General features: G+C 66.4%; 103 protein-coding genes and 2 pseudogenes (2 of these 105 cut by a window edge). 48 read left to right on the top strand and 57 right to left on the bottom strand.

What is annotated here, in order from left to right; translation table 11 throughout:
* The 10 genes from VLK31_RS25540 to VLK31_RS25495 form a co-directional block, all read right to left on the bottom strand.
* Window positions 1–538, bottom strand: partial view of a Rieske 2Fe-2S domain-containing protein gene (locus VLK31_RS25540; RefSeq protein ID WP_409171266.1) — the 5' portion only. The gene continues 26 nt to the left of window position 1, outside the view; only the first 538 of its 564 coding nucleotides appear in the window; the start codon lies at window positions 536–538; the stop codon falls past the left edge of the window.
* Between the two features lie 115 nt (window positions 539–653).
* Window positions 654–1379: an alanyl-tRNA editing protein gene (locus VLK31_RS25535; RefSeq protein ID WP_409171265.1), complete on the bottom strand. Its 726-nt coding sequence runs from the start codon at window positions 1377–1379 to the stop codon at window positions 654–656.
* A 22-nt stretch (window positions 1380–1401) separates the two neighbouring features.
* Complete coding sequence (locus tag VLK31_RS25530) at window positions 1402–2316, bottom strand: DMT family transporter (RefSeq protein WP_409171264.1); 915 nt, start codon at window positions 2314–2316, stop codon at window positions 1402–1404.
* 88 nt (window positions 2317–2404) lie between these two features.
* Window positions 2405–2704 carry a DUF1330 domain-containing protein gene (locus VLK31_RS25525; RefSeq protein WP_409171263.1) on the bottom strand — a complete coding sequence of 100 codons (300 nt, stop codon included), beginning with the start codon at window positions 2702–2704 and terminating at the stop codon, window positions 2405–2407.
* Between the two features lie 24 nt (window positions 2705–2728).
* A complete protein-coding gene (locus VLK31_RS25520; protein WP_409171262.1) occupies window positions 2729–3544 on the bottom strand; it encodes a hypothetical protein in 816 nt (271 codons plus the stop codon).
* A gap of 47 nt (window positions 3545–3591) precedes the next feature.
* Window positions 3592–4584 carry a class I SAM-dependent methyltransferase gene (locus VLK31_RS25515; protein WP_409171261.1) on the bottom strand — a complete coding sequence of 331 codons (993 nt, stop codon included), beginning with the start codon at window positions 4582–4584 and terminating at the stop codon, window positions 3592–3594.
* A gap of 298 nt (window positions 4585–4882) precedes the next feature.
* Entirely contained in the window at window positions 4883–5722 is an 840-nt protein-coding gene (locus tag VLK31_RS25510) for a helix-turn-helix domain-containing protein (RefSeq protein WP_409171260.1), read from the bottom strand.
* A 567-nt stretch (window positions 5723–6289) separates the two neighbouring features.
* On the bottom strand, window positions 6290–6766 hold the full coding sequence (locus VLK31_RS25505; RefSeq protein WP_409171259.1) for a nucleoside deaminase: 477 nt from the start codon (window positions 6764–6766) through the stop codon (window positions 6290–6292).
* Window positions 6767–6785: 19 nt separating this feature from the next.
* Window positions 6786–7556 carry an ABC transporter permease gene (locus VLK31_RS25500; protein ID WP_409171258.1) on the bottom strand — a complete coding sequence of 257 codons (771 nt, stop codon included), beginning with the start codon at window positions 7554–7556 and terminating at the stop codon, window positions 6786–6788.
* Between the two features lie 9 nt (window positions 7557–7565).
* Complete coding sequence (locus VLK31_RS25495) at window positions 7566–8453, bottom strand: ABC transporter ATP-binding protein (protein ID WP_409171257.1); 888 nt, start codon at window positions 8451–8453, stop codon at window positions 7566–7568.
* A gap of 913 nt (window positions 8454–9366) precedes the next feature.
* Between VLK31_RS25495 and VLK31_RS25490 the strand changes: the two genes are divergently transcribed.
* Window positions 9367–10311: an isopenicillin N synthase family dioxygenase gene (locus VLK31_RS25490; RefSeq protein ID WP_409171291.1), complete on the top strand. Its 945-nt coding sequence runs from the start codon at window positions 9367–9369 to the stop codon at window positions 10309–10311.
* Window positions 10312–10386: 75 nt separating this feature from the next.
* Here the strand turns inward: VLK31_RS25490 and VLK31_RS25485 are convergent, their stop codons facing one another.
* Entirely contained in the window at window positions 10387–11421 is a 1035-nt protein-coding gene (locus VLK31_RS25485; RefSeq protein ID WP_409171256.1) for an ABC transporter substrate-binding protein, read from the bottom strand.
* 370 nt (window positions 11422–11791) lie between these two features.
* On the opposite strand from VLK31_RS25485, the gene VLK31_RS25480 reads away from it, so the two are divergent.
* The 3 genes from VLK31_RS25480 (at window position 11792) to VLK31_RS25470 (ending at window position 13365) form a co-directional block, all read left to right on the top strand.
* Entirely contained in the window at window positions 11792–12181 is a 390-nt protein-coding gene (locus VLK31_RS25480; RefSeq protein ID WP_409171255.1) for a hypothetical protein, read from the top strand.
* A gap of 98 nt (window positions 12182–12279) precedes the next feature.
* Window positions 12280–12606, top strand: coding sequence for a hypothetical protein (locus tag VLK31_RS25475; RefSeq protein ID WP_409171254.1), 327 nt, complete (start codon window positions 12280–12282; stop codon window positions 12604–12606).
* Window positions 12607–12696: 90 nt separating this feature from the next.
* On the top strand, window positions 12697–13365 hold the full coding sequence (locus VLK31_RS25470) for an extensin family protein (protein WP_409171253.1): 669 nt from the start codon (window positions 12697–12699) through the stop codon (window positions 13363–13365).
* 12 nt (window positions 13366–13377) lie between these two features.
* Here the strand turns inward: VLK31_RS25470 and VLK31_RS25465 are convergent, their stop codons facing one another.
* Window positions 13378–13656: a hypothetical protein gene (locus VLK31_RS25465; RefSeq protein ID WP_409171252.1), complete on the bottom strand. Its 279-nt coding sequence runs from the start codon at window positions 13654–13656 to the stop codon at window positions 13378–13380.
* A 197-nt stretch (window positions 13657–13853) separates the two neighbouring features.
* On the opposite strand from VLK31_RS25465, the gene VLK31_RS25460 reads away from it, so the two are divergent.
* The 7 genes and pseudogenes from VLK31_RS25460 (at window position 13854) to VLK31_RS25430 (ending at window position 21515) form a co-directional block, all read left to right on the top strand.
* Window positions 13854–14885, top strand: a complete 1032-nt coding sequence (locus tag VLK31_RS25460; protein WP_409171251.1) for a LacI family DNA-binding transcriptional regulator — start codon at window positions 13854–13856, stop codon at window positions 14883–14885.
* A 114-nt stretch (window positions 14886–14999) separates the two neighbouring features.
* Complete coding sequence (gene araD / locus VLK31_RS25455) at window positions 15000–16739, top strand: L-arabinonate dehydratase (RefSeq protein WP_409171250.1); 1740 nt, start codon at window positions 15000–15002, stop codon at window positions 16737–16739.
* Window positions 16740–16781: 42 nt separating this feature from the next.
* Window positions 16782–17813, top strand: coding sequence for a Bug family tripartite tricarboxylate transporter substrate binding protein (locus VLK31_RS25450; protein WP_409171249.1), 1032 nt, complete (start codon window positions 16782–16784; stop codon window positions 17811–17813).
* A gap of 22 nt (window positions 17814–17835) precedes the next feature.
* A pseudogene (locus VLK31_RS25445) lies at window positions 17836–18813 on the top strand (Bug family tripartite tricarboxylate transporter substrate binding protein).
* 40 nt (window positions 18814–18853) lie between these two features.
* On the top strand, window positions 18854–19582 hold the full coding sequence (locus VLK31_RS25440) for a ribonuclease activity regulator RraA (protein ID WP_409171248.1): 729 nt from the start codon (window positions 18854–18856) through the stop codon (window positions 19580–19582).
* A gap of 2 nt (window positions 19583–19584) precedes the next feature.
* Complete coding sequence (locus VLK31_RS25435; protein ID WP_409171247.1) at window positions 19585–20553, top strand: Bug family tripartite tricarboxylate transporter substrate binding protein; 969 nt, start codon at window positions 19585–19587, stop codon at window positions 20551–20553.
* A 17-nt stretch (window positions 20554–20570) separates the two neighbouring features.
* Complete coding sequence (locus VLK31_RS25430) at window positions 20571–21515, top strand: 2-hydroxyacid dehydrogenase (protein WP_409171246.1); 945 nt, start codon at window positions 20571–20573, stop codon at window positions 21513–21515.
* A 34-nt stretch (window positions 21516–21549) separates the two neighbouring features.
* On the opposite strand, the gene VLK31_RS25425 is transcribed toward VLK31_RS25430, so the two are convergent.
* Window positions 21550–22059, bottom strand: a complete 510-nt coding sequence (locus VLK31_RS25425; RefSeq protein ID WP_409171245.1) for a hypothetical protein — start codon at window positions 22057–22059, stop codon at window positions 21550–21552.
* A 363-nt stretch (window positions 22060–22422) separates the two neighbouring features.
* Here VLK31_RS25425 and VLK31_RS25420 point away from each other — a divergent pair, with 363 nt between their 5' ends.
* A complete protein-coding gene (locus VLK31_RS25420; protein WP_409171244.1) occupies window positions 22423–23682 on the top strand; it encodes a D-alanyl-D-alanine carboxypeptidase family protein in 1260 nt (419 codons plus the stop codon).
* A 167-nt stretch (window positions 23683–23849) separates the two neighbouring features.
* A complete protein-coding gene (locus VLK31_RS25415) occupies window positions 23850–25868 on the top strand; it encodes a phosphatase PAP2 family protein (protein ID WP_409171243.1) in 2019 nt (672 codons plus the stop codon).
* A gap of 39 nt (window positions 25869–25907) precedes the next feature.
* On the opposite strand, the gene VLK31_RS25410 is transcribed toward VLK31_RS25415, so the two are convergent.
* Window positions 25908–28208, bottom strand: a complete 2301-nt coding sequence (locus tag VLK31_RS25410; RefSeq protein WP_409171242.1) for an NADP-dependent malic enzyme — start codon at window positions 28206–28208, stop codon at window positions 25908–25910.
* 208 nt (window positions 28209–28416) lie between these two features.
* Here VLK31_RS25410 and VLK31_RS25405 point away from each other — a divergent pair, with 208 nt between their 5' ends.
* Entirely contained in the window at window positions 28417–29769 is a 1353-nt protein-coding gene (locus VLK31_RS25405) for an NAD(P)/FAD-dependent oxidoreductase (protein WP_409171241.1), read from the top strand.
* A 512-nt stretch (window positions 29770–30281) separates the two neighbouring features.
* Here VLK31_RS25405 and VLK31_RS25400 read toward each other — a convergent pair.
* The 3 genes from VLK31_RS25400 to gcl are packed head-to-tail and all read right to left on the bottom strand — an operon-like array spanning window position 30282 to window position 33813.
* Complete coding sequence (locus VLK31_RS25400; RefSeq protein ID WP_409171240.1) at window positions 30282–31190, bottom strand: 2-hydroxy-3-oxopropionate reductase; 909 nt, start codon at window positions 31188–31190, stop codon at window positions 30282–30284.
* A 23-nt stretch (window positions 31191–31213) separates the two neighbouring features.
* Complete coding sequence (hyi, locus tag VLK31_RS25395; protein WP_409171239.1) at window positions 31214–31999, bottom strand: hydroxypyruvate isomerase; 786 nt, start codon at window positions 31997–31999, stop codon at window positions 31214–31216.
* A 20-nt stretch (window positions 32000–32019) separates the two neighbouring features.
* On the bottom strand, window positions 32020–33813 hold the full coding sequence (gene gcl / locus VLK31_RS25390; protein ID WP_409171238.1) for a glyoxylate carboligase: 1794 nt from the start codon (window positions 33811–33813) through the stop codon (window positions 32020–32022).
* Between the two features lie 111 nt (window positions 33814–33924).
* Between gcl and VLK31_RS25385 the strand changes: the two genes are divergently transcribed.
* Window positions 33925–34827 carry a LysR substrate-binding domain-containing protein gene (locus tag VLK31_RS25385; RefSeq protein WP_409171237.1) on the top strand — a complete coding sequence of 301 codons (903 nt, stop codon included), beginning with the start codon at window positions 33925–33927 and terminating at the stop codon, window positions 34825–34827.
* A gap of 344 nt (window positions 34828–35171) precedes the next feature.
* On the opposite strand, the gene VLK31_RS25380 is transcribed toward VLK31_RS25385, so the two are convergent.
* From VLK31_RS25380 to VLK31_RS25360, 5 genes are all read right to left on the bottom strand, one after another.
* On the bottom strand, window positions 35172–36683 hold the full coding sequence (locus VLK31_RS25380) for a carotenoid oxygenase family protein (RefSeq protein WP_409171236.1): 1512 nt from the start codon (window positions 36681–36683) through the stop codon (window positions 35172–35174).
* A 12-nt stretch (window positions 36684–36695) separates the two neighbouring features.
* Entirely contained in the window at window positions 36696–37160 is a 465-nt protein-coding gene (locus VLK31_RS25375; RefSeq protein ID WP_409171235.1) for a DUF2141 domain-containing protein, read from the bottom strand.
* Between the two features lie 183 nt (window positions 37161–37343).
* A complete protein-coding gene (locus VLK31_RS25370) occupies window positions 37344–38468 on the bottom strand; it encodes an AI-2E family transporter (RefSeq protein WP_409171234.1) in 1125 nt (374 codons plus the stop codon).
* Window positions 38469–38523: 55 nt separating this feature from the next.
* On the bottom strand, window positions 38524–39246 hold the full coding sequence (locus VLK31_RS25365; protein ID WP_409171233.1) for a GntR family transcriptional regulator: 723 nt from the start codon (window positions 39244–39246) through the stop codon (window positions 38524–38526).
* A gap of 5 nt (window positions 39247–39251) precedes the next feature.
* Window positions 39252–40583 (bottom strand): C4-dicarboxylate transporter DctA, encoded by a 1332-nt coding sequence (locus VLK31_RS25360; RefSeq protein ID WP_409171232.1) that lies wholly within the window; start codon window positions 40581–40583, stop codon window positions 39252–39254.
* 273 nt (window positions 40584–40856) lie between these two features.
* On the opposite strand from VLK31_RS25360, the gene VLK31_RS25355 reads away from it, so the two are divergent.
* On the top strand, window positions 40857–41348 hold the full coding sequence (locus VLK31_RS25355; RefSeq protein ID WP_409171231.1) for a GAF domain-containing protein: 492 nt from the start codon (window positions 40857–40859) through the stop codon (window positions 41346–41348).
* On the opposite strand, the gene VLK31_RS25350 is transcribed toward VLK31_RS25355, so the two are convergent.
* From VLK31_RS25350 to VLK31_RS25315, 8 genes are all read right to left on the bottom strand, one after another.
* Window positions 41309–42850 carry a PepSY-associated TM helix domain-containing protein gene (locus tag VLK31_RS25350; RefSeq protein ID WP_409171230.1) on the bottom strand — a complete coding sequence of 514 codons (1542 nt, stop codon included), beginning with the start codon at window positions 42848–42850 and terminating at the stop codon, window positions 41309–41311. The two genes, VLK31_RS25355 and VLK31_RS25350, sit on opposite strands and share 40 nt — an antisense overlap.
* A 62-nt stretch (window positions 42851–42912) precedes the next feature.
* Window positions 42913–43194, bottom strand: coding sequence for a DUF3649 domain-containing protein (locus VLK31_RS25345; RefSeq protein ID WP_409171290.1), 282 nt, complete (start codon window positions 43192–43194; stop codon window positions 42913–42915).
* A gap of 10 nt (window positions 43195–43204) precedes the next feature.
* Entirely contained in the window at window positions 43205–45487 is a 2283-nt protein-coding gene (locus VLK31_RS25340) for a TonB-dependent siderophore receptor (protein WP_409171229.1), read from the bottom strand.
* 259 nt (window positions 45488–45746) lie between these two features.
* The gene (locus VLK31_RS25335) at window positions 45747–46949 is read right to left on the bottom strand and encodes a FecR family protein (RefSeq protein WP_409171228.1); all 1203 of its coding nucleotides are present in this window, start codon (window positions 46947–46949) and stop codon (window positions 45747–45749) included.
* 84 nt (window positions 46950–47033) lie between these two features.
* A complete protein-coding gene (locus VLK31_RS25330) occupies window positions 47034–47561 on the bottom strand; it encodes a sigma-70 family RNA polymerase sigma factor (RefSeq protein WP_409171227.1) in 528 nt (175 codons plus the stop codon).
* A 183-nt stretch (window positions 47562–47744) separates the two neighbouring features.
* Window positions 47745–49433, bottom strand: a complete 1689-nt coding sequence (locus VLK31_RS25325; protein ID WP_409171226.1) for an AMP-binding protein — start codon at window positions 49431–49433, stop codon at window positions 47745–47747.
* Between the two features lie 3 nt (window positions 49434–49436).
* Entirely contained in the window at window positions 49437–49877 is a 441-nt protein-coding gene (locus VLK31_RS25320; protein WP_409171225.1) for a nuclear transport factor 2 family protein, read from the bottom strand.
* Window positions 49878–49936: 59 nt separating this feature from the next.
* Complete coding sequence (locus VLK31_RS25315) at window positions 49937–51958, bottom strand: FAD-dependent oxidoreductase (RefSeq protein ID WP_409171224.1); 2022 nt, start codon at window positions 51956–51958, stop codon at window positions 49937–49939.
* Between the two features lie 154 nt (window positions 51959–52112).
* Between VLK31_RS25315 and VLK31_RS25310 the strand changes: the two genes are divergently transcribed.
* Window positions 52113–52658 carry a PadR family transcriptional regulator gene (locus VLK31_RS25310; protein WP_409171223.1) on the top strand — a complete coding sequence of 182 codons (546 nt, stop codon included), beginning with the start codon at window positions 52113–52115 and terminating at the stop codon, window positions 52656–52658.
* A gap of 88 nt (window positions 52659–52746) precedes the next feature.
* Here the strand turns inward: VLK31_RS25310 and VLK31_RS25305 are convergent, their stop codons facing one another.
* Both VLK31_RS25305 and VLK31_RS25300 read right to left on the bottom strand, forming a co-directional pair.
* Window positions 52747–53385 (bottom strand): NADPH-dependent F420 reductase, encoded by a 639-nt coding sequence (locus VLK31_RS25305; protein ID WP_409171222.1) that lies wholly within the window; start codon window positions 53383–53385, stop codon window positions 52747–52749.
* A 48-nt stretch (window positions 53386–53433) separates the two neighbouring features.
* On the bottom strand, window positions 53434–54252 hold the full coding sequence (locus VLK31_RS25300) for an inositol monophosphatase family protein (RefSeq protein ID WP_409171221.1): 819 nt from the start codon (window positions 54250–54252) through the stop codon (window positions 53434–53436).
* Window positions 54253–54332: 80 nt separating this feature from the next.
* Between VLK31_RS25300 and VLK31_RS25295 the strand changes: the two genes are divergently transcribed.
* From VLK31_RS25295 to VLK31_RS25280, 4 genes are all read left to right on the top strand, one after another.
* Entirely contained in the window at window positions 54333–55289 is a 957-nt protein-coding gene (locus VLK31_RS25295) for a LysR family transcriptional regulator (protein ID WP_409171220.1), read from the top strand.
* A 33-nt stretch (window positions 55290–55322) separates the two neighbouring features.
* Entirely contained in the window at window positions 55323–55928 is a 606-nt protein-coding gene (locus VLK31_RS25290; protein WP_409171219.1) for a TetR/AcrR family transcriptional regulator, read from the top strand.
* Between the two features lie 105 nt (window positions 55929–56033).
* Complete coding sequence (locus tag VLK31_RS25285) at window positions 56034–56723, top strand: type 1 glutamine amidotransferase domain-containing protein (protein ID WP_409171218.1); 690 nt, start codon at window positions 56034–56036, stop codon at window positions 56721–56723.
* A 50-nt stretch (window positions 56724–56773) separates the two neighbouring features.
* Window positions 56774–57529, top strand: coding sequence for an alpha/beta fold hydrolase (locus VLK31_RS25280; protein WP_409171289.1), 756 nt, complete (start codon window positions 56774–56776; stop codon window positions 57527–57529).
* A 240-nt stretch (window positions 57530–57769) separates the two neighbouring features.
* On the opposite strand, the gene VLK31_RS25275 is transcribed toward VLK31_RS25280, so the two are convergent.
* Both VLK31_RS25275 and VLK31_RS25270 read right to left on the bottom strand, forming a co-directional pair.
* The gene (locus tag VLK31_RS25275) at window positions 57770–58378 is read right to left on the bottom strand and encodes an FMN-dependent NADH-azoreductase (RefSeq protein ID WP_409171217.1); all 609 of its coding nucleotides are present in this window, start codon (window positions 58376–58378) and stop codon (window positions 57770–57772) included.
* Between the two features lie 79 nt (window positions 58379–58457).
* On the bottom strand, window positions 58458–59792 hold the full coding sequence (locus VLK31_RS25270; protein ID WP_409171216.1) for an MFS transporter: 1335 nt from the start codon (window positions 59790–59792) through the stop codon (window positions 58458–58460).
* Window positions 59793–59929: 137 nt separating this feature from the next.
* Here VLK31_RS25270 and VLK31_RS25265 point away from each other — a divergent pair, with 137 nt between their 5' ends.
* The 6 genes from VLK31_RS25265 to VLK31_RS25240 all read left to right on the top strand — a co-directional run bounded on the left by VLK31_RS25265 (window position 59930) and on the right by VLK31_RS25240 (window position 66515).
* Window positions 59930–60811: a LysR family transcriptional regulator gene (locus tag VLK31_RS25265; RefSeq protein WP_409171215.1), complete on the top strand. Its 882-nt coding sequence runs from the start codon at window positions 59930–59932 to the stop codon at window positions 60809–60811.
* A 146-nt stretch (window positions 60812–60957) separates the two neighbouring features.
* Window positions 60958–61758, top strand: a complete 801-nt coding sequence (locus tag VLK31_RS25260) for a class II aldolase/adducin family protein (protein WP_409171214.1) — start codon at window positions 60958–60960, stop codon at window positions 61756–61758.
* Between the two features lie 51 nt (window positions 61759–61809).
* On the top strand, window positions 61810–62796 hold the full coding sequence (locus VLK31_RS25255) for a tripartite tricarboxylate transporter substrate-binding protein (protein ID WP_409171213.1): 987 nt from the start codon (window positions 61810–61812) through the stop codon (window positions 62794–62796).
* Entirely contained in the window at window positions 62793–64271 is a 1479-nt protein-coding gene (locus VLK31_RS25250; protein WP_409171212.1) for an amidase, read from the top strand. Before VLK31_RS25255 ends, VLK31_RS25250 begins: the two co-directional genes overlap by 4 nt.
* A gap of 21 nt (window positions 64272–64292) precedes the next feature.
* On the top strand, window positions 64293–65492 hold the full coding sequence (locus VLK31_RS25245) for a carboxylesterase family protein (protein ID WP_409171211.1): 1200 nt from the start codon (window positions 64293–64295) through the stop codon (window positions 65490–65492).
* Between the two features lie 108 nt (window positions 65493–65600).
* Window positions 65601–66515, top strand: coding sequence for a LysR family transcriptional regulator (locus VLK31_RS25240; RefSeq protein ID WP_409171210.1), 915 nt, complete (start codon window positions 65601–65603; stop codon window positions 66513–66515).
* 95 nt (window positions 66516–66610) lie between these two features.
* Here VLK31_RS25240 and VLK31_RS25235 read toward each other — a convergent pair whose 3' ends face one another.
* The 7 genes from VLK31_RS25235 to mdcA all read right to left on the bottom strand — a co-directional run bounded on the left by VLK31_RS25235 (window position 66611) and on the right by mdcA (window position 72791).
* Window positions 66611–67558 (bottom strand): malonate decarboxylase subunit epsilon, encoded by a 948-nt coding sequence (locus VLK31_RS25235; RefSeq protein ID WP_409171209.1) that lies wholly within the window; start codon window positions 67556–67558, stop codon window positions 66611–66613.
* Between the two features lie 61 nt (window positions 67559–67619).
* Entirely contained in the window at window positions 67620–68510 is an 891-nt protein-coding gene (mdcB, locus tag VLK31_RS25230) for a triphosphoribosyl-dephospho-CoA synthase MdcB (protein WP_409171208.1), read from the bottom strand.
* Window positions 68507–69190, bottom strand: a complete 684-nt coding sequence (mdcG, locus tag VLK31_RS25225; protein WP_409171207.1) for a malonate decarboxylase holo-[acyl-carrier-protein] synthase — start codon at window positions 69188–69190, stop codon at window positions 68507–68509. The genes mdcB and mdcG overlap by 4 nt, the downstream gene beginning before the upstream one ends.
* Window positions 69165–69902, bottom strand: a complete 738-nt coding sequence (mdcE, locus tag VLK31_RS25220; RefSeq protein ID WP_409171206.1) for a biotin-independent malonate decarboxylase subunit gamma — start codon at window positions 69900–69902, stop codon at window positions 69165–69167. The genes mdcG and mdcE overlap by 26 nt, the downstream gene beginning before the upstream one ends.
* Window positions 69889–70818, bottom strand: a complete 930-nt coding sequence (locus VLK31_RS25215; protein WP_409171205.1) for a biotin-independent malonate decarboxylase subunit beta — start codon at window positions 70816–70818, stop codon at window positions 69889–69891. The genes mdcE and VLK31_RS25215 overlap by 14 nt, the downstream gene beginning before the upstream one ends.
* Window positions 70815–71132 carry a malonate decarboxylase acyl carrier protein gene (mdcC, locus tag VLK31_RS25210; RefSeq protein WP_409171204.1) on the bottom strand — a complete coding sequence of 106 codons (318 nt, stop codon included), beginning with the start codon at window positions 71130–71132 and terminating at the stop codon, window positions 70815–70817. The genes VLK31_RS25215 and mdcC overlap by 4 nt, the downstream gene beginning before the upstream one ends.
* A 12-nt stretch (window positions 71133–71144) precedes the next feature.
* Window positions 71145–72791, bottom strand: a complete 1647-nt coding sequence (mdcA, locus tag VLK31_RS25205; protein WP_409171203.1) for a malonate decarboxylase subunit alpha — start codon at window positions 72789–72791, stop codon at window positions 71145–71147.
* Window positions 72792–72812: 21 nt separating this feature from the next.
* Here mdcA and VLK31_RS25200 point away from each other — a divergent pair, with 21 nt between their 5' ends.
* The 3 genes from VLK31_RS25200 (at window position 72813) to VLK31_RS25190 (ending at window position 74837) form a co-directional block, all read left to right on the top strand.
* Window positions 72813–73244, top strand: a complete 432-nt coding sequence (locus VLK31_RS25200) for a hypothetical protein (protein ID WP_409171202.1) — start codon at window positions 72813–72815, stop codon at window positions 73242–73244.
* The gene (locus VLK31_RS25195) at window positions 73241–74242 is read left to right on the top strand and encodes a ferritin-like domain-containing protein (protein WP_409171201.1); all 1002 of its coding nucleotides are present in this window, start codon (window positions 73241–73243) and stop codon (window positions 74240–74242) included. Before VLK31_RS25200 ends, VLK31_RS25195 begins: the two co-directional genes overlap by 4 nt.
* A gap of 184 nt (window positions 74243–74426) precedes the next feature.
* On the top strand, window positions 74427–74837 hold the full coding sequence (locus tag VLK31_RS25190; RefSeq protein WP_409171200.1) for a hypothetical protein: 411 nt from the start codon (window positions 74427–74429) through the stop codon (window positions 74835–74837).
* A gap of 72 nt (window positions 74838–74909) precedes the next feature.
* Here the strand turns inward: VLK31_RS25190 and VLK31_RS25185 are convergent, their stop codons facing one another.
* The 3 genes from VLK31_RS25185 to glgX form a co-directional block, all read right to left on the bottom strand.
* A complete protein-coding gene (locus VLK31_RS25185) occupies window positions 74910–76031 on the bottom strand; it encodes an alpha/beta hydrolase family esterase (RefSeq protein ID WP_409171199.1) in 1122 nt (373 codons plus the stop codon).
* A gap of 37 nt (window positions 76032–76068) precedes the next feature.
* The gene (locus VLK31_RS25180) at window positions 76069–76494 is read right to left on the bottom strand and encodes a CopG family transcriptional regulator (protein WP_409171198.1); all 426 of its coding nucleotides are present in this window, start codon (window positions 76492–76494) and stop codon (window positions 76069–76071) included.
* A gap of 85 nt (window positions 76495–76579) precedes the next feature.
* Window positions 76580–78709 carry a glycogen debranching protein GlgX gene (gene glgX / locus VLK31_RS25175; RefSeq protein ID WP_409171197.1) on the bottom strand — a complete coding sequence of 710 codons (2130 nt, stop codon included), beginning with the start codon at window positions 78707–78709 and terminating at the stop codon, window positions 76580–76582.
* A 216-nt stretch (window positions 78710–78925) separates the two neighbouring features.
* Between glgX and VLK31_RS25170 the strand changes: the two genes are divergently transcribed.
* Complete coding sequence (locus tag VLK31_RS25170) at window positions 78926–79189, top strand: hypothetical protein (RefSeq protein WP_409171196.1); 264 nt, start codon at window positions 78926–78928, stop codon at window positions 79187–79189.
* A 6-nt stretch (window positions 79190–79195) separates the two neighbouring features.
* Here the strand turns inward: VLK31_RS25170 and VLK31_RS25165 are convergent, their stop codons facing one another.
* Window positions 79196–80539: an MFS family transporter gene (locus VLK31_RS25165; protein ID WP_409171195.1), complete on the bottom strand. Its 1344-nt coding sequence runs from the start codon at window positions 80537–80539 to the stop codon at window positions 79196–79198.
* Here VLK31_RS25165 and VLK31_RS25160 point away from each other — a divergent pair.
* Window positions 80433–80807 (top strand): annotated as a pseudogene (locus VLK31_RS25160) (type II toxin-antitoxin system RelB/DinJ family antitoxin); the annotation flags it as partial. The gene VLK31_RS25165 and the pseudogene VLK31_RS25160 overlap by 107 nt on opposite strands.
* A gap of 79 nt (window positions 80808–80886) precedes the next feature.
* Here VLK31_RS25160 and VLK31_RS25155 read toward each other — a convergent pair.
* The 3 genes from VLK31_RS25155 to msuE are packed head-to-tail and all read right to left on the bottom strand — an operon-like array spanning window position 80887 to window position 83557.
* On the bottom strand, window positions 80887–81921 hold the full coding sequence (locus VLK31_RS25155) for a methionine synthase (protein WP_409171194.1): 1035 nt from the start codon (window positions 81919–81921) through the stop codon (window positions 80887–80889).
* A 26-nt stretch (window positions 81922–81947) separates the two neighbouring features.
* Entirely contained in the window at window positions 81948–82931 is a 984-nt protein-coding gene (locus VLK31_RS25150) for a DUF1852 domain-containing protein (protein WP_409171193.1), read from the bottom strand.
* A gap of 44 nt (window positions 82932–82975) precedes the next feature.
* Window positions 82976–83557 carry an FMN reductase gene (msuE, locus tag VLK31_RS25145; RefSeq protein ID WP_409171192.1) on the bottom strand — a complete coding sequence of 194 codons (582 nt, stop codon included), beginning with the start codon at window positions 83555–83557 and terminating at the stop codon, window positions 82976–82978.
* Between the two features lie 188 nt (window positions 83558–83745).
* Here msuE and VLK31_RS25140 point away from each other — a divergent pair, with 188 nt between their 5' ends.
* Both VLK31_RS25140 and VLK31_RS25135 read left to right on the top strand, forming a co-directional pair.
* Entirely contained in the window at window positions 83746–84657 is a 912-nt protein-coding gene (locus VLK31_RS25140) for a LysR family transcriptional regulator (protein WP_409171191.1), read from the top strand.
* A 107-nt stretch (window positions 84658–84764) separates the two neighbouring features.
* Window positions 84765–87008: an OsmC domain/YcaO domain-containing protein gene (locus VLK31_RS25135; RefSeq protein WP_409171190.1), complete on the top strand. Its 2244-nt coding sequence runs from the start codon at window positions 84765–84767 to the stop codon at window positions 87006–87008.
* Between the two features lie 175 nt (window positions 87009–87183).
* Here VLK31_RS25135 and VLK31_RS25130 read toward each other — a convergent pair whose 3' ends face one another.
* Window positions 87184–87798 carry a response regulator transcription factor gene (locus tag VLK31_RS25130; RefSeq protein WP_409171189.1) on the bottom strand — a complete coding sequence of 205 codons (615 nt, stop codon included), beginning with the start codon at window positions 87796–87798 and terminating at the stop codon, window positions 87184–87186.
* On the bottom strand, window positions 87795–89990 hold the full coding sequence (locus VLK31_RS25125; RefSeq protein ID WP_409171188.1) for a PAS domain S-box protein: 2196 nt from the start codon (window positions 89988–89990) through the stop codon (window positions 87795–87797). Before VLK31_RS25125 ends, VLK31_RS25130 begins: the two co-directional genes overlap by 4 nt.
* Before the next feature lie 155 nt (window positions 89991–90145).
* Between VLK31_RS25125 and VLK31_RS25120 the strand changes: the two genes are divergently transcribed.
* Complete coding sequence (locus VLK31_RS25120; protein WP_409171187.1) at window positions 90146–91396, top strand: MFS transporter; 1251 nt, start codon at window positions 90146–90148, stop codon at window positions 91394–91396.
* A 59-nt stretch (window positions 91397–91455) separates the two neighbouring features.
* Here VLK31_RS25120 and VLK31_RS25115 read toward each other — a convergent pair whose 3' ends face one another.
* Complete coding sequence (locus VLK31_RS25115) at window positions 91456–92325, bottom strand: LysR family transcriptional regulator (protein ID WP_409171186.1); 870 nt, start codon at window positions 92323–92325, stop codon at window positions 91456–91458.
* A 96-nt stretch (window positions 92326–92421) separates the two neighbouring features.
* Here VLK31_RS25115 and VLK31_RS25110 point away from each other — a divergent pair, with 96 nt between their 5' ends.
* From VLK31_RS25110 to VLK31_RS25095, 4 genes are all read left to right on the top strand, one after another.
* On the top strand, window positions 92422–93744 hold the full coding sequence (locus VLK31_RS25110; RefSeq protein ID WP_409171185.1) for an aspartate aminotransferase family protein: 1323 nt from the start codon (window positions 92422–92424) through the stop codon (window positions 93742–93744).
* A 149-nt stretch (window positions 93745–93893) separates the two neighbouring features.
* Window positions 93894–94343 carry a peptide-methionine (R)-S-oxide reductase MsrB gene (msrB, locus tag VLK31_RS25105; RefSeq protein WP_409171184.1) on the top strand — a complete coding sequence of 150 codons (450 nt, stop codon included), beginning with the start codon at window positions 93894–93896 and terminating at the stop codon, window positions 94341–94343.
* Complete coding sequence (gene msrA, locus VLK31_RS25100) at window positions 94340–94876, top strand: peptide-methionine (S)-S-oxide reductase MsrA (protein WP_409171183.1); 537 nt, start codon at window positions 94340–94342, stop codon at window positions 94874–94876. The genes msrB and msrA overlap by 4 nt, the downstream gene beginning before the upstream one ends.
* A 69-nt stretch (window positions 94877–94945) precedes the next feature.
* Complete coding sequence (locus tag VLK31_RS25095; RefSeq protein ID WP_409171182.1) at window positions 94946–95752, top strand: YdcF family protein; 807 nt, start codon at window positions 94946–94948, stop codon at window positions 95750–95752.
* Here the strand turns inward: VLK31_RS25095 and VLK31_RS25090 are convergent.
* Both VLK31_RS25090 and VLK31_RS25085 read right to left on the bottom strand, forming a co-directional pair.
* Window positions 95749–96936, bottom strand: coding sequence for a CaiB/BaiF CoA transferase family protein (locus VLK31_RS25090; protein ID WP_409171181.1), 1188 nt, complete (start codon window positions 96934–96936; stop codon window positions 95749–95751). The genes VLK31_RS25095 and VLK31_RS25090 overlap by 4 nt on opposite strands.
* Window positions 96933–98195 (bottom strand): pyridoxal-phosphate-dependent aminotransferase family protein, encoded by a 1263-nt coding sequence (locus VLK31_RS25085; RefSeq protein WP_409171180.1) that lies wholly within the window; start codon window positions 98193–98195, stop codon window positions 96933–96935. The genes VLK31_RS25090 and VLK31_RS25085 overlap by 4 nt, the downstream gene beginning before the upstream one ends.
* A 247-nt stretch (window positions 98196–98442) precedes the next feature.
* On the opposite strand from VLK31_RS25085, the gene VLK31_RS25080 reads away from it, so the two are divergent.
* The 9 genes from VLK31_RS25080 to VLK31_RS25040 all read left to right on the top strand — a co-directional run bounded on the left by VLK31_RS25080 (window position 98443) and on the right by VLK31_RS25040 (window position 108492).
* Entirely contained in the window at window positions 98443–99882 is a 1440-nt protein-coding gene (locus VLK31_RS25080; protein ID WP_409171179.1) for an amidase, read from the top strand.
* Window positions 99883–99952: 70 nt separating this feature from the next.
* Window positions 99953–101536: an ABC transporter substrate-binding protein gene (locus VLK31_RS25075; protein ID WP_409171178.1), complete on the top strand. Its 1584-nt coding sequence runs from the start codon at window positions 99953–99955 to the stop codon at window positions 101534–101536.
* A gap of 1 nt (window position 101537) precedes the next feature.
* Window positions 101538–102479 carry an ABC transporter permease gene (locus tag VLK31_RS25070; RefSeq protein WP_409171177.1) on the top strand — a complete coding sequence of 314 codons (942 nt, stop codon included), beginning with the start codon at window positions 101538–101540 and terminating at the stop codon, window positions 102477–102479.
* Window positions 102480–102491: 12 nt separating this feature from the next.
* Window positions 102492–103418, top strand: a complete 927-nt coding sequence (locus tag VLK31_RS25065) for an ABC transporter permease (RefSeq protein ID WP_409171176.1) — start codon at window positions 102492–102494, stop codon at window positions 103416–103418.
* Window positions 103418–105082: a dipeptide ABC transporter ATP-binding protein gene (locus tag VLK31_RS25060; protein ID WP_409171175.1), complete on the top strand. Its 1665-nt coding sequence runs from the start codon at window positions 103418–103420 to the stop codon at window positions 105080–105082. The genes VLK31_RS25065 and VLK31_RS25060 overlap by 1 nt, the downstream gene beginning before the upstream one ends.
* Window positions 105079–106005 (top strand): 2-hydroxyacid dehydrogenase, encoded by a 927-nt coding sequence (locus VLK31_RS25055; RefSeq protein WP_409171174.1) that lies wholly within the window; start codon window positions 105079–105081, stop codon window positions 106003–106005. Before VLK31_RS25060 ends, VLK31_RS25055 begins: the two co-directional genes overlap by 4 nt.
* A gap of 40 nt (window positions 106006–106045) precedes the next feature.
* Complete coding sequence (locus VLK31_RS25050; RefSeq protein ID WP_409171173.1) at window positions 106046–107038, top strand: alpha/beta hydrolase fold domain-containing protein; 993 nt, start codon at window positions 106046–106048, stop codon at window positions 107036–107038.
* Between the two features lie 9 nt (window positions 107039–107047).
* Complete coding sequence (locus VLK31_RS25045; RefSeq protein WP_409171172.1) at window positions 107048–107722, top strand: FMN-binding negative transcriptional regulator; 675 nt, start codon at window positions 107048–107050, stop codon at window positions 107720–107722.
* On the top strand, window positions 107719–108492 hold the full coding sequence (locus tag VLK31_RS25040) for a class II aldolase/adducin family protein (RefSeq protein ID WP_409171171.1): 774 nt from the start codon (window positions 107719–107721) through the stop codon (window positions 108490–108492). The genes VLK31_RS25045 and VLK31_RS25040 overlap by 4 nt, the downstream gene beginning before the upstream one ends.
* A 19-nt stretch (window positions 108493–108511) precedes the next feature.
* On the opposite strand, the gene VLK31_RS25035 is transcribed toward VLK31_RS25040, so the two are convergent.
* From VLK31_RS25035 to VLK31_RS25020, 4 genes are all read right to left on the bottom strand, one after another.
* On the bottom strand, window positions 108512–109345 hold the full coding sequence (locus tag VLK31_RS25035) for an IclR family transcriptional regulator (protein ID WP_409171170.1): 834 nt from the start codon (window positions 109343–109345) through the stop codon (window positions 108512–108514).
* Window positions 109346–109445: 100 nt separating this feature from the next.
* Window positions 109446–110297, bottom strand: a complete 852-nt coding sequence (locus VLK31_RS25030) for an alpha/beta fold hydrolase (protein WP_409171169.1) — start codon at window positions 110295–110297, stop codon at window positions 109446–109448.
* A gap of 47 nt (window positions 110298–110344) precedes the next feature.
* Complete coding sequence (locus VLK31_RS25025; RefSeq protein ID WP_409171168.1) at window positions 110345–112303, bottom strand: TRAP transporter large permease subunit; 1959 nt, start codon at window positions 112301–112303, stop codon at window positions 110345–110347.
* On the bottom strand, window positions 112300–112489 hold the final stretch of the coding sequence (locus VLK31_RS25020) for a TRAP transporter substrate-binding protein (RefSeq protein ID WP_409171167.1). It continues 824 nt past the right edge of the window; only the last 190 of its 1014 coding nucleotides appear in the window; the start codon falls outside the window, past its right edge; the stop codon is at window positions 112300–112302. The genes VLK31_RS25025 and VLK31_RS25020 overlap by 4 nt, the downstream gene beginning before the upstream one ends.

Below are 112489 nucleotides of genomic sequence, written 5' to 3'. Positions count from 1 at the left end.
GCTGGTATTCGTTCATGGCGAGGGACTGCAGCGAGGAAAGATAGCCAGGGTCTGTCGTTAACTCTGGCTCCATAAATCCGAATTTCGCCAAGCTCAGCCAATGTTCGATCTGAAGTTGGATTTCCGCTGCGTGGTTGGCCTCGTCCAATGTGTCCGATGCGCCGAATGACGAGGCAATGTGCGGTATGCGCGGCTCGCCTTGCGGCATCAGGCAGGTCCAGACAAGTCCGTGCCGTTCCTCGGCAGGGAACATCGTGAGGCTGAAACATTTTGCCGTCTTGGGTGCGAGCTTCTCCGGGACCTCGACGCACTGCCCCGCGGCACCGAAGCGCAGGCCGTGGTAGGCGCACACCAGCTGCTCGCCTTCGATGCGGCCGCTGCTCAGCGGCAGGCCGCGGTGCGGGCACATGTCGCGCGCAATGCGCACGCCCTCGGCCATGCGGTAAACGGCCAGGCGCAGGTTCAGCAACACCACCTGCCTGGGCCGGGCGGTGACCTGGTCGACGCGGCCCACCGGAAACCACTGCTTGGCCAGCACGGGCCAGTCTTGCGCGGCAAAGTCGCAGTTGGGCGGCAGAAACCCGTCGGGCAGAGCGCCGGATCCAGAGGGGCCAGCGGTTCCCGCCTCTCGCTGTGGAAAGGCCATGCCCGGCCTATCTGACCAGGCCGATGCGGATGCGCCGGTTGTGCTGCCCCTTGTTCTCTATCTTCAGAATGCGCAGCGGTGCCGACTGCGAGGTTTTCGTCAGGTGCGTGCCGCCGCAGGCTTGCCGGTCGAGCCCGACGATTTCGATGATGCGCGTGCTGCCGTCGTCCTGGCTCGGTGGCGCCACGGAACGGCTGCGCAACACGCCCGGCTCGCCCGCCAGTTCGCTCGCGTTCAGGTACACCGCGTTCACCTGCAGCCCGTCGCCGATGAGGGTGTTGAGCGCGGGCTCCAGCTTGCGCAGGTCGTTGTTGTCGGCTTCGGGCAAATCGAAGTCGATGCGGGCCGTGCCGTCGGCCGCCATCTGCACGCCCGTGACCAGCGAGCCCTCGAAGCGCTGGTACACCAGCGCATTGAGGATGTGCAGGCCGGTGTGCAGCTGGCTCATCAGCAGGCGGAAGGCCGGGTCGACGCGGGCGACGACTTGTTCAGCCGGCACGGCGGCGGTGTCTGCTTCGTCGAAGCAATGCCACGCATTGCCGCCTTCCATTTCGATGCGGGCGATGGCGACCTTGCCGCCGTTCCATTGCAGCGTGCCGCGGTCCGCCAGTTGCCCGCCGCCGCCGGGATAGAAGAAAGACCGGTCGAGCAGCACGGCGCCAGGGCGGCGCGCCACCACGTGGGCGTCGAAGCTGAAGCAGTCGGGCTGGGTATGGCAAAGATAAGGGGACATGAATGCCTCCGTGGCGCAAGGTTTACGAAAACCGGCGCGCGGTCACGATGCCGACCAGAATCACGGCGCCCCCCACGAACTCCGGAATGCTCAGGTACTCGTGGAACAGGTAGGCGCCCAGCACGGTCGCAATCACGGGCTGCACCAGCAGCGTGATGGAAGACAGCGCGGCGGGCAGCTTGGCCAGCGCATAGGCGATGAGGCCCTGCCCGCCCACATGGGACACCACGGCCAGCGCCAGCAGCATCAACATGCCTTGCGCCGTGTGCGGCACCAGCGATTCGCCGCGCAGCAGCGTGATGGGCAGCAGCACCATCAGCGTGCCCACGCTGCTCCACGCCATGACGGTCATCGTTCGGTAGTTGGAGCGCACGAGGCTCACCGCCAGCAGGTACGAGCCGTAGAACACCGCCGTCAGCAAGCCCAGCAGGTTGCCGGTCATGTAGCTGGAGCCGAAGTCCAGCCGGTGGCCGATCAATATGAACGCGCCGGCCAATGCGAACAGCATGCCGAACATGAAACCCGAATTGAATTTCTTGCCCAGAAATACGCGCGAGCCGAGCACCACGAAAATGGGCGCCAAATTGGCCAGCAAATTCGAATTGGCCAGCGTGGTCAATGTCATCGACCAGTGGTACAGCGCCAGATTGCCTGAAAAAATGAACCCGACCAATATCAGCTTGATCGGAATTACCGGCACCTTGTCGAGCGCCTGAGTGAACGTGCCCACAGGCTCGGCTCTTGCGGCAAGCCTGTCGAGCAAGAAGAAGATGGGAATGGCCAGCGCCACCCTGTAAACCGCGCTGGCGGTCGGGGGCAATTCGCTGTGTCTCAAAAAAACGCCGCCCAGCGCCAAGGCGCCCGCGCCGAACAGCAGCGCCATGAAGGACAGAAAATTGCTTTTGGATGCGGCCGGCAGGGCAATGTATGTCGTCATTTTTAATTCAGGCACGACCGGTCTCCGTCGGTCGTGCCAGTCTGTTTGTTCGTTTGTTTTGAATTTCAATCAGGCCGGGGGTGAATGGCTAATGCGCTTCAAATCCTTCGACCACCAGCAGCTGCATGTCCGTGGCAGCACCATTTCTCAGCGTTCGTGCGTGCGTGTATTCCGGTGATTCGTAAAAAAGCCTGGCCGCGTCCACCGATTCGAATTCGAAAAGCACCACACGACGATCGTCCAGTGCGCCTTCCAGATGCATGCGTTCGCCTCCGCGCGAAAGAAACTTGCCGCCGAATTTTTCGATGATGCCGGGCGTGAGCTGTTTGTATTGGTTGTATTGATCCGGATCCACAATGGACATTCGGCCAATCAGATAGGCGACCATGGGCTGATCTTGCTGAACCTGTGGCTACACATACGCCAATTTGCGTTCCTGCGCGACGCCGGATTGCAGCAGGGCCGAATCCAGCACGTCCCACAGGCCGGTGAGCGAATCCAGAAAATCGTCCGCGCCTTCAATCACCAGGTGGGCGTATTCCGTTTCCAAGGCCAATTCGACCGCTGTGCGGGCGTTTTGCTCGTGATGCTGTTCGGCACCCACCTCACCCCAATGTTCCAGCAGGTAATGCATTTCGGGCACGTCGAGGCTGGCGTGGTAAATACCGCTGTCCACCAGGCAATACTTTTCACCTGGAATCAATTGCTTGTTGGAGATCATTTCCAGCGCCAGCGTGGTGCCGAGATTGCGGTAGGTGTTTTCGATGTCCGTCAGCTTGCGGTGCTCGAAAACGCCAATGGCTTTTCGCACCTGGGCGGTCATGCCGGTTGCCATGTCGTAGCCGGGCAGCGAGCCGAGCAATTGATTGGAAAAGTCCTTCAGCTTGGCCTCGACCTGCGCCTGGTTGTAGAGGTCCGCAAACACGGGCCGCTCGGCCGACTGGTTGACGATGTAGCCCGCCATGGTGGCCAGCTCGGGGCCGTGGCCCGACTCGCTCTCCACGATTTCTTCGAGCAGCTCGCTCTGGCGGTGCAGCCCGTGCGTTTTCAGCGCGGTCGGAAAATTCCAGCCCGGGCGGGTGGAGGCGCAAAAGCTCTGGATCTGGTGAAAAAGAGCGCCCACCACGGGCGGCTCGGGTTCGATCTTCACCCAATTCTTGAAAATTGGATGGGAATAGCAGCGATGATTTTCAACTCTCTCAACCAGATCGGAAATGGTAACGCTCATGACGTACTCCTAATTGCAGTCGGTTAAAAAATGCCGTGGAAATTTCATTACTTGCTTGCCAACAGCATGCGGCCCCCAGGGTGGTCGAGAATTTCGACCCTGACATTCGTGAATCCGGCGCGGAACATCTTTTCAGTCCATTCGTCCTCGCTCAGGAGTTTTCTGGACATGAAATGGTTGTGCAAATGATTGAACGCAGCCGCAAATGGCTTTTCCCAGGTGGAGTGCGCCACGGGAATTGCGTCGACGATGATCAGCGTGCCTTTGATGGCGTGGTCGCAGCAGGCGCGCAGCAAGGCGTCGAGCGTTGCCTCTTCGGCTGGCAGCAGGTCGTGCATCACAAAGCCGGCGTGAATGATGTCGGCGTCCCGGATCAGGGCAGCGTCTTCCACCAGAATTTGAATGGGCGCGGTCACGAATTGCAGCCGGTCGCTCATTCCCGCTTCGCTGGCCGCGCGAACGGCCTGTTCGGTGGCGGACGCGCTCAGGTCGATGCCAATGCCGGTAGCGCCCGGAATTTTCTTGAGCATGCGAATAAGAAAACCGCCGGAGCCCGAGCCCAGATCCACAATTTTCTTCGGTGCCATGGCCACGATGGCATTTTCAGGCTGCGGGTAAAAGGACTTTTCACCCATCCATTTCGACGTGCGCGCCACCAGCCCGCCGCTGCGCGGGTATTTGGCCTGCGCCTCTTCATTGTTTTCGGAGAATTCTTTTGCGTTGTTGATCAACGGCGCGCAGGCGCGCAATGCCCAGGACAGATAGCCCACCTCGTTGATCAATTCGTCGAAATGGCTGCTGGCTTTGTAGGTGGCCGGTACCTGGGGATTCAGCACCTCGATGATTCCGGCTTTGCTCAGCGAATCGAGGTAAGCGGAAATGACCGACTCCTTGATGCCGCACGAGCGAGACGCCGTTGCGGCGTCCACCACGGGCGAATTCTGGAGAATTTCGATAATTCCGTATTCCGCACCTATTTCGAGCAGGATTGCCGAGCCAGCGAGCGAAGAACCGGTAATGCCGCGATCAACATTTTGCATGGGTCACCTGTGAGTTCAATACCATTGAAAACCAATTGATTACATTGCAGAAAACTGAGCCATTGGGTTGCACGATAGACAGCGCGCTGAGGCCCGTATTGGCAAAAATTGCGCAGCGCAGCATGGGCGGAAAAAATCTGAATAAGCCGGTAAGCCCGAATACCGCGCGAGCGGTGTCGCACAGGCCCACGCACGCGCGCGGCCTGCCGAGCAGCAGCGCCTCAGCGAAAAACGATGGCCTTCAGCGCATGGCGCGAAGGCAGCGGCAAAGCGGCAGAAAGGCCCGCGGCAGGCCCGCTCAGCAGGTCCGCGCGCGCACGTACTGCAGGGGCGTCATGCCGAAGGTGCGTTTGAAATGCCGGGTGAGGGCGCTCTGGTCGTAGAAGCCGCTGGCCACGGCGGCCTCGATCAGCGGCCGGCCGGCGGTGAGCAGCGCAATGGCCGCCCTGAGCCGCAGCTGCGTCAGGTAGGTGTGCGGCGTCAGCCCGATGCTGCGGTTGAAGGCGCCGATCAGCTGAAACGGGGTGAGCGCGGCGGTGGCCGCCATCTGTTCGAGCGTCAATCGCTCCGCGTAGGCGTCGTGCAGCAGCTCGAGCACGGGCGCCAGCACACGGGCGTCAGCGGGCACGGGCAGAACGCGCTGGCCCGGCTGCGCGTGGTTCTGGAACAGCGTGCCGAAGCTGTGCACGAACATTTCCTGCTGGCGCAACGGGTCGCTCTGGGCGTCGTTCCCGTCGAAGGCGCGATGCAGTTCCAGAAAGCTGTCGATGAGCTCCGGGTCGCAAAAGACGTTGTCGCCGAAGTACCGCGTCTGGTCGATGCCCAGCGTGGTCATCAGGTGCCGGATGCCGGGCTCGGCCAGGTAGAACGAGCGATAGCGCCAGCGCGCGCTGCCGCCCATGCGGCCCGAGTGGGGCTCGGCCGGGTTGAACACCAGCAGTGCTTGCTGTTGGGCAACCCCGGTGCGCCCGCGGCTCTTGAACTCCGACCCGCCGACCTCGGTGACCGCAATCACGAAGGAGTGGTGCACGTGGGGCGCGTACTCGTGCGTCGTGAAATCCGCATGCAGCATGTCCATGCCGGGCAGTTCCGGCGCGTGCCAGTAGCGCGATGTGTTCAGCGGGTCCAGCTTGGCCAAGGAAGCCTCCGTTTGGATCAGCGGTTGCAATGCCTTTGCGCATTCGGCCGATGGCGTGGCACCTGTTTGGTGAGCCTGGTGGCCGCGCGCTTGGCGTTGTGTATTCCAAAGACTGCATCGCGACAAGGTGGGCGGTGCACCGCCAGATCGCCATGTCTCGGGCACGCAAAGGCTGTGCCATTGTGTCGCTTTGCGGGGCGATGTAAGGCCGTTTGTGGGTGTCGAGTGGGTCAAGGAAGCGTTCAGGGCGACGCTCACGCCGACGGGGTGCCTTGCTCCGCGAATGTCCCCCGGGGCTTCGCCCCTCCTCCTTTATTTCGCTGCGCAAGGCACCCCATCGGCGTGAGCGTTTTCAGAGCAGTCGTTGATCAGCGGAACACCAGCAGCGTGCCCTGGTGCACAGGGCGTCGGGTACTCCCCGCAGCGAAATAAAGGAGGAGGGGCGAAGCCCCGGGGGACATTCGCGGAGGGGAGTACCCGGCGGCCTGTGCACGCGCCCTGAACAAGATCCGGCGCCCTGTGCACACGCCCTGAACAAGACCCGGAATGGCACGCGCGCAAGCCAGGCTAGCGTTGCTGCCAGAACCCGCGATGCGTAGCGATCATTTCTTCCACCACCTCAGGCACCGGCCCGATGACTTCGATATTCTTCTGCCCCCGCGCGAACACCTCGCGGCATGGCAGGCTCAGCGTCGGGTTCTCGGGGTGGTCGCCTGTGAGCACAAGCAGCGCCGACTCTTCCGCCCCGTACACCACCCGCCCGATATGCGCCCAGTAGCTGGTGCCCGCGCACATCGCGCAAGGCTCGAAGGTCGTCACCAGCGTGCATTGCCACAGGTACTCCGGCGGCCAGTTCTGCGCGGCGTGGCGCGCCAGCGTGGCCTCGGCATGCTGCACCGTGTCGATGTTGCCCTGCTCGGCAAGAACAGTTTCGCCGTCGGGCGCCACCAGCACCGCGCCAAAAGGGTGGCGGCCCATCGCCATCGCGCGCCGGGCCACCTCGTTGGCGCGGCGCAGCGCGCGAATGATCTGGTCTTGGTTCATCCGCGAATCATTGCGCGAATCACTGGTTCTGGGAACCGCGATGCGCCCAGCCCGTGGTGTGCTTTTCAATGACGCTGAACAGCTCGTACATCAGCATGGCCATGGCGCCCACCACCATCAGGCCCGCGAAGGCCAGGCCCATCTGCATGGACGAGCCGGCCGAAATCAGCAGGTAGCCAATGCCTTCGTTGGCGGCCGTCATCTCGCTCACCGTGGTGCCCACGAAGGCCAGCGTGATGGCCACCTTGAGCGAGCCGAAAAAGTACGGCATGGAGCGCGGCAGGCCGATCTTCATGAGCACGTCCCAGCGCTTGGCGCCCAGCACGCGCAGCACGTCTTCCAGCTCGGGCTCCAGCGTGGCCAGGCCGGTGGCAATGTTGACCATGATCGGGAAGAAGCTGATCAGAAACGCCGTAAGAATCGCAGGCCCCGCGCCAATGCCGAACCACACCACCAGAATGGGCACGAACGCCGCCTTGGGCAGCGCGTTGAAGGCCGTCATCAGCGGGTAGAGGGCCGCATACGCCAGGCGCGAACTGCCGATCACAAAGCCCAGCAGCACGCCCACCACAATCGCCAGGCCAAAGCCCGCCATCGTGACCCAGAAGGTGCGCCACGCATGGCCCGCAATGATTTCCTTGTATTCCCAGAACTGGCTCCAGATGCGCGAGGGGCTCGGAAAGATGAAGTCCGAAATCTCGAAGCCCGCACACACGATCTGCCACAGCATCAGCACCGCCAGGAGCAGCAGCCACGGCGACCAGCGTTCGATTTGCTTGGTGTTTTTCATGGCGCGCTTTCAGTGAGATGCCGCTGCGGCGGTGGGGTTGGCACCGGCACCGGCACTGGCACTGCCGCGCATCGCACCGATGTGGCCGCGCAGCTCCAGCACGATGTCGGTGAACTCCTTGGTGTAGGTCAGCTCCAGCTCGCGCGGGCGCGGCAGCTCGATGTTGCGCTTCACCACGAAGCGGCCCGGGCTCTTGCTCATCACGTACACCGTGTCCGCCAGAAACACCGACTCGCGCAGGTCGTGCGTCACCAGAATCACGTTGAACTGCTGCTCGGTCCACAGGTCGCGCAGGATGCACCACAGCTCTTCGCGCGTGAACGCGTCGAGCGCGCCGAAGGGCTCGTCGAGCAGCAGCATCTTGGGCTCGTGGATGAGCGCGCGGCAAATGCTCGCGCGCTGCTGCATGCCGCCGGAGAGCTGCCACGGAAACTTGTCTTCATAGCCCGCCAGGCCCACCTTCTGCAGCAGCCTGCGCGCGCGCTCCACGTACTCCTTGCGCTTGGCCTTGAAGCTGGAGCGGTAGGGCTCGACGATTTCCAGCGGCAGCAGCACGTTGTCGACCGTGGTGCGCCACGGCAGCAGCGAGGGCGCCTGAAAGGCCATGCCCGAGATCTTGAGCGGGCCGGTCACCGGCTGGCCGTCGATGCGGATGCGGCCCATCGAGGGCATCTTCAGCCCGGTCGTGAGCTTCATGAAGGTCGACTTGCCGCAGCCCGAGGGACCGACGATGGCGATGAATTCTCCGCGCTGCACCTTCAGGTCGATGGCCTCGACCGCGAAGTGGTTCTCGCGCAGCAGCTCCTCGTTGTAGGCGAGCCAGACGTCCTGGAAGTCGACGAAGGGAGGAGAGGTTGGGGTGGGGGTGGGGGTGGAGGTAGGGGAGGTGTCCGCCATCACTGGCCTTTCAGGGTTAGGGAACGAGGGCGGGAAAACACACGCGAAAACACACGGGAAATCGCAAGGGAAAACGCAGGATGCAGGCGCGCTGGCCGCGCAGCAAACGACGATCTGGGCATGTGGAAGAACTCCCTCGCGGTTGAATGGCTGAACCTGTTGATGTGCCGCGGCCCGGTGGGCGTCGGGAGCAATTTTCGGGCGGGTTTCAACCACTGAACGCTTCTACTCCGCGGGCATTCAAGCATGTTTTGTACCCGCGTGGTGCATGCGCGGGGCCGTAGAAAAGGCGAGCGGAATGACGCGCGTTTTGGCCCGCATGAAGGCGGCGGCGAGAGGTTGGGAACGACGTGGCATGCAACGAACTCCGGGCGGTTGGTGGTGGTGGCAGTCGACACACGCGGCCGGTGTTTTCAGGAAGGCGTGAGCGCCGGTCCTGAAGTCGCCATGCTGCGCAACCGAGGCGCTGGACCGGTCGGCTGCATGCAGGTGGCTGCGTGCTTCAGGAGCAATTTCCGACGGTGGGCATGCGGGACGCCAACCGATGAACGCTTCTACTCCGCTGTTGTTCAAGCACTATTCGCGCCATGCTTTGTGCACCTTTTTTGCGCTCAATTCTGTATACAAAACTCTCTTTGTCTGCGGCACTGTGAAGTCTTTACCGCGCCGCACCAAGGCGCCCCAGCCATGCCCCAATGAAGTTCGACCGGGTTGCAGGGACAAGCATCAAGGAGTTGCTTGTGGCGGTGGGCCGGCGCATCATCCGCCGCGGGAGTAGAAGCGTTCACCGGTGCAAGGTACTGACAGTGCCTCTCATGCGCCGGCCGGGAATTGCTCTTGAAATTTTCAACTTCAAGGAACGCAATTGACCGCTGACAACACCGGCCTCGCCGAGCTGCAAAAAGAATCGCGCATGGGCGCCATGGGCTCCACCGACACGATGCGCGAAGTGCGCCGCATCGACCTCTCCAACTTTGCAACCCGCCAGGCCGACATAGCCGACCAGCTCTGGGACGCGGCCGTGGATGTGGGCTTCTTTCAGCTGGAGAACCACGGCATAGAGCCCGCGGGCATTGACCATGCCTTCGAGATGGCCGAGCGTTTCTTCGCGCTGCCCGACGACGTGAAGGCGAAGTACCCGCTGAAGAAGGCCGTCAATGCGGGATGGGAGAGCAGGGCACAGGTGCGCCCTTCCACCGGCACGCCGGACCAGAAGGAGAGCTACCAGCTCACCCGGCCGCACATGGGCGACCTCTGGCCGACAGAAAGCGAGTTGCCCGGCTTCAGGCAAGGCATGCTGGCCTTCGAGCGCCAGAGCTGGGAGGTGAGCATGCGGGTGCTCTCGTGCTTCGCGATGAAGCTGGGCTTCGGCCCCGCATTCTTCGAGCGCGCGCACGACCAGGATGCGTACAGCTACCAGAGCACGCTTCGCCTGCTGCACTACTTCGCCATTGCGCCCGAAGCACAGGACCAGCTGGGCCTGTGGCGCGCCGGTGCGCACACCGACTTCGACTGCCTCACGCTGCTCTACCAGCGCAAGGGCCAAGGTGGCCTGGAGGTGTGCCCCGGCAAGGAAATGGAAGCGCAGGCGTGGACCCCGATCGAGCCGCACGACGACGTGATCACCTGCAACATCGGCGACATGCTCATGCGCTGGAGCGACGATCGCTTGCCGAGCAACTTTCACCGCGTGAAGAACCCGGCCGCCGGGGAGTACAGCGGGCCGCGCTACAGCATCGCCTTCTTCGCGCAGGCCAATCGCGATGCCGTCATCGAAGGGCCCGCGAGAAAGTACCCGGCGATCACGGCCGGTGACTACCTGAACCAGCGGATCGCCGCTAACTTCAAGGCGTACTGAACGTGACAAGGGCCGGCATGGCTGCCGGCCCTTGTCACTGAAGCGTGCCTGCGCCTTCGTCGTCGCGTTGCAGAGTTACTTGCGCAGGATGCCGCTGAGTTCACCCGCCGGCGGCAGCATCGATGCGGTCCACACCGCATCGGGGCTCACGCGTGTCTTGGTGTTGAACGCGTCGGACACCTGCGAGGCCATCAGCGACATGCGCCCCGCATTGACCGCGCCAAAGCCTTCGGCGCGCGCATCAGGGCTGTTGATGACGGTGTCGATGGCCAGTTGCAGGCGGCGCGTTTCGAGCTTGCTGTCGACGATGCCGTCGCGCGCCTTCACCGACTCGATGGCCACCGCCGGATTGGCAATGACTTCCTTCGCGCCCTTGGCAAAGGCCGAGAGGAACTTCTTCACCGCCTCCGGGTGCTCCTTGATGAGCTTGGGCGACGCGATGATGACGTTGCCGTACAGCTTCACGCCGTAGTCGGGGTACGGAAGAATCACCACGTCGGCCGCCTTGGCGCCGCGCGCTTCCAGGTTGAGCAGCGAGGTGAAGGTGAAGCCGGTGATGGCGTCGACGTCGCCGCGCAGCAGCATGGTTTCGCGCAGCGTCGGGTCCATGGCGGTCCAGTTGACGGCGCCTACGTTGTTGGCCTTGGCAAAGATGGGGAACGCGCGGCGGCCCGCGTCGAACACCGGCGCGCCCAGCTTCTTGCCCGACAGGTCGGCCGGCTTGGTGATGCCGCTCTTCTTGAGCGCCATGACCGAGGCCGGCGTGTTGTTGTAGACCATCATCACGGCCACCGGCTTGTTGGGGCTGTCGGGGTTGTTGGCGTGGAACTCCATCAGCGCGGCCAGGTCGGCAAAGCCCATGTCGTACGCGCCCGAGGCCACGCGCGTGACGGTGCCGCCCGAGCCGTTGCCCGCGTCGATGGTCACGTCCAGGCCGGCGGCCTTGAAGTAGCCCTTGGCGGCGGGGTGAAGAAACAGCGCGGCCGGCCCTTCGAAGCGCCAGTCGAGCTGGAACTTGATCGGCGTCGGGGACTGCGCAAAGGCCGAGGGCAGGCCGAAGCTGAGGGCCGAGGCGGCGAGGAAGGACTGGAGCAGGTGGCGCTTGTTCATGCGGGATCGGTCCGTGAGGGGTGAATGCGAAAGAGTCGGTCACATTCAAGCAAAAACGGTGCCCGCACGGGATTGGTGCGAACCCTCTGGGTGACTCGAAGTGGTGCGATATCTGCACCTTGCGTGGGAAATCCCTTCAATTTCAGGGGTCGGCTGCACCCAAAACAAGCCGATACGGGTCGCAGCGACACCAATGCGCAAGCGCGAAAGTGCTAGGGCACTGCCCCTGCCCCCCCGCCGAGGGGCCGGCGCTGCCTTGGCCTACACGCGGTGCCTGCGCCACCCCACAAGGCCGGGGGCGCGGGTTCGGCCCCAATAAGGGCTTGGCAATTCGTTGCCTACCCCCTCACCCTTTACCTGAAAGACCGCCATGGCAGACGATGCAAAGACCCCTTCCCAACTGGCCGACGATGCCAAGGCCGTTGCCGGTGACGCCGCGCAGGCGCTGCGCTCGGGCCTGAACGATGCGAAGGCCACGGCCGGCGACGCGCTGGACACCGCCCGCGGCGTTGCCGCCGATGCCAAGGACGTGGCCGCCGACGCTGTCGACACCGGTCGCGCCTATGCCCGCAATGCCGTCAACGAATCGGGCAAGAAGATCTCCAGCCTGAAAGAGCAGGCCGCCCAGTGGCAAGCCTCCTGCGAAAAGCAGATTGCTGCAGAGCCGGTGAAGGCCGTGCTGGTCGCTGCGGCCGGCGGCGCGTTGCTGACGGGGCTGCTGCTGGCATTCGCGCGCTCGGGCCGCCGCTACTACGACTGATCTACGACTGATCTGCGACTGATCTGCGCTTGAGCTGCGGCCGATGAGCGATGGCCGCCGCTCGCTTTTTCACTCGATTTCCATAAAGGACGTGCCCGATGGAACCCATGAAGCCCATGAAGGGAATGAAGCCGATGGCCCCCATGACGCCGATGGCAGAACCTGACAACAGCTGGTGGCCGCAAGGCCTGTCGAATCCGTCGAGCACGGGCGGGCAGAACGGCATTCGCTACGCCTTCTTCCCTGAGCAGCGCAGGTTGGTCGTCGAGCAGAGCGGCAAGGTCAGGCAGTACGACACCGGCAGCCACCGCATCTCCGGCGTCAGCCAGCAGCAGCACAACGCGGAAGGCGGCGCACCCACGTTCGCCAGCCAGGACGGGCCTGTGGACCTGGCTTCGCTGAAGGAAGTCGGCCAGCAGCGCTGACTTTTGCCCGCGCCTCACGAACCTTCATCGCGCCTTGCGCGTTGGCTCGGCGTCGCCCTCTGCGTGGCGATGGTGGCTGCGGCAGGCGCAGTGGCGACCGGCGCAGTGCAGATCCCCGAGCGCTTCAACCCCTGGGCGCCGCTCGACGTGGCGGCCGTGCCCAACATGCTCACTGGCTTCAAGCTCGCGCGGGCGCGCAGCGAGCCAGAGCTTTGCCTGGCGGCGCTGGCGCGCACGGGCATGCAGTACGACTTGCTGCCCGACCGCGAAACGGGCACCGGTTGCGGCTTTCAGAACGCGGTGCGGCTGCGCAATGCCGGCGTGCGCCTGAGTCCCGCGCCTTCGCTGAGCTGCCCCATGGCGCTGTCCTTCCACATGTGGGCGGCGCACGTGCTGCAGCCCGCGGCGCATCAGCACTTCGGCCAGCCGGTGGCGGCCGTAGAACACCTGGGCAGCTATGCGTGCCGCAACATCAACCGCGGCAACGGCGCGGAGCCCGGCGCGGCCCGCAGCCGACACGCCACGGCCAACGCGCTGGACGTGGCGGGCTTCACGCTGGCCGACGGGCGCCGCATCACGGTGTCGCAGGCGTGGCCACGCGAGCCGCTTCAAGCCGCCAGCACGCCACCAGCGCTGCTGCTGCGCGACGCGCACACAGGCGCGTGCCGCTTCTTCGACGGCGTGCTCGGGCCGGACTACAACGCCGCCCACCGCGATCATTTCCATCTGGAGACCGGCGGCTACGGCATGTGCCGCTAGCGCTCACCTAGTTCACGCATTGCCCTGGGGCGGCGCGGTACCCCTGGCCTTGCGCGTGCCGCCGCCTTGCGCAACGAACTGCTTCAGCTCCTGCAGCCCGTGTTCGGTGATGCGCGTCACCACGACCACCTGCGGCGCCACGTAGGCACCCCGCAGTGCGGCCGGTGCAACGAACTCGGCCTCTACCAGCCCGGTGGCGGCCAGCACGGAGATGCGCCGCACATCCTCCGGGCGCTCCAGGCGAAGCGGAAAACGGGCGTGCTGGAGCCGCATCAGGCAAAAGAGTGGCATTCGATCCTCCTGTGGCCCGGTGTTGTGTTCAGCCGCACCGGTCGGTCCCCCAAGGGGTGAGGTGAATGTAATCAAACGTCAGCATTTGGCAAAGCGATCGGGCTGAAGTGAGCGAGGCGGGTTCACCCATAATCCCTGCACGCGCCTTCCAGCGCGATGTTAACGCTACCATTCGAAGTGATTTTTGGAGTGCTTCCTTGACCCAGCAGAACGTTTCCGACCGCAGCGCGCGCCGGGGCAGCGGCGGCATCACGCTGAGCGACGTGGCCAAGCTCGCGGGCGTGTCGGCCATCACCGTGTCGCGGGCACTCAACACACCCGACCTGGTGTCGCCAGACACGCGCGAGAAGGTGCGCCACGCCGTGGAGCGCACGGGCTATGTGCCCAATCTGCTGGCCGGCGGGCTGGCCTCCAACCGCAGCCGGCTGGTGGCGGCTGTGGTGCCGACCATCGCAGGCCCGGTGTTCCTGGAAACCATTCAGGCCCTGACCGAAGCGCTGGCGGAAAAGGGCTACCAGCTCATGCTGGGCCAGAGCGGCTATGACAACTCGCGCGAAGACGCGCTGATCGACGCCATCGTCGGGCGCCGGCCCGACGGCATCGTGCTGACGGGCATCATGCGGTCGGCCGACGGCCGCAGGCGGTTGCTGGCCTCTGGCATTCCCGTGGTCGAAACCTGGGACCTCACGCCCACCCCCATCGACATGCTGGTCGGCTTTTCTCACGAGAAAGTGGGCGCGGCCACCGCGGAATTTCTGCACCGCAAGGGCTACCGCCGCCCGGCCATCGTGAGCGGCGACGACCACCGCGCCAGGCTGCGGCGCAGCGGCTTTGAGGAAGCCTGGAACGCCCTGGGCGGCGCCCCCGCGCTGGTGCACCACGTGCCGGCACCCACCACGCTCGGCAGCGGCCGTGCCGCGCTGTGCGAGCTGCTGGCGGGCCCGGTGCCAGTCGACGTGGTGGCGTGCAGCTCCGACGCGCTGGCGCATGGCGTCATCACCGAGGCACAGGCGCGCGGCCTGCGCGTGCCGCAGGACGTGGGCGTCATCGGCTTCGGCGACCTGGCCTTTGCGCGCGACGCCCATCCGTCGATCACCACGGTGCGCATCGACGGCACCGCCATCGGGCGGCAGGCCGCGCGCTTCATCGTCGAGCGCGCCGAAGGCCGCCCGGTCGAGCACAAGGTGCTGGACCTGGGCTTTTCCCTGATCGAGCGACAAAGCGCCTGAAAACCCGGTTGACGGCCGCCACGAGTGATGCTTAAGATCGAATGACAGCGCTAACATAAGCGCACTTTCAAAAATGCCACGTGGCGTTTTTGCCTTTGCCATTCGAGACAACGCATGACCTTCAGAAAAACCCCCGAAGAGCTTCGCTCGCACCGCTGGTACGGCGTGAAAGACCTGCGCGGCTTCGGCCACCGCTCGCGCACCGCGCAAATGGGCTTCAGCCGCGACGACTACCTGGGCAAGCCCGTCATTGCCATCCTCAACACCTGGAGCGACATGAACTCCTGCCACACGCACTTCAAGCAGCGTGTGGAAGAGGTCAAGCGCGGCGTGTGGCAGGCGGGCGGCTTTCCGGTGGAAATTCCGGCCATGAGCCTGGGCGAGGCCTTTCAGAAGCCGACCACCATGCTCTACCGCAACCTGCTGGCCATGGAAGCCGAAGAGCTCATTCGCTCCTACCCGGCGGACGGCGTGGTGCTGATGGGCGGCTGCGACAAGACCACGCCGGGCCTGGTGATGGGCGCGCTGGCCATGAACCTGCCGACCATCTTCGTGCCCGCCGGCCCCATGCTGCGCGGCGACTACAAGGGCACCGTGCTGGGCTCGGGCTCCGACACCTGGAAGTACTGGGCCGAGCTGCGCGCCGGCAACATCACCGAAGACGACTGGCAGGACGTGGAAGACGGCATTGCGCGCTCCCCCGGCACCTGCATGACCATGGGCACCGCCAGCACCATGACCAGCGCGACCGAGGCCATGGGCCTCACCTTGCCCGGTGCGTCATCGATTCCCGCCGTCGATTCGCGCCACGCCATGATGGCCACGCACACCGGCAAGCGCATCGTCGAGATGGTGTGGGAAGACCTGAAGCCGCTGGACATCCTCACGCCCGCATCGTTCGACAACGCCGTGACGGCCGTGCTGGGCCTGGGCGGCTCCACCAACGCCATCGTTCACCTCATCGCCATGGCCCGCCGAGCAGGTGTGCCGCTCGACCTGGCGCGCTTCGACGAGCTTGCGCGCAGCACGCCGGTCATTGCCAACCTGCGCCCCGGCGGCAAGTACCTGATGGAAGACTTCTTCTATGCCGGTGGCCTGCGTGCCTTTCTGGCCGAGATGGGCAGCCTGATCGACGGCAGCCAGATGACCTGCAACGGCAAGACGCTGGGCGAGAACATCGCGGGGGCGGAGGTGTACGACGCCGACGTCATCAAGCCGCGCGGCCAGGCGCTGCTGGAGAGCGGTGGCCTGGCGGTGCTGCGCGGCAACCTCGCGCCCCATGGCGCCGTGATCAAGCCGGCGGCCATGGAGCAGCACCTGCGCCGCCACACCGGCCCGGCGCTGGTCTTTCGCAACTACGACGACCTGGCCGCGCGCATCGACGCGCCCGACCTGCCGGTGACCAAGGACAGCGTGATCGTGCTGCAGAGCGCCGGCCCGCAAGGCGCGCCGGGCATGCCCGAATGGGGCCAGCTGCCTATTCCGCAGAAGCTGCTGAAAGAGGGCGTGCGCGACATGGTGCGCATCAGCGACGCGCGCATGAGCGGCACCAGCTACGGCGCCTGCGTGCTGCACGTCACGCCCGAGTCCCACGTCGGCGGGCCGCTGGCGCTGGTGCGCGACGGCGACATGGTCACGCTGGACATCGACGCGCGCCGCATCGACATGCAGGTGAGCGACGAAGAAATCGCCAGGCGCCGCGCCGAATGGCAACGGCCCATTCCCAAGTTCGGCCGCGGCTACGGCGTGATGTTTCTCAAGCACGTGCAGCAGGCGGACACCGGTTGCGACTTCGACTTTCTGGCGCCGGATTACGCCGAAGCCACCGGCAAGGACGAGCCCGAGATTCACTGACCGCCCCGAACAAAGAACGAGAGACAAAAAAGGAAAAGAGACATGGAGACAGACAAGCTCGATCGCCGACGCCTCGGCAAGCTCGCCGCACACCTCGCGGGGATCGCAGGGATCGCAGGGCTCGCGGGATTCGCACTGGTGGCGCTGCCATTCGCCGCAGCGGCGCAAACCGCCCCCGCCTGGCCCGCGCGACCGGTGACCTTCGTGGTGCCCTTCGCGGCCGGCGGCGGCACCGACATCGCGGCGCGCCTGCTCGCCGTGCGGCTCGGCCAGAAGTGGGGCCAGTCGGTGGTGGTGGACAACCGCACCGGCGCCGGCGGGCTGGTCGGCGCGGAGGCCGTGGCCAAGGCCAAGCCCGACGGCTACATGCTGCTCATCGGCAACGTGGGCACGCAGTCGATCAACCCCTCGCTCTACAAGATGCCCTACGACGCCGACAAGGCCTTCGCGCCGGTGTCGCTGTTCGCAGAGCTGCCGTTCGCCTTCGTGGTCAACCCCAACGTGCCGGCCAAAACGCCGAAAGAACTCGTCGCGCTGGCCAAGGCCTCGCCCGACAAGTTCACCTACGCCAGCTCGGGCAGTGGCGGCTCGCCGCACCTCACGGCCGAGATCTTTCAGCAGGCCACCGGCATCAAGTTGCTGCACGTGCCCTACAAGGGCGGCGGCCCGGCCATGGCCGACCTCATGGCCGGCCACGTCGACATGCTGTTCGCCTCCATCCTGGAGACCTCGGGCTATGTGAAGGGCGGCAAGCTGCGCGCACTGGCCGTCACCAGCGCCGAGCGCTCGCCCGCCATGCCCGACGTGCCGACGCTCGCGGAGCTTGGCGTGCCCAATGCCGAGTCGGGCTCCTGGGTTGCACTGCTTGCGCCGGCCGGCACGCCGCAAGCGCTGCTCGACAGGATTTCCGCCGACGTGAAAGAGGTGGTTGCCACGCCCGACATGCGCAAGGCCCTGATTGCCCAGGGCGCCACGCCGCGCGGCAGCACGCCGGGCGAACTGCAGAAGACCATCGACGCCGACAAGGCGCGCTACGGCCAGGTCATCAAGACCCGCGGCATCAAGGTGGAGTGACCCCATGACATCGACCCCCCGCATGCACCCCGGCCGCCGCGCCGTGCTCCTGGCAGGCGCCGCGCTGCTCGCCACCCACCGTGTGATGGCGCAAGACAAATGGCCCTCGCGCCCCATCACCTACGTCGTGCCCTTCACGCCCGGCGGCTCCACCGACGTGATCGGCCGCGTCATTGCGCAGAAGCTGGGCGAAGCGCTCGGCCAGCCGGTGATCGTCGACAACAAGCCGGGCGCGGCCGGAGCCGTGGGCGCGGCCTATGTCGCCAAGGCCAAGCCCGACGGCTACACGCTGTTCGGCGGCACCATCAGCACGCACGCCATCAACGCCAGCCTGTACAAGAACCTGCCCTATGACCCGGTGAAAGACTTCGAGCCGATCTCGCTCGTGGCCTTCTTGCCGAACGTGCTCATCGTCGACCCCAACCTGGGCGTCAACTCGGTGGCGGAGCTGATTGCGCTGCTTAAGAAAGACCCGGCCAAACGCAACTTCGCCTCCTCGGGCGCGGGCACCTCCACGCACCTGGCCGGCGAGATGCTGGCCGACATGATCGGCGTGAAGCTCACGCACATTCCCTACAAGGGCACGCCACCGGCCATGCTCGATGTGTCGTCGGGCCAGGTGACCTTCATGTTCGACCAGCTCACCGCCGCGCTGCCGCTGGTGCAGGGCGGCAAGCTCAAGCTGCTGGCCGTGACCTCGGCCAAGCGCGTGGCGCTGGCGCCGCAGCTGCCCACCATGCAGGAGGCCGGCGTGAAGGGCTTCGAAATGGCGTCGTGGCAGGCCGTGTATGCGCCCAAGGGCCTGCCAGAGCCCATCGCGAAGCGCCTGGCCAGCGAGATCGCAAAAATTCTGCAGATGCCCGAGGTGAAAGACTAGTTCACGAATCAGCTGGGCATGGACGTGGTGGCCGGCTCGCCCGCGCAGCTCGCGGCGCTGATGCAGACCGAAATTCCGCGCTGGGGCGAGCTTGTGAAGAAGTCCGGTGCCACGGCCAACTGAAGCGAACTGAAGCCATCCAAGCCAACTGAACAGGACAGCCATGACACCGAGCACTTCCCTTTCGGACACCGCGCGCGAGCAGCTGCGCCACGTCAGCGTTGCCACGCTGTGCACGCAACTCTTCAAGCGCGGTTTTCGCAATGTGTACCTGCAGGGCGTGGGCCGCCTCACCAAGCCCAGCGGCGGCAACCTGGTCGGCCCAGCCTTCACCATGCGCAACATTCCGGCGCGCGAAGACCTCGACCAGATCAGCGCCTTCGACGACCCGAACCATCCGCAGCGCAAAGGCATCGAGAGCGTGCCGGAGGGCCATGTGCTGGTGATCGACTGCCGCGGTGAAACGCGCGTGGCCTCTGGCGGGCAGATATTGACGACGCGGCTCAAGGTGCGCGGCGCCGCGGGGCTGGTGTCCGACGGGCCGGTGCGCGACAGCGGGCCGATCTCGCAGATGGACTTTCCGGTGTACTGCGCCGGCGGCAGCGCGCCGCTCAACCTCATTCATCACCACGCCATCGACCTGAACGTGCCTATCGGTTGCGGCGGCGTGCCGGTGTACCCCGGCGACGTGATCGTGGGGGACGACGAGGGCGTGGTCGTCATCCCCGCGCACCTCGCCGACGAGGTGGCGCGCGACGCGACCGAGCAGGAAAAGATGGAAGCCTTTGTGCTGGAGCGCATCGAAGCCGGCGCCAGGCTGGCCGGCACCTACCCGCCCAACGCAGACACCCGCGCCGCCTTTGACGTATGGCGCAAGGCAAAGGGCATCTGAGCATGCAACGCCGAACATTCACGGCGCTGGCCGCTGTCGCGCTTTCTGGCGCATTGCCCGCGGCTGCGCAGCCGGCGTTCCCAAGCAAGTCGATCACCCTCGTGGTGCCGGCCTCGCCCGGCGGCGCCATCGACCTGGTCGCGCGGCTCATCGGGCAGAAGATGACCGAGCATTGGGGCCAGCCCGTGCTGGTGGACAACCGCGCCGGTGCCACCGGCATCATCGGCACCGACCTGGTGGCCAAGAGCCCGCCCGACGGCCACATGCTGGCGCTGGTGGCCAGCAGCCACGCGATCAACCCGAGCATGGTGAAAAAGCTGCCCTTCGACACGCTCAAGAGCTTCGAGCCGGTGGCGCTCACGCACGTGGTGCCGCTGGTGCTCATCGTCTCGCCCGACCTGCCGGTGAAGACGGTGAAAGAGCTCATCGCCTACGGCAAGGCCAACCCCGGCAAGCTCAGCTTTGCGTCGAGCGGCAACGGGGGTGCGCCGCATTTTTCGGGCGAGCTGTTCAAGTCGCTCGCGGGCATCGAGATGACGCACATTCCGTACAAAGGCAGCACGCTCGCGCACCCGGACCTGATCAGCGGGCGCACCTCGTTGATGTTCGACACCGTGGCCGCGGCCAATGTGCAGCTGCGGGCGGGGCGGTTGCGCGCGCTGGCCGTCACCACCGCCAAGCGCTCTTCCGTGCTGCCCGACGTGCCCACCATGCAGGAGGCCGGCGTGCCCGGCTACGAGACCAGCACCTGGGGCGGGTTGCTCGCGCCGGCCGGCACGCCCAAGGCCACGGTCGACAAGCTCAATGCCGAGGTCGACCGCATCCTGCTGCTGCCCGACGTGCGCAAGACGCTGCAAGACAACGGCATCGAGCCCGGCAGCGGCTCCCCGCAACAGTTCGCCGCCTTCATCGGCACCGAGATGGCCAAGTGGGCCAAGGTGGCGAAGGACGCCGGCATTCAACCCGAATGACAGAAACAACATCCGCCATGCCCACCAAGACAAAAGTGCTTCAACACGGCCGGCTGCTGCCCGCGCTAGAAGCCCGCCTGCAAGAAAGCTACGACCTTCATCCGCTGTGGAACGAAGCCGACCCGAAGGCCTTTCTGGCCGCCCGCGGCGGCGAGTTCACCGCGCTGGTTACCTCGGCGCGCTTCGGCGCCGACGCGGCGCTGATCGCGGCCTTGCCGGCGCTCAAGGTCATTTCCAGCTTTGGCGTGGGGCTGGACACCCTCGACCTCGACGCCGCCCGTGCGCGCGGCATCTCTGTCGGCTACACGCCCGACGTGCTGAACGACTGCGTGGCCGACACCGCATTTGCGCTGGTGATGGACGTGGCGCGCCGCATCAGCGCATCCGACCGCTTCGTGCGCCGTGGCGACTGGCGCACGGGGCAGTTTCCGCTGGCCACGCAGGTGTCGGGCAAGAAGCTCGGCATTCTCGGCATGGGGCGCATCGGGCGTGTCATTGCCCGGCGTGCGTCGGGCTTCGACATGCGCGTGCGGTACCACAACCGCCGCGCGCTCACCGATGTGGACTACGGCTATGAGCCCACGCTGAAGGGCCTTGCGGCGTGGGCCGACTTTCTGGTGATTGCGAGCGCCGGCGGCGCCGAAACACGCGGGCTGGTGTCGCGCGAAATTCTCGACGCGCTCGGCCCCGATGGCTACCTCGTGAACATCTCGCGCGGCAGCGTCGTCGACGAGGCCGCGCTCGTGGAGGCCTTGCAGCACCAGCGCATTGCGGGCGCGGGGCTCGACGTGTTCGACAACGAGCCGCACGTGCCCGAGGCACTGTTCGCGCTCGACAACGTGGTGCTGCTGCCGCACCTGGCCAGCAACACCCACGAGACGCGCGCTGCGATGGCGCAGCGTGTGGAAGACAACCTGGTGGCCGCGCTGGCCGGCCAGCCGATGGTGAGCGCGGCGGCTTGATTCGGCCCGACCAGCGCCGGCCCGACCAGCCCGGCTAACGCCAGACCTCGGAGCGCACGAGAAACTCCGGCAGCGTCCGGGAGGCCAGCACCAGAAGCCCGAAGTGCGCGTCGTCCAGGCTCTGGGGGGCCGGGTCGAAGTGCGCGAGCGTGCCGATCACCTCGGCCCCCAGCAGCGTCAGCGCGACAGCGTGGTATGCGCGAATGACGCCCTGGTAGGGGCTGCCGTCGAGCATCGCTTCATGGGTGGAGTCGTCCACGTGCAGGAACGAGTCGCGCATGACGAACTGGCAGAAGCTGTCGGCCAGCGGAAAGTCGAGAAACTGCGGCGGCGGGGGCTGGTTCAGTTTGTCGAACAGCAGCACGTTGCGCACCCGGTCGCCTTCGATCCGGAAGATGGCGGAAAACCGATGCGGCACGCTGGCGTTGAGCCGGCGCAGGGCCTCCTGGAACGCCTGTTGCTGGATGAGCGACAGCACCTCGTCCGCGGTGTCTTCGAACCGGCGCTCGGGCGGGGTCAACGGCAAGGGCTGGGTGGGCGGCATGTGTCGATGTCACTGAAAATGCGCGTCCACGCCGTGGTTCGGCACAGTGGCGACAGGGCGCAGGATGAACGCGAACGTCACTCGAAGTATCTGGATTTTGGCGGCGTTGCCAAGTCGAATGCCGCTCGGAGGGTCTTTGCGGCCGCTTCGGCTGGCAGGCACCCCGGGAAGTCAGGGATCCTCGGGCGGCGCGCATCTGCCAGGATACTTACACACTCGACTGAACTTGCGCGGAGATTCGCAATCTTCCCAGGCACTATCGACAATGCGCGGGTCGACCCCTTTTTGGGTCCCTTTCCGCCCCCCCTTTTTCCGCTCCTTTTTCGCTCTTTTCCCGCTCCCTTTCCGCTTCCAGTACGCCCCATGCGACTCAAGACCTCCCCCATTTCCTCCCCTATTTCCTCCCTCGCTTTCGCCATCGCCATCGCCGCAGGCTCCCTGGTTCCCGCCGCAACGTCTTTTGCGGCCGCCCATGCCGCCAAGCCTGCCGCCCACAAGCAGCCCGCAGCCACCGCACCCGCTTCGGCGCCATTGGCCGGGGAAACGGCCGTGGTCGGCGGCCCGCCGGCGCTGGCCGCCAAGGCCTGGTTGCTGATGGACTTCGACTCGGGCGAGGTGCTGGCCTCGGCCAACCCCGACGAGCCGCTGCCGCCCGCCTCGCTCACCAAGATGATGACCAGCTTCCTGGTCGAGCAGGCGCTGCGCTCCGGCAAGCTCAAGAAAGACGACCTGGTGTCGGTCAGCCAGAACGCCTGGTGCCGCGGCTCCAGCACCGAGTCGTGCATGTACCTGCCGCTCAACGGCCAGGCCACGGTGATCGACCTGCTGCGCGGCATCATCGTGCAGTCGGGCAACGACGCCTCCAAGGCCATTGCCGAACACATGGCCGGCTCCGAAGAGGGCTTTGCCAAGCTCATGAACGCCGAGGCCAAGCGCCTGGGCATGACGCACACCAACTTCGTCAACCCCACCGGCCTGCCAGACCCCGACCACAAGTCGTCGGCACGCGACCTGGCGATTCTTGCGCGCGCCATCATCCGCGACAGCTCCGACTACTACCCCATCTACGCCGAGCGCGAGTTCAAGTACAACAACATCAAGCAGGGCAACCGCAACGCGCTGCTCTACACCGACCCCACGGTCGACGGCCTGAAGACCGGCCACACGCAAGAGGCCGGCTACTGCCTGGTCACTTCGTCCAAGCGCAACGGCATGCGCCTGATCACCGTCATTCTCAACACCAACAGCGCACAGGCGCGTGCCGACCAGACGCGCTCGCTGCTGGGCTGGGGCTATGCCAACTTCGAGAAGGCCAACCCCATCGAAGCCACCGCGGTCGTCGCCAAGGCCGCGGTCGCCTTCGGCAAGGCCGACACCGTTGCAGCGGGGCTGGCCGCCCCCTGGACGGTGACGGTGCCGCGCGGGCAGAAGGTGACCACGTCGGTGCAGGTCAACCCGGGCCTCGAAGCGCCGGTGGCCAAGGGCGCGGTGATCGGCAAGATCGTTGCGGAGTCGAACGGCAAGCCCGTGGGCGAAACGCCGCTGGTGGCGCAAGCCGAAGTGGAACGCGCGGGCTTTTTCCTGCGCATGTGGCAGCACGTGATGCGCCTGTTCGGCAAGTGAAGCGAGCATGAGCTGAGATGAGGGAAGGCACGTGCATTGCCACGTGCCCGGCGCCGCCGCTGCCGCTGCCGATTCATCGCGATGACATGTGGCATGAATAGATTGCAGGGCTTTGCACCCTGCAGCCGCGCCTTGCGCGCGGCGCGCATTCATTCCCTCGTACGCTCATGCCGTCCTTTCTGCCTTCGCTGTCTTTCCCGGCTTTCAGCCGCCCCTTCGCCATCACGCTTGTCGCCGCCCTTTGCCTGTCGGCATGCGGCGGTGGTGGCAACGACGGCGCTGTGTCGTTCCCCATTTCCGGCACGCCGCCGGCGGCTGCGAACCCGCCCGCCGTCGTTGCAGCGGCTGCGCCGAAGGACATCGGCTTCACCGACACCGCGCCCGTGCCCGACCAGGTCGCGACGCCGCCCTTCGTCGACAACGTGGCCAGCAATCAGCGCGGCGATGCGCGCTATGCCACCAGGGACACCAATGCCGGCGTGCGCGTGGTGGCCGGCTTTCTGGACTTCTGGCAACCCAGCAGCTTGCTGGTCGATGCGGGTGCGCCAGCGCCGGCGCAGGGTACTTTCCCGGCGGTGGTCGCGTCCACATGGAGCGGCATTCCCGGCGATTCGACCGACGGCAAGCCCGTCAACACGGCCGTGCTGAACAGCAACATCCAGTACGTGGTGGACGTGACCAACGCGCGCACCGCCGCGCAGGAACTGGCGGCCTACCTGGACGACCGCCGCGGCAAGGGCTACAGCATCAGCGACGGCATGGGGCCGCTCACCACCGCCTGGCGCGCGGCCACTCAGCAGAGCACCACCATCACCGGCATTGCCGCGGACGCGACCACCGTGCTCTACAACGACGGCGGCAGCGACGTGGGCGTGGGCGGCGTGGCCAACCCGAGCTTTGGCACCGTGGTGGACCTGCTCAACGGCATCGGAGAAAACGGTTCCACCGAACCCGCCAAGCGCTTCTTCAAATATGCGCGCCCGTGGCGCTGGAGCAGCAGCGTCAAGGTGGTGCCCGCGCTGGAGCCCGCCAAGAGCGGCACGCCCACCACCGACGGCGGCTTCGTGAGCGGGCACACGGCCGAAGCCGTGCGCAAGTCGCTGGCCTTCGCCTACGTGGTGCCGCAGCGCTTTCAGGAGATGGTGGCGCGCGGGCTCGAACTCGGCGAGAACCGCATCCTTGCGGGCATGCATTCGCCGCTGGACGTGGTCGGCGGGCGCATCCAGGGCCACGCCGTCGCGGCCGCCAGCCTTGCCACCGGCGCCAATGCGGCGCGCAAGGGCGCTGCCTACGCGCAGGCGCAGTCGGTGCTGGCGGCGGCGGTCGGTGCACGCGACGCGGCTGCGTTGAACGACTTCGCGCATTCGCAAGGTGCCGCAGCCGACCGCTTCGCGGACCACGCGGCCAGCAAGGCCGACTACCTTCGCCGTCTGACCTTCGGCTTCAAGCAGGTGGCCGACGCCACCAAGCCCGCCGTGGTGCCCAAGGGCGCGGAGGTGCTTCTCGAAACCCGCTTGCCCTACCTGGACGCCGCCCAGCGCCGCGTGGTGCTCAAGACCACGGCCGTGCCCTCGGGTTATCCGGTGATGGACGACGCGGAAGGCTGGGGCCGGCTCAACCTGTTCGACGCGGCCGATGGCTACGGCGTGTTCAACGGCGACGTGGTCGTGACCATGGACGCGAGCCTCGGCAGCTTCAACGCGATGGACAGCTGGCGCAACGACATCTCCGGCGGCGGCAAGCTCACCAAGAAGGGCAGCGGAACGCTCGCCCTGGGCGGCGCCAACAGCTACGCGGGCGGCACGCAACTGATGGAGGGCACGCTGCGCGCCGATGCGGCGGCGGCCTTCGGCAAGGGCAATGTGTATGTGGGTGGCGGCACGCTGGTCTGCAATGCCGCATCGATGGTCACGTTGAACGGTGCCTACACGCAACTGGCCGGCACCACGCTGCAGCTGAACCTGGGCAGCAACGGCGCGGGCCGCCTTAACGTGGCCGGCGTCGCGGCACTGGACGGCACGCTGACCCTGAGCTTCAAGCCCGGCGCCCTGCCGAGCGTGGGGGACACGTTCACGGTCATCAGCAGCGGTGCGTTGACCGGCAGGTTCTCGGCCATCAACGCGCCCGGGTTCAAGGTGACGCCGACGTACACGGGAACGCAGTTGATCGTGCGCATCGATGCGTGAACGTGCGCCCTGAGCGCACCGGTCGGCTTGCTCGTCGGCTTACTTGTCGACCGTCACCTTCGCCACGGCCAGCGCCGTCATGTTGATGATGCGTCGCACCGTCGACGACGGCGTGAGCACATGCGCCGAGCCGGCCGCGCCCAGCAGCACCGGGCCCACCGTGATGCCGTTGGCGCCGGTCATCTTCAGCACGTTGTACAGAATGTGCGCGGAGTCGAGGTTCGGGCACACCAGCAGGTTGGCCTCGCCGCTGAGCGTGGTCTCGGGCAGGGCGGTGCGGCGCACTTCTTCTGACAGCGCCGCGTCGCCATGCATCTCGCCGTCGCATTCGATGTCGGGTGCCATTTGCGCGAACAGGTCGCGCGCCAGGCGCATCTTGCGCGCCGAGCCGCGGCTGGAGGTGCCGTAGTTCGAGTGCGACAAAAACGCCACCTTGGGCGGCAGGCCGAAGCGGCGCACCTCTTCCGCAGCCATCACCGCGATGCTGGCCAGCAGCTCGGCGCTCGGGTCTTCGTTCACGTTGGTGTCGGTGATGAACACGGTGCGCTTGTCCAGCGTGAGCGCGTTCAGCGTGGCAAAGCCCGGTGCGCCGCGCTTCAGGCCGATGAGGTTGCGGATGTGCTCCAGGTGCACGTCGAAGCGCCCGACCAGCCCGCAGATCATGGCGTCGGCATCGCCCAGGTGCAGCATCAGCGCGGCAATGGTGGTGTTGGAGCGGCGCACCAGGGTCTTTGCGGCCTCCGGCGTCACGCCGCGGCGGCCCATGAGCTTGTGGTAGCTCTCCCAGTAGGTGCGAAAGCGCGGATCGTCCTCGGGGTTGACGATCTCGAAGTCGGTGCCCGCGCGAATGTGCAGGCCGGCCTTCAGGATGCGCGCCTCGATCACGGCGGGGCGGCCCACCAGAATGGGGTGGGCCAGGCCTTCGTCCACGGCCCACTGCGCAGCGCGCAGCACGCGCTCGTCTTCGCCTTCCGCATAGGCCACGCGCTTGGCGGTGGCAATCTTGGCGGCGCTGAACACCGGGCGCATGAACATGCCGGTCTGGTAGACGAAGCGCGTCAGGTGCTGGCGGTAGGCCTCCATGTCCTCGATGGGGCGGGTCGCCACGCCGGAGGCAGCCGCGGCGGCTGCAACGGCCGGCGCAATGCGCAGGATCAGGCGCGAGTCGAAGGGCTTGGGAATCAGGTAGTCGGGGCCGAAGGCCAGCTCCTGGCCCGCATAAGCGGTGGCCACTTCTTCGCTGATGTCGGCCTTGGTGAGCTCGGCAATTTCGCGCACGCAGGCCAGCTTCATTTCTTCCGTGATCTTGGTGGCGCCGCAGTCGAGCGCGCCACGGAAGATGTACGGAAAGCACAGCACGTTGTTGACCTGGTTCGGGTAGTCCGAACGGCCCGTGGCAATGATGCAGTCGGGCCGCACGGCCTTGGCCAGCTCGGGGCGGATCTCGGGCTCTGGGTTGGCCAGCGCCAGGATGATGGGCTGCGTGCCCATGGTCTTGACCATTTCGGCCGACATCACGCCCGGCGCCGAGCAGCCGAGGAACACGTCGGCGTCTTTCACCACGTCGGCCAGGGTGCGCGCACCCGTGTCTTGCTGCGCGTAGCGCGACTTCGATTCGTCGAAGCCGCCCGCGCGGCCCGTGTAGATCAGCCCCTTGGAGTCGCAGGCGTAGATGTTGGCGGGCTTCACGCCCAGGCCCACCATCACGTCCAGGCAGGCGATGGCGGCGGCGCCGGCGCCCGACACGGCAACCTTCACGTCGCCGATCTTCTTGCCCACCAGCTCCAGCCCGTTGATGAGCGCGGCGGCCGAGATGATGGCCGTGCCGTGCTGGTCGTCATGGAACACCGGAATGTTCATGCGCTCGCGCAGTTTCTTCTCGATGTAGAAGCACTCGGGCGCCTTGATGTCTTCCAGGTTGATGCCGCCCAGCGTGGGCTCCAGCGCCGCGATGATCTCGACCAGCTTGTCGGGGTCGTTCTCGGCCAGCTCGATGTCGAACACGTCGATGCCGGCGAACTTCTTGAACAGGCACCCCTTGCCTTCCATCACCGGCTTGGCGGCCAGCGGGCCGATGTTGCCCAGGCCCAGCACGGCCGTGCCGTTGGTGATGACACCCACCAGGTTGCCGCGCGCCGTGTACTCGTTGGCCAGAGACGGGTCGGCCTGAATGTCGAGACAGGGGTAGGCCACGCCCGGCGAATAGGCCAGCGACAGGTCGCGCTGGTTGAGCAGGGGCTTGGTCGGGGTGATCGAAATCTTGCCCTTGACGGGCGAGCGGTGGTATTCGCGCGCTGCCTCGCGAAGTGCTTCTTCTGCGGGGGAAAGGGGTGCAGCCATGAAAGTCTCCTTTGTTCGGACGGGCAATGAGGCTACCGCAAAAGCGCGGCGTGTTGCTGCGGGGGGCAATGCCGAAAACGCCTGAACCCATCGCTTTGCGGGGGGCGGCATGGTCGGTTCGCTAAACTGCGCGGCTGTTAACCATAGTCAAACAAGGTTAACAAGCCCAGGTCAACCCGACCCTATAACAACAACGGAGCGCCAGCGCATGACCCCCGGACCTTTCACCACCGCCCCCACGACCACCGAGCCTGACGTCGTGGTCATCGGCGGTGGCCCCGCGGGCTCCACCGTGGCTGCGTTGCTGGCGGACAAGGGGCATGCGGTGGTGCTGATCGAGAAGGCGCAGCATCCGCGGTTTCACATCGGCGAGTCGCTGCTGCCCATGAACATGCCGCTGTTCGACCGGCTGGGCGTGCGCACCGAGGTCGAGGCCATCGGCATCAGGAAGCATGGCGCGGAGTTTGTGTCGCCCTGGCACGACCACATCAGCCACTTCGACTTTGGTCAGGCGATGGACAAGAGTTTTCCCTATGCGGTGCATGTGCGCCGCTCGGAGTTGGACGAGCTGCTGTTTCGCCATGCCGGCAAGCGCGGCGCGCGCACCTTCGAGGGGCAGCGCGTGACGGGCGTGGACATGGACGCCGGCAAGGGCACGCCGGACAACCGGCCGGCGGTGAAGGTGAAGGCCGACGACGGCACCGAGACCACGTGGCGCCCGCGCTTCGTGATCGACGCCAGCGGCAGGGACACGTTGCTGTCGAACCAGTTCGACGTGAAGCAGCGCAACCGCAAGCATGCGAGCGCGGCGTTGTACGGCCACTTCGAGAATGCGCAGCGCAACCCGGGCCGTTTCGAGGGCAACATTTCGTTGTTCTGGTTCGACCATGGCTGGTTCTGGTACATCCCGTTGAAAGACGGCACGGTGAGCGTGGGCGCGGTGGCTTCGCCTGCCTATTTCAAGCGGCGCCAGGGCGCGTCGCTCGAAGCGTTTCTGATGGACACCATTGCGTTGGCGCCCAAGCTGGCGGCTCGCTTGAAGAACGCCACGTTGATGGAGGGTGCGACCACCACCGGCAACTACGCCTACGACTCCAAGTTCTGCCGGGGCGATCGTTTCATGATGGTGGGTGATGCCTACGCATTCGTGGACCCGATGTTTTCGTCGGGCGTGTACCTGGCGATGAACAGTGGCTTCGAGGCGGCTACCGCTGCTGACCATTGGCTCAAGGGTGAGGCGAAGGAGGCCGAGAAGGCGTTCCGTCACTATGAGAAGGTGATGAAGCATGGGCCAAAAATGTTCTCGTGGTTCATCTACCGAATCACGTCGCCGGCCATTCGCCGTTTGTTCATGGCGCCGCGCAATGTCTGGCGCATGCAGGAGGCGTTGCTGTCCATATTGGCCGGTGACTTGTTCCGTGACACACCTATTGCGCCGCGGTTCTGGGGCTTCAAGCTGACGTATTACGTGTCGTGCCTGGGCATTCTTCCGCAGGCTGTGAAGACGTGGGCCTGGCGGCGTCGGAACCTCAAGGAATCGTTGGAAGCGGTGAAGGGCTGATTCGGTTTTTTGTCGCTGCTGCTGTTCAGGGCGACGCTCACGAGGGCGGGGTACCTTGCTCCGCGAATGTCCCCCGGCCTTCGGCCTCCTCCTTTATTTCGCTGCGCAAGGCACCCCACCCTCGTGAGCGTTTTCAGAGCGGCGGTTGATCGTGCGATCACCGCAGAGCGTGCCCAGGAGCACAGGGCGTTGGGTGCTCCCCGCAGCGAAAGGGTTCGTTCAGGGCGACGCTCACGCCGACGGGGTACCTTGCTCCGCGAATGTCCTCCGGCCTGCGGCCTCCCCCTTTATTTCGCTGCGCAAGGCACCCCATCGACGTGAGCGTTTTTCCGAGCTGTCGTTGATCGCGCGATCACTCAGAGCGTGCCCAGGTGCACAGGGCGTCGGGTGCTCCCCGCAGCGAAATAAAGGAGGAGGGGCGCAGCCCCGGGGGACATTCGCGGAGGGGAGTACCCGGCGGCCTGTGCACGCGCCCTGAACAAGATCCCGCACCAAGCCGCGAAGTACGCAACTCAGTCCGGCGAGACAGTGTGCTGTGCCAGAGCCTCAAGCGCTTTCACCAACGCCGAGTGGTCCAACTGCCCATAGCCCATCGCTGCACAGGCGTTCATCAGCTGTGCCGCATTGGCCGTCTGCGGCAGAGACACACCGAGCGTGCGCGCACTCTGCAACGCCAGGTTCAGGTCCTTCTGGTGCAGCGATATGCGAAAGCCCGGCGCAAAAGTGCGCTTGATCATGCGCTCGCCGTGCACCTCCAGAATGCGCGAACTCGCAAAGCCTCCCATCAACGCCTGCCGTACCCGCGCCGGATCCGCACCCGCCTTCGACGCGAACACCAACGCCTCGCTCACCGCCGCAATGTTCAACGCCACGATGATCTGATTGGCCACCTTGCAAACCTGGCCGTCACCCACGCCACCGACCAACGTCACGTTCTTGCCCATCGTGTCCAGCAACGGCTTCACACGCTCGAACGTGCCCTCGTCACCACCGCACATGATCGTCAGGCTCGCCGCCTTGGCACCCACCTCACCACCCGAAACCGGCGCGTCGATATAGCCCGTGCCCGTGGCGGCGATGCGGCGCGCAAAGTCTTTGGTGGCTATCGGGTCGATGGAACTGCAGTCGACCACGATCTTGCCGCGCGCGTCCTTCAGGCCCACCGCCACGCCCTCTTTGCCCGGCTCGCCGAACAGCACCTTCTCCACGTCCGGCGTGTCGGGCACCATGATGAAGATGATGTCTGCCTGGCGCGCCACCTCCGCCGCCGAAGCACAGATGGTGGCCCTCGACACGAAAGGCTCCGGCGTGTTGCCGTGCGTGTTCACGAAGAGCGAGTGGCCCGCATTCAGCAAGTGTTCCGCCATGGGCGCACCCATGATGCCGAGGCCGATGAATCCGATTTTTTGTTGGGTTGCCATGTCTCTGTTTCCTTCTTCAACGTTCATTGTTGTTGCGTGAGCGCTTCGCGCCAGCCCAGGCCTTCGACGGTGCCGGCGCGGGGCTTGTATTCGCAGCCGATCCAGCCGTCGTAGCCCAGCGCATCGATGTGCTGCAACAGCCACGGGTAATTGATCTCGCCCGTGCCCGGCTCGCCGCGCCCCGGGTTGTCGGCCAGCTGGATGTGGCCGATGCGCGCCATGTGTTTGCTGAGCGTGTTGCCCAGCTCGCCCTCCATGCGCTGTGCGTGGTAGATGTCGTACTGCACGCGCAGGTTGGGCGAGCCCACCTCTTCGATGAGCGCCAGCGCCTGGTCGGTGCGCGTGAGAAAGAAGCCCGGAATGTCGAAGGTGTTGATGGGCTCTATCAGCAGGCGCAGGCCCGCCGCCTCCAGCTCGCGCGCGGCCAGCCGCAGGTTGCCGGTAACGGTGCGTTTCACCGACTGCGCATCCGCGCCTTCGGGCACCTTGCCGACCAGGCAGTTGACCTGCGGGCAGCCCAGGGCCATGGCGTAGTCGATCGCCACGCCGATGCCTTCGGCGAACTCGCCTGTGCGGTCAGGGTGGCAGGCGATGCCGCGCTCGCCCTTGTCCCAGTCGCCGGCCGGCAGGTTGTGCAGCACCTGCTGCAGGCCGTTGGCGCGCAGGGCGGCGGCCAGCTCCTTCTTGTCGAAGGCGTAGGGGAAGAGGTACTCCACCCCCTTGAAGCCGGCCTTGGCAGCGGCTTCGAAGCGTTGCATGAAGGGCAGCTCGGTGAAGAGCATCGTGAGGTTGGCTGCGAACTTGGGCATGGGTTTCTTTCTGCGGGGGCTCAATCGAGCATGGCCACGGCAAGGGCCGTGGGTGCGTCGGCCATGCTTTCGGCCAGCGGCTCGAATTCGTTGATGGCGTCGATCTCGGTGCCCATCGCGATGTTGGTCACGCGCTCCAGCATCACCTCGATCACCACCGGCACGCTGAACTCGGCCATCAGCGCTTCGGCGCGTGCAATGGCGGGCGCCATTTCTTCCTGCGTATGCACGCGAATCGCCTTGCAGCCCAGGCCCTCGACCACCTTCATGTGGTCCACGCCGTAGCTGCGCTCGATGCCGCTGTCGGGCGCCGCGTTGATGTTGTCGAACGCGAGCTGCACGCAGTAGTCCATCTCGAAGCCGCGCTGCGCCTGGCGGATCAGCCCCAGGTAGGAGTTGTTGACCACGATGTGCAGGTACGGCAGCTTGAACTGCGCACCCACGGCCAGCTCTTCGATCATGAACTGGAAGTCGTAGTCGCCTGAGAGCGCGACGATCTTGCGCGTGGGGTCGGCCGCGCGCACGCCCAGCGCGGCGGGAATGGTCCAGCCCAGCGGGCCGGCCTGGCCGCAGTTGATCCAGTGGCGCGGGTTGTACACGTGCAGAAACTGCGCCGCCGCAATCTGCGACAGGCCGATGGTGCTCACGTAGCAGGTGTCGCGGTCCAGGTGGTTGTTCATGCACTGGTACACGCGCTGCGGCTTCATCGGCACGTCGGCGAAGTGGGTCTTGCGCAGCAGGGTCTTCTTGCGGTCGCGGCATTCGCCGGCCCACTGCGCGCGGCTGGGCAGCGTGCCCGCGGCCTTCATTTCCTCGGCCACTTCAACGAAGAGCTGGAGCGCGGCCTTGGCGTCCGACACGATGCCGAAGTCGGGCGTGAACACGCGCCCGATCTGCGTGGGCTCGATGTCCACGTGCACGAAGGTGCGGCCCTTGGTGTAGACCTCGACCGAGCCGGTGTGGCGGTTGGCCCAGCGGTTGCCGATGCCCAGCACGAAGTCGCTGGCCAGCATGGTTGCGTTGCCGTAGCGGTGGCTGGTCTGCAGGCCGCACATGCCGGCCATCAAGGGGTGGTCATCGGGAATCGCGCCCCAGGCCATCAGCGTGGGAATGACCGGCACGCCGGTGGCTTCGGCAAAGCGCACCAGCAGGTCGGCCGCGTCGGCGTTGATGACGCCGCCGCCCGCCACGATGAGCGGTCGCTCGGCCGCGTTCAGCATGCCGATGGCCTTTTCGATCTGGGCGCGCGTGGCGGCCGGCTTGTAGGGCGTGAGGGGTTCGTAGCTGTCGATGTCGAACTCGATCTGCGCCATCTGCACGTCGAACGGCAGGTCGATGAGCACCGGGCCCGGGCGGCCCGAGCGCATCAGGTGAAAGGCCTGCTGGAACACCTGAGGCACCTGGCCCGGCTCGCGCACCGTGACCGACCATTTGGTGACGGGCTTGGAGATCGACTCGATGTCCACCGCCTGAAAGTCTTCCTTGTAGAGCCGCGCGCGCGGCGCCTGGCCGGTGATGCAAAGGATGGGAATGGAGTCGGCCCAGGCCGAGTACAGCCCGGTGATCATGTCGGTGCCCGCCGGGCCCGAGGTGCCGATGCACACGCCGATGTTGCCGGCCACGGCGCGGGTGTAGCCCTCGGCCATGTGCGAGGCGCCCTCCACGTGGCGCGCGAGGATGTGCGCGATGCTGCCGCGCTGGCGCAGCGCCGAATACAGCGGGTTGATAGCCGCGCCCGGCACGCCGAAGGCCTGCGTCACGCCTTCTTTTTCCATCACCAGCACGGCGGCCTGGATCGCTGTCATCTTTGCCATTGAATGTCTCCTTGAGGTGGCCCCACTGTAGGAAGCGGGGCACGTTCGAAGAAGACGGCTGGGCGCCATAAAACCTATTCCAGGGTGGAATAAGTGACTACCATGCGGGCCATGGACAGACTCTTGGCAATGGAAATGTTCGTGCGCGTGGTCGAGACCGGCAGCTTCTCGAAGGCGGCGCGCGAGTTCAACACCACGCAACCCACCGTGACCAAGCAGGTCGCGGCCACGGAGGCGCGGCTGAAGGTGCGCCTGCTCAACCGCAACACGCGCGGCGTGAGCCTCACGGAGCCGGGCGCGCTGTACTACGAGAAGTGCAAGACGATCGTGCGCGACGCGAAGGAGGCCGAGAGCATCGTGCAGTTGCGGCAGAACCAGGCGCAGGGCTTGTTGCGCGTGGGCACGTCGGTGGCTTTTGGGCGTCGTGCTGTGGTGCCGTTGGCGTTGGAGTACATGCGCAGGCATCCGCAGGTTCAACTGGACCTGAGTTTCGAGGACCGTTATGTCGACCTGATCGCCCAAGGCATCGACGTGGCCATCCGCATGGGCAAGCTGGCCGATTCGTCATTGGGCGCGCGTTATCTGGGTGTGAACCCATGGGTCATGGTGGCCTCGCCCGCGTACCTGAAGAAGCAGGGCACGCCCAAGCGGGCGCAGGACTTGAGCGCGCATGTGGCGTTGATCTACAGCAGCGTGGTGGGCGATGAGTTCTGGCGCATGCACACGCCCAAGGGTGAGCCGGTGACGGTTCCGGTGTCTGGGCGTTTTCGTTCCAACAATCTCTCGGGGGTGTTGGCGGCGGCGCGTGACGGGCTGGGTATTGCGTTGATGCCGCGCTATGTGGCGAGCGAGTCGTTGGCCGCAGGAAGGTTGCGCGAGGTGCTTGGTGACCATGCGTTGCCGGAGCAGGAGATTCACGCTGTGTTTCCTTCGCCCAAGTTGGTGCCGGGGAAGGTGTCTTCGTTCGTCGCGTTTCTGCAGGGGCGGTTTGATGAAGGATGGTGGGCGGCTTAGGGCTGTTTTTTTGGCGCCGTTGTTCAGGGCTCTTGTTCAGGGCACTCGTTCAGGGCGTGTGCACAGGCCGCCGGGTGCTCCCCTCCGCGAATGTCCCCCGGGCTTCGCCCTCCTCCTTTATTTCGCTGCGGGGAGCACCCGACGCCCTGTGCACCAGGGCACGCTGCAGGTGATCGCACGATCAACGACCGCTCTTAACAACGCTCACGTCGATGGGGTGCCTTGCGCAGCGAAATAAAGGAGGAGGCCGAAGGCCGGGGGACATTCGCGGAGCAAGGTACCCCGTCGGCGTGAGCGTCGCCCTGAACGAGAGCCCTGAACAAGCGCGCCTAACAAGAGCCAATTCAGGACGCAACGAACGCCCCGTGCAAGCCCAACGGCAGCGCATAAGGCAGCGTGGCCTGCGCCACCGGCCCCGCCCCCAGGTGGTCTGCCGCAAAGCACGACAGCACCGTCTTCTGTCGACCGAAATCCAGCACCGTGCCCAGAACCCAACCGGGGTTGGAGCCGTCGGGCACGAAGACATGCTCTTCCACCATCGCCTGCGCGCCGTAGATGAAACGTTGACTTCGACCGGTTTCTACATCGGTGCGCGCGACCGCACCGAAGCCCGGCAACGCATCACGGATCTGCGTGGCATGCACCACATGACGGTGACGCAGACCGACACGTCGCGCGTCGATGCGCGGAAACTCCGCCTCGTGCGCCAGCACCGACTGTGTGGCCTCGCCCGTGCCCAGATTCAGCGTGGCGACACTCAGGTGCGGGTCGGCGCCGCTTCGCACACGGCGCGCACGCATCACCTCCCGGTTGGTGGTGAAAACCGCGTCGGCGTTGTCCGAACGAACGTAGTCGATGTGAATCGACGTGCCGCTCGGCGTGTCTTCTTCCCAGGCGTTGCCTACGTGGAACAGAAAGCCCGCAGGCAGCGTCAGCATTTGACGTTTGTCCCAGTTCTGCTTGTCGATCACCAACGCTCGCATGCCCAACTCGGGCCGCCAGACATGGGCGTCCAGAAAGCTCGCACCGGCTTCCTTGCGCCTGGTGTCGTAGACCAACGGCGGCATCAAGAAGACCAGGTGGCGCTCGGTCACTGCGAAGTCGTGAACCATCGGCATGTCGGCCACCGGCACCACCGCCGCGCGGCGCAGCGTGCCTTCCAGCGCTATCTCGTACAGCGCCAGCAGCCCCTGGCTGGAGCTGACGCCAAAGTTCCATACCGTGCCGTTCGGGTCCACCTTGGGGTGGGCAGAGAAGGGCATGCCGGCGAGGTCGGCGCGCCAGGTCTTCACGCCCAGCGTGTCCAGCGTGCGCGCATCGATGCGGGTGGCCGAGCCGCCTTCCCACAGCGCCAGCACCTCGCCCTGAAGCGGCAGCACGCTGGTGTTGGCCACGTTGATGCTGTCGGCCGATGTAGGCGGCTCCACGCCCAGCGGCACGGTGCCGAAGGCCTCGAACAGGTGGCGGCCCGCGCGCGTTTCGGCCACGCGCTTGGGGGTGGCGACGTAGCGGCCCTGGTGGCGCACGTCGGCGCAGTCGATCACAAAGCGATGCACCATGCCGTCGCCGTCGAACCAGTGGTGGTAGCGGTCCCCGCCCAGCGCATGGCCGGCCGGACCGATGCGAAACAGCGTGCCGGCCACGGCGTCGGGAAAGCGCCCGCGCACCGTGGCGCGGGTCAGCGGCAGGTCGCCCGCGGGCGTGGCGAAACCGCTTTTCCACGGCGCGCTGGCAGCGTCGAACTGGGCTTGCCAGTCGTCGTTGGTGCCGGCCGCGCGCGCCAGCGGGGCCAAGGTGGGCAGCAGGGGCAGGGCGCCGGCGCTGGCCAGCAGGCGCAGGAGTTCGCGTCGTTGCATGGCGGGCACTCCTCAGTGCAGATGAATGACGGTCTGCAGATCGGCATCGACGCTGAACGCGGCGGCCTCGAAGTCCGGCGGGGCGCGGTTGCCCTTGGCGTCGTTCGAGAAGCCGTAGCGCTCGGTCGGCATGCCCATGAGGTTGGTGTCGAGCTTGCCGTTGCCGTTCTCGTCGGCGAACGCCCGCAGCGCGTAGCGCCCCGGTGGCAGCCCCGCGAACACCAGCCGGGCCTTGCCCTCCTGCATGGGCGTGGTCTGCGAGGCCAGGGCATTGCTGGCCGCATAGCCGGCGGCGTCGCTGTACAGCGCCACGTAGAGCGTGGCCTGCGCCGCGGGGCCGTCGGCAACGCTCAGGCTCAGGTCGGCGGCAAGGGCAGCGGTGGGCGCGAGGAGTGTGGTGATGCACAGCGCGGATACCGCGCCCATTGCGCACATGGCGCGCACGACCGATGAAGACAAGAAGGCGGGGAGTTGCATGGCGGGCCTGGTTCGAAGTTGGAGGCCCGACGATCTCGCAGGCCACCCGAGGTGCCCAGCGGCATGCGACGAAATGCAGGAATGCGCGCGCGAAATGCGCCAGACGCGCGCGGCGGGTGCAGCAAGGGCTGCGACCCGGGGCTGAACTGGCTGCCGCCCGGGGGCGGAATCAGCCCTTCTGAATCAACCTTTCTTCTTGTCCTCTGCGTGCCCGGGGTTCTCGAAGCCCGGTGAGCCTTCCAGCGGTTCATGGCCGTTGCCCACATGCCCGGAGTCCGCGAACAGGCCCCATGCCGCCATGAACAGCGCCGCAATCACCGGCCCGATGACGAAGCCGTTGATGCCGAAGATCGCCATGCCGCCGATGGTGGACATCAGCACGATGTAGTCGGGCATCTGCGTGTCCTTGCCCACCAGCAGCGGGCGCAGGATGTTGTCGACCAGGCCGATGACAAACACGCCCACGAAGATCAGCACGCCGCCCTGCCAGAAGTGCCCGGTGGCCAGAAAGTAGATGGCCACGGGGCCCCAGATCAGCGCCGCGCCCACGGCCGGCAGCAGCGACAGAAACGCCATCAGCACGGCCCACAACAGCGCGCCCTGCACGCCCAGAAACCAGAAGGCCAGCCCGCCGATGGTGCCCTGCGCAATGGCCACGGCCACGTTGCCCTTGACGGTGGCGCGGATCACGGTGGTGAACTTGTTCAGCAGGTAGTGCGTGTGCGGCTTGGCCAGCGGCAGCGCGTCACGCACTTTCTTGGAAAGGCCGGCACCGTCGCGTACCAGGAAGTACAGCAGGTACAGCATCACGAAGAAGCTGACCACAAAGTCGAAAGTGTTCTGCCCGATGGTGAGCGCCTGGCTCGCAATGATCTGGCTGGCCTGGCCCGCGGCCGCCGAAATGCGCGCCTGCCATGCGGCCATGTCGCCCAGGTTGAAGCGCTCCACCAGGCTCAGCAGCCACTTCGGCGACGCGTCCAGAATCTGCTGGAAGTAGGCCGCGAAGTTGATCTCGCCCGACCGAATGCTTTGCGTGACCAGCGCCACCTCTTGCACCAGCGACACGCCCACCATGGCCAGCGGCAGGATGACGATGAACAGGCAGATGGCCAGCGTGGAGAGCGCCGCAATGTTGGGTTTGCCGCGCATCTTGCGCAGCAGCCACTTGTAGAGCGGCGTGAACAGGATCGCCAGCGCCACGCCCCAGAGCACCGCGCCGAAGAAAGGCATCAGCACCCAGATGAAGGCGCCGGTCACCGCGGCGAGGAGGGCGAGGAACACGCCGCGCTGGAGTTGGGGTGAATTCATAAGTGTTGGCACTGTAGCCGAGCCGCCGACGGTGGCCGTGTCAGCCGGGGCGCCCTCAAGACGTGCTGCGCGTGCCGCTCTTGCTGGCTGGCAAGGCAACCGGCGCCAGCGTGGCGCGCAGCCGGCTCGGCGCGTCGGGCTCGGCGGCGGCATCGACCTCGAGCGCGCGCTCCACGTTGCCGATGTGCTCCAGCATCAGCCGGCGCGCCTCATTGGTGTCGCCGGCCTCCAGCGCTGCCACGATGGCGCGGTGCTCCGCGCACGACTGCCCGGCTTCGTGCTTCGACTGGTAAAGCGTGGCCGCCAGCGTGGTGCGCGCCGTGAGGTCGCGCAGCACGTCGACCAGCAGCTGGTGCCCCATCTGCTCGGCCAGGCACACATGAAAGTCGGCCAGCAGAAAAGCGCGCGTGGCCGCGTCGGCGGCGTCGATGGCGCGCTGCTCGTCGGCGATGTGGTCGCGCAGCTTGCGAATCACCTTGGCCAGCGGGCGGCCCTCGCTGGCCGCCAGAATGCCCGCCTCCACGATGCGCCGCGCCGCGAACGCGTCGCGCGCCTCCTCGGCCGACGGCTGCACCACATACCAGCCGCGGCGCGACTGCACCTCCACGAAGCCGCGCGCCTGCAGTTGCATGAGCGCCTCGCGCACCATGGTGCGGCTCACCGAGAAGTTTTCGGCCAGCGCCTGCTCGCCGAGTCGTTCGCCCGGCGCGAGCTTCTGCGCGAGGATGGCCTCGACGACGCGTTCGGCAATGGCGGTGGGGCTGACGTCGGTGGGCATGGGGATCAGTGGGCGGGGGAGATGGGGCTGGTGGTGTTCACGACGGGCACGTCGGCCAGCGGCTCGTCGTCGGGTGTGTAAGTGCCGTCGAGCACCGCGTGCGCGCGCTCGCGGTCGATGTCGCCTTCCCACGCGGCAATGGCCACCGTGGCCACGCAGTTGCCGATCAGGTTGCCCAGCGCGCGCGCGATGCCCATGAACCAGTCGACCGACAGCACCAGCACCAGCCCGATGGCGGGAATCGCCGGAATGGCGTGCAGCGTGGCCGCCAGCACCACGATGGCCGAGCCCGGCACACCGTGCGCGCCCTTGGATGTGACCAGCGCAATCGCCAGAATGGTCAGCAGGTCGGCCATGGAAATGGGCGTGTTGGTGGCCTGCGCAATGAACACCGCGGCCAGCGTGATGTAGATCGAGAAGGCATCGAGGTTGAACGAGTAGCCCGTGGGAATCACCAGCCCCACCGTCGAGTCGCGGATGCCCATGCGGCGCAGCTTGGCCATCACCTGGGGCAGCACGCTGTCCGACGAAGTGGTGGCGAACACGATGGTCAGTTCTTCACGCAGATAGCGCAGCAGCTTGATCAGACTGAAGCCCGACAGGCGCATCACCAGCCCGAGCACGCCGAACACGAAGATGGCCACCGCGCCGTAGAACAGCGCCACCAGCATGCCCAGCTGCTTGAGCGAGCCGACGCCGTACTGCCCCACCGTGAAGGCAATGGCGCCCAGCACGCCCAGCGGGGCCAGCTTGATGAGGATGCCCATGATCTTGAACAGCACCAGCGACAGCGCGTCCACCACCACCGCCACCGGCTTGCCGCGCTCGCCCAGCAGCGTGAGCGCGCAGCCGAACAGCACCGCGAACAGCAGCACCTGCAGCACGTCGCCAGTGGCAAAGGCGTTCACCACCGTGGTGGGAATGAGCTTCATCAGAAAGTCGACCGTGCCGCCGCTGGTGAGCTTGTCGGCGTTCGAGGCATAGGCGCTCATGGCGGCCGGGTCGAGCTTGGCGGGGTCGACGTTCATGCCCGCGCCGGGCTGGAACAAGAAGGCCAGCGCCAGGCCCATGGCCAGCGCAATGGTGGTCAGCACCTCGAAGTAGATGAGCGCCTTCACGCCCACGCGCCCCACGCGCTTCAGGTCGCCCGCGCCGGCAATGCCGTGCACCACCACGCAAAACACCAGCACCGGAATGATCATCTTGATCAGCTTGATGAACCCGTCACCCAGCGGCTTGAGCTTGACGGCGTACTCGGGGGCGAACAGCCCCGCGAGCACGCCAACCACCAGCGCGATGACCACCTGACCGAAAAGCGATTTGGCGAAACGAGGCATGGGAAGGCTCCTGTCTGTCTTGGCTTGGTTTTGCATGTATGCAAGCAATGCCTTGTCTTGCATACAAGAAATGTAGGCAAGAAGACTTCGGAGGCGGCAGAGGGTATTCCCGGCTTGCTCGTTGCCTGCGGGAACCAGGTCGTCAATTCGCTCGATGACGAGCGTGGGCATTGCGCTGCAGCTGAACTGCAAGAGGCACAAAGCCGGCCAGGCTGCATGTCAAAATCTCACGCGCGTTCACGCGCCTGCGTGACCGAACTTGAATGAGAAGCCATGGATTCCGAACTCAGTCGAACTTTTGCCGATTTCGCCGTCAAGGTCAGAGCCGAGGGCGTGCGCGAAGGGCTGGAGTTGCTGCTCAAGCGCACCGACTACCGCTTCATCGGAATCTGGCGCTTCGAAAACGGCAAGGCGAATGCGGTGGTTCACTACGACAGGGAAAACCCCGAAGTGCTGACCGCAACCGAGGTGCCCGACACGGCCACGTACTGCTGCTACGTCCGCGAATCGGGGCAACCATTTCTCACGCCAAATGCGCTGGTAGATGCCCGGTTGGCGGCGCATCCCGCCCGCGAGCAGGTGCTGACCTACTGCGGCGTTCCGGTGATGGACAGCTTTGGAAAGATCCTGGGCACGCTGTGCCACTACGACCTGGTTCCGCGCGACCCGGCGCAGGTGAACATTGAACTGATGCTGAACGTGGCCAGCTTTCTTGCGTTGGGTGGCTATGTGCCGCCGTATCCGTCGACCGCAGCAGGCGCGTAGGCGGTCGCCCTCGCGATGCCGGCGAACGTGGCGCCGATGGCGAGCATCGCAATGTCGAACCCGGCCATGACCATGTCGTGATCTGCCAGTGAGTGCGCCAGGCCGCGAGAGCTGGTCATGGCGTTCAGCACAGGCAGCAACCCGAAGACAACGGCGGCAAGAAGGGCCTGCTCCTTCCACGCGCACCGCGGCGGGCGCACGCCGGCAAACAGGAACATCAGCAGCCACGCCCCGAACAGGGTGTGCACTTCCCATTGGGCGCGATGAGCGATGTCCACAGGCAGCAGCCGGTTGGCCCAGAAATAGGCGCCGATGGCCACCGGCAGGCCGATGACCACGGCAACGTTCAGCCGCTCCACCAGACGCAAGCCGATGTGCGGCGCTCCCCGATGCCGCTCGGCGCGCTGTCGGCGCTTGACGGACCAGAGCACCAATCCGGTGGCGATCATGACCGCGCCCAGGAGCCCGGAAAGCACATAGAGCGCGCGCAGGGTGGCCGCTGCAAAGATCCCTTCATGCAGGCCCAGCATCAGGTCGCGGAATGCCTTGGGTCCCGATTGCCAGGCTGCTCGCTCAGTGAGCAGCTCTCCGCTCACGCCGTCGTACACCAGGATGTCCGTGGCGCGCAGCGGGCCAGCGGCAAAGTTGCCGACGACGTGGATGCGGGCATTGGCATCGTTCGGGTTCTCGAAGGTCAGCGTGGCGACCTGCTTTGCGCCCCATCGCTCTTGCGCGTCGTGCAGAACCCGTTCGAGCGACACGAGCGGGGCGGGCTGGCCGGCGCTGCGGCTCGGTGCCAGTGGCGGGAATACCTCGTTCAGGAAGGCTTCGTGCTGGGCTTCACCCGGCCCGTACCACGGGGCCACGACCAGCGGCATGAAAGAGAACATCAGAAAGACCAACCCCGAGTAGGTGATCATCAGCTGGAAAGGCAGCGTGACGACGCTGGCCAGGTTGTGCGCGTCGAGCCACGATCGTTGCCCTTTGCCGCGGCGGAAGGTGAAGAAGTCCGCAAAGATCTTCTTGTGCACGACGATGCCGGTGACCAGTGCGACCAGCATCACCAGCGTAGCGATGCCCACGATCCACTCGCTGGCCAGCGGCGGCAGGTAGTGCAGCCGCCAATGCATCTGATAGAGCGTCTGCCCGCCGCCCGTATCGCGCGTCGCGATAGGTCGACCCGAGGCAGGGTCCAGGTAGGCCGTGCCGGATGCATCGGGCGGTGCACCGCGTGCCGCCTGCCATGACACGCGCAGGTGCGGTTCGTTGCGATCGATGGGCAGCGTGAGGGTCCAGCGCCGCGCGTGGGCTGCGTGGGCCTGCAGGTAGCGCTGCGCCTGCAGGATCGCTGGCGCCTGTGACGAGGCATGCCGGGCAACCGGCAGTTCGGGCCGCATCCAGCGATCGATCTCGGTGTCCAGATAGCCGGCGGTGCCGGTGACGAAGACGAAGTACAGCACCCAGCCGAACAGCAGGCCCAGCCAGGTGTGCAGCCACGCCATGGACTGGCGGAATTGTTGCTTCACCATCGGTGCGCCGCGGAGCGCCTGGGCCGGCCCGCGCCTCACAGCAGCGCCCGCGCAACCAGCGCGCTCAGCAAGGCCGGCAGCCCGAGCCCGAGCCATGCGCGGGCTGCACTGCGCGCCGCAAAGGCCCACATCACCGCGCCCACATAAACGACGAAGCTCAGCTGCATTGCGACCAGCACGGCATCGGCGCGCGCCATGGCGCCGAGGCCGGCCGCCACGAGGGCTGCGATGGCCGCGGACAGCGTGGTCGCGAGCGCGTAGCCGCCCACCGCGGCGGCCACGCATCGCGAAAGAACGCCCCAGCGCACAGACCGCACCGTCAACGGTTCAGAAATCCGCGGACACGGACACCAGGAACGTGCGCGGTGCGCCAATCGTCAGGCCTTCACGCGCCGCGGACTGCCAGTAGTTCTTGTCCAGCACGTTCTCAATGGTGGCGCGCACCGTGATCGGCACGTTGCCGCTGACGAAGCGATAGCGCGCCCCGATGTCGTAGCGCGTCCAGCCCGGAATCTGCTGCGTATTGCCGACGTCCACGTACTGCCTGCTGGTGCGCAGTGCGCGGGCGGTGAAGGTCAGGCCGGGCAGAAAGGCGGCGTCCCATTCGCCGGCCACGTTCAGCTGCAACCTTGGCGTTGCGGGCGCGGTGCGGCCGTTGTTCTCGCCGCCCTCGGTGCGCGTGAGCACGCCCTCTGTGTATGCGGCACCGGCCAGCAGGCGCACCCCGGTGGCGGCCTCGCCCTGGGTGATGAGCTCCACACCCCGGTTGCGCTGTCGGCCGTTGGCGCTGAAGCGCAGCGTCGCCGGATCGAGGAAGCTGCTGGCGCGTTCGATCTGGAAGACGCTCAGCGTCGTGGCAAAGCGGCCAAAGTCGTACTTGGCGCCAAGCTCGATCTGCTTGGCCTTCGTCGGCGGGAACACCTCACCGGCGTTGGAGGCGCCCGACGGCGCCGTCGGGCCCTGGCTCAGGCCTTCGATGTAGTTGCCGTAGATGGAAAAGACGTCGCTCGCCTTCAACACCAGCGCGGCCACCGGCGTGACGGCAGACCTGTCGTAGTGCGCGGACCGGTTGCCGTTCACGGCATCGAACCCCGAGGTCTCGACCTGCTGGTGGCGTGCGCCAAGCGTCAGCTGAATGCGCCGGTCACTGGAGAAGATGGTGTCGGCCACCGCAATGCTGCGCAGCTTTGTCTCGGCGACCTTGGGGATGTACGGGTCGACCGTGATGTTGGGCTGCGCAATGTCCGCCGGCCTGTAGAGGTTGGAGAAGATGAAGGCCCCGTTCTGGCGGCGCGTGCCTTGCTCGGAGTTCAGGGTGCTCACGCTCACCACTGCTTCATGGCGCAACGACCCGGTCGCGAACTTGCCACGCAGACCGGCCTCCGCGGTCTGGGTCTCGACCTCTTCGTTGAGCCGCGCCGGACGCCCGGCAATGGCGCCCAGGCTGTCCTGCATCAGCCAGCTGGTCTGCAGGCTCCTGAAGTCGTAGCGCATGGCGCCCACGGCGCCGAAGGCGGTCAGGTTCGGTGTCAGGTCCACCTCGGCGCGCACCATGCCCGAGAGTTCCTTCGACTTCCAGTAGGTCCACGCCGGCAGAAAGTTGGTCTTGGCGTCTGGCGCCGGGCCGATGGCGGTGCCGGCCTCCGGCGGGAACAGCAGGCCGCTGCGCGCATGCGTGAGCCGGTTCTGGTAGCTCAGGTCGGCCTCCAGCCGCACGCTGTCGCCCTGGTAGTCGACGCCCAGGGTGAAGGCGTCCAGGTCTTCCTTGGAGTGATCGACCGGCGTGTCGCCCGAGCGCTTGAGGGCGTTGGCGCGCACGCCCCATCGCTTGTCCTCGCCGAAGCGACGTGCAACGTCGACCTGCGTGCCGAACTGGCCATCGTCCATGTACGACAGCGTCACGCGGTTGAGCGGTTCCATGTCGGCCCGCTTCGGCACGAGATTGATCGAGCCGCCGACCGAGCCGGCGGGCGCCATGCCGTTGAGCAAGGCATTCGGCCCCCGCAGGACCTCGACGCGCTCGATGCCGATCAGCGAGCTGGCGTTGCGCGGGGAGATGCCGTAGAGCCCGTTGAAGGACACGTCGTAGTTGAACAGCGTGAAGCCGCGGATGTTGAACTCGTCCCGCCCGGCGCCGCGCGAGTAGGTGTTGCGAACAGAGGGGTCATTGACCAGCACGTCGCCGAGGTTCTGTGCCTGCTGGTCTTCGATCAGTTGCGCGGTGTATTGCGTGGCGCTGAACGGCGTGTCGAGCATGTCGCGCTCGCCCAGCAGGCCGATGCGCCCGCCGCGTGCCACCTGACCGCCCGCATAGGGCGCTGACGAGCGGGTGGCGGATTCGCTCACCTCGACCACCGGCAGGGTCTGCGCGCCAGGGCGGCCCGCAAGGGATGCGGGCCGCACGAGCACCGAGGCACCGCTCACGACGGCCTCCAGGCCGCTGCCTGCGAGCATTCGGTCGAGCGCCTGCTGCGTCGTCCAGCGCCCCGACACCGCCGGTGCCGACTTGCCTCCCACCAGGGCCGCCGGAAAACTCATCTGCAGGTTGGCGACGCGGGCCAGTTCGTTGAGTGCCTGTGCGAGCGGCTGCGCGGGAATGGAAAGCGACATGGCGCTGGCCGCTGTCGCGCCGCTCTGGGCATGCGCACAAGGTGCGAGACCTGCGACAAAAATCGCGGTGATGGCGGCTGCAAGGCTCAGCGGGGCAGGGTTGAAACGCGCGGTGCGCATAGATCGGAAACTCCTCGGTCGTTGATCGTTGGTGGTCGTGAGCCAGCCCCCACGGGGGTGTTTGCCTGGTCCTACCGCTGTAGACGCATCAACCCGAACGAAACCTCAGGTCGAAAACCGGGAATTCGAAAAATAATCTTCAGGGCTTGCGCAGCACGATCTCAGACACCTCGCCCTGCGGCACCAGCCGTACCGGAAGCACCAGCGGCAACGACTCCGCAAAGCTGCCGAATTGCTGGAGGCTGTAGCTGCCTCCGACCGGGAGACTGGCGACGGCCGGGTCCCTGATGACCAGGCCGGTGCTGCGGTAGCGCTCGAACTCGGCCAGCGCCTGGGCCAGCGGCGTGTGGTCGAAGCTGATGCGCCCGGCGCGCCACGAAGCGATGGCCGCGGGCGAGACGCGCGTCACAGGCCCGAGGCGGCCGGCGTCGTCGCCCACCAGCATCTCGCCGGCCACGAGTTCGACCGGCGCGCTGTTCGTTGCGGTGCCTGTTGTATCGCTCGTAGCATCGTTCCCTGCATCGTCGGGGCGCGGGTTGCTTACGGGTGCCACGCGGCTCACGCGCACATGCCCCTCCTGCACCGCGACCACGGTACGGCCGGCGTCCAGGCCCGACGTCGTATGCCGCACCGAGAAGCGGGTGCCGACCACCACGATGTGCAACTGGCCGGCCCACACATGAAAGGGGCGCGCCTTGTCGGCATGGACCGAGAACAGGGCCTGGCCGTCCTGCAGGCGGATCTCGCGCCGGTCCTGGAACAGCTGCGCTTCGAGCCGCGTGGCGGTGTCCAGCTGCAGCGTGCTGCCGCGCGTCGGATCGTCGGGCAACGTCACCACGATCTGCTGTCCGCGCTCGGTGACGAAGGCTTGCTCGAAGGTCGGCAGTTTCTGCCAACGCTCCCAGCCCATCCAGCCACCGCCACCGACAGCCACGACCAGCACCGCGACGGCCACTGGCGCGAGCAGCGGGCCGAGCCTGAGTCGCCAGCCGCGTTGCCGGTGTTGATCGCTTCGATCGGGGCTCGGCTGTGGCGCGGTGTTCCGGGCCGTCTCACCGTGCGTGCGGTGCGCCTGCGGCAGGCCACGACGCAGCGCGGCCACGTCGTCACCAGAGAGCTGTCGGACCTGTGCCACCGTGGTGGCCATGTCCTCGAGGGCCGCGGCATGTCGCGGGTCGGCCGCGAGCCAGGCTTGCAGCGCGGCCATGCCGTCGGCGTTGAGCCCGTTGCGTCGCCTTGCAGCCCAGGTTGCAGCCTCCAGATCGAGCGCGTCAGGCGCGCACGCGCGCGCGTCGGCCCCAGGGGCAACGGCATCGTGATCGGAAGGGGGCGGCGAAATCATGGGGAGGGAGAAAACATCAGCGCTCGAGACTGTAGACGCACGAGGGGTGCCGATTCCTCAGCTTGCGTTGTCGCGCGAGAAGCTTCACTGCGCCTTCGCCCGTTCTGCAGCGGGATCGTCCAGGCCTTGGAGGCGTCGTTCGCAGTGCTTGCACGCCAGCATCCCGCGCACGACGTGCTTCTCGACCATGCTGACCGAGATGCCCATGCGCTGGGCCACCTGCGCATGGGTGAGCTCGTCGAAGATGTGCAGCACGAAGGCCTCGCGGCAGCGTGGCGGCAGGCCCTCGATCGCGCCGACATAGGCGCGCAAGGTCTGCTGCGACGCCAGCGCCCCCTCGGGCTGCAGGGAGGCCGGTGCAGCGGGTTGCTCGTCTTCCGGGATCGCATTCAGGCTGTCGTGACGCCGCACCTCGGAGCGCCGATGCTGATCGACCAGCAAGTTGCGCGCAGTGCGATACAGCAACGCCCGAACATCGAGGATGTTCCGCCCGGCATGCTGAACGGCCAGCACGCGCGCATAGCTCTCCTGCGCCAGGTCGGCCGCGGAGTCGCGGTCGTTCAGCTGGCGGTGCAGAAAGTTGAGCAGTTCGCGGTAGTAGCGCTCCAGCAAGGCACACCCCATGGCGGCTTGATCAGCTGCGCAACACAGGTTGCAACGCAGCGAGGAGCCAGAACAACAAGAATTGTTCTTATTATCATCCAGACGCTTTGCGGAGCAGATTCATTGGACGGGTGTTCGTTGTACGCGGGCTTGCGCGGTGGTCGAGCTGCTCCCGTGGGGCTCAACGATTGCTCAGGATTCGCCGCGCAATTGAGCCCGCAGGATCTTGCCCACCGGCGACTTGGGCAAGCCGTCGCGAAACAGCACGCGCTTGGGAACCTTGTACCGGGTCAGGTGCAAGCGGCAGTGCGCCACCACCTGTTCGGCCGTGAGCCCGGGATGTCTGGGCGTGACATAGGCGCACACGGCCTCTCCCGTTGCCTCGTCGGGCATGCCGACCACCGCGACTTCCGCCACGTCCGGGTGGGCGGCGATCACGGCTTCGACTTCGTTCGGGTAGACGTTGAAGCCCGACACCAGCACCATGTCCTTGAGGCGGTCGACGATGTGGATGCTGCCGTCGGGCGCCATCGTCACGATGTCGCCGGTGCGAAACCAATCGCCGCTGAAGGCTGCCGCGTTGTCGTCGGGGCGATTCCGGTAGCCACGGGTGACGTGCGGCCCGCGCACCTGCAGTTCGCCGCGCTCGCCGTGCGGCACTGCCTCGCCCTGCGCATCGACCACCCGCACTTCGCTGCCAGGCATCGGCAGCCCGACCGACCCCGGTTGCAGCGCCCGGTTGGGCGGGCTGCAGGCCACGATGCAACTGGTCTCGGTCAGGCCATAGCCTTCCAGCATGGGGCCGACCGTGTCGCGCCAGCGCTGGCCGGTGCTGGGGCGCAAGGCCGTGCCGCCGGAGATGGCATAGCGCAGCGCCGGTGGCGACGCGATGAACCACGGCTCGGCCAGCAGGCCGGCGTAGAGCGTGTCGACGCCGGTGATCCAGCTCACCTCGAACTGGCGCAAGGCGGGCTCCACATTCTTCAGCGGGCGCGGGTTGGGAACCAGCAGGTTGCGGGCGCCCTTGCGAAAGAAGCTCAGGAAGTTGATGACGAAAGCAAACACGTGATACAGCGGCAAGACCGTCAGCACGACGTCGCTCGGCAGGAAGGGCGCGTCATGAGCCGACAGGTAGTCGTCGGTCATCTGCAGCACCGCCAGCACGTTGCGGTGGGTCAGCACCGCGCCTTTGCTGCGGCCGGTGGTGCCGCCGGTGTACTGCAGCAGCGCGACCTCATGGTGGCGGGCTGCGAGCGGTCCATGGCGGCGGCCCTGCGTCAAGGCGTACGCGAAGGTGCACTCGGTCTCGAGCAAGGTCACCTCGCCGCCCAGTGCCTCGCGCAGCGCCTGGGCCGCGGGCGTTGAAAAGAAATCCCACAGCCCCGCCAGCACCACGGCCACGCCCGTCTCTGCCGCCGCCGGTCGCAGCGTTGCCAAGGACATCACGGTGGCCACCAGCACCTTGGCCGCACAGTCCTGCAGCTGAGCGGTCAGCTCCGATGCGGTGCAGAGCGGGTTGACGTTGGTGGCGATGGCTCCGGCTTTCCATGCACCGAACGCGGCCACCGCGTAGTGCAGGCTGTTGGGCATCTGCAGCGCCACGACATCACCGACCTGCAGCGCCAGATCGTGCCGCAGGTAGGCGGCGAAGTCGTCGGACAGCGCATCGACCTCGGCAAAGCTCAGGCTCGCGTGCATGCCTTGCGGCAGCACAAGGGTCAGGGCAGGCCGGTCGGCATGGGTGGCGCGGGCCTGGGTGGCGAGCGCCACCAGACTCGTGGGCAGCGCGTGTTCGTCCAGCCGGTAGCCTTGAAGCCTTGCGGGATAGCCTGCGGAATTCGCGGGGTCGGGTTGGGGGCCGTTGTTACCGTGTGCGGCCATGGCTCAGTCTCTGCCCTTGAATGCCGGCATGTGCGGCGCAAGGCGCGCGCCCATTTCGGCACCCAGCGCCTGCAGCCCGCTCAGCGGCCGGACCATGACTTCGAATTCACGGATCAGGCCCTGGTCATCGAAGCGGATCAGGTCGATGCCCTTGAGCTTCTTCTCGCCGACCCGCGCGCTGAACTCCAGCACCACGTTCAGGCCGTCGTCGCTGGCGAGCTGGCGGTCGTAGGCAAAGTCTTCGAAGATCGTGATGACTGTGCGCAGTGCCAGCAGCAATGCGGGGGCCGGGCCGTACGGATGGATCGACATCGGCGAGCGGAACACCGCCTCGGGGTGGACGATGCGGTCCAGTCCGCTCAGATCGCGCTGGGCAATCATCTGGTGCCAGGTTTCGATGGAACGGGCGACGGCCGCGGGAACGTTGGAGGGCAGGGGGCGCATGAATGTCTCCTTGGTGGGTTGGGGCAGGGTGTTGAGTCAGAGAAGGGCAGGCGAGGGGTTCACAGCGCGCAGGCCAGCGTGGTGCCTTGCAGGATGGCGCGCTTGGCGTCGAGCTCGCCCGCCTCGTCGGCGCCACCGATCAGGTGCACCGCGCCGTGCGCCGCGACCAGGCCCGCATGCAGTTCGCGCTGCGGCTCCTGGCCCGCACAGATGACGACGTGGTCCACCGCCAGGGTCTGGTCCTGGCCGTCGATGCTGATGTGCAGACCGTCATCGTCGATGCGCTGGTAGCTCACCGCGGCGCTCATGCGAACACCGCGCGCCTTCAGGCCCGTGCGGTGGATCCAGCCGGTGGTCTTGCCCAGCTGGTCGCCCACCTTCGTGCTTTTGCGTTGCAGCAGGTGCACCTGCCGCCGTGGCGCTTCCACGTGGGCCGGCTGCAGCCCGCCGCGGCCTGCGTAGGTGGTGTCGATGCCCCATTCGGCATAGAACTTCGCGGGCACCTGGCTGGCACTGTCGCCGTGGTGGGTCAGCAGTTCGCTCACGTCGAAACCGATGCCGCCCGCGCCCACCACCGCCACGCGCGCGCCCACCGGTTTCCTGTCGCGCAGCACGTCCAGGTAGCCCAGCACCTTGGGGTGGTCGATGCCTTCGATGTCGGGGGTGCGCGGCACCACGCCGGTGGCCAGCACGATGTGGTCGAAGCCTTCCTGCAGCAGCGTGGCCACGTCGGCGCGGGTGTCGAGCCGCTGCTCCACGCCCTTCAGCTCGAGCTGGCGCCGGAAGTAGCGCAGCGTCTCGTGGAACTCCTCCTTGCCGGGGATGGTCTTGGCGATGTTGAACTGGCCACCGATCTCGCCCGCCGCTTCGATGAGAACGACCTGGTGGCCGCGCTCGGCCGCGGTGACGGCAAAGCTCAGTCCGGCCGGGCCGGCACCGACCACCGCGATGCGCCGCGGTGCATGGGTCGGCTCGATGCGCAGAAGGGTCTCGTGGCAGGCGCGCGGGTTGACCAGGCACGAGGTGACTTTGCCGCCGAAGGTGTGGTCCAGGCAGGCCTGGTTGCAACCGATGCAGGTGTTGATCTCGTCGGCCCGGCCGGTGCGCGCCTTGCGCACAAAGTCCGCATCGGCCAGCAGCGGGCGCGCCATGGACACCATGTCGCACACACCGTCGGCCAGCAGTTGCTCAGCAACCTCGGGCGTGTTGATGCGGTTGGTGGCCACCAGCGGAATGCCGACCTTGCCCATCAGCGCCTGCGTGACCCAGGCATAGGCCGCGCGCGGTACCTTGGTGGCGATGGTGGGAACCCGCGCCTCGTGCCAGCCGATGCCGGTGTTCAGAATGGTGGCGCCGGCCGCTTCGACCGCCTGTGCCAGCTGAATAACTTCGTCGAGCGTGGAGCCGCCCTCGACCAGGTCGAGCATGGACAGCCGGTAGATCAGGATGAAGTGGGGCCCGACCCGCTCGCGGGTGCGGCGCACTATGTCCACCGGCAGCCGCATGCGGTTGGCGTAGGCGCCGCCCCATTCGTCGTCACGGTGATTGGTGCGCGTTGCGATGAACTCGTTGATCAGGTAGCCCTCGGAGCCCATGATCTCCACGCCGTCATAACCGGCGTACTGCGCCAGCGCGGCACAGCGCACGAAGTCCTCGATGGTCTGCTCGACCTCGTCGCCCGTGAGCGCGTGCGGCACATGCGGGTTGATCGGGGCCTGCAAGGCGCTGGGCGCGACCAAACCCTTCTGGTACGAATAGCGGCCAAAGTGCAGGATCTGCATCGCGATCTTGCCGCCCTCGGCATGCACGGCGGCCGTCACGCCGCAGTGGTGCGCCGCCTCATCCTGCGTGGTCAGCATGGCGCCGCCATGCATCGGGCGGCCCCGTTCGTTGGGTGCAATGCCGCCGGTGACGATCAGGCCCACCTCACCACGCGCGCGCTCCGCGTAGAAGGCGGCCATGCGGGAAAAACCATCGGGCGCTTCTTCCAGCCCAACGTGCATGGAGCCCATGAGCACGCGGTTCTTCAGGTGAGTGAATCCTAGATCCAGCGGACGCATGAGGTGGGGGTACGAGGTCATTGTTCGAGGTTTCTGCAACTGGTTGCATAAAGGGGTTGAGCGATAGTGCAACCAGTTGCATTCATGCCATCTTGGGAGAAACCCTGAGCCACTGTTCGGGAAAATAGGGGCGCCGCGGCTGTCCCTGCCCGTCGTCATCTTTGGAAGTCGCACCATGTCCTTGCCCCACGCCTTGCTCACGGCGCTCGTCGAACAACCGGGCTCCGGCTCCGAGTTGGCTGGGCGCTTCGACCGCTCCATCGGCTACTTCTGGCACGCCACGCACCAGCAGATCTACCGCGAACTGGCGCGCCTGGAAGAAGCCGGTTGGGTGGAGGCGCTGCCCGCCGAGCTGGGGCGAGGGCGCAAGAAGGTCTATTGCATTCTGTCGGCGGGGCGCGACGAGCTCGGCCGCTGGCTCAGCGAGTCGACGCAGCCCCAGCCGCTGCGCGACGAGATGATGGTGCGCCTGCGCGCCGCCGCGGCCGTCGGGGCCTCGTCGAGCCTGGCCGACGAGGTGCGGCGGCGCCTGCCGCTGCATCTCGAGAAGCTGGAGACTTACCGGCAGATCGAGGCGCGCGACTTCAGCCAGCCGCCCTCGACGCAGGCCGCGCAGTTGCAGCGCCTGGTGCTGCAGGCCGGCATCGCCTACGAGAGCTACTGGGTCGATATTTCGCGCAAGGCGCTGGAGATCCTGGAACCGCCAAGCACTGGCGAATAGACCGCGAGGTGGCTGGCGCGGTCGATGCGCACCTGCAGGTTGAACTTCATTCGCGCAGCACAGTGCGTGCCCCGCGCAGCGTGCAGCGTCAGCGCGCCAGGCTCAACGCGAACGGCTTGAAGCCGAATCGGCGCAGCACGTGCGGCACCATCAGCATCAGGGCTTCGGTGGCGCGCGCGCTTGCAATGTCGCCCAGATCGACGATCCAGTCCTGCGGCCAGCCCAGCTCGCCGAGCAGCGCCGCCACGGTGGCCTTCGCGCCTTCGTCGTTGCCCGACATGAACACGCTGGGCGCAGTGGCAAGGCTGCGGGGATCGGCCATGACGCTGAACAGCATGGTGTTCAGCGTCTTCACCACGCGCGTGCCGGGGAGCGCCTCCTGCAGGCGCTCGCCGAGGCTGCCTTCGGTGTAGAGCAGGCCGGCCGGCATGCCGTTGGTATCGCGCGCCGATGCGTTCGAGACATCGACGAGGATCTTGCCCTCCAGCTCCTGGCGCAGCTCGCTCAGGCGCGCCAGTGCGCTGTCGCCCGGCGTGGCGTTGATGACGATCTGCGCGCCGCCGGCCGCCGCGCGCGCATCCATGTGGCGCACGGCAGGGCCTGTCCATTTGGCGGCAGCGGCGACAGGGTCGCGCGAGCCGATGGCAATGTCATGGCCGCCGACGGCGAGCTTGGCCGCGATGGGACTGGCCACGCGGCCTGATCCGAGAATGCTGATGGTGTTCATGAAGGGTCCTGCAGGTTGAGTGTGTGAGTGAAAAAAGCGGGGTGATGCTCAGGCGATGGCCGACAGCGTTGCCACGGCTTCGCGCTGCAGCCCCGGTGCGGTGGCCAGAAAGTCTTCGCTCTCCAGCGTCCACGGCCGTCCGTGCAGATCGCTGATCGCACCGCCAGCTTCTTCGACCAGCAGGGCGCCGGACACCAGGCCCGAGCGCACCTGGCTGTGCTGCCAGAACGCATCCATCTGGCCGCCGGCCACCATCACCAGCTGAAAGGTTGCAGGCACGGAGACGCGCACCACCAGTGCGGCCTCCAGCATCGCGGTGACCGATTGGCCGATGCGGCGGTAGGTTGCGCTGCTCTCACCGGGGCGGGCCTGGCCGGTCGCCACCATGGCGGCGCGCAGTTCGGTCTTGGCCGACACGCGAAGCGGCACGCCGTCTGCAAACGCACCACCGCCGCACACCGCGGTGCAGGTGCGCCCGGTGGTGGGCACGTGCACGACGGTGAGCACCGGCGTGTTGTCGCGCACCAGCGTGGCGGTCACGCCCCAATCGGGCTGTCCGTGCACATGGTTGATGTTGCCCTCGACCGGGTCGGTGATCCACCACTCGCCAGGTGGCAATGCGCCGCCCGCGAGCTCGTCCTCTACCCAGCCGGCACCGGGCCGCGCCAGCAGAAGCGCGTCGCGCAGGCAGGCCAGCGAGGCGGCGTCGTTGGCATGAATGGCGTTGACCAGGTCGTCGAAATTCGCGGGGGTCGCCGTGCGGCCGAAGCGCTCCAGCAGGCGCGCGCCGGCCGCATGCACAGCGGCCGTGACAGCGGGAAGAAGCAGGCGGTCGGCCTGCGGGGAAGGGGTGGTTTCGTAGGTCATGAAAGGCGTGTGTTGGCTCGATGTCGCGGACAATATCAGCTAACTTGAAGTGCAACTTTGGTAGGAATGGAGTTACCTGAATGCAATTGGATCTGAACCTTCTGCGTGCGCTGGACGCCCTGCTCGAAGAGGGCAGCGTGGCCGGCGCGGCCGCGCGCCTGCAGCTGTCCGCACCGGCCATGAGCCGCACCCTGGGACGCATCCGCCGCGCCACTGGCGACCCGATCCTGGTGCGTGCCGGCTGGACCATGACGCCGACACCGCACGCGCTGGCCATTCGCAACGAGGTTCATGCGCTCGTGAAGCAGGCGACTGCGGTGCTCGCGCCGCAACAACCGCTGGACCTGCAGCGCCTGGAGCGCACGTTCACGCTGCAGTGCCACGACGCCATCGGCACGGCGATCGGGCCTGCGCTGCTGGCGATGCTGCGTGCGCAGGCGCCAGGCGTGGCGCTGCGCCTGCTGGCGGAAGCCGCCACCGACACCAACGACCTGCGCCACGGCCAGGTCGATCTGGAGATCGGCGCGGCTGTGCCTTCCATGCCCGAGATCCGGCACGAGGCCATTGGCGAAGACCGCCTTGTGGTGGCGCTGCGCAGCGGCCATCCGCTGGCCAGCGGCAAGTGGGGCATCGAGCGCTATGCGCGCGCTGAGCATCTGACGGTGTCGCGCCGCGGGCGGCTGAGCGATCCGGTCGACAAGGCCTTGGCTGCGTTGGGTCTGCGGCGCCGGGTGGCCGCCTCGGCGCCGACCAGCACGGCCGCGCTGCTGTTCGCGTGCCAGAGCGATCTGGTCGTGGTCGTCCCCGAGCGCATGTGCCATGCGGCGATCACCGCGCTGGGCCTGCTGACGCTGCCCTTGCCGCTGAAGATGGCACCGGTGCCGGTTCATTGCGCATGGCACCAGCGCTACGAAGCCGACAACGCCCACGTTTGGCTGCGCGCCCAGGTGCTGGAAGCCATGCGCACGGTGTTCGGTAACCGGAAGACCGCGCGCGGCGCGGCGCGCAAGAGAAACAAAAAGCCGGAAAAATACTAGACGACCGGTCTATTTGATGGCTAGAATCGACGCATGGTCAAAACAGCCGCCCCCGAATCGTCCGACACCCGCGAGAACATCCTCGCGGTGGGTCAGCGGATCATGGCGGCCAAGGGTTTCACGGCCGTCGGCCTCAATGAAGTGCTGACCACATCGGGTGTACCGAAGGGGTCGTTCTATCACTACTTCCAGTCGAAGGAAGCCTTCGGCGAAGCCTTGCTGACGAGCTATTTCAACGACTACCTGGCCGACCTCGACAAGACACTTCAACAGCCGGGTCTGACCATGGCGCAGCGCCTCATGAACTACTGGCAGAACTGGCAAGACACCCAGTCTTTCATGGACTGCCAAGGCAAATGTCTCGCCGTGAAGCTGGGTGCCGAAGTGGCCGATTTGTCCGAAGCGATGCGCCTTGCCATGAAGCAGGGAACATCCGCCATCGTGGCGCGGCTGGCCGGCGCCATCGAGGCCGGCATTCAGGAAAAGTCCCTGGCCGTGCACGGCAACCCCCAAAGCCTTGCTGAAGGGCTCTATCAGCTCTGGCTGGGGGCCAGCGTGCTGGTGAAAGTCGAACGCAGCCGCCAGCCATTCGAGAGTGCCATGACCCTGACTCGCCAAGTTCTTCACCTGCCCGGATGAGCCGGGCAGCCAACGGATGCGTCTCACCAAGACGCTATTTTTTAAGCCAGTTAACTAGTAGACTGGTCTAATGTTTTTTATCAACTGACTTTTTGGAGAAACAGCATGAAGATTTTGATGGTCCTCACCTCGCACGACGAACTTGGCAACACCGGCCGCAAGACCGGCTTCTGGCTTGAAGAACTTGCCGCGCCCTACTACGCCTTCAAGGCGGCTGGTGCGCAGGTCGTGCTGGCGTCGCCCAAGGGCGGCCAGCCGCCGCTCGACCCGAAGAGCAACGAGCCGTCGTTCCAGACCGACCTGACGCGCCGGTTCGAGGCCGACGCACAAGCCACCGCGCAACTGGCCGCCACGGTGCGCCTGGACAGCGTGTCGCAAGCCGATTTCGATTCGGTGTTCTACCCAGGCGGTCACGGCCCGCTGTGGGACCTGGCGGAAGACAAGCACTCGATCGCGCTCATCGAGTCCTTCATTGCCGCCGGCAAGCCTGTCGCGCTGGTCTGCCATGCGCCGGGTGTGCTGCGCCACGTTAAGAGCGCCGACGGCCGTCCGCTCGTCGAAGGCAAGACGGTCACCGGCTTCACCAACACCGAGGAAGAGGGCGTTGGCCTGACCCAGATCGTGCCGTTCCTGGTCGAAGACGAACTCAAGGCCAAGGGCGGTCTGTATTCGAAGGGCGAAGACTGGGGCTCGTACGTCGTGAGCGACGGGCTGCTCATCACCGGGCAGAACCCCGCGTCGTCGGCCGCTGCCGCCGCCGTTCTTGTCGACCGTTTGGCCAACGCCGCTCAGTGAGCGCGCCCGCTTTCGTTTCAAAGACTTCCTTCAAGAGACCCGTCATGAACATGCGTCACACGCTTTCTTCCATCGCCCTCGGCGCCGCGGCGCTGTTCGCCGGCCAGGCCTTCGCGGCCGAAGTGCCCTCTGTCGTGCTGGTCCACGGCGCCTTCGCCGACGGCTCCGACTGGGCCAAGGTCATTCCGCTGCTCCAGGCCAAGGGCATTCACGTCACTGCGGTGCAGAACGGCCTCGAGTCGCTGGCCGGCGATGCCGAGGCGACCCGGCGTGCCATCGACAACCAGAAGGGCAAGGTCGTGCTTGTCGGTCACTCCTGGGGCGGCTCGGTGATCACGGAGGCGGGCCAGAACGACAAGGTGGCTGCGCTCGTCTACGTGGCCGCCTTCGCGCCCGACTCGGGCCAGTCTTCCGCGGAGGTCGGCAAGGGCTATCCGGCTTCGCCCGGCGTGCAGAAGCTGACTGCCGACGCAAAGGGCTGGCTCACGCTGCCGCCCCAGGCGGTGGCCGAAGACTTCGCGCAGGACGTGCCCGCCGCGCAGGCCGCGGTGATGGCCGTCACGCAGGGGCCGCTTCAGGCAAAGGCGCTGGAAGACAGGATCACCGTGGCCGCATGGAAGACGCGTCCCTCGTGGTTCATCGTGAGTGCCAAGGACCGCATGATTCCACCCGACCTCGAGCGCGCCATGGCAAAGAAGATCGGCGCTGTCACCACGACGCTGCCCACCAGCCACGTGCCGCAACAGTCGCGCCCGAAGGACGTTGCCGCGGTGATCCTCGCGGCCGTCAAAGCCAGCACCAGATAAGCGTGGATGGCGTCGGCAATGGCGCCTGTGTTGCTTCACCTTCGGGCACGCGACAGCGCGGCGTTTCGTGTGCCAGATGCTGTGCGCGATCAGCACGCGAGAAAGCGCAGGGCATGTCCGTGACGTGCACGCGTTGGCACTTCGTGCCGACACGGACCTGCGAGGCGGCCGACCTGACGCCGATGCCGGGGCTGTCTCATCAAAAAGCGCCTTGGCCCGCCCCGCGGAAACCCAGGGCCCTCAGGCGCTGAGCGACGCAATCTGCTCGAGTGCCTGGCCGAGCGCTGCCTCTCTGGCTTGCGGGCCGAATGCAATGCCTTCCGCGCGCACCACCGTCACGTTGGTCACGCCCAGGAAGGCGAGCAGCCCGGTGAGATAGGTTTCCTGATGCTCCAGCGCCGCCGCCGGGCTGCCGGCCACATACACGCCACCGCGTGAAGAAGCGATGAAGGCCTTCTTGTCTTTCAGCAGGCCCTCGGGGCCGGTCGCCGTGTAGCGAAAGGTCTTTCCGGCCAGCGCGATGCGGTCGATCCATGCCTTGAGCGGCGTGGGAATCGTCAGGTTGTACATGGGGGTCCCAATGACCAGGATGTCGGCCGCAAAAAGCTCTTCCAGATAGGCATTGCCCTTGTGCAAGTCTGCGGTGAGGCCGTCGTCCTGTGATTCGCCTCCTTGCCACACCGCCATGTGCGCGGACGAAAGATGCGACACCGGGTCGGCGGCAAGATCGCGGTAGACCACCTCGATGCCCGGGTGCAAGGCACGTTGGCGCGCGACGATTTGCGCGGAAAGCTGGCGGCTCACCGAGTTGGCACCCAGAACGCTGGAGTCGAGATGGAGGAGTTTCATGGTCATCTTTCGAAAGTGGGGGAGATGTGGCTGGCGGTCCGCGTACCGCGGAAGTGGTGCAACGTCACGATGCTGCGGTTCATCGCCGTCCTCTTTCCACACCGCGCTGCGCGGTGAGATCCTTTTTGTAGGTTTCGGGTGTCAGGCTCGCGGTGACCAGGCTCACGATGCCGGCCAGCGCGATGAACACCCCAATGGGCCACAAGGCGCCTGCCCACGCCATCAGCCCGGTGGCAATCAGTGGCGCGGTGCCGTTGAACACGGCCCCACCAAGCTGGTAGCCGATGGACGCGCCCGAGTAACGCACCTTCGTATCGAACAGTTCGGCAAAGTACGCGGACACCGAGCCGTACTGGCCGTAGTTGGCAATGCCCAGGCCCAGCGCCATTGCCAGCCAGAACATGGCGGGAATGCCGGTGTTGATCAGCCAGATGGCCGGAAAGACGATGGCGATCGCAAAGGCCACATAGGCCATGTACACGCGCCGCCGGCCGAACCTGTCAGACAGACGCGCCGCAAGTGGCACGGAGATCAGGCCCACGGCCCCGCCTATCACGTTGCCCATCACGCTGGTGCTGGTTGAAAACCCGAGGTGGCCCACCGCATAGGTCGCGCCAAAGAAAGAGTAGGTACTGGAACCGACGCCATCTATGCACCGCAGCAGCGCCACGCGGATGATGTTGCCCGGGTGCCGCAGCACTTCCATGACGGGCTGGCGCGCAGGACCGCCCGTTGCTTTCATCTTCTCGAAGGCCGGCGACTCGGTGATCTTCAGACGGATGAACAGGCCTACGCCGAGCAGAAGGATGCTGAGCAAGAAAGGAATGCGCCAGCCCCATTCCATGAAGGCGTCGTGCGGCAGCAGTGCGAATGCCGAAAAGGTCCCCGTTGAAAGGATCAGGCCCGCCGGAGCGCCCATATGCGCCGCGCTGCCGTACAGCCCGCGCTTGCCGGGCGGCGCGTGCTCCACCGCCATCAAGACCGCGCCGCCCCATTCGCCGCCGACGGCAATGCCTTGCGCCAGGCGCAGTACCAGCAGCGCAATGGGTGCCCAGATACCGATCTTCTCGTAGGTGGGCAAAACGCCCACGAGCGTCGTCGCCACGCCCATGATGAGCAGCGTTGCCACCAGCACCGACTTGCGTCCGACACGGTCACCGATGTGACCGAAAAATGCGCCACCGAAAGGGCGCGCCAGGTAGCCGACCGCAAACGTGGCAAACGAGATCAGCGTGCCGACCGTCGGGTCATAGTTGGGGAAGAACAACTTGCTGAAGACGACGGCCGATGCAATGCCGTAGAGGAAGAAGTCGTACCATTCGATCGCCGTCCCTATGAAGCTCGCCATGGCCACTGTGCGCACTGAAGTTGAGGCACGGCCTGGACTGGAAGTTGCCGCAATGGGGTATGACATGAGGAGTCTTTTCTTCGAGATGTTGTGGTGGCAAAAGTCTACGTAGCGCCCCGCCCGCCTCATATTCAGAAGATCATCTCAAGCCATAAAGCCAGCTTATGCCCCTTGCCCTTTCTGCTCCCTGAATTGGTGCTCCGGTGATCAATCTCAAACATATCGAGGTCTTTCACGCGATCATGCGCACCGGTTCGGTCACTGGCGCGGCACGCATGCTCAATGTCACGCAGCCTGCGATCAGCAGCGTGCTCAAGCATCTGGAAAGCCGACTGCGAATGAAGCTTTTCGAGCGCACGGGTGGCAGGCTTCAGCCGACGCCCGAAGCGAACGCGCTGATGCCTGACGTGGCGGGCATATTCGGTCGGCTCGAGGCAATTGAACGACTCACCCAGGACCTTGCAGGCGGTCGGCTCGGCACCTTGTCCATTGCCGCGTCCTCGCCCATCGCCAATGGCCGGCTCGCTCGCCTGGTTGCCGACTTGCTGGTCGACCGACCGGGCGCCCAGATTTCTCTTCAAGCGCTCGCCTCGCCGCTCGTTCTTGACCGGGTCGCGAACCGCGAAGCAGAAATCGGTATCGCCTACGCCCCTGTCATGCATGCGGAAGTGAGCACCGAGGTGCTCGGTCGCAATGCCATCGGTTGCGTGATGCGCGACGATCATCCGCTGGCCGCGCGTTCGGAAGTCCAGGTACGCGAACTGGCGGACCACGCGCTGATCACCTATCTGCCGCAGGCATTGCTGCGCCCCTACATCGACCGTGCCTTTCAAGAGGCCGGTGTGGTTCCGACCATTGCGGTGCACGTCGGCTTGTCGATCACCGGAATGGCGCTGGCGTACCAGGAGGCGGGGGTCGCGCTGGTGGAGTTGGAACTGCTCGACTCGCTGCCCGTGCCTGGACTCGTGGCACGCCCTCTGCTCCCGCGCATCGAGCTCGAAACGATGCTGCTGCTGCACAAGACGGCACCACACTCGCGGCTGCAGGATCATTTTCTGTCCGTGCTTAGAAGCACCTTCGCATAGAAGCATCGTCTGGGCGTGCCGGCGGCGGTATCGGCCATCAGCACAGCTTATGGCTGCGCGCTTTTTTTTGATTGGCGTGCATGCGTGCAGGCGTCCGACACTTTGTCGTCACCGGAGGATTTCTCCCCAACGCCAAGGAAATGCGGATGAACAAGCGCTCTGTCTATGAGCCGGACCAGGCCGGCCTTTACTTTCCCACCCCACCGAGGTTTGCCACGCTTGTCGAGGAGCGGTTGCACAGAAAACAAAGGCTCGCCGCTGCATGCCGCGTGTTCGCTCGTTTCCGGTACGAGTACGGGTTTGCCGGTCACATCACGGTACGTGACCCGGAGCACACCAACCTCTATTGGACCAACCCGTTTGCGATGGACTTCGGTCGGGTCAAGGTGTCGGACCTGCTTCTGGTCGATCACACCGGTGCGGTACGCGAAGGCGCCTGGGCCGTGAACCGCGCGGGCTTCGTACTGCACGCCGCCATCCATGAAGCCAATCCGCATGTGCTGGCTTCCTGCCATGCGCACACGACCCACGGCATGGCCTGGGCCGCGCTGGGCCGCAAGCTCGATCCCATCACGCAGACCGCCGCCAGCTTCTACAGTGACCACGCGCTGATCACCGAGCAAGCCGGTGCGGTGGTGGTGGAGCGCGATGCCGGCCATGAGGTGGCGGCGGTGTTCGGCGAGAACAAGATCGTCATCCACCAGAACCACGGTCTGTTTTCGGCGGGCCGGGACAGCGTGGACGAAGCCGTGTGGTGGTTCATTGCCGCCGAGCGCGCATGCGAGATACAGCTCCTGGCAGAGGCGACAGGGCACCCGCTGAAGCTCATCAGCCCCGAGGCCGCGATGCATTCATCTGAACATCTGGGCACGCCGTTTTCCGCGTGGCTTCACTTCCAGCCGATCTACGACGCGATCTGCCGAAGCGACCCCGACCTGTTCGACTGACCACCGCATCGCCACGCCTTCTCCCGATCGATCGACCCGCGAGCACAAATCATGCGCACCTCTTCACACCGCCGCCGCCTGCTGCTGACCCTGGGTGCCACGGCACTCGCCATGCAGCTGGCTCCCGTTGCAAACGCGCAGGTCGGCAACGGCCGGCCGGTGCGCATCATCGTGCCGTTCACCGCGGGCAGCCAGACCGACGTGGTGGCGCGGATGATTTCGAGGCCCATGGCCGACTTCCTCAAGCAGACGGTGGTGGTCGACAACCGGCCCGGCGCAACGGGAACGATCGGTGCCCAGTCGCTGCTCGCAGACCCTGCCGACGGCGCCACGCTGCTGTTCGTTTCTTCCGCGTTCGCTGTGTTGCCTTCGTCGGGGCTGCGGCTGCCTTACGACCCGGTCAAGGACTTGCAGGCGCTCAGCATCGTCGCGCGCTCGCCGACCGTGCTTTTCGCCTCCAAGGCGTCCGGATTCACTAACACCGCCGAGCTTGTAGCCGCCGCCAAGGCCAAGCCAGGGAGCCTGAACTTTGCGTCTTCAGGTATCGGGTCAGGCACGCACCTCAACGCGGAATACCTGGCGAATGCCGCTGGCTTTCAGGCCACGCACATTCCTTACAAGGGCGGTCGCGACATGCTGGCGGAGGTGGTCGCCAATCGGGTGGACTTCGCCTTCCTGCCGGCCAGCGACCTGGTCGGCTTCGGACCGGACAAGCTGACGATGCTGGGTGTCAGCGGCAAGCAGCGCATTCGCCTGGCACCCGGCGTTCCTGCAATCGCCGAGTCGGGGTTGCCGGGCTTCGAATACTTCCTGTGGCAGGCGCTGTTGCTCAAGGCCCAGACACCGCAACCCACCGTGGACCGGATGGCATCGGCCGTTGCCTATGCGCTGGCCGATCCGGCCGTTGCCAAGGGCTTTCAGGACTTGGGCATCGATGCAATGAAGCTCGACGTCGACGGCTCGCGCCAGTTCGTTGCCGACGAAATGGCAAAGACCAGCGCACTGGTCAAGTCGCGCGGCCTCAGGCTGTCCGAATGAACACCCGCCAGCGCGTTGCGAGCGATCCCAGTGAATGGGCGCTTCGCGATCTTGCCGACGCATTCAGCACGCGCGCGTTGTCGCCCGTGGAGGTCGTCGAGTCTTTTCTGCGGCGAATTTCAAGCCTCGATCCATTGCTTCATGCCTATGCGCAGGTGTGGTCCGAAGCGGCGCTGGCGCAGGCCCGCGCCAGCGAACAGCGCCTGCTGCAAGGTGCGCCCCGCGGCCTGCTCGAAGGCGTTCCGCTCGCAGTGAAGGATCTGCTGCATGTGCAAGGCCGACGCACTGGCGCCGGCTCCGCGCTGTTTGCTGATCGACCATGCATGGACCACTCGGCGACAGTGGCGACGCGTCTCCAGGATGCCGGTGCGATCCTGCTCGGCAAGACGCATCTGGTCGAGCTGGCCTATGGCGGCTGGGGCACCAACCAGGGCATGGGCACACCGCGCAATCCTTGGGACATGGCGGTACATCGCGCCCCTGGCGGCAGCAGCAGCGGCTCCGCGGTGGCGGTCGCCTCGGGGTTGGCCGCCGGCGCCATTGGCACCGACACCGGCGGCTCGGTGCGGATTCCATCCGCGTTCTGCGGACTCACCGGGCTCAAGACCACGGCCGGGCGCGTCAGCCGCTACGGCGTCGACTTGCTCAGCGAAACCCTGGACACCGTCGGCCCCATGACGCGGACCGCCGAGGACGCGGCGTGCCTGCTGCAGGCGATGCACGGACCGGACCCGCGAGACCCCACGACGCTGGGTACCGCGGCGGAAGACTTTCTCCAGACCCTGGGCGCAAGCGTGGTGGGTGTGCGCTTTGCCCTGCTGCACCAGACGCTGGGCGAAGGCACCTCCCCGGCGGTGCGCCAAGGCGTCGAGGACGCATGCAAGGTTCTGCGAGCGCTTGGCTGCGTGGAAGCCGGCGGTGCTTTGCCGCAATTCGACCTGGCCGCCGACCAGGAAGCCTCCGGCGCCATCATTTCCGCCGAGGCATATGCCCGCCATGGCGAAGCGCTCCACAGATCCACCACATCCGGCGATGCGGCATCGCGTGCGCGCATTCTTCGGGGCGCGCACATTGCGCCTTCGCACTACCGGGAAGCGCTCGATCAGCGACGCAGTCGCATGGCTGAATTTCAGCGACTCTTCAAGCAACTGGACGTGTTGGTGCTGCCCACGGTACAGGTCACTGCCGCCGACCTTGCGACACTGGACGAAAGCGACCCTGCGCCCAGCCGCATGACTCGCTTCGTGGGCTACTACGGCTTGTGCGCCATCGCATTGCCTTGCGGGTTCAGCGCCGAAGGCCTTCCGGTCTCGCTGCAACTCGTGGCGGCACCGTGGCGCGAGGACCTGTTGCTGCGCCTTGGTGCGGCATTTCAGCGAGAGACGACACACCATTGCGCTCGCCCCTTGCTGGACGCATTCACCACGCACGCGCGGTCTCCCGGTGGCGTCGAACGCGGCGCGAAGCGCACATAAGGCATCTGGAAGGACGAGCAAATGACCAAAGAAGTCGCAGTTTTTCGCAACATCCGATATGCGCGTGCAGCGCGGTTCGAGCAGCCCGAAGTGCTGGCGTGGGACGGCAAGCATCACACCGAGCGCGGCCCGATCTGCCCGCAAGCGCCTTCGCGGCTGGAAGTCGTGCAAGGCCCGCTTGCACCCTTGGAGTTCAACGAGCACTGTCAGGTGCTGTCGGTGTTCACACCGGGCGCACCGGGCACAGCACGCACCGTGAGCAAGCGGCCGGTGATGGTGTTCATCCATGGCGGTGGCTTTGTCACCGGCGGCGGCGAGCTGCCTTGGCACGACGGGGACAAGCTGACCGCGGAGCAAGACGTGGTCGTGGTGTCGGTGACCTACCGCCTTGGGGCGTTCGGCTACCTGCAGTTTCCATCGAGCACCGGCCCCAGCTTTGCAATGGCCGACCAGGTTGCAGCCCTCCATTGGATCAGGACGCACATTTCGCAATTGGGTGGCGATCCAGACAACGTGACGGTGTTCGGACAGTCGGCCGGTGGGTTCTCCATCGTGGCCATGCTGGCCTGGGGCCACGGAGGCACCTTGTTTCAGCGTGCCATCCTGCACAGCGGAGCCCATGGTGCCGCGCGCACGCGGGACGAAGCAGAGCGGGTTTCGAAGATGTTCCTCGCCGAACTGGGGCAGGACCCTCGCGCCGCGAGCGTCGACGACCTCGTTGCCGCCCAGAGCCGACTCGCCAGGACGCTGAATCAACTGCTGGTCTGGGCCCCTGTCTCGCCCGACACACCGTTGGGGTCTGCCGTCGACACCATTGCCGGATGGTGCAAGGACGACGCGCTGCCTTTTGTTCTTCTGAACAACCACGTCGCTGCAACACCCGGAACACAAGTGCGCTACGCGGCCGAGACGGCCGAGATGAATGCGCTGTTCGAAGGAGGGTCTCGCAGCCTGGTTCAAGAGCTGGCCGCGAAGGGCCAGAGGGCTTTTCTTTTTCGCTTCGACTGGCAATCGCCGGATACCGGATTAGGGGCCTGCCATTGCATCGATCTGCCATTTTTGCTCGGCAGCGCGCAAGCCTGGTCGGCGGCGCCGGAGCTTGGGAAGGCCCGCTGGGCGGACATCGAGCAGCTTGGCACGGGCATGCGCCGCATCTGGGCGGACTTCGCCCGCGGATCGACCGAAGGCTGGCATGCAGGAACGGTGAGGCATCTGCCGTGAGCGACCGCGCGAGCCGCCGGGTGCATTGGCAGCCGATCGGGCTTGGCCCGCGACGAGCCGAGAAACACCCCGAATCGCTACGATGCGCCATTCACTTCCGAGCCCAGCATGCAACCTCGCATCGATGAAGAAATCACCTTTCGCAAGCTCGAAACGCTGATTGCGTTCATGGAAACGGGCAACCTGGCGCGCGCCGCCGAGTTGCTGGACGTGAGCCCCGTGAGCGTGCATCGTGCCCTTCATTCGCTGGAGTCCGGGGTGCGCTGCGCGCTGTTCCGGCACGAGGGCCGCAACCTGCATCCCACCGAGGCCGCGCAAACGCTGGCCGAGGTGGCGCGCGAGGTGCTCAAGACGCTGTCGCAGGGCGTGCGGGCCACGCGCGAGGTGGCAGGTTATTCGGCCGACCGCATCCGCATCGGGTCGCTCTATTCGCTCACCATCCGCACGGTGCCGACGGTGCTCATCCACATGAAGGTGCGAAAGCCGACGCTGGAGACCGAACTCGTGCTCGGCTCCAACGCCGACCTGCTGCGCAAGCTGCGCGACGGCTCCATCGACGCGGCCCTGATGGCGCTCCCCGAAGGCGAGGCCGACCTGGTGTCGGAGCCGCTCTTCGACGACGAAATTCATTTCGCCGCACCCGTGGGCTCGCGCTATGCGCAACATGAGCGTGTGGACCTGAGCACCTGCGCCGACGAACACTTCGTCAGCCTCAAGGAAGGCTTTGCCACGTACAACGGCTTCGTGGAAGCGTTCCGCGTGGCCGGCTTCACGCCCAATGTGGTGATGCAGACCGGCGACATCTTCTCGCTGATGAACCTGGTGAGCGGCGGCATCGGCTGCACGCTGCTGCCAGGGCGCGTACGTGACGTGTTCTCGCAGAACGTGCAACTCATTCCGGTGCAGCCCAAGTACCTGATGCGCCAGACGCTGGCGGTCAGTTTCCTGCGCACACGTGAGCGCGACCCCAACTTGCTGGCGTTGCTGGCGGTATGTCGCAGCGCTAAAGCCGAGCTTTGCTGAGACCCATGCCCTTGAGCCACGTCCATGTTCCCCGCCAATCGAAAAACACGGATGGACAAGCGGACCTGTGCGCCCTGATCTCTACGGCTGTCGTTCTAGAAGCGTGACTGCATGCGCGAAAGCCAGTCGCGCGCTCCCTGCAGGGTCTTGAAATCGTCGAGGCTGCGCGCATCAACGCCGGCATGCGCACCGCAAACCATGTCGCTGAGTGCCCGGCCTGGGCCCAGCTCGAAGAACGCCGTGGCGCCGGCTTCTACGCAAGCGTCCAGGCATGACGCCCATTGGACGGTCTGAGAAATCTGCAGGGACAACTTCTGCGCACCTTGCGCCGCGCTCAGCACCGCTTCACCGTCGATGCCGCTGAACAAGCGCGCGCCCAGGCGCGGGGAGCGTGCCATGGCGGCGGCGGCGAGGCTGTTCCTGAAAGCGGCCGTGGCATCGCCCATCAGGAAGGTGTGCGACGCCACCTTCACATCGATTGGCACGACCCGTGCCGCGCCTTGGGCCAGCGCCTGTGCAGCGATGTCCGCAAGCGCATCGCGCATGCCGCCCAGCACCCAAGCGTTGCCAGGGTTGACGATGGCGACCGCGGCTTCACGGTGTTCGCACAGCCGGTCGATGTCGGGCCGCTCGAGGCCGCGCACGAACAGAAGACCTTGTTCGCCTTGCCTGGCCCGCTGTGCGGCATCCATGGCGTCGGCGCGCGCGGCAACGAGCGCGAGCGTGTCGCTCGCGCTCGTCAAGCCTGCGATGTGCCACGCCGCCATTTCGCCCACGCTGTAGCCCGCGATGCAGCAGCGCGGCGAAAACGCGTCCGCCAGCGCGGCCCAGGCGCAGAGGGGCTGCAGCGTGCATAGCAATTGCGCCGAGCGGTTCTCATGGAGTGCATCGATGTCGGCTTCGCGCACCCAGGTGCGCGGGTCGTGTCCGAGCAGTTCGGTGGCGTGGGCGAAAAGCGCTTGCGCTTCGACAGCCGCGCCTGTCAACGAGAACATGTCGGCGTTCTGGCTGCCTTGTCCCGCGCAGAGGATGGCGAGCGTCATGGCGTGCCGCCTGGCCCGCAGAGGCATGCGATGGTCAAGCCCGAAGGCAGGAAGATCGCTGTCACGGCGCGGGCTCCTGCTCTATTGCCATCGCGAACAGGCTCATCGCCAGCAGGTCGGCCGCGCCGCCCGGGCTGAGCCAACGCGCCACGAAGGCGTGATGGATCTTCTCTGCGGCGCGACGCCAGCCGGGCTGCCCGACGCCGCCGGCGGCCAGGAATGCGCGCGCACTTTGCTGCGCGAAGCGCAGGCCGGCGGCACCTCCGCGGTGCAGCAGGTTGGTGTCCTCCAGTTCGGCGATCAGCGCAAAGCATGCCTGCACCCTTGCAGCTTGTGCATCGCACGGTGCCACCCGCGCGGCGTGGCGCAAGGCGGGCATGCCGATGCCATAGACGCTTGGAAAGCCCAGCGCGGCTTCCTGCCGGGCGCCGCCTGCGCCGTAGCGACGCTTCATGGCTTCGCCATGGCTGTCGCTCGGCCGCGGGCCGGCCAGGATGGCCGGGCCCCAGCGGCGCGATACGGTGTCGCCCAGGGACTGCAAGTTACCGCCCTCCATGCCGCGTCGCGCCCTCAGCCCGGCCGCGGCGCACAACAGGCCCAGGCCGAAGATGGCCCCGCGATGCGTGTTCACACCACCGGTCGCCGCCGTCATCGCGCACTCGGCGCGCAGGCCGATCTTTCTCAGTGCGGTCATGTCCTGGTCCTGCATGCCGGCCGCGGCCAGTTCCGTGAAGAACGGTCGAAGTGCCGCTGCGCTGCGGTGAAAGGTGGCTGCGTCCATGTCCGTGTGGCTGCCCGCGTCGACGTGACTGACCAGCCCCGGCTTCGGCCAGGTGTGCACCTCCAGTCGAAGGCTGCGCTCGGCCAGTGCACCCACGTGTTCCGCGCAGGTGCGCGCTCGGTCGTGGCGGCCTGCGGCCGGGCCGCTCCATGTCGGCGCTGCCGCGTTCATGCGACGGGCTCCAGAAACTGCGAGCGGGAACACAGCAGCGGGTCGCTTGCCGTCTTGAGCATCACCTCGGCGCTGCGCGCATGAAGTTCGCGCCAGTTGACGCCCACCCCGTCGCTGCGGAGCAATTCGCCGTCCACTCGCATCGGTGCTGCGCCGTCGATGTCGGCCACGGCCGCCAGAAATTCTTCGATGCACTCGCTGGCGGGCAGCGTCCAGGTCAGATCGATGTCCGAGCCGCGGCTCAGGTAGTCCAGTCCGGTCAGCCATTGCCAGGCGAGGCTGCCGAACACGCGGGTCTGCACGCCGAAGCGGTCGCCGACGGCCAGCAGCTGCCGCAGGGCAGGGTGCCAGGCCCGCGGCGCTGATGTGACGACTTCGCACAGCTGTGGCAAGGCCGAGACCGAAGCGATGTGGCGGGCCTGCACCTGCAGGGCGAGGCGCCGCTTGCCGGCGCTGGGTGGCAGGGGCAGGCCCAGCGGCAGCCACGATGCGTCGCCGCGTTCACCCGGCAAGCGCCGCCGCACGATGAGTGGCCAGCCACGCTGTGCCCAGCCTTGGAGCAGGGGCTCGTTGGCCGGGTCGTCGCGCGATGCCATCAGCGCGGCCCAGGCGGGCGCGGCAACCCGCACCAGATGGTGCCGCGGCAGGCGCGCGTCAGCGGGCAGGGCGGGCAAGTTCATACACGCGCCTTGCAATGTCGACGGCCTTCGGGCGGCCATTGCGTGCCTTGCCAAGCTGGTCGCGCAGGTCCGGCGCGTGCGCGCCCTGCGCAGGCAGGGCTTTCAGCACCTCGTCGAGCTGCAGGTCGAGCCGGCGCGTGGGGTCCAGCAGGCACGCCACCGCACCGGTCTGCATCAGGTTGTCCAGACCGGGCGCGAAGACCGGGGTGGACCTGGCCATTTCCTGCAGCACCTCGATGGGCAACTTGGTCACGCGCGACATGGACGGCAGGTCCATCACCATCGGCTCCGCCCCTGGCAGAGCCAACAGCGTTCGCGTCGACAGCGCGGTGGCAATGAAGGCCCCCGCGGCCGTATGGCCGTAGAGCAGGCCGACGGTCGCGTGGCCGCGCGCGTCGGCCAGGTTCAGGCATTTCGCGAGATGCGCCAGGTACTCGCTGAGCCCCAGCAGCTCGTCGCGCTTGCTCATGCGCTGGCTGTCGCTGTCTATCAGCACCAGGATCGGCGCCGTGCCTCCTGCTTCGAGCGTGTCCAACACCTTGCGCGCGAGCCAGGCCGCCTCGTCGATGCCGATGGCCTTGCGGCCGTCGACCCCGACGACGGCGATCTCCGTGCCGTCCGCACGCGGGCCCTTGCCCGAAAGCAGGCCGTTTTCGAGCACCACCTGGTGACCTGCCGGAAAGAGCGAAGCGAGAATTTCAGCGAGCGTCATGAGCAGGCTCCTCCAGTCGGTTGGCCAACGCGACGAATGCCTCGAAGGGCATGCCGGGAATGGCGGCTGGGTGGTCGGCGCCCAGCGCCTGCCACACGTCCATTGCGTCGCGGCACTGGCCGAAGCGTTCGATGCGCCGCTCCAGACGGGTCTGCTCGGCCTCGAGAGTGGCCTCGTCGGGTGTCGAGGCGAACTGGAACAGATCGACCGCCGCCGCGCGAAAGCTGGCCATGGTGTCGTCCACGAACCGCTCGGCGCCGCCGATCAGGCGCCTGTGCTTGCCGCCCATGGTGCGCCACACCAGCGCGCGGTCCTTGGCGTCGAACTCTTCGACGCCGCGGTTGGTCTCGATGACTTCCGGGCCGGACACGCTGATGCGCCCCTGTTCGGAGACGGCCAGCGCGGAGCAACACCCCGCAATCAGTCCGCCTCCGCCATAGCAGCCGGCGCGCCCGCCGATCAGGCCCACCACCGGCACGCCGGCCAGGCGCGCGTCCAGCAGGGCGCGAATGATCTCCGCGATCGCCAGTTCGCCCGCGTTGGCCTCCTGCAGACGCACACCGCCGGTGTCGAACAGGATCAGCACCGGCACCGTGCCGATGTCGCGCGCGGCGCGCAGCAGGCCCGTGAGCTTGGCGCCATGCACCTCGCCGAAGGCGCCCCCCATGAAACGGCCCTCCTGCGCGGCCACCAGCACCGGCGCACCGTCGAGACGGCCACGGCCCACGACCATGCCGTCGTCGAACTGTTGTGGAAGGTCGAACAGCGGCAGGTGCGGGCTGGTCTCGCGCAGTTCGGGGCCAATGAATTCCTCGAAGCTGCCCGCGTCGAGCAGGCCGTCCACGCGCTGGCGCGCAGACGCTTCGTACCAGCTGGCCGCGAGCCGCTCGTCCTCGTGGTGCACCGGGGCGCTCATGACGGGTCGCCTTCTACCGCGCGCACCGCCTGTGCGAGCCGAAGCGCGACGGTATCGGGGCGGGCACCGCCATCGTTCACGGACAGCTTCAGGCCCCCCGGAGAACGGCGCTCGACAAAATCCTGGACCACGGCCTGCCAGACTTCGCTGAAGCCCTCGGCCGCCGTGCGAATGTCGACTTCGCATTCGCTGTCGGGCAGCAGCCGCTCCACCAGCACTTCCAGGTTGCCGGAGGCGACCACGCCCACGATGGCCTGGGGCCTGGACCCGGCCGCGCGCTGGCGCGCGGCGTGCCGAAAACTGAGTTGTTCCATCGATGTGTTTCCTTACCAGTTTCTGAATTTGGACGGGGGCGCATAGAGGCCGCCGGACCACTTCACAAGATCCTTGATGGAGCGCGCGGCAAGCATGCGGCGGTCGGCGTCCATCGGGTCGATACCCAGGTCTTCGGGGCGACGGATCACGCCGCGCTCGCGCAGGCGCTGAACCATCTTCGGGTCGCGCCGCCGACCGATCTCGGTGTAGCCGGCAACGCCGCGAATCGCCTGCTCGCGCTCGTCGCTGTCCCGGCACAGCAGCAGGTTGGCAATGCCTTCCTCGGTCACGATGTGGGTCACGTCGTCGCTGTAGACCATTACCGGTGCCAGGTCCAGGTTCAGCTTCTCGGCCAGGCGCAGCGCGTCCAGGTGCTCCACGAACAGGGGCACGTTCTTGTCGCCGAAGGTCTCGCCGATCTGCACGACGAGCTTGCGACCGCGGCGCAGCGCGGGCGGGCTGTCGGGGTCGGCCTCCTTGCCGGCCTGCAGCCAGGGTGCGCTGGGGTGGCGCCGCCCGCGCGCGTCACTGCCCATGTTGGGCGCACCACCGAAGCCGGCCACGCGCTCGGTGGTCACGGTCGAGGAGTTGCCCTGCAGGTCGATCTGCAGCGTGGAGCCGATGAACATGTCGCAGGCATAGAGCCCCGCCGTCTGGCAGAACGCGCGGTTCGAGCGAAGCGAGCCGTCGGGGCCGGTGAAGTAGATGTCGGGGCGCGCGCGGATGTAGTCGTCCATGCCCACCTCGGAGCCGAAGCTGTGGATTTGCTCCACCCAGCCCGACTCGATGGCCGGGATCATGGTCGGGTGCGGGTTGAGCGCCCAGTGGCTGGCCACCTTGCCCTTCAGGCCCAGGCGCTCTCCATAAGTCGGCAACAGCAGCTCGATGGCCGCCGTGTTGAAGCCGATGCCATGGTTCAGCCGCTTGACGCCGTACGGCGCGTAGATGCCCTTGATGGCCAGCATGGCGGTGAGGATCTGCGTTTCGGTGATGGCGGCGGGGTCGCGCGTGAACAGTGGCTCCACGTAGAAGGGCTTGCCGCTCTCCACCACAAAATGCACCCAGTCGGCCGGAATGTCGATGCGCGGCAGCTTGTCGACGATCTCGTTGACCTGCGCGATGACCACGCCGTCCTTGAATGCCGTCGCCTCCACCACGGTGGGCGTGTCTTCGGTGTTGGGGCCGGTGTACAGGTTGCCTTCGCGGTCCGCGCTCACGGCGGCGATCAGCGCCACCTGCGGCGTGAGGTCGATGAAGTAGCGCGCGAACAGCTCCAGGTAGGTGTGCACCGCGCCGAGCTGGATCTTTCCGCTGAACAGCATCCTGGCAATGCGCTGCGACTGCGGGCCCGAGTAGGCGTAGTCCAGCCGTTTGGCGATGCCGCGCTCGAACACGTCCAGGTGCTCAGGCAGCACCACGCCGGACTGCACCATGTGCAGGTCGTGAATCTTGGCGCTGTCCACGCCCGCCAGTGCGGCGGCCAGCAGCTCGGCCTGTTTCTGGTTGTCGCCCTCCAGGCAGACGCGGTCGCCCGGCTGAAGCACGGCCTCCAGCAGCGCGGTGGCATCTTCAGGCGCGACGTGCTTGCCGTTGGCATGGCGCGCGCCGGCCTGCAGCCGGGCGTTTCTTGCGCGCTTTGCGCTGTCCCAGGTGGTCATAGGGGTGCCTTTGTTTCGCGTGTGATCGACACGGCGATGGGGCGGGCGGCGAAGACGCCGATCCTGGCGGCCGGCATTGGCATGCGATGGGTAGTCATGGGGGGTGCTTTGCTGGGGCTTGCTTTGCGGATGACGGCGCGCGGAACAGAAGCCAAGAAAAACAAAAACCGAAAAGAGCGCCGTGTCTGGAATCGAAGTTACCGGCGGGCTCCCTCCGAATCAATCAACGGCGGCGTCGAATCCTTTCGCTTTGCGAAACGATTCAGCGGGCTGCTCGGCAAGTGCATTCGCGTCGGTTGCCAGCAATGCCTCGTGCCCGCGCGGCTCGGCGATCCACGGGATGGACTACACCAGCCCGCGCCTGCCACCGACCTTGCGCCGCCTGCGTGCAGCGAACCATCAAGCCCATTGCATCTTTCGTTCAACCTTCATTCCAAAGGAGCCACACCATGAACCCGACCAACAACTCAGGCGACCCAGGCAACTCACGCCAACTCGACGACCGCGAAGACCTGAACCTCGACCCCATCACCGGCGAGCCCGGTTCGCACCCCGTCGGTACGGGCGCTGGCGCCACCGGCGGTGCTGTCGCCGGAGCGGCTGTGGGCGCCCTTGGTGGCCCGGCCGGCGCGGTGGCCGGCATGCTGGTGGGCGCTGTCGTCGGTGGCCTGGGCGGCAAGGCCGTGGCGGAACGCGTGAACCCCACGGCCGAGCACAGCCATTGGCAAGGCACCTTCACACGCGAGCCCTACTACGAGCCGGGCCTGAGCTACGACCACTACGCGCCGGCCTACGAGCTGGGCTGGAGCCGTCGCACGGCGGTGGACGACGACTTTGCCGCCGTCGAGCCTTCGCTCGCGCAAGAGTGGGAAGCGCGCCGCGGTGCTTCGTCGCTCAGCTGGGCGCAGGCGCGGCCGGCCTCGCACGCCGCGTGGGAGCGCGCCGACCGGCTCTACATGCGTGAAGAAGACACCTCGTTCCCCGAAGGCGACCCGCTGTCGAACGACGACGTGGTCGACGTGCTGAACGACGTGCTGGAGAACACGCGCGACGGCGAAGCGGGCTTTCGCACCTGCGCTGAAGAAGTGGAGTCGGCGCGCCTGAAGGAGGTGTTTGCAACGCGCGCCGCGCAGTGCCGTGAGGCCGCTGCGCAGCTGTCGCAGTTGATCGTTTCGTACGGCGGCAAGCCGGCCGAAGGCGGCACGGCCTCGGGCGCGTTGCATCGCGGCTGGGTGCAGCTGAAGGGGGCGGTGGGCGCGAACAGCGAGCTGTCGATGCTGGAGGAATGCGAGCGCGGCGAAGACGCCGCGGTGGCGCGCTATCGCAAGGCCTTGAAGGCGCAACTGCCGCAGGGCGTGCGCCAGGTGGTGCAGTCGCAGGCGCAGGCGGCGCAGCGCAACCATGATCAGATTCGTGACCTGCGCAATGCGGCAAGGGCCGCTAAGGCGTGATGCAGGAAGGCGCTGGCGTGCCCGCCGACGCATGTCGGACCGCCGGCGCCACGCGCACATGCCTCCCACCTATTGCTTCGGTGGGCGCCGTCCTACCCGGTCCGCACCGCGGCCTTCGTACATTGAATTCACCGGAGCAGCAAAGGGCGGCTTCGCAGATCAACCAACTCTTGAGGGACTTCCCATGAAAAAACATCTTCTCGTTCTGGCCATCGCTTCCAGCTGCTTCGCAATGACCGCCGCCAACGCTGCCGGCACCATGACCAAGGACCAGTACAACGTGGCCAAGGAAAAGATCTCGGCCGACTACAAGGTCTCCAAGGCCAAGTGCGACACGCTGAAGGACAACGCCAAGGACGTGTGCGAGAAGGAAGCCAAGGGCACCGAAAACGTGGCCAAGGCCCAGCTCGAACAAGACTACAAGCCCACCCCCGGCCACGCCAAGAAGGTCGCTGAAGAAACCGCCACCATGAACTACGAAGTGGCCAAGGAAAAGTGCGACGACCAGTCGGGCGACGCCAAGAGCGCTTGCGTGAACCAGGCCAAGGCCGATCACGACAAGGCCAAGGTCGACATCAAGGCCATGAAGGGCTAAGCCCTCGTGAAATAAAAAAAGGCGCCGTTGGCGCCTTTTTTTTTGTCTGCGTTTTCGCCTTTGTGGCGGTGCCTACTTGGCGACAGCGTTCAGGCGATGCGCCAGAAAGAAGCGCAGCATTTCGGCGCTGGCGTCGATGCCGTCCGGCTGCGTGTAGCTGCCCTTCGCATCACCGCCCGACCACGCATGCCCCGCGCCGTGCAGCCGCCAATGCTCCGCTGCTGCATGGCCTGCAGATGCCGGGTACAGCGTTCGCGTGAAGCGCCGCCCCGCCGCGGAGCTGCCTTCGATGGCCGGCCCGGGTGTGGCACCGGCCAGCACGGCCAGGCCGTTGTTCACATGCACGGTGGTGTCCGCGTCGCCATGGAAAACGATGGTGGGCGGTGCCGTGGCGCTCTGCGTTCCAGCATGTGCGTGTGCTGGTGACGCGCCGGTTCGCATGGCCGTCAACGCCGACATCATGTCGCTCGCCGCGCCATGCGCCAGGCCCGAGTGCACGCCGACCGCCGCATAGATGTCCGGGTAGCAATGGCCCAGCACATCGGCCATGGCGCCGCCCGCCGACAGGCCCGCCACGTAGACCCGGGCCGCGTCGGCCTGCTGCTGCGCCACGATGTGCTGCGTGAGCGCGGCCAGCAAGGCCGGCTCGCCGCGGCCGCGCTGCTGGTGCTGGGTCTTGAACCAGTTCCAGCATTTCTGGCCGTGCGAGCGCTGCGCCTGTTCGGGGTAGAGCACGATCGCACCCTGTTGCCTGGCGTGATCGTTCATGCCTGTGCCGGTGGCGAAGTCTGCCGCGTCCTGCGTGCAGCCGTGCAGCATCACGACCAGCGGCCGGGGAGTTGCGGGCTGCCCTGCGTCGCATGCGGGCACGAACAGCCTGTAGTCGATGGTGCGGCCCTGGTGCGTGAACGTGTCTTTGGTCCATTGCTCGGCGCTGTTCGATGAGGGCGTTGGCGTCGGCGATGGCGATGGCGGCTGTGCGGCTTGCTCGCGCCCGATCTCGCGCGCCTCGGCTTCGATCACATCGGCATCGGCCATGGGTGCTGTGCTCGGCATGGGAGTGGTCGTCGAAGCAGCCTGCGAATCGGCCCCGCCGCGCAGCGCCCGCTGGATTGCTTCGGTCGCCTCGGCCAGTCGGCCGTTGCGCGTGAGGTGGGCGGCCTCGTTCATCAGGCCCGCGAAAAGTGGATTCATGGAGTGGCCTTGAGGTGGTGAGTGTGTGGAGAAGTGGCTAGCGGATGCGGCCGGCCAGCGCGGCCTTGACGGCCGGCGACGCGTGCAGCGCACCGAGCACGGTGATCGATTCGATGGCCGCGCCGGCCAGCTCGGGGCTCACGTCGGGCGCGATCACCGCCAGGCCCAGCACGCGCACCTGCAGCTGTTCGCCCGCGGCCTGCACGGCCTGCAGGTCGGCTGCGGAAAAGGTCTGCAGCCCCAGCACCAGCATCTTGCGAGACACCGCCTGGCGCAGCGCGTCGCCATGCGAAGCGAGGTGCGTGCGAATGGCGGTGCGAATGAAGTCGGTGCGGTTCGAATAAAAGCCCTCGGCCACCAGCAGATCGATGTGGCCCAGGTCGACGAAGCCCATGTTGATGGTGATCTTCTCGGACTCGGGCGTCTTGAGGGAGACGGGCGGCGGAGGTGTCTTGGAAGGCATGCGCCATCCTATCACCATCCATATGGATGGTGGATGGATGGCTATAGGATGGTTTGTAAGTCTTTGCGGCCCCTGCCGCCAAGGCTTATGTGCTCGTGAAAACCAGCACCGACCGCCCCGTCACCAGGTATTCCGTCCAGCTGGCAGCAGCGTCCGTTCCCAATGCCGGATCGGCCGTGTCGATCTTCAAGCTCCATGCACCCGCAGGCGGCGGGGGCAGCGTGAAGGGCACCGCGTCTTGCCAAGCGTTGAACACCAACAGCACGCTAGGGTCGTGCGCTTCCAGCGGCAGGGCCGAGGCCGGCGCGCGGCCGTCCAGCAGCAGCGCGAACGAGCGCGTCTGCGGGTCTTCCCAATGCGGCGCCTGCATTTCTTCGCCAGCAGGCGTGAACCAGGTCGAGTCTTTCGCGCCGATGTCCTCGAACCAGGCGCCGGCCAGGAAGCGGTTGCGCCGCAGCACCGGCTGCTCCTTGCGCAAGGCGAGCAGGCGCGCGGTGAAATCTGCCAGCGCACGCGAAGGCTCGTCTTGCGCTGCGGCCCAGTCGACCCAAGAGATCGGGCTGTCCTGGCAGTAGGCGTTGTTGTTGCCCTGCTGCGTGCGGCCGAACTCGTCGCCGGCCAGCAGCATGGGCGTGCCTTGCGACAGCATCAGCGTAGCAAGCTGGTTGCGTTGCTGGCGCGCGCGCAGCGCGAGCACGGCTTCGTCGTCGGTGGGGCCTTCGACGCCGCAGTTCCATGAGCGGTTGTCGGAGTGGCCGTCTCGGTTGTCTTCGCCGTTGGCGTCGTTGTGCTTTTCGTTGTAGCTCACCGTGTCCGCCAGCGTGAAGCCGTCGTGCGCGCTGATGAAGTTGACGCTGGCCCAGGGCCTGCGCCCGCGCTGGTTGAAGCGGTCGCCGCTGGCGGTGAGGCATTGCGCCAGCTTGCCGGCCATGCCTTCGTCGCCCTTCCAGTAGGCACGCACGGTGTCGCGGAACTGGTCGTTCCATTCGGCCCAGCCGGGCGGAAAGCCGCCGACCTGGTAGCCGCCGGGGCCGATGTCCCACGGCTCGGCAATGAGTTTGATGCTGGAGAGCACCGGGTCCTGCCGGCAGCTCTTGAGGAAACCGCCGCCTTCGTCGAAGCCGTGCGGCTCGCGCGCGAGGATGGTGGCCAGGTCGAAGCGAAAGCCGTCCACGCGCATCTCTGTCACCCAGTAGCGCAGGCTGTCCATCACCATCTGCAGCACGCGCGGGTGGCTCAGGTTGACGGTGTTGCCGGTGCCGGTGTCGTTGATGTAGTAGCGCGGGGTGTCGGGCAGCAGGCGGTAGTAGCTGGCGTTGTCGATGCCCTTGAATGAGATGGTCGGGCCCAGCTCGTTGCCCTCGGGCGTGTGGTTGTAGACCACGTCCAGAATCACCTCGAGCCCATGCGCATGGAAGCGGTCGACCATGTGCTTGAACTCGTCGATGTGCGGGCCGTCCATGTAGCGCGGGTCCAGCGCAAAGAAGCCGATGGTGTCGTAGCCCCAGAAGTTGGTGAGGTCCTTCTCCAGCAGCGACGACTGGTTCAGAAACATCTGCACCGGCAGCAGCTCCACGCTGGTCACGCCCAGCGCGCGAATGGGCGCCAGCACCTCGTCGCGCGCCATGCCGGCGAAGGTGCCGCGAAAGTGCTCGGGCACCGCGGGGTGTTGCATGGTGAAGCCGCGCACATGGGTTTCGTAGAAGACGGTTTCCTTCCATGGCACGCGCAGCGCGTCGGTCTGCGTCCACTCGAAGCGCGAATCGACCACCACGCACTTGGGCACGAAGGGGGCGCTGTCGCGCTCGTCGAAGCTCAGGTCGCCATCTTCGTGGCCCACGGTGTAGCCGAACACCTCCGGGCCCCATTTCAGCTCGCCCATGTGGGCCTTGGCGTAGGGGTCGAGCAGCAGCTTGTGGTGGTTGAAGCGGTGGCCCTTTTCGGGCTCGTAGGGGCCGTGCACGCGCAGGCCGTAGCGCGCGCCGGGCTTCAGGCCGGGCACGAAGCCGTGCCACACCTCGTCGGTGTATTCGGGCAGCGTGACGCAGCCGATCTGCGTGGTGCCGGCCTCGTCGAAGATGCACACCTGCACCTGCGTGGCATGGGCCGAGAACACGGCAAAGTTGACGCCGTCGCCCGTGAAGGTCGACCCGAGGGGATGCGAGGTGCCTTCCAGCACGGTCAGGGGCTGGTGAGCGGAGGGGGAGTCGGCCATGGGTGGGAGGGTGTGGGTGCGTGGAGGAACTGCCGAGTGTCCATGCCCGCGCGGGCGCCTCCGGCAGTCATTGGCGCAGCCGCGCGTAGGCGGCGCGCCCATCCCGTTATTTGGCCCCACCGATGAACGCGTTTTGAAAGGCGGCCCGGTTACCCTTTCAACGACACCGCCGTCATGCCCGCATGACGGCGGCCTTCATCGACCAGGGAGTACAGCGTGTTCACGACAGTGATCTTGTGGGTGATCGCCATCGGTTGGCTGGTGGCCAACGGCCTGTGGGCGCAGAAGCCGTCGCCCCTGCATGCGCGCTGGCGCAGGGCGTGGGCCTGGGCGCTGGCCGGCGGCTGTGCCGGCGCGGCCGTTGCGGTTCTTGTGAGCGGCATTGGCCCTGTCGGCGCGATGCTTGGCGCCGTGGTGGCATGGGTGGTGGCCACGCTGATCGGGCGCCGGCGCAACCAAGGCCAGCCGCCCGCACCCTGAAGCGCTCTACTTGTCGTGGTGCAGATAGCTGGCCTGCTTGGGCAGCAGCAGGCTCACCAGAAAGGCCACGCCCATCATGGCGGTCACGTACCAGTAGAAGTACGACTCGTGGCCGATCGACTTCAGCCCCAGCGCCACGTATTCGGCACTGCCGCCGAAGATGGCGTTGCCCACCGCGTACGACAGGCCCACGCCCAGCGCGCGCACTTCAGGCGGGAACATCTCGGCCTTCACGATGCCGCTGATCGAGGTGTAGAAGCTCACCACCGCCAGCGCCACGGTGATCAGCACGCCGGCCATCAGCGGGCTGCCCACGTTCTGCAGGTTGCTCAGCACCGGCACCGTCATCAGCGCGCCCAGCGCGCCGAACAGCAGCATGTTGGTGCGACGGCCGATGCGGTCGGACAGCGCACCGAACACCGGCTGCATGCACATGTAGATGAACAGGCAGGCCGTCATGATGTTGCTGGCGGTCTTGATCGACATGCCGGCCGAGTTCACCAGGTACTTCTGCATGTAGGTGGTGAAGGTGTAGAAGATCAGCGAGCCGCCAGCCGTGTAGCCCAGCACCACCAGGAACGCGCGCTTGTGGTGGGTGAACAGCTCGCGCATGGTGCCTGCGCCCTTGGCGGCGCGGGTCTGGGTGCTGGCGGTTTCGGTCAGCGTGCGGCGCAGCATCAGCGCCACCACCGCGGCCAGCGCGCCCAGCACGAAGGGAATGCGCCAGCCCCAGCTCTTGAGCTCGGGCTCGTCCAGCACTTGCTGCAGCACCACCACGACCACCACGGCCAGAAGCTGGCCGCCGATCAGCGTGACGTACTGAAACGACGAGAAAAAGCCGCGCTGTCCGCGCATGGCCACTTCGCTCATGTAGGTGGCGGTGGTGCCGTACTCGCCACCGACCGACAGGCCCTGCAGCAGGCGCGCGGCCAGCAGCAGCGCGGGTGCGGCGGCGCCGATCTGCGCATAGGTGGGCAGGCAGGCAATGATCAGCGAGCCCACGCACATCATGGTGACCGAGACCACCATCGAGGTCTTGCGGCCCTTGCGGTCGGCCAGCCGGCCGAACAGCCAGCCGCCCACCGGGCGCATCAGGAAACCAGCGGCGAACACGCCGGCGGTGTTGAGCAGTTGCACCGTCGGGTCTGATTTGGGGAAGAACGCCGGCGCGAAGTAGATGGCGCAGAAGGCGTACACGTAGAAGTCGAACCACTCCACCAGGTTGCCGGAGGAGGCGGCAAAGATGGCGAAGATGCGCTTGCGCTTTTCTTCGAAGGTGTACGGGGTGTTGTTGCTGTCGTCGTCGGAGGCGGCCGTGGGGGCGCTGCCGGCATTGGCGAGGGTGGTCATTGTGGGAGTCCTTGTCGTCTTGCCGCCGAGTCTGCTCGGCGCACGCCCGGCTGTCGTCCGTAGCCGCCCGCCGCGCGGCTACGTATCGGTACGCAAGGGTAAATACTTAGAAAGACTTACCGCCCCTGCCACTGACCGGAGTTTTGCCATGGCTGCAAGCGCATTGATACAGGCCCGCATCGCCGCCCACGTGAAGGAACGCGCCACCGAGGTGCTTGGCAACATCGGCCTCACCGTCTCGGATGTGGTGAGGATCGTGCTGACCCGTGTAGCCAGGGAGGCGTTTGGCGAAAATCGTCGGGCGACCGCGTCCGGCCCCACTACGGTCAGTGAGCAACTTGCATCAATCAGACCAATGTCAGCCGTTCCCGGGCCAACTTTGTTCCCTCTGCCAGCGCCCGCAGCTTGCGCCACGCCACATCCCGCCCCATCGGCGCCAGCCCGCAATTCGTGCACGGGAACAGACGCTCCTTGGGCACGAATTCCAGCGCCCGACCGATGGCGTCGGCCACTTGCTCGGGCGTTTCCACCACGTCGCTGGCCACGTCGATCACACCGACCATCACGTCCTTGCCGACCAGCAGCTTCATGATGTCGGGCGGCACGTGGGAATTGATGCTTTCCAGGCTCACCTGGTCGATGCTGCTTTTGGCGAGTGCAGGGAACACCGTCTCGTACTGGCGCCATTCCTCGCCCAGCGTGCTTTTCCAGTCGGTGTTGGCCTTGATGCCGTAGCCGTAGCAGATGTGCACCGCCGTCGTGCAAGTGAGGCCCTGCGCCGCGCGCTCCAGCGCCTGCACGCCCCAGTCGGCGGCATCTTTCATGTAGACGTTGAACGCGGGTTCGTCGAACTGGATGATGTCCACGCCGTCGGCCTGCAGAGCGAGAGCTTCCTGGTTGAGCAGTTCGGCAAACGCGAAGGCCATTTCGACTTTGTCGCCGTAGAAGCGGTCCGCCACGGTGTCGACGATGGTCATGGGGCCGGGCAGGGTGAACTTCAGCTTCTTCTTCGTGTGCGCCCGCGCCAACTGCGCTTCGAAGGCATGCACGCGGCCCTTGAGGCGCAGCGCCGAAACCACCTGCGGCACCATCGCGTCGTAGCGGTTGTCGCGGATGCCCATCTTCACCTTGTGCTCGAAGTCGATGCCTTCGACTTGCTCGAGAAAGCCGTGCACGAAGTGCTGGCGCGCCTGCTCGCCGTCGCCCACGATGTCCAGGCCAGCGTCCTCCTGCGCCTTGATCCACAGCAGGGTGGCGTCGGCCTTGGCCTGGCGCAGCGCATCGCCTTCGGCCATCCATTGCGGCCAGAGCTTGTTGGTTTCGGCCAACCAGGCCGGCTTAGGCAGGCTGCCGGCAATCGAGGATTCAAATAGTTTTTTCATTACGATGGTCTGTGGTTTTTGGTTTCTCAATGCACGAAATCGGCAGCCCATTCTGCAAGAACATTCTTGTACGGCTTGATGAAGTGCTCCTCCGTGAATTTGCCCTGCTTTACCGCCAACTGGCCACGCTCCTCCCGGTCATAGACAATCCGAGTTAGCGAATAATCCGAATTTTTCAAATTTGGCTGATAGAAACTCCCGGCTGCCGAGTTGGCGTTATAAATCTCGGGCCTATAGATTTTTTGAAAAGTTTCCATCGTGCTGATGGTGCCGATCAACTCAAGATCCGTATAGTCGCCCAGCAAATCGCCGAGAAAGTAAAAAGCCAAAGGCGCAACGCTATTGGGCGGCATGAAAAAGCGAACGCGCAAACCCATTTTTTCGAAGTACCGGTCCGTCGAGGAAAGCGCATTCTGCCGATATTCGACGCCCAGGACAGGGTGTCGATTTTCTGTTCGGTGGTAGGTCTTGCTGCTCGAGGCGCTGATGCAGATTACCGGCGGTTTGCTGAAGTATTCCTGGTATGCATTGGAGCTCAGAAAGTGCTTGAACAGCTTCCCGTGCAAGTTGCCAAAATCGTTTGGCGCGCCGAACTCGGTCTTGTTGATGTTGTGCTCCGGGAGCAGTACGCTGAAGTCGTAGTCACGTAAGTAAGAAGAAAAATTATTCCCGGCAATGCCTTCGATGCGTTTGCTCGTTTTTTTGTCAATGATGTTCGGTTTGAGTATCTCGATCAAAGGAAATACATCATTTTTACCGTCGGCATCAATCTTCATCTCCGCGGAGATGATTTCAAGTTCGACGCAATAGCGATCACCTGTCGGATTGTCCCAATGCGCCAGGTTATTGAATCGATTGTCAATCATCCTCAGGGTGTTGCGCAGGTTCTCCTGGCGACCATGCCCGCGGGCTAAATTGGCAAAGTTGGTGGTTGCGCGCGTGTTGTCCGACGGGTGATAGTTTTCATCGAAGCAAATGCTCTTGATGCTGAATGTGAACGGTTTGCTCATGGTGGTCTGGTCGTTGATTCTTGGGATGAAAGCCGTTTCTTGTTTCAGGCCGTGAACACTTCCTCAGCGGGGGCTGATCGTGCCTGGCGCGTCAATTCCACCAATGGCAATGCCCGTTCAACTGCCAGCCTGGCACGATGGATCAGGGCCTCGTTCTGCAGGCGGTAGTCCACAAAGTCGCTGTCGGTCGCGTAGACGCCCAAGGGCAATGCGCGTGCCTGGAAGAAGCTGAACAGCGGTCGCAGCTGGTGGTCGATTACCAAGGCATGGCGCTCGCTGCCGCCCGTGGCAGCCAACAAGACGGGCTTGTCGATCAAGGCGTCCTGGTGAATGAAGTCGAAGAAGTGCTTGAACAGTCCCGTGTAAGAGCCACGGTAGACCGGTGTTGCCACGACCAGAACGTCCGCTTGCTCGACCGCGGCAAGTTCCCGCTCCACCGCGCCGGGCAGCTGGGCGCGCCACACGGCGCCCGCAAATTGCGGCGCGAGCCGGCCCAGTTCGATCAGGTGTTGTTCGCACGGGACTTCGTCGGCAATCAGGTCCAGCAGGTGCTCTGACAGGGCGACAGCCCTGGAGGGACGTTGAAGTCCGCCGGAGACCGCGACTACACGGAGTGGACGTGTCATTTTTACTTTCATAAGGATGGATCCATGCGACGCCAGCGCTGCCGTTTGCGAGCGTTCGACAGAATCGCTGCGACGGTTGGGCCGTCTTGTTTTTCAATGCGAACAAACAATGGAAATGGATGCTAGAGACTAAGCCTCATGAAGTAAAATGGTCTTATTTCAACAATCCATGAACCTGGTTCATTTGAATGCTTGAGCGCATCCATCTCAACATCGTCCGGCAAGTCGAGAAGCAAGGGTCGTTGACGGCCGCGGCGGGCGTGCTGAACTTGACCCAGTCGGCTCTGAGCCACAGCGTGAAGAAGCTGGAGCAACAACTGGGCACCGACGTCTGGCTGCGCGAAGGGCGAAACCTGCGCCTGACGCAGGCCGGTCAGTACCTGCTGGCGGTGGCGAACCGGGTGCTGCCGCAACTGGACCTGGCCGAAGAGCGCCTGGGCCAGTTCGCGCAGGGCGAGCGCGGTGCGCTGCGCATCGGCATGGAATGCCATCCTTGCTACCAGTGGCTGCTCAAGGTGGTGTCACCCTATCTGGCTGCATGGCCCGACGTGGACGTGGACGTCAAGCAGAAGTTCCAGTTCGGCGGCATCGGCGCGCTCTTCGGCTACGAGATCGATTTGCTGGTCACGCCCGACCCGCTGTACAAGCCGGGGCTGAAGTTCGAGCCCGTGTTCGACTACGAGCAGGTGCTGGTCGTGGCCAAGGGCCATGCGCTGGCAACGGTGGCCTACGTGACGCCCCAGCAACTGACCCAGGAAGTGCTCATCAGTTACCCCGTGGACATCGAGCGCCTGGACATCTACAACCAGTTTCTGCTGCCGGCCGGTGTCACGCCCAAGCGTCACAAAGCCATTGAAACCACCGACATCATTCTTCAGATGGTTGCCAGCAGCCGCGGTGTGGCGGCACTGCCGCGCTGGCTGGTCGAGGAGTACGCGGCCAGGATGGACGTTGTGCCTGTACGGCTGGGCCAGCGCGGCATCGCCAAGCAGATCTTCCTGGGGGCACGCGAAGGGGACACCGCCATTGACTACGTGCGGGCCTTCATCGAATTGGCGCGCCAATCGTCCAGCTTGGCCCCAATGGACGATCTAGCCTGACCTCCCTCGCCGAAAACGAGCCCCAAGCTATCTCGGCTTAGAGCCATGTGCCAACTGGAGGCTGAGTTGTATTGCAGCTCTGCTTCATTTTTTATTTTTGAAATTCTATGGAAATCAAGGTCAAATTTCTCGACAAACTCCGCTTGGAAGCCAAGTTTGACGATTTCACGGTGGTGGCCGATCAGCCTGTCCGCTACAAAGGCGACGGCTCGGCGCCGGGTCCGTTCGACTATTTCCTGGCCTCATCGGCTTTGTGCGCAGCCTACTTTGCGAAGCTGTACTGCGTTACGCGCAATATTCCAACGGACAATATTCGCCTGTCGCAAAACAATATCGTTGATCCTGAAAATAGATACAAGCAAATTTTCAAGATCCAGCTGGAATTGCCGGCAGACATGTCCGAAAAGGATCGTCAAGGCATCTTGCGTTATATCGATCGCTGTACGGTCAAGAAGGTCGTGCAGGCCAGTCCTGATTTTGTCATTGAAGAGGTGGAAAACCTGGACGCCAATGCCCAGGCCTTGCTGACGTTGCACCCGTCTTCCGAATTCAAAACGGTTGTCCAAGGCAAAGATCTGCCGCTGGAGCAGACCATTGCCAATATGGCTGGCATTTTGGCCGAATTGGGTATGAAGATTGAAATATCTTCATGGCACAACATTATTCCAAACGTTTGGTCGCTGCATATCCGCGACGCGCACTCGCCCATGTGTTTTACCAATGGCAAAGGGTCGACCAAAGAAAGTGCTTTGGCATCTGCGCTGGGGGAGTTTATTGAGCGCCTGAACTGCAACCATTTTTACAGCGCCAGTTTCTGGGGCGCAGAATTCGACGATGCCGCGTTTTTGCACTATCCCAATGAGCGATGGTTCAAGCCAGGCGCTGGCGATTTGCTGCCAGCCGGTATTCTCGATGCGCACTGCCGACAAATCTACGATCCCGATGGCGAATTGCGCGGCTCGCATCTGTACGACATCAACTCCGGTAACTTAGAGCGCGGCATCTGTTCGCTGCCGTTTGTGCGCCAGTCTGACGGCCATGTGGTTTATTTCCCATCCAACCTGGTCGAAAACCTGTACATGAGCAATGGCATGAGCGCTGGCAACACGCTGGCTGAGGCGCAGGTGCAGTGTCTTTCAGAAATATTCGAACGGGCGGTGAAGCGCGAAATTCTGGAGGGTGAAATCGCACTGCCAGATGTGCCGCCCGAGGTGCTGGCTAAATACCCAAGCATCCTGGCTGGCATTCAGGGGTTGGAAGCAGAGGGATTTCCGGTGTTGGTGAAAGACGCCTCGCTGGGTGGGGTGTACCCGGTGATGTGTGTGACCTTGATGAATCCGAAGACGGGCGGTGTGTTTGCCTCATTCGGCGCGCACCCGTGCCTGGAAATTGCGCTGGAACGTAGTCTCACGGAATTGCTGCAGGGGCGCAGTTTTGAAGGCTTGAACGATTTGCCTCAGCCGACCTTCAACAGCAATGCGGTGACAGAGCCAAACAACTTTGTCGAGCATTTCATCGACTCCAGCGGCATCGTGTCGTGGCGGTTTTTCAGCGCGAACTTCGATTTCGATTTTGTCGAATGGGATTTCTCCGGCCAGGGCGCGGATTCCAATGCGCAAGAGGTCGCCTCCCTGCTCGCAATTCTCGAAGGCATGAACAAGGAGGTCTATATGGCGGTATACGACCAGCTGGGTGCAACGGCCTGTCGAATGCTGGTACCCGGTTTTTCCGAGATTTATCCAATCGAAGATCTGATCTGGGACAACACCAACAAGGCCCTGCCGTTTCGGGCCGACATTCTGAACCTTCATCGCCTCGACGACACCCAACTGGCCGGACTGCTGGACCGGTTGACGCAGAGCGACGTCGATGAACACAGTGACATCGCCACGTTGATCGGCATCGAGTTTGATGAAAATACGGCGTGGGGTCAGCTCACACTTCTGGAATTGAAGCTGCTGATTCATCTCGCCTTGAAGCAATTTGAAGATGCACAGGACCTGGTGTCGAGTTTCCTGCAATACAACGACAACACGCTCGACCGCCAATTGTTTTATCAGGCCGTCAATGCGGTGCTTGAAGTCGTGCTTGACGAAGAGTTGGAGCTGGGGGACTACGTGCTCAATTTCCGCCGAATGTTCGGTGACTCGCGGATGGATGCGGTCATGGGATCGGTGGACGGCAGCGTGCGCTTTTTTGGCCTCACGCCAACCAGCTTGAAACTGGAAGGCCTCGATAGGCACCAGCGCCTGATCGACAGCTACAGGAAAGTTCACGCGGCACGCGCCAATGCGGCCATTCAGCCGACGCGCCAGTCGTCCAGCCTTGCCCCGCAGAGGAATGCCACATGAGTGCAGGTGCTTAATTTCCGGAGGGTGGGGGAGACGCATCGTGTTCGCCTCCTCCGATTCTTCACAGTGCGCAGTTGTGGCCGAGCGAGTCGACCGGCCTTTCGTGAGCCGGTCTTTTCGTGGTTCTGGCCTTGGCCAACGCGCGCCACGCGCACCTCACTGAATCACGCAAGCGCTACAGCCCGTGTTCCCTCAGGAACCGGTCCAGCTGGTGGCTGTTCGACAGCCCCAGCTTGGCGAACACATGGGCGCGGTGGGTTTCCACGGTGCGTTGCTCCAGCGGCGCCAGCGCCTGGGCGATCTGTTTGTTGGGCTTGCCTTCGGCCACCAGCCGGGCCACCTGCATCTCGCGCGGGGTGAGCTTGTCCCACAGCGCCTGCGCGGCCTGTCGGGCCTGGCGGCGCACGGCAATCTCGCCGGCCCGCTCCAGCGCGCGGGCGATGCTGTCGAGCAGGCGTTCGTCGTTGCAAGGCTTTTCGAGCCAGCCGAAGGCGCCGTTCTGCACCGCCTCCACCGCCATCGGAATGTCGCCGTGGCCGGACAGAAACACCACCACCAGCGGACTGTCCTGCGCGCGCAGCGCGTCGAACACCTGCAGTCCGCTCACGCCGTCCATGCGCAGGTCGAGAATGACGCAGCCCGCGCGCTGCAGGTCGGCGCCGGCCAGAAAGGCCTCGCCAGACGCAAAGGTCTGCACCGCGTAGCCGCGCGACAGCAGCAGCAGGCCGAGCGAGCGGCGCACGGCCTCGTCGTCGTCGACCACGCACAGGTTGTTGGCAAGGGCGTTCATGGAGGTGAGGTTTCCAGCGCAAGGGTGAACACGGTGCCACCGCCCGCCCGGTGGGCGAACGAGAGGCGCCCGCGATGGGCTTCCACGATGGTGCGGCAGATGTTCAGCCCCAGCCCCAGGCCACCGGCCTTGGTGGTGAAGAAGGGCGCGAACACCTGCTCGGCCAGCGCGTCGTCGATGCCCGCGCCGCGGTCGCCCACGCGAATGTGCATGCGCCCGTCCAGCAGCTCGGCCTCGATGTCGACCACGCGCTGCTCCGCGGGCGTGGCCTGCATCGCCTGCAGGCTGTTGGACACCAGGTTCAGCAGCACCTGCTCCAGCAGCACGCGGTCGCCGCGCACCGGGGGCAGGCCGGCGGGCATGCGCACCTCGGCGCGCGCCTGGCGCTGGCGCATTTCGCCCTGCAGCAACGCAAGCGCATTGGCCACCAGTGCGCTCACGGCGCAGTCTTCGGTGCCAACGGTGCGCTGTCGCACGAAGCCGCGAATGCGCCGCACGATCTCCGCGCTGCGCTGGGCCTGCGCCATGGTCTCGTCCAGGCTGCTCACCAACAGCGGCTGGTTGCCCTGCTCGGCAAAGGCCTTGGCCGCGCTCGCGAAATTGCTCAATGCCATCAACGGCTGGTTGAGCTCATGGGCCAGCGTGGAGGCCATCTCGCCCAGGCTGGCAAGGCGCTGCGCATGCTGCAGCTGCTCGTCGTTCTGGCGCTGGCGCAGCTCGGCGCGCTTTTGCTCGGTGATGTCGACCACCGAGCTCATCCAGCCGCTGTGCGCGCCGTCGGCGTCGATCAGCGGCGCGGTGTAGACCATGGTGATCACCTCGTGCCCGTCGCGGTGCCGCAGGCGCGACTCGAAGCCCGAGCGCGCGGGCTGCCCGCTCATCATGGCGTCGTAGTGGTGCCAGTGCTGGTTGACGTCGTCGGGGTGCCAGTAGGGGTAGGGCGGCAGCTTGCCGAGCAGCTCGTCGGCGCCGTAGCCGGTCATGTCGCAGAAGGCCGGGTTGACGTAGGTGATGCGGCCCTGGCGGTCGCGTGCGCGCATGCCCACCAGCAGCGAGTCTTCCATGGCCTTGCGAAAGGCATGGGCCTCGTCCAGCGCGTGGGTGCGTTCGCGCACGCGCAGCTCCAGGTCGCGCCGCGCATCGCGCTGTTCGGCAAAGCGGCGCTCGCGCAGCCGCCAATACAGGCCGCCCAGCAGCAGCACGCCCGCGCCCAGCAGGCCCAGCATCCAGGTGCGCTCGCGCGCGCGGGTGACCTCGGCGTGGTCGGCCATCACGGTGAGCGTCCAGCCCAGGTCGGGCAGGGGCTCGTCGACCGCCAGGAAGCGGCGCGGCTTGCCGCCGATGTCGGTGCGCACCAGGTAGCCGGGTTGGTCGTCGATGCGCTCCACCTTCCACGGCAGCGCCGCAAAGCTGGCGCGCGCGCCGTACTGCTGGTCTTGCCGCACGCGCTCGAGCTCGGCGGGGGCCAGCTCGCGGCGTGTTTGATAAAGCCACGACGGCACCGAGCTGAGAAACACCACGCCGCGCGCGTCGCTCAGCAGAATCGGTTCGCGCACGAAGGTCCAGGCCTCCTGCAGCTGGCGCAGGCTGACCTTGACCGTAACCACGCCCAGCACCGCGCCGTCTTCGGCCCGCACCGGCGCCGAGATGAACAGGCCCGGCTCCCCGGTGGTCTGGCCCACGCCGTAGAACAGGCCGCCCCGGCCCGCGCGCGCGTCGATGAAGTAGGGCCGGTTGGCATACGACTCGCCCACAAAGCTCTGCGGCGTGGCCCAGTTGCTGGCCGCCAGCGTGAGGCCGCGCAGGTCGCTGAGGTACAGCGCGTCGGAGCCCGCCTGGCGGTTCACCTCCTCGATGTAGAGGTTGGCGCGCTGCGCCGCGGCGGGGTCTTGCGGATGGGCCAGCGCGGCGCGCACCGCCGGATGCACGCCCGCGGTGAACGGCAGGTAGCTGTACTTGCCGGCCGAGTCGCGCAGGCCGAGCACGTGCACTTCCATGGCGCGGTGAATGGAGTCGGCCTGAAAGTTGGCTTCGCGCGTGCCGGCCCACTGCGCGGCCAGGCCGATCAGCAGCAGCGCGAGGGCGAGCGTGGCCAGCCAGGCGACGGCCGTGCGGGTGCGGCGGCGCACAGGGGTGGGCGCTGGCGCGGGCGTGGACGGCTGTGCGGTGGTGGCGGGAGAAAGGGGCGGCATGAAGGGGAAATCGGCGAGCGGGCCGGGCCTGGAGGCAGGGCGAATTTTGCCCCGCCCACCGACCGTGCCCGTGCAGACATCCGGCATCGGCGGGACAATGGCCGCCGCTGCGCCCTTGGCGGGCAGCGGCAGCCCTACCGGATTTTCCTTCGCGCATGTCTTCCCCGCCCACCGCTCCGAGCCAGCCCTCCCCACCCGCGTTCTCTCTTTGGCGCATCGCCGTGCCGGCCTTCGGCCCCTCGCTGCTGTTCGGCATCGGCGAAGGCGCCATCCTGCCGATCGTGCCGCTCACGGCGCGCGAGCTGGGGGCCTCGGTGCCCATTGCGGCATTGATGGTCGCGCTGATCGGCATCGGCTCGCTGGTCAACAACATTCCGGCCTCGCTGATCACCATGCGCTGGGGCGAGCGCTGGGCCATCGTGGCGGCGGGCGTGTGGAGCGGCCTGGGCATGGCGCTGTGCCTGGCCACCACGCACCTGGGCCTGTTTGCGCTGGGCTGCTTCATGGTGGGCATGTCGCAGTCGGTCTACAACCTGGCGCGGCAAAGCTACATGACCGAGGCGGTGCCGGTGGAATACCGCGCGCGGGCGCTGTCCACGCTGGGCGGTGTCATGCGCATCGGCATGTTCGCCGGGCCGTTTCTGGCGGCGGGGGCGGTGCATGTGTTCGGGCTGCCGGCGGCGTATGTGCTGGGCATCGTGGCGGTGTTGGGGGCGGCCGCGCTGGGCGCGCGCATTCCCGATCTGCAACTGCCGCCGGTGCCGCACGGCCAGCAGCCGCCCGCCCCGCCGACCATCGCCTCGACCCTGCGCGACCACCGGCATGTGTTTCTCACGCTCGGCATCGGCGTGGTGCTGGTGAGCGCGGTGCGCGCGTCGCGCCAGGCCGTCATTCCGCTGTGGGCCGACCACCTCGCGCTGGCGCCCTCGGTGGCCTCGCTGGTGTACGGCCTGGCCGGCGCGGTCGACATGCTGGTGTTCTACCCCGCGGGCAAGGTGATGGACCAGAAGGGCCGGCGCTGGGTGGCGGTGCCGTCGATGCTCATCATGGGGCTCGCGATGCTGCTGATGCCGCTGACCTCCGGCGTCTTCACGCTGCTGCTGGCGGCGATGGCCATCGGCTTCGGCAACGGCATCGGCTCGGGAATGATCATGACGCTGGGCGCCGACCATTCGCCGCGCCACGGCCGCGCGCACTTTCTGGGCGTGTGGCGGCTGATGTCGGACATCGGCGCCTCCAGCGGGCCGGCGCTGCTTTCGTTGCTGGCGGGCAGCCTGTCGCTGGCGGCGGGCATCGTGGTGACCGGGCTGATCGCGTTTGCGGCGGCGGGCACGCTGGCTTACTGGATTCCGCGGCGCGGGGATGCCGGTGGGTCCGCGAAGAGTTCAAAGAGGCCTGCGAGGTAGGGCGCGGCGCGGCGTGGCGCACGGACTCACGCGGGCGCGCGGTTCGAGCGCGCAGGCGCTCAAGCCAACGGAAGAAACTTCCGCACATGCGCCGCAAAAGCCGCCGTCAGCGCGGTCGGTGCCTTGCGGTCGAAGGCCAGCGTGACGCCCACGCTCGGCAGCGCGGGCAGCCCGTGCTCCGCCGTCAGGATCTGCAGGTCGTCGGGCACGGCGGTGCGAGTCAGCACGATCACGGCCTGGCCGGAGCGCGCCATGCCCACCAGCCCGGTGAGGCTGCTGCTCGCATAGGCCAGCCGATAGGCGCGGCCCGCGGCTTGGAGCGCCTGCCTGGGCAGCACATGGTCCAGCGCGTCGGGCGAGGCCAGCGCCAGCGGCAGCGGGTTCAGCGCCGCGGCGGCACCGCCGCGCTGGCCGACCCACACCAGCGGCTCGTGGCGGATCACCTCGCCGTCCACTCCATCACCCTCGGCACCCCCCGCCACCGACACCAGCGCCAGGTCCACCGCATGGCGCGCCAGCAGCTCGTGCAGCCGCGGCGTGGGCGCGCAGATCACCTCCAGCTGCACGCCGGGGTGCAGGCTTGCAAAGCCCTGCAGCAGGTACGGCAGAAACACGACCGCGTAGTCGTCGGGGCAGCTGAAGCGCAGCACGCCCGACAGCTGCGCGCCGCGCACGTCGGCCAGGGCTTCGTCGTGCTTGCGCAGCAGCTCCGCGGCGCGCAGCAGCAGCCGCTCGCCGGTGGCCGTGAGCGTCACGCCGCGCCCGGTGCGGTAAAGCAGCGGCTGCTCGACGATGGCTTCGAGCTTGCGCATCTGCATGCTGAGCGCCGACTGCGTGCGCCCCACGCGGGCCGCGGCCTTGCCCAGCACGCCCGTCTCCGCAATGGCGACGAAGCTGCGCAGCAGATCGATGTCGAGCGATTGGCTCACGAAATGAATTCTCCTGATACCTGAGTTCAAAACAATTCGCTTCTCCAAGCGAACCATGCTGCGTAACGTGCGTCATTTTGATCAGGAAGCATCGCAATGAGCAGGAACGACGACCCCCAGTTCTGGCAGCGTGTTCAGCGCCACATGGTGCGCTATGGCGGCAGCTTCGAGCCGCTGATCATCGAGCGCGCGCAGGGCAGCTTTGTGTACGACGCCGACGGCCGCGCCATTCTGGACTTCACCTCGGGCCAGATGAGCGCCTTGCTGGGCCACGCGCACCCCGACATCGTGGAGGTTGTGTCGACGCATGTGCGCACGCTGGACCACCTCTTCAGCGGCATGCTGTCACGCCCGGTGGTGGCGCTGGCCGAGCAGATTGCGCGGCACGCACCGCCCGGGCTGGAGCGCTGCCTGCTGCTGAGCACCGGCGCGGAGTCGAACGAGGCGGCGCTGCGCATGGCCAAGCTGGTGACGGGCGGGCACGAGGTGGTGGCCTTCACGCAGTCGTGGCACGGCATGACCGGCAGCGCAGCCGCCGCAACCTACAGCGCGGGCCGCAAGGGCTACGGCCCGGTGGCGGCCGGCTCCATGGCCATTCCCGCGCCCAATGCCTACCGGCCGCGCTTCACCACGCCCGACGGCCAGCTCGACTGGCGCCGCGAGCTCGACGACGGCTTCGAGCAGGTCGACCGGCAATCGACCGGCGCGCTGGCCGCGTTCATTGCCGAGCCCATTCTCAGCAGCGGCGGCATTCTGGAGCTGCCGCCGGGCTACATGGCCGCGCTGAAGAAGAAGTGCAGCGAGCGCGGCATGCTGCTGATCGTCGACGAGGCGCAGACCGGCGTCGGGCGCACCGGGCTCATGTTCGCGTGCGAGCGCGACGGCGTGGCGCCCGACATGCTCACGCTGTCCAAGACGCTGGGCGCGGGCCTGCCGCTGGCGGCGATGGTCACCACGGCGGCCATCGAGGACGAGGCGCATGCGCGGGGGTTTTTGTTCTACACCACGCACGTGTCCGACCCGCTGCCCGCCGCGGTCGGCCTCAAGGTGCTGGAGGTGGTGGAGCGCGACGGGCTGGTCGAGCGCGCACGCGTGGCCGGCGAGCGCCTGGCGCAGGGCCTGCACCGCCTGCAGTCGCGCCACGCATGCATCGGCGACGTGCGCGGGCGGGGCCTGCTGCTGGGGCTGGAGCTGGTCACCGATCGCGAGACGCGCGAACCGGCCTCCGCGCTGGGCGAGGCGATCACGCGCGAGTGCATGAAGCTGGGGCTGAGCATGAACATCGTGAAGCTGCCGGCCATGGGCGGCGTCTTTCGCATTGCGCCGCCGCTGACGATCAGCGACAGCGAGATCGACCTGGGGCTGGAGCTGCTGGACCAGGCGATCGGCACCGCGGTGCGCGCGGCCCCGGCCGCCTGAGCCAAGGAGGCCGCGGCGGCAAAGACCGCCAGGCCACCGCGGGCTTGCCTTTTTCTCGAAGATCCCCAATTGGTCGGTTCGCGCCGCCATGGCGGCCATCCGCCCTTGGCCCCCGACCATTTCCCCTGGGAATCACTGGAGACAAACGCATGCCCGACTACCGCAAGACGCCCGAAGCCATTGCCGCACTGTCACCCGAGCAGTTTCGCGTGACCCAACAAAACGCCACCGAGCGCCCCGGCAGCGGCCAGTACCTGGAGAACGATGCGCCCGGCATCTATGTCGACATCGTCTCGGGCGAGCCCTTGTTCGCCTCGGCCGACAAGTACGAGTCGGGCTGCGGCTGGCCCAGCTTCACCAAGCCCATCGAGCCCGCGCACGTGAGCGAGCTGCGCGACGCCTCGCTCGGCGTGGTGCGCACGGAGGTACGCTCCACCCACGGCGACAGCCACCTGGGCCACGTGTTCCCCGACGGTCCGGCGGACCGGGGCGGGCTGCGCTATTGCATCAATTCCGCATCGCTGCGTTTCATTCATCGCGACGACATGGCCGCTGAAGGCTATGGCGCTTACATCGACCAAGTGGAGGACATCAAGTGAGTCAAGAAACCGCAATCCTGGCCGGCGGCTGCTTCTGGGGCATGCAGGACCTCATTCGCAAGTACGACGGCGTCGTTTCAACGCGCGTGGGCTACTCGGGCGGCGACGTCCCCAACGCCACCTACCGCCACCACGGCACCCATGCCGAGGCCATCGAGATCGTGTTCGACCCGGCGACCATCAGCTACCGCAAGCTGCTCGAAATCTTCTTCCAGATTCACGACCCGAGCACGCTCAACCGCCAGGGCAACGACAGGGGGCTGAGCTACCGCTCGGCCATTTACTACACCAGCGACGAGCAGAAGCGCGTGGCGCTGGACACCATTGCCGACGTGAACGCCTCTGGCCTGTGGCCCGGCAAGGTGAGCACCGAGCTGGCCGCGGCCGGCCCGTTCTGGCAGGCCGAGCCGGAGCACCAGGACTACCTGGAACGCATTCCGAACGGCTACACCTGCCACTTCCTGCGGCCCGAGTGGACGCTGCCCGTTCGTGCGGATGCGGGTGCGGACGCGGGCGCGGGCGCTGCGCAGTAAGAAAGAAGCAAGCCGGACTTCATTCGCACTTCACATGGTGCCCGGCGGCGGACTTTAGAGTCCGCCCCCATGAATCTTCTTGTGAATGAACGCGCCGGCCGCGCGAACCGCGTGAAACGCGCGGCGGCCTTGGCCATCGGCCTCGTGCTTGCTGCGGACGGCCTGGTGCTGATCGCGCTTGGCTACTTCAACCTGGGCGTGGTGCTGCCCTTGGGTCTGGGGCTCGGGCTCTGCGCCCTGGGCCTTCGCTGGCGGCAGACGGCGCGCTGGGTCGGCGCCACCGCCCGGCGCGCGATGCTGTGGCGCTGGTTCTGGCGGGCGGTGCTGTGCTGGCTGGTGACCCTGGCTGCGTTCTGGGCCGTGCTGGCCACCAAGAAGCTGGCAGATGTTCCGGCCGCACCGCCCGCGGCCATCGTGGTGCTCGGTTCGGGGTCGCCCGGCTCCACGGCGTCGCCCACGCTCGTTGCGCGGCTGGAGCTTGCCCTGCGCGATGCCATGCGCCACCCGCAGGCCGTGGTGCTGGTGAGCGGCGGCATCAGCTTCAGGGCGCGCAGCGAAGGCGAGGTGATGGCCGAGTACCTGCAGCAACGCGGGCTGCCGGCCGGGCGCATCGTGAAGGAAGAGCGCAGCACCAGCACCGAAGAGAACCTGGTCTTCAGCCGCCCGCTGCTGGCGGCCGCGGGCGTGGCCGCCGACGCGCCCGTGCACATCGTGACGAGCGACTTTCATACGCTGCGAACCGGCTTGATCGCCAGGCGCGCCGGGTACACGGCGGCCACGGCCATCGGTGCGGACACGCCGCTCTACCTGCGCTACAACATCTGGCTGCGGGAGTACTTCGCGCTGCTGAGCAGCTGGGTCTTGCGGGAGGTCTAGCCTGGAGGGGCTGCCCCAAGCGCGCCGCGCGGCGACTCGCGTCGCCATTCCTCCGCAATGTCGTCCAGGCTGTGCTGCCCCAGCGCCGGCGCGCTCGCGCGAATGCTGCCCGGCGTGCGCGAGAAGCCGGTCGGTATGCCCAGCATCTGCAGCGCGCCTTCGCTCGGGTGCGCGTGCGACTGCACCAGGCCGCTCTCGCGCAGGTGCGCATCGGCCATCACGCCCTCCATCGACAGCACCCGCGAATGCGGAATGTCCGCGTCGGCCAGCAGGGTCAGCCATTGCGCGGTGCTGCGCTGCGCCACCAGGTCGGCGAGCATGCCGTACAGCGCATGGATGTTGCGGCTGCGCTGCGCGGGTTCCATGTAGCGCGGGTCTTCGGCCACCTCGGGCCGGCCTGCGAGGCGGAAGAAGCGCTGCCATTGCGCCGTGGTGTAGGGCAGCAGCGCGATGAAGCCGTCCTGCGTCGCGTAGGGGCGGCGCGCGCTCGACAGCAGGCGCTCGTAGCCCATCGGCCCTTCGGGTGGCGTGAAGGTGTGGCCCGCCAGGTGCTCCACCATGGTGAAGGCGGCCAGCGTCTCGAACATCGGTACCTCGATGGCCTGCCCCAGCCCGGAGCGCTCGCGCTCGTACAGCGCCATGGCCACCGCATAGGCCGCGGTAAGGCCGGCTGTCTTGTCCGCGACGATGGTGTTCACGTAGGCCGGGTGCCCCGTCTGCGGGTTGGCCTGCACGGCGGCAAGCCCGCTCATGGCCTGGATGATGTCGTCGAACGCCGGGCGCCCCGCGTAGCGCCCCTTTTCCGAGAAGCCGACCGCCGCGCAATACACCAGCCGCGGGTTCAGCGCGCGCAGCGTGGCGTCGTCCAAGCCCAGGCGGGCCATCGATTTGGGCCGCACGTTGGACACGAACACGTCGGCATGGCGCACCAGGTCGCGCAGCCGCTGCGCGTCGGGCGCCGACTTCAGGTCGAGCACCACGCTGCGCTTGTTGCGGTTGAGGTTCAAGAATGGCGCGCCCATGCCGGCGTGCCGGGCCGGCGCCACGTGGCGAAACACGTCGCCGTCTTTCGATTCGATCTTGATCACGTCGGCGCCCATGTCGCCCATGATCTGCGTGGCGTAGGGGCCCATCGCGACCGAGGTGAGGTCGATCACGCGCACGCCGTGCAGCGGGCCGCTCATGGCGCGGGCGTTTCGACAAGGGCCGCTTCGACAAGGGCCGCTTCACCGCGGGTTGCTTCAAGCGGACCCGCCAGCACCCGCACCGCGTGCGCCACGCCCGGCCCGTAGGCAATGCCGCTCGCATGCATGGCCGCTTCCACCCCGGCCAGGCAGCCCAGCACCATCGGCGCGTTCAGGTCGCCCAGGTGGCCGATGCGAAAGATCCGCCCCGCAAGGCTGCCCAGCCCGCCCGCAATGCCGACCTGAAAGCGCTCGCGCGCCAGCGTGCGCAGCGCCTCGGGGTCGATGCCCTCGCGCACCGCGATGGTGGTGACCGACACAGAGCGCGACTTCGGCTCGCGCACATGAAAGCCCACGTCGCCGCGCTCGCTCCAGCCCTGTACCGCCGCCTGCACCGCATCGGCCAGCAGGCGGTGGCGCGCAATGACCTGCGCCAGCCCTTCCTCGAACACCAGGCCCAGCGCGGCGTGCAGCCCCATCAGCAGGTTCTGCGGCGGCGTGCCGCAGAACTTGCGGTAGCTCAGCTCGCTCTTGCGGCGCAGCCAGTCCCAGTAGACGCGCGGCGTCGGGTTGTTGCGCGCGACGTTCAGTGCCTTCTCGTTCACGGCCACGAAGCTCAGGCCCGGCGGCACCATCAGCGCCTTTTGCGACGCGCCAATGGCCACGTCCACGCGCAGCGCGTCCATGTCGAAGGGCGCGGCGCCCAGCGATGCCACCACGTCTGCCACCAGCAGCGCGGGGTGCGCGGCGGCATCGATCGCATCGCGAAAGGCCTGCAGGTTGCTGGTCACGCCGCTGCCGGTGTCGGTGTGCACAACGAACACCGCGACGATTTCTCGCGCGCTCTCGGCGCGCAGCAGTTGCGCCACCGCGCCCGCGTCGGCCGCGTGCCCTTCTTCGCAGGCGGTGCGCTGCACGCGCACGCCCATGCCTTCGGCATGCAACGCCCAGGCTTCCGAAAAGGTGCCGCTGCCCGCCACCACCACGCACTGCCCCGGTGCCGCGAGGTTGCTGATGGCCGCTTCCCATGCACCGTGGCCGTTCGCCGCATACATGAACACGTCGGACTGCGCAGTGCCGAACACGCGCCGCAGGCCGCTTTCGCAGGCGGCAATGAGGGTGTCGAGCGCCGGGTCGCCGAGCTCCAGCGGCTGCGTGCCCATGGCGTTCACCACCTGGGGCGGCAGCCGCGTGGGGCCGGGCGCGTGAAGAAAAAGGGTGCCGGGAATGCGGGATGAAAGAGATGCGGGTGAGGTCAAGGCAGTCGTCCTGAAAAGGAAAGCGCTTCACGTCGATGTGTGCACGAAGCTTGCTTAATAAATCGTATAGCAATTTATATGTATTGCTAAAAAATACTTTACGGCAATGGTGCACCAGTTCGAGGCCATTCGAAGGCGGGGTTTGTACCCATGAGGTTCACGTTGCCGACAACCGGCAAACATGGGAATATATCTAGATGCAATATTCAAAGATCGCAATGCAATACTTAACGAACGAGGTCCGCGCATGAGTGCGCTCGCGCCCACCGATTACGACGCCCTCGACGGGCTGGCCATGGCCCAGATGCTGGCCGAGCGCGAAGTCAGTTCCCAGGCGCTGATGCAAAGCGCCATCGAGGCCGCGCGCCGCCATGCCGACCTGAACGCGCTGACCTACGAGCGCTTCGACGAATCGCTGGCGCTGGCGCGCGACTGGCAGCCGCGCGGCGTGTTCGGCGGCATTCCCTTTCTGCTGAAGGACTCGGGGCTCGCGTCCACGCGCTTTCCGTCGAGCATCGGTTCGCGGCTGCTCGACGACACCAGCTACACGGTGGACGCCACGCTCACAGGGCGCTTCGAGCAGGCCGGCCTGATCGCCTTTGCGCGCTCCACCGTGTCCGAGCTGTGCATGGGCCCGTCGACCGAGGCGGTGCGCAACGGCGGCGCCACCCTCAACCCCTGGGACCGCACCCGCTCGGTGGGCGGCTCCAGCGGCGGCGCGGCGGCGGCCATTGCGGCGGGCATCGTGCCGGTGGCGCATGGCAGCGACGGCGGCGGGTCCATTCGCCTGCCCGCCGCCTGCTGCGGCGTGTACGGCCTGAAGCCCTCGCGCGGCCGTGTGCCGATGGGGCCCTTTCGCGGTGAAGGCTGGGGCGGCATGGCGGTCGACGGCGTGCTCACGCGCACCGTGCGCGACACGGCCGCGGCCATGGACGCCATCAGCGGCTACGAAACGGGCGCGCCCTACGCATCGCCGCCCAAGGCCGGCAGCTACCTCGCGCTGATCGCCACCGGGAACGAGCGGCCGCTGCGCATCGGCGTGTGGCGCCATGCGTGGAACGACATCGCCATTGCGCCCGAATGCCTGGCCGCGGTGGACCGCACCGCGGCGCTGTGCCGCGACATGGGTCACGAGATCGTCGAAGTGCCGCTGCCCGACATCGACTACCAAGCCTTCGTGCGCGCGCACGGCACCGTGCTGGCCGCGAACATTGCCATGGCGGTCGACACGCGCGTGAAGCTGCGGGGCCGTGCGCTTGCGGCCGGCGACATCGAAGAAGTCATCGAAGACGGCTACGCGGTCGGCAAGGGCCTGGCCGCCACGCAGTACGTGGAAGCCATCCAGCGCTTCCATGCCATCGGCCGCGCCTTCGAGGCCGCGATGAGCGGATGCGACATCGTCATCAGCACCACGCTCACACAATTGCCGGTGAAGCTCGGCGAGCTCGCGCTCACCGGCGGCTTCTGGAACTTTCGCGCCAAGGTGTCGCGCTACGCCACCTTCCTGGCGGTGATCAACGCCTCGGGCCAGCCCGCGGCAACGCTGCCGATGAACCGCACCGCGCAGGGCGTGCCCATCGGCACGCAGCTCATCGGCCACTTCGGCCGGGAAGACCAGGTGCTGGCGCTGTCGGCGCAGCTCGAACGCGCCGCGCCCTGGGCGCACGTTCGCCCGGCACCGGGCTGACTCCTTCGACTACTCCCTTTCAAGCTCCCTTTTCCAGCCCTCCAAGCTCTCCGTTCATTCAAGGATCCGCATGAAGAAGAACCTGCTCCTCGCCGCCGTTGCCCTGTGCGCGGCCATGGCCTTGCCCGCCGCGCCTGCCTTCGCCAAAGAGGCCAAGGACGACGTCACCGTCAAGGTCGTCATGCATGCGCCGCTGCGCGTGCTCGACCCCATCTTCACCAACGCCTACATCACGCGCAACCACGGCTACCTGGTGTTCGACACGCTGTTCTCGCTCGACAGCGAAGGCAAGCCGCAGCCGCAGATGGTCAGCGCCTTCAAGCTGTCGCCCGACAAGCTCACCTACACCTTCACGTTGCGCCCCGGCCTGAAGTTTCATGACGGCGCGCCCGTTACCTCTGACGACGTGGTCGCGTCGCTGCAGCGCTGGGCCGCGCGCGACGCCCTGGGAACGCGCCTGATGGCCGTCACCGAGAAGCTGGCCGCGGTCGACGCCAACACCTTCACGCTGCAGCTGAAGAAGCCCTACGGCCTGGTGCTCGACTCGCTCGCCAAGCCCGGCTCGCCGGTGCCTTTCATCATGCCCAAGCGGCTGGCCGCCACCTCGCCCAACGAGGCCATCACCGAGATGGTCGGCTCCGGCCCCTACAAGTTCGTGCAGACCGACTTTCAGCCGGGCGTGAAGGCCACCTATGTGAAATTTGCCGACTACGTGCCGCGCAGCGAGCCGGCCAGCAACTTTGCCGGCGGCAAGGTGGTGAACATCGACCGGCTCGAAGTGGTCAACATCGCCGACGGCCAGACGGCCGTGAACGCGATGCGCAACGGCGAGATCGACTTCATCGAAAACGTCGCGCCCGACCTGCTCTCGCAGCTCGACGGCGCCAAGGGCGTGAGCACCGCGCCCAAGAGCCGCGAAACCAACATGTACACGCTGCGCATGAACTGGATGCAGCCGCCGTTCGACAACGTGAAGGTGCGCCGCGCCGCCATGGCCGCGCTCTACCAGCTCGACTACCTGGACGCCTCCATCGGCGACCCCAAGCGCTACCGCGTGTGCGGCGCGGTGCTCACCTGCTCCTCGCCCTACAAGTCCGAAGAAGGCGCCACGCAGATCCACAAGCCCGACCTGGCCAAGGCCCGGCAGATGCTCAAGGACAGCGGCTACAAGGGCGAGAAGGTGGTGGTGCTGCACTCGACCGACGTGCGCAGCCTGGTCAACATTGCGCCCATCACCGCGCAGGCGTTGCGCAGCATTGGCATGAACGTCGACATGCAGGCCATGGACTTCACCACGCTGCTGGCACGCCGCACCAAGAAAGACCCGGTGGACAAGGGCGGCTGGAGCATCTTCCAGTCGAGCATCGTGGTGCTCGACCTGATCAACCCGGTGGTCAACCCCAACCTGGACGGCCGCGGCGAGGTCGGCTACCCGGGCTGGACCAAGGACGACACCATGGAAGGCCTGCGCGACCAGTTCGCCAGCGAGCCCGAGGCCGCCAAGCGCGCGCAGATTGCGCAAGCCATTCAGAAGCGCGCCTACGAGCAGGTGTTCTACGTGCCGCTGGGCGAGGTCATCGAGTACAAGGCCTTCGACGCCAAGATGGGCAAGCTGGTCGACGCACAGCTGCCCCTGTTCTGGTCGAGCAAGTGACGTGCTGAGCCTCGTCTTCAAACGCCTGCTCGCCGCCGTGCCGGTGGTGCTGATCGTGGCCACGGTGGTGTTCCTGCTGTTGCGCATGGCGCCCGGCGACCCGGCACGGGTCATTGCCGGCGACATGGCCAGCGAGGACACCATTGCGCAGATTCGCGCCAACCTCGGCCTCGACCAGCCGCTGCCCACGCAGTACGCACTGGCCATGGGCGCCCTGGCCAAGGGCGACCTGGGCACGTCCATCGTGTCGAAGCAGCCGGTGTCCGCGCTGATCGGCTCGCGCATCGGCCCCACGGCCGCGTTGGCGGTCAGCTCGCTGCTGCTCACCGTGCTGCTGGCCATTCCGCTGGGCGTGCTGTCCGCGTGGTGGCACCGCCGCGCGTTCGACCGCGTCACCATGGCCCTGACCGTGCTCGCCTTCTCGGTGCCCGCCTTCGTGGTGGGCTACGTGCTGATTTTGGTGTTCTCGGTCACGCTGAACTGGTTTCCGGTGCAGGGCTATGCGCCGCTGGCCAACGGCGTGGGCGGCTTCCTGTACCGGCTGGTGCTGCCGAGCCTCACGCTGGCCACCGTGTTCGTCGCGCTCATCACGCGCATCACGCGCGCCAGCATGCTCGACGTGCTGGGCGAAGACTTCGTGCGCACCGCGCGCGCCAAGGGCGCACCCGAGCGCTATGTGCTGTTTCGCCATGCGCTGCGCAACGCGGCCGCGCCCATCGTCACCGTGGTCGGCGTGGCCGTCACCACGCTCATCAGCGGCGTGGTGGTGACCGAAACCATCTTCAACATTCCCGGTGTCGGCAGCCTCATCGTGGACGCCGTGCTGGCGCGCGACTACCCGGTGGTGCAGGGAACGATCCTGTTCTTCGCCTTCATCTATGTGTTCGTGAACCTTGCCATCGACCTGATCTATGTGCTGCTCGACCCCCGCATCCGCTACTGACACGGAACGACCATGCCAGCCGCTGTGACCACCCCTCCTCCTCCTTCTTCTCCTTCTTCTCCTTCTTCTTCGTCTCCGCCAACGCCCGCGCCGTCCCGGCTGCGCGCCGCGGCCCGCGTGCTGCTGCACGACCGCGTCATGCTGGTGTCGCTGCTCTTGCTGCTGCTGCTCATTGCGGTGTCGGTGTTCGCGCCGCTGCTCGCCTCGCAAGACCCGGCGGCCATTGCGCCGCGCGAGCGGCTGCAGGGCGCGTCGGCCGCGCACTGGCTGGGCACCGATTCGCTCGGGCGCGACCTGTTCTCGCGCATCCTGTACGGCGGTCGGCTGTCGATCTCGCTGGCCTTGCTGGTCAGCGTGAGCTCGGTGGTGGTGGGCCTGCTGTTCGGTATCGTCGCGGGTTACTTTCGCCGCGCCGACGCGGTCATCATGCGGCTGATGGACGGCGTCATGGCCATTCCGGGCCTGCTGCTGGCCATTGCGATGGTGGCGCTGGGCGGCGCGCAAATATCGACCATGGTGCTGGCCATCGCCATCCCCGAGGTGCCGCGCATCGCGCGCCTGGTGCGCAGCGTGGTGCTGTCGGTGCGCGAGGAGCCGTATGTCGAGGCCTCGTTCGGCATGGGCTCGTCCACGTTGCGCGTGCTCACCTGGCACATCTTGCCGAGCACCATCAACCCGCTGGTGGTGCAGGCCACCTTCGTGTGCGCCGCGGCCATCCTCACCGAGGCGGTGCTGGGCTTTCTGGGCCTGGGCTTTCCGCCCGAGGTGCCCAGCCTGGGCAGCATTATTGCGGAGGGCCGGCCGTACTTTCAGCGCGCGCCGTGGATCATTCTTTTCCCCGGCACGTTTCTGGCGCTGCTGATCCTGGCCATCAACATGTTCGGCGACGCCCTGCGCGATCGCCTCGACCCGCGCCTTGCGCGCAAAGGCAGAAACTGATGCCAAACCCCACACCCGACACCGGCGCTGTCAAAGCGGCGCCCATCCTCGAAGTGCGCAACCTGCATGTGCGCCTGCCCGGCACCAGCGATCGCATTTACGCGGCGCAGGACATCAGCCTCACGGTGGCGCGCAAGGAAATCGTCTGCATCGTCGGAGAGTCAGGCTCCGGCAAGTCGGTGACCGCCGGCGCCGTGATGGGCCTGCTGCCCAAGGACGTGCTCACGCTGGAGCGCGGGCAGATCCTGCTCGAGGGCCGGGACATCACGCACACCTCGCGCGCCGGGTTGCGCGCGCTGCGCGGCGACCGCATGGCCATGATCTTTCAGGAGCCCATGACCGCGCTGAACCCGCTGATGCGCGTGGGCGACCAGATTGCCGAGGTCTTCGAGTTCCACGACGCCTCGCTCGGTGCGGCAGAGGTCGCCAAGCGTGTGCTCGCGCTGCTGGTCGACGTGAAGCTGCCCGCGCCGGAAACCCTGCGCAGCGCCTTCCCGCACCAGCTGTCGGGCGGGCAGCGCCAGCGCGTGATGATTGCCATGGCGCTGGCCATGAAGCCCGCGCTGATCATTGCCGACGAGCCCACCACCGCGCTGGACGTCACATCGCAGGCGCAGGTGCTGCGCCTGTTGAACGAGCTGCGCGACAAGCACGACAACGGCGTGCTCTTCATCACGCACGACTTCGACGTGGTCGCTGAAATTGCCGACCGCGTCATCGTGATGCAGCACGGTCGCATCATCGAAAGCGGCACCGTCGACGAGGTGCTGCGCAACCCGCAGCAACCGTACACGCGCAAGCTGCTGGCCGCCGTGCCGCGCGGCGAGTTTGGTGCCGACGCGCACGAGACCGGCGCACAGACCGTGCTGGAGGTGAAGAACCTTGCCCTGCGCTACGAAACCGCGAGCTTCTTTGCCTCGCGCCGGCGCGTGGTGCATGCGCTGGACGGCGTGTCGCTGTCGCTCGCGCGCGGCGAAACGCTGGGCGTGGTGGGCGAGTCGGGCTCGGGCAAGACCACGCTGGGCCGCTGCCTGGCGCACATGGCCGCGCCCACCGGCGGGCAGGTGCTGCTCGACGGCATCGACGTGACGCACCTTTCGCGCTCGCAGTGGCGTGCCCACTGCAAGCGCGTGCAGATGATCTTTCAGGACCCGTTCCGCTCGTTCAACCCGCGCATGAAGATCGGCAGCGCGCTGGCCGAAGGCCCGATGAACTACGGTGAAACACGCGCCGAGGTCGATGCCCGCATGCTGCGCATGCTTGCGCTGGTGCAGCTGGACGCAAGCGCGCTGCAGCGCTTTCCGCACGAGTTCTCTGGCGGCCAGCGCCAGCGCCTGTCGATTGCGCGCGCGCTGATGATGGAGCCCGAAGTGCTGATTGCAGACGAGGCCGTGTCCGCGCTCGACGTGTCGGTGCAGGCGCAGATTCTCGACCTGCTGGAAGAGATTCGCGCGCGGCTGGGCCTGAGCATCGTCTTCATCACGCACGACCTGCGCGTGGCCGCGCGGCTGTGCCACCGCATCGCGGTGATGCAGCGCGGCAAGGTGGTGGAGCTGGGCACCGCGCGCCAGGTGTTCGAGCAGCCCTCGGCCGACTACACACGCGAACTGCTGTCGGCCATTCCGGGGCAAAAGTCCCGGTTGGCAGAGGAGGCCATGGCATGACGCGCATCGCCTTGATCAGCCAGTCGGCCAGGCTCGACTACTTTGTGCCGCTGCTGCAGGCCGCCGCGCCGGAGCTCGATGTGGTGGTGTGGCCCGACCCTGCCTTTGAAGACGCCGACGTGGCCATGTGCTGGAACGCACCGCCCGGCGTGTACGCGCAGATGCCCCGTCTGCGGCTGGTGCACAGTATTGCGGCCGGTGTCGACAACGTGGTGGCCGGGCAGGCGCTGCGCGGCCTGCCCGTGTGCCGCGTGGTCGACCCCAAGCTGGCCGACGGCATGGTGCAGTACGTGCTGTGGTCGGTGCTGCACTTTCACCGCAAGTTCGACGTGGCGCTGGCCAACCAGCGCCAGCGCGTCTGGCAACGGCCGATGCAGACACCGGCCGGTGAATGCCGCGTCGGCCTCATGGGGCTCGGCAAGCTGGGCGGTGCCATTGCGCGCAGCCTGCTCGGCCTGGGCTATGCGGTGAACGGCTGGTCGCGCAGCGCGCCCGACATCGAAGGGCTCACCGTGTTCAGCGGCCCCGCAGCGTTCGACGATTTTCTGGCCCGCACCGACGTGCTGGTCTGCGTGCTGCCGCTGACCGACGCCACGCGCGGCATTCTGGGCCAGCGCACCTTCGATGCCTTGCCGCGCGGCGCGGCCGTCGTCAACTGCGGGCGCGGCGAGCACCTGGTGGCACCCGACCTGCTGGCCGCGCTGGACAGCGGCCAGCTGCGCGGCGCGGTGCTCGACGTGTTCGCGAGCGAGCCGCTGCCGCAAAACGATCCGCTGTGGCAGGCCCCCGGCGTGATCGTCACGCCGCACATGGCCACCATGGCCTCGTCCGCCGTGGTGGCGCAACAGGTGGCCGACAACGTGCGCCGGCTCGACGCCGGCCAGCCCCTGCTGAACGTGGTCGACATGCACCGCGGCTACTGACCCCTTTTTTATCCGTCCCCCTGATTCCGCTGGAGAACCCATGAGTTTCGAAGACCCCGCCATTTCTGTTCCCATTCCCGCCCGCTCCGCGCTCGACCCGCAGGTCGAGCAGTTCGTGCGCGCCATGGACGCCGACGCCGGCAAGTTCGGCCGCCGCGAGACGGTGTCGATCGCCGAGGCGCGCGACATTGCCGAGACTGTGCGCAAGCGTTGGGTCGTCGGCGGCCCCGAGATGGCCCGCAGCGTGGAGCACAGCGTGCCCACGCGCCACGGCGACGTGCGCGTGCGCGCCCACTACCCGGCGCAGCGCGCCTTGCCCGGCGTGTTCGTGTACCTGCACGGCGGCGGCTTCGTGCTGGGCAGCCTGGACACGCACGACCGCGTGATGCGCGAGTACGCGCAGCGCGCGGGCATCGTGGTCATTGGCGTGCACTACACCCGCGCGCCCGACGCCAAGTTTCCGCGTCCCATGCAGGAGTGCGCCGACGTGCTGCGCTGGGTGGCGGCCAACGGCGCGCTGCTCGACGTGGACGCGGCGCAGCTCTTCGTGGGCGGCGACTCGGCCGGCGCCAACTTCTCGATGGGCGCGAGCCTGGAGCTGCGCGACAGCGGCGAGCAGATCTTGAAGGGCATCGTGCTGAACTACGGCAGCGTCAGCAGCAACCTGTACCGCAACTCGGTGATCCAGTACGGCGGCGGGGACTACGGCCTGTCGCTGCTCAGCATGATGTGGTTTCGCGCCATGCACGTGGCCAGCGGCGCCGACCTGACCGACCCGCGCGTGGACATCCTGCGCGCCAAGCTGCACGGCCTGCCGCCGGCCTGGCTGGTGGTGGCCGAATGCGACCCGGTGCACGACGACATGATCGAGCTCGAGCAGATGCTGCGCGACGCCGGCAACGACGTGCGCATGAAGGTCTACGCCGGGGCGGCGCACAGCTTTCTGGAAGCGGTGTCCATCTCCGACCTGGCCGTGGAGGCCTTCGAGGACACCGCGCGCTGGCTGCGCGAACGCTCGGCTCCCGCGAACTGAGGCCGCGCCATGTTCGTACAACCGGCCTACGCCGAAAAAGACATTGCCGCGCTGCACGCCGGCATGCGCGCCTGGAGCTTTGCCACGCTGGTCACGCAGGGGCAGGGCGGCATTCAGTCGTCGCTGCTGCCGTTTCTGCTCGATGCGCAGGTGAGCGAGGCGGCGCCCTTCGGCACCCTGGTCACGCACCTGCCGCGCCACGACCCGCTGTATGCCGACCTGCTGGTGGCCCAAGAGGTGCTGGTGATCTTCCAGGGCCCGCACGCCTTCGTTTCGCCGAGCTGGTACCGCAACCAGATGACCTTTCCTACGTGGAACTACACGCTGGTGCAGGCACGCGGCAAGCCCACGGTGAGCGAGGACGAAGACAAGGTCATGCAGGTGCTGCGACGCACCGTGGCCCACTACGACACGCCGCTGGGCGGCAGCTGGGACTTCGAGAAAATTCCGATGTCGCATACCGGCTCGCGCCTGCGGGTCATTGCCACGCTGGAAATTCCCATCACCTCGCTTACCGGAAAAATGAAGCTCAGCCAGGACAAGACGGTCGAAGACCGGCTGGGCATCATTGCCGCGCTGCAGGCGCAGGGCGACGCGCAGAGCCTGCAAATGGCCGGCCTGCTTCGCGCGCAGCACGACATGCGCGAGGCCCTGGCAGCCCCCTCGATGGAAAGCACTTCATGAACCTTGCCGACATTCCCCTTCAGGGCGCCACTGATACAGCCGCCCCAGCCCTTGCCGAGCCCACCGAAGCCCAGGTGCGCGAGGACCTTGCCGCGCTGTACCGCCTCATTGCGCATTTCAAGATGACCGACCTGATCGACACGCACATCAGCGCGCGCGTGCCCGGGCCCGAGAATCACTTTCTCATCAACCGCTACGGCGTGCTCTTTCACGAGATGCGCCCGCAGGACCTGGTGAAGATCGACACCGACGGCAAGCCCGTCGACCCCGGCGACCCCGAGACCACCAACCGCGTGAACGCGGCCGGCTTCACCATCCATTCGGCCGTGCACATGGCGCGCCACGACCTGGCCTGCGTCGTCCACACGCACACGGCCGACGGCATTGCGGTGGCCTGCCGCGCCAAGGGCCTGCTGCCCATAACGCAGCATGCGCTGCGCTTCTACAACCGGCTGGGCTACCACGACTACGAAGGCATTGCCGTCGACCTGCAGGAGCGCGAGCGGCTGGTGGCCGACCTGGGCCCGCACAAGGCCATGGTGCTGCGCAACCACGGCCTGCTGGCCGCGGGCACCACCATTCCAGAAGCCTTCGTGAACATCTACTTTCTGGAGCGTGCGTGCCAGGCGCAGATCAAGGCGACATCGGGCGGCGACGCGCTTGTGTACCCGTCGGCCGGAGTCTGCGAGCGCACCGCGCGCCAGTTCGAGCGGCCCACGGCCATGGCGTATTGCAACCGCGTGTGGGCGGCGGCGTTGCGCCTGCTCTGAGGCAGGCGCGCAAGAACGTTCAAGACAACCCGGCCTTGCCGCTGAGCGCCTTGGTGGCGCTCATCAGCATCGGCGCAAAGCGCTTGGCGAAGGCGTCCGCGCTCCAGTCGGCCAGCGAGCCCGAGATGTCGATGGCGGCAATCGGGCGGTTGTCGTTGTCGAGCACCGCGCTGGCCAGGCTGATCTCGCCGAGCAAGCTTTCCTCCGAGGCAATGGCGTAGCCGTCGGCCGCGCTCTGGGCAATCATTTCGCGGATCTGAGCGGGGTCGGTCACGGTGCGCGAGGTGAGCGGCGTGGCCGTGGAGCGCGCGAGGATGCCGTCGACTTCTTCCGAGGGCAGGTGCGACATGATCGAACGGCCGCTGGCCGTGTGGATGGTCGCCAGCCGCCGGCCAATCAACGTGGTGGTGTAGGTCTGGCGCTTGGTCTGGCGGCGCAGCGCAAAGATGATGGTGAGGTCATCGAACAGGCTCAGCTCCACGCGCTCGCCCGACTCGCGCTGCACGTCGACGATGAGCGGCGTGGCGCGCTCCAGCAGCGGCACGCTGCGCAGGTAGTCGAAGGTGCGCTCCAGAATCTTCTTGCCCAGCACGAAGCCGCGCCCGTTGATGCCGCGCTCCAGGTAGCCCAGCGTCACCAGCGTGTAGGCCATGCGTTGCGCGGCGCTGCGGTCCATTTCGCAGTACTCGGCAATGTCGTTGAGGCTGAGCGGCGCCGGATGGTCGGCGAAGCATTCGAGCACCTTCATGCCCTTGGCCAGGGACTGGATGTAGAGCGTGTCGGGGCGAGCGGTCATGCGGTGGAAATGCGCCGGGGCGCGGTAGGGCGGAGCGAAGGCCAGAGGATAGCGCATGGGTATCGCATCGCAATGCCTTGAGTGCGATTAACGATATGCCCCCGCGTCGAATTTCCGGCCCGCCCAGCCCGCGAAGGCTTCGCGCCTGTTTGCGGTCCTACCCGGCAAACCCCGCCAGCAGCGCATTGAACTTCGCGGGGTTCTCGATGAACATGAAGTGCGAGCCTGCCTCCGCGTCGTCGAAGATCTCGACCCGCGCCCCCGACACCTGCGTGGCCTCCCACCGCATGCAGCTGTGCGGCACCAGGCTGCCCTTGCCGCCGATGAACAGCGTGGGCCGGTCGATGCGCGGCAGCACCTCGCGCCAGTCCTGGTGGCAGTGGTTGTAGAGCAGGTCGGCCGCCGCGGCGCGCGGCATCTTCATGTTCATGTCGACGATCCACTGGAACAGGTCGGCGGAAATGCCGGGCGTGACCATGGCGCGCAGAAAGCCCACGGTGGCCTCGGTGCCGCCCGGGCCGCGCAGCGCGTTGGCGGTTTCGCTCACGCTGTCGGCCGTGAAGATGGGGCCGTAGTCCGCAACCTGCTGCTCGCTCCAGTCGGGGTTGCGGGTGAGGCAGGTTGCCTGGTCGCAGAAAACATAGCGGCCGATGCGCCCCGCACCGAAGAGGTCGAAGTGGCACCACAGCACCGAGCAACCCATCGAGTGGCCGACGATGGTCACCTGGTTCAGGTCGAGCGCCACCAGCGCGTTCTGCAGGTCGGTGGCCAGGCGCGCAATGCGGTAGCCGTAACCCGGCTTGTCGGCGTCGCCATGGCCGCGCAAATCGACCGCGATCACGCGGTGCGTGGCGGCCAGCCCTTCGAGCTGATGGCGGTATTGCGCGGCCGTTTGCGACCAGCCCGGTATCAGCACCAGGGTCGGGCCGCTGCCCGCCTCCAGGTAGCTCAGCCTGATGTCGCCATCCACGGCCACGGTCTTGCGCACGATGCCTGTCGTTGCTTCCATGTTTGTCTCCATGTCTGTCTCCTTTTATGAAATGAATTGGCCCAAGCTCAAAGGAACCCGATGGACAGCCACGGAATGGCCGCCACGGCAACGGTGCCCACCAGCAGGGCCAGCATGTAGCCGACGATCGGCTTGATGCCCTTGTCGGGCGACACCCTGCCAATGGCGCACGCCGCGTAGTAGCCCACCCCCAGCGGCGGCGCGAACAGCCCCAGGCCCATGGACAGCACCACGACCATGGCGTAGTGCACCTCATGAATGCCGAGCTGCCGCGCAATCGGAAACAGCAGCGGCCCGAACAGCACGATGGCCGGAATGCCCTCCAGCACCGAACCCAGCACCACGAAGGCGACCAGCGACACCGCCAGGAACATCGGCGCGCCGCCGGGCAGGCTGCCCATCACCTCGGCCAGCCAGCGCGAGAAGCCCGATTGCGTCAGCCCCCATGCCATGGCCGTGGCCGTGCCGATGATCAGCAGAATGGCGCCCGACAGCGACGCGGTGGCTACCAGCATCGGCCCCAGCCTTCGCCAGTCGAACTGCCGGTACACCAACAGCCCGGCCACCACGGCGTAGACGATGCCGATGGTCGACACCTCGGTTGCCGTGGCCACGCCTTCGACCACGGCCGCGCGAATCACAAAGGGCAACGCCAGCGCCGGCAGCGCCACGCCGGCCAGCTTGAGCACCTGGCGCATGGGCGGCCGCGCAACCTGGCTCAGGTCTTCATGCCGGTTGCGAAACCACACGACCACGCACAGCATCAGCCCCAGCACCACGGCCGGTAACAGGCCGCCGGTGAAGAGCGCGGCAATCGACACACCCGTGACGGAGCCGATGGTGATGAGCACCAGGCTCGGCGGCACGGTTTCGGTCTGCGCGCCGGTGGCGGCCAGCAGCGCCACGAGTTCGCCCTCGGCGGCGCCGCGCTTCTTCATCTCCGGGAACAGCGCGGGCGCAATGGCGGCCATGTCCGCCGCCTTGGAGCCCGAGATGCCCGACACCAGGTACATCGCACCCACCAGCACATACGAAAGCCCGCCCTTCACATGCCCCAGCAGGCTTGCCAGGAAGGCGACCATCGCCTTGGCCATGCCCGTCATCTCTATCAGCAGGCCCAGGAACACGAACAGCGGCACCGCCAGCAGGATGAGGTGCGACATGCCTTCGTCCATGCGCCCGACGATCACGGGCAGGGCGGTGTCGGTGGTCAGCGCCAGGTAGCCCAGGGTGCCCAGGCCGAACGCGAACGCGATCGGAATGCCGCTGAGCACGCAGGCCAGCACCACGCCCACGAAGAACACCAGCAGGTTGAGCCGGCCCAGGTCTTCGAACACCGCGCGCCCCAGCGTGAAGGCCGCAATGAGCGTGAAGACCACCGCCAAGGCCTGGGTCGAGGTCTTCCAGTCGAAGTCGCGCAACAGCCGCAGCACCGCGAACATGCCCATCAGCGCCACGCCCACCGGCAGGGCGGCGGCGCGCCATGCATTGGAAATGTCGAGCGCGGGCGTGGTGATGAAGCGCTCTTCGCTGGCGTACTCCCACGCAGGCCATGCCACCAGCGCCAAAAAGGCGAGGGCGGCGTAGAGCGACACGGCCTCGGCAAAGCGGCGGCGCGGCCCCGTCAGCCTGGACACCATCGCCGTCATGCGCATGTGCTCGCCGCGCCGCAGCGCCACCACCGCGCCCAGCATCGCGAGCCAGATGAAGATCATCGACGCGAGCTCGTCCGACCAGATCAGCGGCTTGTGCAGCACGAACCGCGCGACCACGCCGGCCAGCAGCACCGCCACGTCGGCCAGCACCAGCGCGCCCGCGGCCGTGTCGACCAGCGTGCCCAGCACGCGCTCGGCGCGCGCCACGAACGAGGCCGGGTTGGCCTCGTTGGCCGCGTCGCCATGGCCTTGCCCGTGCCCGTGCCCACCCGCCGTGGTGTCTTCGTCGTCGATTCCTGCAGGCCGTTCGTGGCGCTCTGGCGGCCGCGCCGCCGGGCGCGGCGTGTTCATGCGAGCTTGCCCGTGTTGCGCTCCAGCAGGGCCCAGGCTTCATCGCCGTACTTGGCCTTCCACTCCGCGTAGAAGCCGGCCTTGCGCAACTGGTCGCGAAACGCGGCGGGGTCGGGCTGGTTGACCTGCATGCCCTTGGCGGCCAGTTCCCTCTGCAGGTTGGCGTTGAGCTCGGCCACGTCGGTG

Source organism: Variovorax sp. H27-G14, from assembly GCF_046156345.1.
Classification (GTDB): domain Bacteria; phylum Pseudomonadota; class Gammaproteobacteria; order Burkholderiales; family Burkholderiaceae_C; genus Variovorax.
Note: the sequence above shows the minus strand (reverse complement) of the source record. Positions and strands in the feature narration are given on the sequence as shown.

What these genes read in the sequence shown, in the direction of transcription:
- VLK31_RS25535 (WP_409171265.1), bottom strand. Translation starts at nt 1,379, where the DNA reads ATGTCCCCTTATCTTTGCCATACCCAGCCCGACTGCTTCAGCTTCGAC.
- VLK31_RS25530 (WP_409171264.1), bottom strand. Translation starts at nt 2,316, where the DNA reads ATGACGACATACATTGCCCTGCCGGCCGCATCCAAAAGCAATTTTCTG.
- VLK31_RS25525 (WP_409171263.1), bottom strand. Translation starts at nt 2,704, where the DNA reads ATGGTCGCCTATCTGATTGGCCGAATGTCCATTGTGGATCCGGATCAA.
- VLK31_RS25520 (WP_409171262.1), bottom strand. Translation starts at nt 3,544, where the DNA reads ATGAGCGTTACCATTTCCGATCTGGTTGAGAGAGTTGAAAATCATCGC.
- VLK31_RS25515 (WP_409171261.1), bottom strand. Translation starts at nt 4,584, where the DNA reads ATGCAAAATGTTGATCGCGGCATTACCGGTTCTTCGCTCGCTGGCTCG.
- VLK31_RS25505 (WP_409171259.1), bottom strand. Translation starts at nt 6,766, where the DNA reads ATGAACCAAGACCAGATCATTCGCGCGCTGCGCCGCGCCAACGAGGTG.
- VLK31_RS25500 (WP_409171258.1), bottom strand. Translation starts at nt 7,556, where the DNA reads ATGAAAAACACCAAGCAAATCGAACGCTGGTCGCCGTGGCTGCTGCTC.
- VLK31_RS25495 (WP_409171257.1), bottom strand. Translation starts at nt 8,453, where the DNA reads ATGGCGGACACCTCCCCTACCTCCACCCCCACCCCCACCCCAACCTCT.
- VLK31_RS25490 (WP_409171291.1), top strand. Translation starts at nt 9,367, where the DNA reads ATGGGCGCCATGGGCTCCACCGACACGATGCGCGAAGTGCGCCGCATC.
- VLK31_RS25485 (WP_409171256.1), bottom strand. Translation starts at nt 11,421, where the DNA reads ATGAACAAGCGCCACCTGCTCCAGTCCTTCCTCGCCGCCTCGGCCCTC.
- VLK31_RS25480 (WP_409171255.1), top strand. Translation starts at nt 11,792, where the DNA reads ATGGCAGACGATGCAAAGACCCCTTCCCAACTGGCCGACGATGCCAAG.
- VLK31_RS25475 (WP_409171254.1), top strand. Translation starts at nt 12,280, where the DNA reads ATGGAACCCATGAAGCCCATGAAGGGAATGAAGCCGATGGCCCCCATG.
- VLK31_RS25465 (WP_409171252.1), bottom strand. Translation starts at nt 13,656, where the DNA reads ATGCCACTCTTTTGCCTGATGCGGCTCCAGCACGCCCGTTTTCCGCTT.
- araD (WP_409171250.1), top strand. Translation starts at nt 15,000, where the DNA reads ATGACCTTCAGAAAAACCCCCGAAGAGCTTCGCTCGCACCGCTGGTAC.
- VLK31_RS25450 (WP_409171249.1), top strand. Translation starts at nt 16,782, where the DNA reads ATGGAGACAGACAAGCTCGATCGCCGACGCCTCGGCAAGCTCGCCGCA.
- VLK31_RS25440 (WP_409171248.1), top strand. Translation starts at nt 18,854, where the DNA reads ATGACACCGAGCACTTCCCTTTCGGACACCGCGCGCGAGCAGCTGCGC.
- VLK31_RS25435 (WP_409171247.1), top strand. Translation starts at nt 19,585, where the DNA reads ATGCAACGCCGAACATTCACGGCGCTGGCCGCTGTCGCGCTTTCTGGC.
- VLK31_RS25430 (WP_409171246.1), top strand. Translation starts at nt 20,571, where the DNA reads ATGCCCACCAAGACAAAAGTGCTTCAACACGGCCGGCTGCTGCCCGCG.
- VLK31_RS25425 (WP_409171245.1), bottom strand. Translation starts at nt 22,059, where the DNA reads ATGCCGCCCACCCAGCCCTTGCCGTTGACCCCGCCCGAGCGCCGGTTC.
- VLK31_RS25420 (WP_409171244.1), top strand. Translation starts at nt 22,423, where the DNA reads ATGCGACTCAAGACCTCCCCCATTTCCTCCCCTATTTCCTCCCTCGCT.
- VLK31_RS25415 (WP_409171243.1), top strand. Translation starts at nt 23,850, where the DNA reads ATGCCGTCCTTTCTGCCTTCGCTGTCTTTCCCGGCTTTCAGCCGCCCC.
- VLK31_RS25410 (WP_409171242.1), bottom strand. Translation starts at nt 28,208, where the DNA reads ATGGCTGCACCCCTTTCCCCCGCAGAAGAAGCACTTCGCGAGGCAGCG.
- VLK31_RS25405 (WP_409171241.1), top strand. Translation starts at nt 28,417, where the DNA reads ATGACCCCCGGACCTTTCACCACCGCCCCCACGACCACCGAGCCTGAC.
- VLK31_RS25400 (WP_409171240.1), bottom strand. Translation starts at nt 31,190, where the DNA reads ATGGCAACCCAACAAAAAATCGGATTCATCGGCCTCGGCATCATGGGT.
- hyi (WP_409171239.1), bottom strand. Translation starts at nt 31,999, where the DNA reads ATGCCCAAGTTCGCAGCCAACCTCACGATGCTCTTCACCGAGCTGCCC.
- gcl (WP_409171238.1), bottom strand. Translation starts at nt 33,813, where the DNA reads ATGGCAAAGATGACAGCGATCCAGGCCGCCGTGCTGGTGATGGAAAAA.
- VLK31_RS25385 (WP_409171237.1), top strand. Translation starts at nt 33,925, where the DNA reads ATGGACAGACTCTTGGCAATGGAAATGTTCGTGCGCGTGGTCGAGACC.
- VLK31_RS25380 (WP_409171236.1), bottom strand. Translation starts at nt 36,683, where the DNA reads ATGCAACGACGCGAACTCCTGCGCCTGCTGGCCAGCGCCGGCGCCCTG.
- VLK31_RS25375 (WP_409171235.1), bottom strand. Translation starts at nt 37,160, where the DNA reads ATGCAACTCCCCGCCTTCTTGTCTTCATCGGTCGTGCGCGCCATGTGC.
- VLK31_RS25370 (WP_409171234.1), bottom strand. Translation starts at nt 38,468, where the DNA reads ATGAATTCACCCCAACTCCAGCGCGGCGTGTTCCTCGCCCTCCTCGCC.
- VLK31_RS25365 (WP_409171233.1), bottom strand. Translation starts at nt 39,246, where the DNA reads ATGCCCACCGACGTCAGCCCCACCGCCATTGCCGAACGCGTCGTCGAG.
- VLK31_RS25360 (WP_409171232.1), bottom strand. Translation starts at nt 40,583, where the DNA reads ATGCCTCGTTTCGCCAAATCGCTTTTCGGTCAGGTGGTCATCGCGCTG.
- VLK31_RS25355 (WP_409171231.1), top strand. Translation starts at nt 40,857, where the DNA reads ATGGATTCCGAACTCAGTCGAACTTTTGCCGATTTCGCCGTCAAGGTC.
- VLK31_RS25350 (WP_409171230.1), bottom strand. Translation starts at nt 42,850, where the DNA reads ATGGCGTGGCTGCACACCTGGCTGGGCCTGCTGTTCGGCTGGGTGCTG.
- VLK31_RS25340 (WP_409171229.1), bottom strand. Translation starts at nt 45,487, where the DNA reads ATGTCGCTTTCCATTCCCGCGCAGCCGCTCGCACAGGCACTCAACGAA.
- VLK31_RS25335 (WP_409171228.1), bottom strand. Translation starts at nt 46,949, where the DNA reads ATGATTTCGCCGCCCCCTTCCGATCACGATGCCGTTGCCCCTGGGGCC.
- VLK31_RS25325 (WP_409171226.1), bottom strand. Translation starts at nt 49,433, where the DNA reads ATGGCCGCACACGGTAACAACGGCCCCCAACCCGACCCCGCGAATTCC.
- VLK31_RS25320 (WP_409171225.1), bottom strand. Translation starts at nt 49,877, where the DNA reads ATGCGCCCCCTGCCCTCCAACGTTCCCGCGGCCGTCGCCCGTTCCATC.
- VLK31_RS25315 (WP_409171224.1), bottom strand. Translation starts at nt 51,958, where the DNA reads ATGACCTCGTACCCCCACCTCATGCGTCCGCTGGATCTAGGATTCACT.
- VLK31_RS25310 (WP_409171223.1), top strand. Translation starts at nt 52,113, where the DNA reads ATGTCCTTGCCCCACGCCTTGCTCACGGCGCTCGTCGAACAACCGGGC.
- VLK31_RS25305 (WP_409171222.1), bottom strand. Translation starts at nt 53,385, where the DNA reads ATGAACACCATCAGCATTCTCGGATCAGGCCGCGTGGCCAGTCCCATC.
- VLK31_RS25300 (WP_409171221.1), bottom strand. Translation starts at nt 54,252, where the DNA reads ATGACCTACGAAACCACCCCTTCCCCGCAGGCCGACCGCCTGCTTCTT.
- VLK31_RS25295 (WP_409171220.1), top strand. Translation starts at nt 54,333, where the DNA reads ATGCAATTGGATCTGAACCTTCTGCGTGCGCTGGACGCCCTGCTCGAA.
- VLK31_RS25290 (WP_409171219.1), top strand. Translation starts at nt 55,323, where the DNA reads ATGGTCAAAACAGCCGCCCCCGAATCGTCCGACACCCGCGAGAACATC.
- VLK31_RS25285 (WP_409171218.1), top strand. Translation starts at nt 56,034, where the DNA reads ATGAAGATTTTGATGGTCCTCACCTCGCACGACGAACTTGGCAACACC.
- VLK31_RS25280 (WP_409171289.1), top strand. Translation starts at nt 56,774, where the DNA reads ATGCGTCACACGCTTTCTTCCATCGCCCTCGGCGCCGCGGCGCTGTTC.
- VLK31_RS25275 (WP_409171217.1), bottom strand. Translation starts at nt 58,378, where the DNA reads ATGAAACTCCTCCATCTCGACTCCAGCGTTCTGGGTGCCAACTCGGTG.
- VLK31_RS25270 (WP_409171216.1), bottom strand. Translation starts at nt 59,792, where the DNA reads ATGTCATACCCCATTGCGGCAACTTCCAGTCCAGGCCGTGCCTCAACT.
- VLK31_RS25260 (WP_409171214.1), top strand. Translation starts at nt 60,958, where the DNA reads ATGAACAAGCGCTCTGTCTATGAGCCGGACCAGGCCGGCCTTTACTTT.
- VLK31_RS25255 (WP_409171213.1), top strand. Translation starts at nt 61,810, where the DNA reads ATGCGCACCTCTTCACACCGCCGCCGCCTGCTGCTGACCCTGGGTGCC.
- VLK31_RS25250 (WP_409171212.1), top strand. Translation starts at nt 62,793, where the DNA reads ATGAACACCCGCCAGCGCGTTGCGAGCGATCCCAGTGAATGGGCGCTT.
- VLK31_RS25245 (WP_409171211.1), top strand. Translation starts at nt 64,293, where the DNA reads ATGACCAAAGAAGTCGCAGTTTTTCGCAACATCCGATATGCGCGTGCA.
- VLK31_RS25240 (WP_409171210.1), top strand. Translation starts at nt 65,601, where the DNA reads ATGCAACCTCGCATCGATGAAGAAATCACCTTTCGCAAGCTCGAAACG.
- VLK31_RS25235 (WP_409171209.1), bottom strand. Translation starts at nt 67,558, where the DNA reads ATGACGCTCGCCATCCTCTGCGCGGGACAAGGCAGCCAGAACGCCGAC.
- mdcB (WP_409171208.1), bottom strand. Translation starts at nt 68,510, where the DNA reads ATGAACGCGGCAGCGCCGACATGGAGCGGCCCGGCCGCAGGCCGCCAC.
- mdcG (WP_409171207.1), bottom strand. Translation starts at nt 69,190, where the DNA reads ATGAACTTGCCCGCCCTGCCCGCTGACGCGCGCCTGCCGCGGCACCAT.
- mdcE (WP_409171206.1), bottom strand. Translation starts at nt 69,902, where the DNA reads ATGACGCTCGCTGAAATTCTCGCTTCGCTCTTTCCGGCAGGTCACCAG.
- VLK31_RS25215 (WP_409171205.1), bottom strand. Translation starts at nt 70,818, where the DNA reads ATGAGCGCCCCGGTGCACCACGAGGACGAGCGGCTCGCGGCCAGCTGG.
- mdcC (WP_409171204.1), bottom strand. Translation starts at nt 71,132, where the DNA reads ATGGAACAACTCAGTTTTCGGCACGCCGCGCGCCAGCGCGCGGCCGGG.
- mdcA (WP_409171203.1), bottom strand. Translation starts at nt 72,791, where the DNA reads ATGACCACCTGGGACAGCGCAAAGCGCGCAAGAAACGCCCGGCTGCAG.
- VLK31_RS25195 (WP_409171201.1), top strand. Translation starts at nt 73,241, where the DNA reads ATGAACCCGACCAACAACTCAGGCGACCCAGGCAACTCACGCCAACTC.
- VLK31_RS25190 (WP_409171200.1), top strand. Translation starts at nt 74,427, where the DNA reads ATGAAAAAACATCTTCTCGTTCTGGCCATCGCTTCCAGCTGCTTCGCA.
- VLK31_RS25185 (WP_409171199.1), bottom strand. Translation starts at nt 76,031, where the DNA reads ATGAATCCACTTTTCGCGGGCCTGATGAACGAGGCCGCCCACCTCACG.
- VLK31_RS25180 (WP_409171198.1), bottom strand. Translation starts at nt 76,494, where the DNA reads ATGCCTTCCAAGACACCTCCGCCGCCCGTCTCCCTCAAGACGCCCGAG.
- glgX (WP_409171197.1), bottom strand. Translation starts at nt 78,709, where the DNA reads ATGGCCGACTCCCCCTCCGCTCACCAGCCCCTGACCGTGCTGGAAGGC.
- VLK31_RS25165 (WP_409171195.1), bottom strand. Translation starts at nt 80,539, where the DNA reads ATGACCACCCTCGCCAATGCCGGCAGCGCCCCCACGGCCGCCTCCGAC.
- VLK31_RS25155 (WP_409171194.1), bottom strand. Translation starts at nt 81,921, where the DNA reads ATGAAAAAACTATTTGAATCCTCGATTGCCGGCAGCCTGCCTAAGCCG.
- VLK31_RS25150 (WP_409171193.1), bottom strand. Translation starts at nt 82,931, where the DNA reads ATGAGCAAACCGTTCACATTCAGCATCAAGAGCATTTGCTTCGATGAA.
- msuE (WP_409171192.1), bottom strand. Translation starts at nt 83,557, where the DNA reads ATGACACGTCCACTCCGTGTAGTCGCGGTCTCCGGCGGACTTCAACGT.
- VLK31_RS25140 (WP_409171191.1), top strand. Translation starts at nt 83,746, where the DNA reads ATGCTTGAGCGCATCCATCTCAACATCGTCCGGCAAGTCGAGAAGCAA.
- VLK31_RS25135 (WP_409171190.1), top strand. Translation starts at nt 84,765, where the DNA reads ATGGAAATCAAGGTCAAATTTCTCGACAAACTCCGCTTGGAAGCCAAG.
- VLK31_RS25130 (WP_409171189.1), bottom strand. Translation starts at nt 87,798, where the DNA reads ATGAACGCCCTTGCCAACAACCTGTGCGTGGTCGACGACGACGAGGCC.
- VLK31_RS25125 (WP_409171188.1), bottom strand. Translation starts at nt 89,990, where the DNA reads ATGCCGCCCCTTTCTCCCGCCACCACCGCACAGCCGTCCACGCCCGCG.
- VLK31_RS25120 (WP_409171187.1), top strand. Translation starts at nt 90,146, where the DNA reads ATGTCTTCCCCGCCCACCGCTCCGAGCCAGCCCTCCCCACCCGCGTTC.
- VLK31_RS25110 (WP_409171185.1), top strand. Translation starts at nt 92,422, where the DNA reads ATGAGCAGGAACGACGACCCCCAGTTCTGGCAGCGTGTTCAGCGCCAC.
- msrB (WP_409171184.1), top strand. Translation starts at nt 93,894, where the DNA reads ATGCCCGACTACCGCAAGACGCCCGAAGCCATTGCCGCACTGTCACCC.
- VLK31_RS25095 (WP_409171182.1), top strand. Translation starts at nt 94,946, where the DNA reads ATGAATCTTCTTGTGAATGAACGCGCCGGCCGCGCGAACCGCGTGAAA.
- VLK31_RS25090 (WP_409171181.1), bottom strand. Translation starts at nt 96,936, where the DNA reads ATGAGCGGCCCGCTGCACGGCGTGCGCGTGATCGACCTCACCTCGGTC.
- VLK31_RS25080 (WP_409171179.1), top strand. Translation starts at nt 98,443, where the DNA reads ATGAGTGCGCTCGCGCCCACCGATTACGACGCCCTCGACGGGCTGGCC.
- VLK31_RS25075 (WP_409171178.1), top strand. Translation starts at nt 99,953, where the DNA reads ATGAAGAAGAACCTGCTCCTCGCCGCCGTTGCCCTGTGCGCGGCCATG.
- VLK31_RS25065 (WP_409171176.1), top strand. Translation starts at nt 102,492, where the DNA reads ATGCCAGCCGCTGTGACCACCCCTCCTCCTCCTTCTTCTCCTTCTTCT.
- VLK31_RS25060 (WP_409171175.1), top strand. Translation starts at nt 103,418, where the DNA reads ATGCCAAACCCCACACCCGACACCGGCGCTGTCAAAGCGGCGCCCATC.
- VLK31_RS25055 (WP_409171174.1), top strand. Translation starts at nt 105,079, where the DNA reads ATGACGCGCATCGCCTTGATCAGCCAGTCGGCCAGGCTCGACTACTTT.
- VLK31_RS25050 (WP_409171173.1), top strand. Translation starts at nt 106,046, where the DNA reads ATGAGTTTCGAAGACCCCGCCATTTCTGTTCCCATTCCCGCCCGCTCC.
- VLK31_RS25045 (WP_409171172.1), top strand. Translation starts at nt 107,048, where the DNA reads ATGTTCGTACAACCGGCCTACGCCGAAAAAGACATTGCCGCGCTGCAC.
- VLK31_RS25040 (WP_409171171.1), top strand. Translation starts at nt 107,719, where the DNA reads ATGAACCTTGCCGACATTCCCCTTCAGGGCGCCACTGATACAGCCGCC.
- VLK31_RS25035 (WP_409171170.1), bottom strand. Translation starts at nt 109,345, where the DNA reads ATGCGCTATCCTCTGGCCTTCGCTCCGCCCTACCGCGCCCCGGCGCAT.
- VLK31_RS25030 (WP_409171169.1), bottom strand. Translation starts at nt 110,297, where the DNA reads ATGGAAGCAACGACAGGCATCGTGCGCAAGACCGTGGCCGTGGATGGC.
- VLK31_RS25025 (WP_409171168.1), bottom strand. Translation starts at nt 112,303, where the DNA reads ATGAACACGCCGCGCCCGGCGGCGCGGCCGCCAGAGCGCCACGAACGG.